This is a genomic window from Pseudomonas sp. P8_241, assembly GCF_034008315.1.
GTDB lineage: Bacteria > Pseudomonadota > Gammaproteobacteria > Pseudomonadales > Pseudomonadaceae > Aquipseudomonas.
The window spans coordinates 1569662-1683058 of the sequence record NZ_CP125377.1 but is presented as its reverse complement, the minus strand read 5'-3'; the positions used below and the strand labels follow the sequence as shown (position 1 = coordinate 1683058).

The 113397-nt window shown below is 59.4% G+C and carries 110 protein-coding genes, 4 tRNA genes and 1 pseudogene (2 of these 115 only partly in view); 31 read left to right on the top strand and 84 right to left on the bottom strand.

Annotation, left to right across the window (positions count from 1 at the left end; all coding sequences use genetic code 11):
* Positions 1–1145, top strand: the 3' portion of a protein-coding gene (locus QMK58_RS07585) for an electron transfer flavoprotein-ubiquinone oxidoreductase (RefSeq protein ID WP_053161848.1). It extends 520 nt beyond the left edge of the window; 1145 of the gene's 1665 nt are visible here — the last part of the coding sequence; its start codon lies off the left edge, out of view; the stop codon is at positions 1143–1145.
* A 173-nt stretch (positions 1146–1318) separates the two neighbouring features.
* Here the strand turns inward: QMK58_RS07585 and QMK58_RS07580 are convergent, their stop codons facing one another.
* Positions 1319–2209, bottom strand: a complete 891-nt coding sequence (locus QMK58_RS07580) for an AraC family transcriptional regulator (RefSeq protein ID WP_053161850.1) — start codon at positions 2207–2209, stop codon at positions 1319–1321.
* Between the two features lie 189 nt (positions 2210–2398).
* On the opposite strand from QMK58_RS07580, the gene QMK58_RS07575 reads away from it, so the two are divergent.
* Positions 2399–3451, top strand: a complete 1053-nt coding sequence (locus QMK58_RS07575) for an NAD(P)-dependent alcohol dehydrogenase (protein ID WP_320396100.1) — start codon at positions 2399–2401, stop codon at positions 3449–3451.
* Here the strand turns inward: QMK58_RS07575 and QMK58_RS07570 are convergent.
* The 6 genes from QMK58_RS07570 to QMK58_RS07545 form a co-directional block, all read right to left on the bottom strand.
* Entirely contained in the window at positions 3448–4251 is an 804-nt protein-coding gene (locus tag QMK58_RS07570) for an IclR family transcriptional regulator (RefSeq protein ID WP_053161854.1), read from the bottom strand. The two genes, QMK58_RS07575 and QMK58_RS07570, sit on opposite strands and share 4 nt — an antisense overlap.
* A 60-nt stretch (positions 4252–4311) precedes the next feature.
* Positions 4312–5622: an MFS transporter gene (locus QMK58_RS07565; protein ID WP_053161857.1), complete on the bottom strand. Its 1311-nt coding sequence runs from the start codon at positions 5620–5622 to the stop codon at positions 4312–4314.
* Between the two features lie 169 nt (positions 5623–5791).
* Entirely contained in the window at positions 5792–6940 is a 1149-nt protein-coding gene (dgoD, locus tag QMK58_RS07560) for a galactonate dehydratase (protein ID WP_053161858.1), read from the bottom strand.
* A gap of 48 nt (positions 6941–6988) precedes the next feature.
* A complete protein-coding gene (locus tag QMK58_RS07555) occupies positions 6989–7609 on the bottom strand; it encodes a 2-dehydro-3-deoxy-6-phosphogalactonate aldolase (RefSeq protein WP_320396099.1) in 621 nt (206 codons plus the stop codon).
* An 18-nt stretch (positions 7610–7627) separates the two neighbouring features.
* Complete coding sequence (locus tag QMK58_RS07550) at positions 7628–8620, bottom strand: 2-dehydro-3-deoxygalactonokinase (protein ID WP_053161862.1); 993 nt, start codon at positions 8618–8620, stop codon at positions 7628–7630.
* 191 nt (positions 8621–8811) lie between these two features.
* On the bottom strand, positions 8812–9294 hold the full coding sequence (locus QMK58_RS07545; protein WP_053161864.1) for a GNAT family N-acetyltransferase: 483 nt from the start codon (positions 9292–9294) through the stop codon (positions 8812–8814).
* A gap of 192 nt (positions 9295–9486) precedes the next feature.
* Between QMK58_RS07545 and QMK58_RS07540 the strand changes: the two genes are divergently transcribed.
* Both QMK58_RS07540 and QMK58_RS07535 read left to right on the top strand, forming a co-directional pair.
* Positions 9487–10692, top strand: coding sequence for an MFS transporter (locus tag QMK58_RS07540; RefSeq protein ID WP_320396098.1), 1206 nt, complete (start codon positions 9487–9489; stop codon positions 10690–10692).
* Between the two features lie 80 nt (positions 10693–10772).
* Positions 10773–11096, top strand: coding sequence for a hypothetical protein (locus tag QMK58_RS07535; RefSeq protein WP_053161868.1), 324 nt, complete (start codon positions 10773–10775; stop codon positions 11094–11096).
* 91 nt (positions 11097–11187) lie between these two features.
* Here the strand turns inward: QMK58_RS07535 and QMK58_RS07530 are convergent, their stop codons facing one another.
* The 26 genes from QMK58_RS07530 to QMK58_RS07405 form a co-directional block, all read right to left on the bottom strand.
* Positions 11188–12117 (bottom strand): PfkB family carbohydrate kinase, encoded by a 930-nt coding sequence (locus QMK58_RS07530; protein ID WP_320396097.1) that lies wholly within the window; start codon positions 12115–12117, stop codon positions 11188–11190.
* Positions 12110–13576 carry a purine-cytosine permease family protein gene (locus tag QMK58_RS07525; protein ID WP_320396096.1) on the bottom strand — a complete coding sequence of 489 codons (1467 nt, stop codon included), beginning with the start codon at positions 13574–13576 and terminating at the stop codon, positions 12110–12112. Before QMK58_RS07525 ends, QMK58_RS07530 begins: the two co-directional genes overlap by 8 nt.
* Before the next feature lie 93 nt (positions 13577–13669).
* Complete coding sequence (locus QMK58_RS07520) at positions 13670–14668, bottom strand: ADP-ribosylglycohydrolase family protein (RefSeq protein ID WP_053161875.1); 999 nt, start codon at positions 14666–14668, stop codon at positions 13670–13672.
* Positions 14665–15378, bottom strand: a complete 714-nt coding sequence (locus QMK58_RS07515; RefSeq protein WP_053161877.1) for a GntR family transcriptional regulator — start codon at positions 15376–15378, stop codon at positions 14665–14667. Before QMK58_RS07515 ends, QMK58_RS07520 begins: the two co-directional genes overlap by 4 nt.
* 268 nt (positions 15379–15646) lie before the next feature.
* Positions 15647–16615 carry an L-arabinose ABC transporter permease AraH gene (gene araH / locus QMK58_RS07510; RefSeq protein WP_320396095.1) on the bottom strand — a complete coding sequence of 323 codons (969 nt, stop codon included), beginning with the start codon at positions 16613–16615 and terminating at the stop codon, positions 15647–15649.
* A gap of 12 nt (positions 16616–16627) precedes the next feature.
* Positions 16628–18172, bottom strand: coding sequence for an L-arabinose ABC transporter ATP-binding protein AraG (gene araG / locus QMK58_RS07505; RefSeq protein WP_320396094.1), 1545 nt, complete (start codon positions 18170–18172; stop codon positions 16628–16630).
* 63 nt (positions 18173–18235) lie between these two features.
* On the bottom strand, positions 18236–19240 hold the full coding sequence (locus QMK58_RS07500) for a substrate-binding domain-containing protein (RefSeq protein ID WP_320396093.1): 1005 nt from the start codon (positions 19238–19240) through the stop codon (positions 18236–18238).
* A gap of 131 nt (positions 19241–19371) precedes the next feature.
* The gene (locus QMK58_RS07495; RefSeq protein WP_053161883.1) at positions 19372–20190 is read right to left on the bottom strand and encodes an SDR family oxidoreductase; all 819 of its coding nucleotides are present in this window, start codon (positions 20188–20190) and stop codon (positions 19372–19374) included.
* Positions 20191–20463: 273 nt separating this feature from the next.
* Positions 20464–21339: an SMP-30/gluconolactonase/LRE family protein gene (locus QMK58_RS07490; RefSeq protein WP_320396092.1), complete on the bottom strand. Its 876-nt coding sequence runs from the start codon at positions 21337–21339 to the stop codon at positions 20464–20466.
* A gap of 107 nt (positions 21340–21446) precedes the next feature.
* Positions 21447–22163, bottom strand: coding sequence for a FadR/GntR family transcriptional regulator (locus QMK58_RS07485; RefSeq protein ID WP_320396091.1), 717 nt, complete (start codon positions 22161–22163; stop codon positions 21447–21449).
* A gap of 66 nt (positions 22164–22229) precedes the next feature.
* Entirely contained in the window at positions 22230–22790 is a 561-nt protein-coding gene (locus QMK58_RS07480) for a DUF1285 domain-containing protein (RefSeq protein WP_053161888.1), read from the bottom strand.
* Positions 22791–22806: 16 nt separating this feature from the next.
* Positions 22807–23415: a DUF4823 domain-containing protein gene (locus tag QMK58_RS07475; RefSeq protein WP_053161891.1), complete on the bottom strand. Its 609-nt coding sequence runs from the start codon at positions 23413–23415 to the stop codon at positions 22807–22809.
* Positions 23416–23575: 160 nt separating this feature from the next.
* Entirely contained in the window at positions 23576–24544 is a 969-nt protein-coding gene (locus tag QMK58_RS07470) for a GTP 3',8-cyclase MoaA (protein WP_053161893.1), read from the bottom strand.
* A gap of 138 nt (positions 24545–24682) precedes the next feature.
* The gene (locus tag QMK58_RS07465) at positions 24683–25321 is read right to left on the bottom strand and encodes a TetR/AcrR family transcriptional regulator (protein ID WP_053161895.1); all 639 of its coding nucleotides are present in this window, start codon (positions 25319–25321) and stop codon (positions 24683–24685) included.
* A 394-nt stretch (positions 25322–25715) separates the two neighbouring features.
* A complete protein-coding gene (locus QMK58_RS07460; protein ID WP_320396090.1) occupies positions 25716–26507 on the bottom strand; it encodes a TatD family hydrolase in 792 nt (263 codons plus the stop codon).
* Between the two features lie 73 nt (positions 26508–26580).
* On the bottom strand, positions 26581–27567 hold the full coding sequence (locus QMK58_RS07455; protein WP_053161899.1) for a DNA polymerase III subunit delta': 987 nt from the start codon (positions 27565–27567) through the stop codon (positions 26581–26583).
* Positions 27560–28192, bottom strand: coding sequence for a dTMP kinase (gene tmk, locus QMK58_RS07450; RefSeq protein WP_053161900.1), 633 nt, complete (start codon positions 28190–28192; stop codon positions 27560–27562). Before tmk ends, QMK58_RS07455 begins: the two co-directional genes overlap by 8 nt.
* A gap of 19 nt (positions 28193–28211) precedes the next feature.
* The gene (gene mltG / locus QMK58_RS07445) at positions 28212–29435 is read right to left on the bottom strand and encodes an endolytic transglycosylase MltG (protein ID WP_320396089.1); all 1224 of its coding nucleotides are present in this window, start codon (positions 29433–29435) and stop codon (positions 28212–28214) included.
* Between the two features lie 3 nt (positions 29436–29438).
* Positions 29439–30254 (bottom strand): aminodeoxychorismate lyase, encoded by an 816-nt coding sequence (pabC, locus tag QMK58_RS07440; RefSeq protein WP_053161904.1) that lies wholly within the window; start codon positions 30252–30254, stop codon positions 29439–29441.
* Positions 30254–31498, bottom strand: coding sequence for a beta-ketoacyl-ACP synthase II (gene fabF / locus QMK58_RS07435; protein ID WP_053161906.1), 1245 nt, complete (start codon positions 31496–31498; stop codon positions 30254–30256). Before fabF ends, pabC begins: the two co-directional genes overlap by 1 nt.
* A gap of 108 nt (positions 31499–31606) precedes the next feature.
* Complete coding sequence (gene acpP / locus QMK58_RS07430; RefSeq protein WP_003175607.1) at positions 31607–31843, bottom strand: acyl carrier protein; 237 nt, start codon at positions 31841–31843, stop codon at positions 31607–31609.
* Positions 31844–32039: 196 nt separating this feature from the next.
* Positions 32040–32780 carry a 3-oxoacyl-ACP reductase FabG gene (gene fabG, locus QMK58_RS07425; RefSeq protein WP_053161908.1) on the bottom strand — a complete coding sequence of 247 codons (741 nt, stop codon included), beginning with the start codon at positions 32778–32780 and terminating at the stop codon, positions 32040–32042.
* Positions 32781–32796: 16 nt separating this feature from the next.
* Positions 32797–33735 carry an ACP S-malonyltransferase gene (gene fabD / locus QMK58_RS07420; RefSeq protein ID WP_053161910.1) on the bottom strand — a complete coding sequence of 313 codons (939 nt, stop codon included), beginning with the start codon at positions 33733–33735 and terminating at the stop codon, positions 32797–32799.
* Between the two features lie 126 nt (positions 33736–33861).
* On the bottom strand, positions 33862–34872 hold the full coding sequence (plsX, locus tag QMK58_RS07415; protein ID WP_082344542.1) for a phosphate acyltransferase PlsX: 1011 nt from the start codon (positions 34870–34872) through the stop codon (positions 33862–33864).
* 4 nt (positions 34873–34876) lie between these two features.
* Entirely contained in the window at positions 34877–35059 is a 183-nt protein-coding gene (gene rpmF, locus QMK58_RS07410; protein ID WP_003179396.1) for a 50S ribosomal protein L32, read from the bottom strand.
* A 13-nt stretch (positions 35060–35072) separates the two neighbouring features.
* Positions 35073–35600 (bottom strand): YceD family protein, encoded by a 528-nt coding sequence (locus tag QMK58_RS07405; protein WP_008050439.1) that lies wholly within the window; start codon positions 35598–35600, stop codon positions 35073–35075.
* A gap of 105 nt (positions 35601–35705) precedes the next feature.
* Between QMK58_RS07405 and QMK58_RS07400 the strand changes: the two genes are divergently transcribed.
* Positions 35706–36284 (top strand): nucleoside triphosphate pyrophosphatase, encoded by a 579-nt coding sequence (locus QMK58_RS07400; RefSeq protein ID WP_320396088.1) that lies wholly within the window; start codon positions 35706–35708, stop codon positions 36282–36284.
* A gap of 82 nt (positions 36285–36366) precedes the next feature.
* Here QMK58_RS07400 and QMK58_RS07395 read toward each other — a convergent pair whose 3' ends face one another.
* From QMK58_RS07395 to rluC, 3 genes are read right to left on the bottom strand one after another with little or no spacing between them, the layout of a single operon-like run.
* Entirely contained in the window at positions 36367–37356 is a 990-nt protein-coding gene (locus QMK58_RS07395) for a S49 family peptidase (RefSeq protein WP_053161916.1), read from the bottom strand.
* A 24-nt stretch (positions 37357–37380) separates the two neighbouring features.
* Entirely contained in the window at positions 37381–38040 is a 660-nt protein-coding gene (locus QMK58_RS07390) for an HAD-IA family hydrolase (protein ID WP_053161918.1), read from the bottom strand.
* On the bottom strand, positions 38027–38989 hold the full coding sequence (gene rluC / locus QMK58_RS07385) for a 23S rRNA pseudouridine(955/2504/2580) synthase RluC (RefSeq protein ID WP_046037476.1): 963 nt from the start codon (positions 38987–38989) through the stop codon (positions 38027–38029). The genes QMK58_RS07390 and rluC overlap by 14 nt, the downstream gene beginning before the upstream one ends.
* Positions 38990–39690: 701 nt before the next feature.
* Here rluC and rne point away from each other — a divergent pair.
* Positions 39691–42855, top strand: coding sequence for a ribonuclease E (gene rne, locus QMK58_RS07380; RefSeq protein ID WP_053161921.1), 3165 nt, complete (start codon positions 39691–39693; stop codon positions 42853–42855).
* A 138-nt stretch (positions 42856–42993) separates the two neighbouring features.
* On the opposite strand, the gene QMK58_RS07375 is transcribed toward rne, so the two are convergent.
* The 12 genes from QMK58_RS07375 to QMK58_RS07320 all read right to left on the bottom strand — a co-directional run bounded on the left by QMK58_RS07375 (position 42994) and on the right by QMK58_RS07320 (position 54453).
* A complete protein-coding gene (locus tag QMK58_RS07375) occupies positions 42994–43584 on the bottom strand; it encodes an NTP transferase domain-containing protein (protein ID WP_053161923.1) in 591 nt (196 codons plus the stop codon).
* Positions 43581–44564 (bottom strand): XdhC family protein, encoded by a 984-nt coding sequence (locus QMK58_RS07370; RefSeq protein ID WP_053161925.1) that lies wholly within the window; start codon positions 44562–44564, stop codon positions 43581–43583. Before QMK58_RS07370 ends, QMK58_RS07375 begins: the two co-directional genes overlap by 4 nt.
* Positions 44564–46885, bottom strand: a complete 2322-nt coding sequence (locus tag QMK58_RS07365; RefSeq protein WP_320396087.1) for a xanthine dehydrogenase family protein molybdopterin-binding subunit — start codon at positions 46883–46885, stop codon at positions 44564–44566. The genes QMK58_RS07370 and QMK58_RS07365 overlap by 1 nt, the downstream gene beginning before the upstream one ends.
* Positions 46882–47352, bottom strand: coding sequence for a (2Fe-2S)-binding protein (locus tag QMK58_RS07360; protein ID WP_320396086.1), 471 nt, complete (start codon positions 47350–47352; stop codon positions 46882–46884). Before QMK58_RS07360 ends, QMK58_RS07365 begins: the two co-directional genes overlap by 4 nt.
* 246 nt (positions 47353–47598) lie before the next feature.
* On the bottom strand, positions 47599–48618 hold the full coding sequence (murB, locus tag QMK58_RS07355; RefSeq protein WP_053161931.1) for a UDP-N-acetylmuramate dehydrogenase: 1020 nt from the start codon (positions 48616–48618) through the stop codon (positions 47599–47601).
* Positions 48615–49079, bottom strand: coding sequence for a low molecular weight protein-tyrosine-phosphatase (locus QMK58_RS07350; RefSeq protein WP_053161933.1), 465 nt, complete (start codon positions 49077–49079; stop codon positions 48615–48617). Before QMK58_RS07350 ends, murB begins: the two co-directional genes overlap by 4 nt.
* Positions 49079–49843 carry a 3-deoxy-manno-octulosonate cytidylyltransferase gene (gene kdsB / locus QMK58_RS07345; RefSeq protein ID WP_053161934.1) on the bottom strand — a complete coding sequence of 255 codons (765 nt, stop codon included), beginning with the start codon at positions 49841–49843 and terminating at the stop codon, positions 49079–49081. The genes QMK58_RS07350 and kdsB overlap by 1 nt, the downstream gene beginning before the upstream one ends.
* Positions 49840–50025 carry a Trm112 family protein gene (locus QMK58_RS07340; protein ID WP_003179363.1) on the bottom strand — a complete coding sequence of 62 codons (186 nt, stop codon included), beginning with the start codon at positions 50023–50025 and terminating at the stop codon, positions 49840–49842. Before QMK58_RS07340 ends, kdsB begins: the two co-directional genes overlap by 4 nt.
* Before the next feature lie 24 nt (positions 50026–50049).
* Positions 50050–51060, bottom strand: coding sequence for a tetraacyldisaccharide 4'-kinase (gene lpxK / locus QMK58_RS07335; RefSeq protein ID WP_053161936.1), 1011 nt, complete (start codon positions 51058–51060; stop codon positions 50050–50052).
* Positions 51060–51488: an ExbD/TolR family protein gene (locus QMK58_RS07330; RefSeq protein WP_053161938.1), complete on the bottom strand. Its 429-nt coding sequence runs from the start codon at positions 51486–51488 to the stop codon at positions 51060–51062. The genes lpxK and QMK58_RS07330 overlap by 1 nt, the downstream gene beginning before the upstream one ends.
* Positions 51485–52120: a MotA/TolQ/ExbB proton channel family protein gene (locus QMK58_RS07325; protein WP_053161940.1), complete on the bottom strand. Its 636-nt coding sequence runs from the start codon at positions 52118–52120 to the stop codon at positions 51485–51487. The genes QMK58_RS07330 and QMK58_RS07325 overlap by 4 nt, the downstream gene beginning before the upstream one ends.
* A 98-nt stretch (positions 52121–52218) precedes the next feature.
* The gene (locus tag QMK58_RS07320) at positions 52219–54453 is read right to left on the bottom strand and encodes a DNA internalization-related competence protein ComEC/Rec2 (RefSeq protein WP_320396085.1); all 2235 of its coding nucleotides are present in this window, start codon (positions 54451–54453) and stop codon (positions 52219–52221) included.
* 136 nt (positions 54454–54589) lie between these two features.
* Here QMK58_RS07320 and QMK58_RS07315 point away from each other — a divergent pair, with 136 nt between their 5' ends.
* On the top strand, positions 54590–55105 hold the full coding sequence (locus QMK58_RS07315; RefSeq protein ID WP_053161944.1) for a DUF2062 domain-containing protein: 516 nt from the start codon (positions 54590–54592) through the stop codon (positions 55103–55105).
* 408 nt (positions 55106–55513) lie between these two features.
* Here QMK58_RS07315 and QMK58_RS07310 read toward each other — a convergent pair whose 3' ends face one another.
* From QMK58_RS07310 to QMK58_RS07295, 4 genes are all read right to left on the bottom strand, one after another.
* Positions 55514–56293, bottom strand: a complete 780-nt coding sequence (locus QMK58_RS07310; protein ID WP_053161946.1) for an ABC transporter permease — start codon at positions 56291–56293, stop codon at positions 55514–55516.
* Entirely contained in the window at positions 56290–57222 is a 933-nt protein-coding gene (locus tag QMK58_RS07305) for an ABC transporter ATP-binding protein (protein WP_053161948.1), read from the bottom strand. Before QMK58_RS07305 ends, QMK58_RS07310 begins: the two co-directional genes overlap by 4 nt.
* A gap of 133 nt (positions 57223–57355) precedes the next feature.
* Positions 57356–57979, bottom strand: coding sequence for a glutathione S-transferase family protein (locus tag QMK58_RS07300; protein WP_053161949.1), 624 nt, complete (start codon positions 57977–57979; stop codon positions 57356–57358).
* A gap of 43 nt (positions 57980–58022) precedes the next feature.
* Positions 58023–58682 carry a transglutaminase-like domain-containing protein gene (locus QMK58_RS07295; protein WP_053161951.1) on the bottom strand — a complete coding sequence of 220 codons (660 nt, stop codon included), beginning with the start codon at positions 58680–58682 and terminating at the stop codon, positions 58023–58025.
* A 241-nt stretch (positions 58683–58923) separates the two neighbouring features.
* On the opposite strand from QMK58_RS07295, the gene QMK58_RS07290 reads away from it, so the two are divergent.
* Positions 58924–61371, top strand: a complete 2448-nt coding sequence (locus QMK58_RS07290; protein WP_320396084.1) for an acyl-CoA dehydrogenase — start codon at positions 58924–58926, stop codon at positions 61369–61371.
* A gap of 74 nt (positions 61372–61445) precedes the next feature.
* A complete protein-coding gene (locus tag QMK58_RS07285) occupies positions 61446–61853 on the top strand; it encodes a PA2817 family protein (RefSeq protein WP_053161955.1) in 408 nt (135 codons plus the stop codon).
* Positions 61854–62004: 151 nt separating this feature from the next.
* On the opposite strand, the gene QMK58_RS07280 is transcribed toward QMK58_RS07285, so the two are convergent.
* The gene (locus tag QMK58_RS07280) at positions 62005–63003 is read right to left on the bottom strand and encodes a LysR family transcriptional regulator (protein WP_053161957.1); all 999 of its coding nucleotides are present in this window, start codon (positions 63001–63003) and stop codon (positions 62005–62007) included.
* An 89-nt stretch (positions 63004–63092) separates the two neighbouring features.
* Here QMK58_RS07280 and QMK58_RS07275 point away from each other — a divergent pair, with 89 nt between their 5' ends.
* Both QMK58_RS07275 and QMK58_RS07270 read left to right on the top strand, forming a co-directional pair.
* Positions 63093–63719: a serine-tRNA(Ala) deacylase AlaX gene (locus QMK58_RS07275; protein ID WP_053161959.1), complete on the top strand. Its 627-nt coding sequence runs from the start codon at positions 63093–63095 to the stop codon at positions 63717–63719.
* A gap of 80 nt (positions 63720–63799) precedes the next feature.
* Entirely contained in the window at positions 63800–64438 is a 639-nt protein-coding gene (locus QMK58_RS07270) for a LysE family translocator (RefSeq protein WP_053161961.1), read from the top strand.
* A 119-nt stretch (positions 64439–64557) separates the two neighbouring features.
* Here the strand turns inward: QMK58_RS07270 and QMK58_RS07265 are convergent.
* The 4 genes from QMK58_RS07265 to QMK58_RS07250 form a co-directional block, all read right to left on the bottom strand.
* Positions 64558–64633: transfer RNA gene (locus QMK58_RS07265), tRNA-Gly, on the bottom strand.
* Between the two features lie 3 nt (positions 64634–64636).
* Positions 64637–64712, bottom strand: a tRNA-Glu gene (locus QMK58_RS07260).
* A gap of 104 nt (positions 64713–64816) precedes the next feature.
* A tRNA-Gly gene (locus QMK58_RS07255) sits at positions 64817–64892 on the bottom strand.
* 2 nt (positions 64893–64894) lie between these two features.
* Positions 64895–64970 (bottom strand) — tRNA-Glu (locus tag QMK58_RS07250).
* 385 nt (positions 64971–65355) lie between these two features.
* Between QMK58_RS07250 and QMK58_RS07245 the strand changes: the two genes are divergently transcribed.
* On the top strand, positions 65356–66114 hold the full coding sequence (locus QMK58_RS07245; RefSeq protein WP_320396083.1) for a hypothetical protein: 759 nt from the start codon (positions 65356–65358) through the stop codon (positions 66112–66114).
* 64 nt (positions 66115–66178) lie between these two features.
* On the opposite strand, the gene QMK58_RS28920 is transcribed toward QMK58_RS07245, so the two are convergent.
* The 4 genes and pseudogenes from QMK58_RS28920 to QMK58_RS07230 form a co-directional block, all read right to left on the bottom strand.
* Positions 66179–67042 carry a methyl-accepting chemotaxis protein gene (locus QMK58_RS28920; RefSeq protein ID WP_413817424.1) on the bottom strand — a complete coding sequence of 288 codons (864 nt, stop codon included), beginning with the start codon at positions 67040–67042 and terminating at the stop codon, positions 66179–66181.
* Positions 67037–67264 (bottom strand): annotated as a pseudogene (locus QMK58_RS28915) (HAMP domain-containing protein); the annotation flags it as partial. The gene QMK58_RS28920 and the pseudogene QMK58_RS28915, both read right to left, overlap by 6 nt.
* Positions 67265–68233: 969 nt before the next feature.
* Entirely contained in the window at positions 68234–69607 is a 1374-nt protein-coding gene (locus QMK58_RS07235) for a PLP-dependent aminotransferase family protein (RefSeq protein WP_320396081.1), read from the bottom strand.
* 179 nt (positions 69608–69786) lie between these two features.
* Positions 69787–70548, bottom strand: coding sequence for an SDR family oxidoreductase (locus tag QMK58_RS07230; protein ID WP_320396080.1), 762 nt, complete (start codon positions 70546–70548; stop codon positions 69787–69789).
* Positions 70549–70783: 235 nt separating this feature from the next.
* Between QMK58_RS07230 and QMK58_RS07225 the strand changes: the two genes are divergently transcribed.
* Positions 70784–71788 carry an NADP-dependent oxidoreductase gene (locus tag QMK58_RS07225; protein ID WP_053161971.1) on the top strand — a complete coding sequence of 335 codons (1005 nt, stop codon included), beginning with the start codon at positions 70784–70786 and terminating at the stop codon, positions 71786–71788.
* A gap of 106 nt (positions 71789–71894) precedes the next feature.
* On the opposite strand, the gene pyrF is transcribed toward QMK58_RS07225, so the two are convergent.
* A complete protein-coding gene (gene pyrF, locus QMK58_RS07220) occupies positions 71895–72593 on the bottom strand; it encodes an orotidine-5'-phosphate decarboxylase (RefSeq protein WP_320396079.1) in 699 nt (232 codons plus the stop codon).
* Between the two features lie 295 nt (positions 72594–72888).
* Between pyrF and QMK58_RS07215 the strand changes: the two genes are divergently transcribed.
* The 3 genes from QMK58_RS07215 (at position 72889) to xopAW (ending at position 75455) form a co-directional block, all read left to right on the top strand.
* Complete coding sequence (locus tag QMK58_RS07215) at positions 72889–73647, top strand: response regulator (protein ID WP_053162109.1); 759 nt, start codon at positions 72889–72891, stop codon at positions 73645–73647.
* A complete protein-coding gene (locus tag QMK58_RS07210) occupies positions 73647–74696 on the top strand; it encodes a sensor histidine kinase (RefSeq protein WP_053161975.1) in 1050 nt (349 codons plus the stop codon). The genes QMK58_RS07215 and QMK58_RS07210 overlap by 1 nt, the downstream gene beginning before the upstream one ends.
* A gap of 111 nt (positions 74697–74807) precedes the next feature.
* Entirely contained in the window at positions 74808–75455 is a 648-nt protein-coding gene (xopAW, locus tag QMK58_RS07205) for a XopAW family type III secretion system calcium-binding effector (RefSeq protein WP_053161977.1), read from the top strand.
* Positions 75456–75598: 143 nt separating this feature from the next.
* Here the strand turns inward: xopAW and QMK58_RS07200 are convergent, their stop codons facing one another.
* The 10 genes from QMK58_RS07200 to QMK58_RS07155 form a co-directional block, all read right to left on the bottom strand.
* A complete protein-coding gene (locus tag QMK58_RS07200) occupies positions 75599–76654 on the bottom strand; it encodes an AI-2E family transporter (RefSeq protein ID WP_053161979.1) in 1056 nt (351 codons plus the stop codon).
* Between the two features lie 69 nt (positions 76655–76723).
* Entirely contained in the window at positions 76724–77530 is an 807-nt protein-coding gene (locus QMK58_RS07195) for a DUF4892 domain-containing protein (protein WP_053161981.1), read from the bottom strand.
* 8 nt (positions 77531–77538) lie between these two features.
* Positions 77539–78198: a glutathione S-transferase family protein gene (locus tag QMK58_RS07190; protein WP_053161983.1), complete on the bottom strand. Its 660-nt coding sequence runs from the start codon at positions 78196–78198 to the stop codon at positions 77539–77541.
* Between the two features lie 50 nt (positions 78199–78248).
* A complete protein-coding gene (locus QMK58_RS07185) occupies positions 78249–79103 on the bottom strand; it encodes an alpha/beta hydrolase (RefSeq protein WP_320396078.1) in 855 nt (284 codons plus the stop codon).
* Positions 79100–79900: an alpha/beta fold hydrolase gene (locus QMK58_RS07180; protein ID WP_053161987.1), complete on the bottom strand. Its 801-nt coding sequence runs from the start codon at positions 79898–79900 to the stop codon at positions 79100–79102. Before QMK58_RS07180 ends, QMK58_RS07185 begins: the two co-directional genes overlap by 4 nt.
* Before the next feature lie 226 nt (positions 79901–80126).
* Positions 80127–80570, bottom strand: a complete 444-nt coding sequence (locus tag QMK58_RS07175; RefSeq protein WP_053161989.1) for a hotdog fold thioesterase — start codon at positions 80568–80570, stop codon at positions 80127–80129.
* 32 nt (positions 80571–80602) lie between these two features.
* Positions 80603–82258, bottom strand: coding sequence for an AMP-binding protein (locus QMK58_RS07170; protein WP_053161991.1), 1656 nt, complete (start codon positions 82256–82258; stop codon positions 80603–80605).
* 108 nt (positions 82259–82366) lie between these two features.
* Positions 82367–82822 (bottom strand): phosphohistidine phosphatase SixA, encoded by a 456-nt coding sequence (gene sixA, locus QMK58_RS07165; protein ID WP_053161992.1) that lies wholly within the window; start codon positions 82820–82822, stop codon positions 82367–82369.
* Positions 82819–83166 carry a DUF4389 domain-containing protein gene (locus QMK58_RS07160; RefSeq protein WP_053161994.1) on the bottom strand — a complete coding sequence of 116 codons (348 nt, stop codon included), beginning with the start codon at positions 83164–83166 and terminating at the stop codon, positions 82819–82821. The genes sixA and QMK58_RS07160 overlap by 4 nt, the downstream gene beginning before the upstream one ends.
* Before the next feature lie 50 nt (positions 83167–83216).
* Complete coding sequence (locus QMK58_RS07155) at positions 83217–84242, bottom strand: NAD(P)H-dependent glycerol-3-phosphate dehydrogenase (protein ID WP_053161996.1); 1026 nt, start codon at positions 84240–84242, stop codon at positions 83217–83219.
* Positions 84243–84437: 195 nt separating this feature from the next.
* On the opposite strand from QMK58_RS07155, the gene QMK58_RS07150 reads away from it, so the two are divergent.
* The 6 genes from QMK58_RS07150 to QMK58_RS07125 all read left to right on the top strand — a co-directional run bounded on the left by QMK58_RS07150 (position 84438) and on the right by QMK58_RS07125 (position 91953).
* Positions 84438–86561: a TonB-dependent receptor gene (locus QMK58_RS07150; protein ID WP_320396077.1), complete on the top strand. Its 2124-nt coding sequence runs from the start codon at positions 84438–84440 to the stop codon at positions 86559–86561.
* A gap of 1 nt (position 86562) precedes the next feature.
* Positions 86563–87495 carry an ABC transporter substrate-binding protein gene (locus QMK58_RS07145; protein WP_320396076.1) on the top strand — a complete coding sequence of 311 codons (933 nt, stop codon included), beginning with the start codon at positions 86563–86565 and terminating at the stop codon, positions 87493–87495.
* Positions 87492–89390: an ATP-binding protein gene (locus tag QMK58_RS07140; RefSeq protein WP_053162002.1), complete on the top strand. Its 1899-nt coding sequence runs from the start codon at positions 87492–87494 to the stop codon at positions 89388–89390. Before QMK58_RS07145 ends, QMK58_RS07140 begins: the two co-directional genes overlap by 4 nt.
* 247 nt (positions 89391–89637) lie before the next feature.
* On the top strand, positions 89638–90153 hold the full coding sequence (fabA, locus tag QMK58_RS07135) for a 3-hydroxyacyl-[acyl-carrier-protein] dehydratase FabA (RefSeq protein ID WP_003227150.1): 516 nt from the start codon (positions 89638–89640) through the stop codon (positions 90151–90153).
* An 11-nt stretch (positions 90154–90164) separates the two neighbouring features.
* Complete coding sequence (fabB, locus tag QMK58_RS07130) at positions 90165–91385, top strand: beta-ketoacyl-ACP synthase I (protein WP_015096439.1); 1221 nt, start codon at positions 90165–90167, stop codon at positions 91383–91385.
* A 379-nt stretch (positions 91386–91764) separates the two neighbouring features.
* Complete coding sequence (locus QMK58_RS07125) at positions 91765–91953, top strand: hypothetical protein (RefSeq protein WP_320396075.1); 189 nt, start codon at positions 91765–91767, stop codon at positions 91951–91953.
* Between the two features lie 66 nt (positions 91954–92019).
* Here the strand turns inward: QMK58_RS07125 and QMK58_RS07120 are convergent, their stop codons facing one another.
* The 7 genes from QMK58_RS07120 to QMK58_RS07090 form a co-directional block, all read right to left on the bottom strand.
* Positions 92020–92562, bottom strand: coding sequence for a DUF2058 domain-containing protein (locus tag QMK58_RS07120; protein WP_053162007.1), 543 nt, complete (start codon positions 92560–92562; stop codon positions 92020–92022).
* Between the two features lie 28 nt (positions 92563–92590).
* Positions 92591–93424, bottom strand: coding sequence for a nucleoside triphosphate pyrophosphohydrolase (gene mazG / locus QMK58_RS07115; protein ID WP_053162008.1), 834 nt, complete (start codon positions 93422–93424; stop codon positions 92591–92593).
* A 136-nt stretch (positions 93425–93560) separates the two neighbouring features.
* Positions 93561–95804: a GTP diphosphokinase gene (gene relA / locus QMK58_RS07110; protein WP_053162010.1), complete on the bottom strand. Its 2244-nt coding sequence runs from the start codon at positions 95802–95804 to the stop codon at positions 93561–93563.
* Between the two features lie 121 nt (positions 95805–95925).
* Complete coding sequence (gene rlmD / locus QMK58_RS07105; RefSeq protein WP_053162012.1) at positions 95926–97278, bottom strand: 23S rRNA (uracil(1939)-C(5))-methyltransferase RlmD; 1353 nt, start codon at positions 97276–97278, stop codon at positions 95926–95928.
* Positions 97278–98180 (bottom strand): cysteine synthase CysM, encoded by a 903-nt coding sequence (cysM, locus tag QMK58_RS07100; RefSeq protein WP_053162014.1) that lies wholly within the window; start codon positions 98178–98180, stop codon positions 97278–97280. Before cysM ends, rlmD begins: the two co-directional genes overlap by 1 nt.
* A gap of 269 nt (positions 98181–98449) precedes the next feature.
* Complete coding sequence (locus QMK58_RS07095) at positions 98450–99853, bottom strand: sensor histidine kinase (RefSeq protein ID WP_053162018.1); 1404 nt, start codon at positions 99851–99853, stop codon at positions 98450–98452.
* Positions 99843–100562 carry a response regulator transcription factor gene (locus tag QMK58_RS07090; RefSeq protein ID WP_053162020.1) on the bottom strand — a complete coding sequence of 240 codons (720 nt, stop codon included), beginning with the start codon at positions 100560–100562 and terminating at the stop codon, positions 99843–99845. The genes QMK58_RS07095 and QMK58_RS07090 overlap by 11 nt, the downstream gene beginning before the upstream one ends.
* 216 nt (positions 100563–100778) lie before the next feature.
* Between QMK58_RS07090 and QMK58_RS07085 the strand changes: the two genes are divergently transcribed.
* The 4 genes from QMK58_RS07085 (at position 100779) to QMK58_RS07070 (ending at position 105597) form a co-directional block, all read left to right on the top strand.
* On the top strand, positions 100779–103532 hold the full coding sequence (locus QMK58_RS07085; RefSeq protein WP_320396074.1) for a response regulator: 2754 nt from the start codon (positions 100779–100781) through the stop codon (positions 103530–103532).
* A 156-nt stretch (positions 103533–103688) separates the two neighbouring features.
* Positions 103689–104681, top strand: a complete 993-nt coding sequence (locus tag QMK58_RS07080) for a 2-hydroxyacid dehydrogenase (RefSeq protein WP_320396073.1) — start codon at positions 103689–103691, stop codon at positions 104679–104681.
* A 77-nt stretch (positions 104682–104758) separates the two neighbouring features.
* Entirely contained in the window at positions 104759–105193 is a 435-nt protein-coding gene (locus QMK58_RS07075) for a hypothetical protein (protein ID WP_053162026.1), read from the top strand.
* Positions 105193–105597 carry an META domain-containing protein gene (locus QMK58_RS07070; protein WP_320396072.1) on the top strand — a complete coding sequence of 135 codons (405 nt, stop codon included), beginning with the start codon at positions 105193–105195 and terminating at the stop codon, positions 105595–105597. Before QMK58_RS07075 ends, QMK58_RS07070 begins: the two co-directional genes overlap by 1 nt.
* A gap of 124 nt (positions 105598–105721) precedes the next feature.
* Here the strand turns inward: QMK58_RS07070 and QMK58_RS07065 are convergent, their stop codons facing one another.
* Complete coding sequence (locus tag QMK58_RS07065; protein WP_053162030.1) at positions 105722–106189, bottom strand: TlpA disulfide reductase family protein; 468 nt, start codon at positions 106187–106189, stop codon at positions 105722–105724.
* Between the two features lie 115 nt (positions 106190–106304).
* Here QMK58_RS07065 and arsC point away from each other — a divergent pair, with 115 nt between their 5' ends.
* The 3 genes from arsC to QMK58_RS07050 are packed head-to-tail and all read left to right on the top strand — an operon-like array spanning position 106305 to position 107679.
* Positions 106305–106658: an arsenate reductase (glutaredoxin) gene (gene arsC, locus QMK58_RS07060; protein WP_320396071.1), complete on the top strand. Its 354-nt coding sequence runs from the start codon at positions 106305–106307 to the stop codon at positions 106656–106658.
* Positions 106655–107251: an NAD(P)H:quinone oxidoreductase gene (wrbA, locus tag QMK58_RS07055; protein ID WP_053162034.1), complete on the top strand. Its 597-nt coding sequence runs from the start codon at positions 106655–106657 to the stop codon at positions 107249–107251. Before arsC ends, wrbA begins: the two co-directional genes overlap by 4 nt.
* A 2-nt stretch (positions 107252–107253) precedes the next feature.
* The gene (locus QMK58_RS07050) at positions 107254–107679 is read left to right on the top strand and encodes a DUF2069 domain-containing protein (protein ID WP_053162036.1); all 426 of its coding nucleotides are present in this window, start codon (positions 107254–107256) and stop codon (positions 107677–107679) included.
* Between the two features lie 88 nt (positions 107680–107767).
* Here QMK58_RS07050 and QMK58_RS07045 read toward each other — a convergent pair whose 3' ends face one another.
* Together QMK58_RS07045 and ttcA are read right to left on the bottom strand one after the other, a co-directional pair.
* Positions 107768–108442: a DNA-3-methyladenine glycosylase I gene (locus QMK58_RS07045; RefSeq protein WP_053162038.1), complete on the bottom strand. Its 675-nt coding sequence runs from the start codon at positions 108440–108442 to the stop codon at positions 107768–107770.
* A 147-nt stretch (positions 108443–108589) separates the two neighbouring features.
* Positions 108590–109414, bottom strand: a complete 825-nt coding sequence (ttcA, locus tag QMK58_RS07040; protein ID WP_320396070.1) for a tRNA 2-thiocytidine(32) synthetase TtcA — start codon at positions 109412–109414, stop codon at positions 108590–108592.
* A gap of 292 nt (positions 109415–109706) precedes the next feature.
* Here ttcA and QMK58_RS07035 point away from each other — a divergent pair, with 292 nt between their 5' ends.
* Positions 109707–110309 (top strand): Yip1 family protein, encoded by a 603-nt coding sequence (locus QMK58_RS07035; RefSeq protein WP_053162042.1) that lies wholly within the window; start codon positions 109707–109709, stop codon positions 110307–110309.
* Between the two features lie 156 nt (positions 110310–110465).
* The gene (locus QMK58_RS07030) at positions 110466–110960 is read left to right on the top strand and encodes a SprT family zinc-dependent metalloprotease (RefSeq protein ID WP_053162044.1); all 495 of its coding nucleotides are present in this window, start codon (positions 110466–110468) and stop codon (positions 110958–110960) included.
* A 42-nt stretch (positions 110961–111002) separates the two neighbouring features.
* Here QMK58_RS07030 and QMK58_RS07025 read toward each other — a convergent pair whose 3' ends face one another.
* Together QMK58_RS07025 and QMK58_RS07020 are read right to left on the bottom strand one after the other, a co-directional pair.
* Entirely contained in the window at positions 111003–112184 is a 1182-nt protein-coding gene (locus QMK58_RS07025; protein ID WP_320396069.1) for a CaiB/BaiF CoA-transferase family protein, read from the bottom strand.
* Positions 112185–112328: 144 nt separating this feature from the next.
* Positions 112329–113397: the 3' portion of a dicarboxylate/amino acid:cation symporter gene (locus QMK58_RS07020; protein WP_053162048.1), read on the bottom strand. It continues 266 nt past the right edge of the window; the window shows 1069 of its 1335 coding nt (coding positions 267–1335); its start codon lies off the right edge, out of view; the stop codon is at positions 112329–112331.

Below are 113397 nucleotides of genomic sequence, written 5' to 3'. Positions count from 1 at the left end.
CCCCGGGCATGGAACTGCGCGGCAAGTACACGCTGTTCGCCGAAGGCTGCCGTGGCCACATCGGCAAGCAGCTGATCAAGCGTTTCAACCTGGACACTGACGCTGACGCCCAGCACTACGGCATCGGCTTGAAAGAAATCTGGGAAGTCGACCCGGCCAAGCACCAGCCAGGCCTGGTGGTCCACACCGCCGGTTGGCCGATGGACATCATGGGCACCGAGAACACTGGTGGCTCGTTCCTCTATCACCTGGAAAACAACCAGGTCGTGGTGGGTCTGATCGTCGACCTGTCCTACAGCAACACTTACCTGTCGCCGTTCGACGAGTTCCAGCGCCTCAAGCATCACCCGGTGCTCAAGCAGTATCTGGAAGGCGGCAAGCGCATCAGCTACGGCGCCCGCGCCATCTGCAAGGGCGGCCTGAACTCGCTGCCGAAAATGGTCTTCAAGGGTGGCGCGCTGATCGGTTGCGACCTCGGCACCCTGAACTTCGCCAAGATCAAAGGCAGCCACACCGCGATGAAGTCCGGCATGCTCGCCGCTGAATCGGTGGCAGACGCGCTGTTCGCCGAGAAAGATGGCAGCGAAGAGCTGACCACTTACGTCGACGCGTTCAAGAACAGCTGGCTCCACGAAGAACTGTTCGCCAGCCGCAATTTCGGTCCGGCGATCCACAAGTTCGGCGCGATCGTCGGCGGTGGTTTCAACTGGCTGGACCAGAACATCTTCGGCGGCAAACTGCCGTTCACCCTGCACGACACCAAGCCGGATTACGCTTGCCTGAAACTGGCGGCCGACTGCAAGAAGATCGACTACCCGAAACCGGACGGCAAGATCAGCTTCGACAAATTGAGCTCGGTGTTCATCTCCGGCACCAACCACGAAGAAGAGCAGCCGTGCCACCTCAAGCTGACCGATCCGAGCATCCCGATCAGCAAGAACCTGCCACTGTACGATGAGCCTGCTCAGCGTTACTGCCCGGCCGGCGTGTACGAAGTGATCACCAAGGAAGACGGCGAGAAGCGCTTCCAGATCAACGCCCAGAACTGTGTTCACTGCAAGACCTGCGACATCAAGGACCCAGCACAAAACATCACCTGGGTGACCCCGGAAGGCGCTGGCGGCCCGACTTACCCGAACATGTAAGCCGAACCGCTGAACATCGAGGCTCCCGCAATGGGGGCCTTTTTGTTGCCTGCGATAATGATCCCCCCTGTAGGAGCCGACTTGCTGGCGATAGCGGTGTGACAGGGACATCTGTCTCGACTGATACACCGCCATCGCCAGCAAGCCGGCTCCTGCAAGGAAATTGCGGAGGGTCAGGCTGCGCGTTCATCACCAGGACTGCGCTCAAAATAGCGCTTGTACTCGCGACTGAACTGCGACGTGCTCTGATACCCCACCCGATGCGCCACCTGCGCCACACCCATTCCCTCCCCCACCAACAACTGCTGCGCCCTCAGCAAACGCAGTCGCTTCAAGTACTGCACCGGTGACAACAAGGTGCTGCGCTTGAAATGCTCATGGAAGGTCGAGGCACTCATGTTCGCGCAACTGGCCAGGGTCTCGACGTTCAATGGCTCGGTGTAATGTGCATGCAGATGACTGAGCGATGCCGCGATCCGGGCGAACTGACCCTGCTGTTCCACCAGTGCACGCAGTACATCGGCTTGTGGACCGCGCAGTGCAACAAACAACAATTCGCGCAGACGCGCTTGCCCCATGATTTGGCATTCCAGAGGATCGTGCAGACACCGCAACAGCCGCTCGACACAACCTCGCATCGCATCATCGAGCACCGCCGAGGTCATGGACTCAGGCGTTTGCGCCGGGATATTCCGCCCCGGCGCCAAGCCCATCGCCATCACCAACTCGCCGAGCATGACCCGGTCAATCGCCACGGAAACGCCCAGCATCGGGCCAGCGGGTGCCGCAAAGGTTTCGCACTCGAACGGCACCGGCAACGCCTGGATCAGATAGTGCCCGGCGCCATATTCAAGGGTGCGCTGCCCCAGATACGCCAGCTTGCTACCCTGGGCAATGATCACCAGGCTCGGCTCGTAAATCTGCGGTCCACGGGCCACATCACAACTGGCCCGTAGGACCTGCACGCCCGGCAAGGCAGTCGGGACGAAACCGTCGCGAGTGGACAGCGGCTCGATCAGTGAAACCAGGGTGGCATTGGCATCAAGGTGACGGGTCAACAGCATCGGAGTTCTTCACAAAAAAGACACGGGAACGGGATGAAAACATCATCGCAGATCCACTGACCAATGCGACGGATCACACCCGCATGCCGGAGGAATAGGCATGACACCCGGAGGAATCGTCATTTGCGCTACAGGTTTCGACGCCCAAAATGCGCCACCTCATCTGTCACTGCTTTTGCGAGGTTCACCATGTACACCGCCATCGGATACGCCGCCCAGTCGGCCACCACGCCCCTCGCCCCCGTGAAGTTCCAACGCCGCAGCCCACGAGCCGACGACGTGGCGATCGATATTCTTTTTTGCGGCGTCTGCCACTCCGACATCCATCAGGCCCGCAACGAGTGGGGCATTGCCGTTTACCCGCTGATGCCCGGCCATGAAATCGTCGGAAAAGTTACCGCCATCGGTACGAACGTTACCCGACATAAAATCGGCGACCTGGTTGGCGTCGGCTGCATGGTTGACTCTTGCCGCAGCTGCGAAGCCTGCCAGGCTAACCTCGAGCAATACTGCTTCGAAGGTCCGACCATGACCTATGCCACCCCGGATCGAGTGGATGGCAGCATTACCATGGGCGGGTATTCCAACAGCATCGTGGTCAGCGAGCATTTCGTGGTACGCATTCCCGAGTCACTGGACCCGGCCAACGCCGCGCCGATCCTGTGTGCCGGTATCACCACCTACTCGCCGCTCAAGCACTACGGCGTAAAGGCCGGTGACAAGGTCGGAATTCTCGGAATGGGCGGCCTCGGCCACATGGGTATCAAATTTGCGAAGGCCATGGGCGCTGAAGTGACGTTGTTCACTCGTTCGGCGAACAAGGCCGAAGAGGCTCGTCGTCAGGGCGCGGACCATGTGATCGTGTCCACCGATGACACGCAGATGCAGGCAGCCGCCGGTCACTTCGACTTCCTGCTCGACACCATTCCGGTGCAACACGACCTCAACCCTTACCTCGATACGCTGCGTTTCGACGGCGTGCATATTCTGGTGGGGTTGATCGAACCGGTCGAGCCACCAGTGCATGCGGCCAAACTGGTGTTGGGGCGTCGGATGCTGGCCGGGTCGCTGATAGGCGGCATCGCCGAAACCCAGGAAGTGCTGGATTTCTGCGCCGAGCACAACATCACCTGCGACATCGAGATGCTCGACATCCGTCAGATCAATGAGGCTTACGCCCGTATGATTGCCGGTGACGTGAAGTACCGTTTTGTCATCGATATGGCGACCCTCAAGGTCTAAACCTTGAGTCCCAGTTCCGACGACAGCCGGGCCGTGACCCCTTTGATCAGGGGAATCAGCTCGGCCATTTTTTCCAGAGGCATGTATGGCACGGTGCTGGCGATGCTGATACCGGCGACGATGCGTTTGCTGGCATCACGGATCGGCGCCGCCACGCAGCGGATCGACGGTTCATTGTCTTCCAGATCGAAAGCGTAGCCGCCCGCCACGTACTCGATCATGCGCTGCTGAAACTGCTCCCAGGATTGTTCGGGGTGTTGCGGCCAGAACTGGCTTTTCCCACCCGCCGGCAGGCTGACTTCGTACAGGCGCTGCCACTCTTGCGGCGAGTCATCGAGCATCAGCGCCTTGCCGATGCCGGTGCGCGCCAACGGCATGCGATGGCCGACCCGCGAACGCATTTCCGGACCATTGCGCCCCGGATTCTTGTGCAGGTACAGCACTTCGTCGCCTTCACGAATCGCCAGGTGAATAGTGTCGCCGGTCAATGCTGACAACTCATCCAGATACGGCCCGGCCAGAGTCACCAACGGCAACTCTTCACGAGCCTGAAAACCCAGCTCGATCAGCTTCGGCCCTAGCAGATAACCGACTTGCGGCACTACCCGCAGATAACGCTCGTCCACCAGGCAACTGGCCAGGCGATGGGTGGTGCTGCGCGTGGTGCCGATCAGCCGGGCAATTTCCTTGAGATCGCGGGCGCCACTGGCTACGGCCTGGACCACGCCCAAACCGCGAAGCAGTGTCTGGGTGCCGGTCGGCGCGGTGTCCTTGGCAACTTTTGGGGCGTCTTCCTGCATATCCAGCCTTTACCGTTGAGCGAGTGAACGGGCGGCATTATGGTCGCCCGCGTGCCACGACTACAACTTGATACGCTCGACCTTGCCCACCAGCAAAATGTAGGAAAGCGCACCAATCAACGCCAGAACCGAGATATAGGTGATCGCCGGGGCGAAAGAATCGCCGCTGGCAAGGAACCCGATCACGATAGGCGTGGCGATGGCCGACAAGTTGCCGATGAAGTTGAACACCCCGCCGGTGAGCCCCAGCAAACGCGCTGGAGCCAGGGTCGACACCAAGGACCAGGTGATCGAAGCCAGACCGTTGCCAAAAAATGCCAGCGCGAGGAAGGCAATCACCAATGGCGTCGAGTCGACAAAATTGGCGCCGATGATCGACGTGGAAATCAGCAGCCCGCTGATGATCGGCAGCTTGCGGGCGAAGCCCACCGAGTAACCGCGACGGATCAAAAAGTCCGAGAAGAAACCGGAACACAACACACCGACAAACGCAGCGAGAAACGGCAGTGACGCCAACAGACCGGACTTGATGAAATCCATGCCACGGTATTTCACCAGGTACGTCGGGAACCACGTCAAGAAAAACCACAGCGTCGAGTTAAGGCAGAACTGACCGAGGTAAATGCCCCAGAGCTTGCGCTTGGTCAGAACAACGCCCAGGTCGCTCCAGCTGAATTTGGCTTTGACCCTGGCTTGTTCGGACTGGATATCCACCAGCCCGCCGCCCTCGCGGATCAGGTCGATTTCAGCCTCATTGGCACCGCTGAAATCCCGTGGTTCGCGATACACCGCGTACCAGATTGCCGCCCAAATGATCCCCACCGCGCCCGTGGCGACGAAGACCATATGCCAGCCGAACTCGTGCTGAAGCCACGCCAGAACCGGCGTCAGGAAAGCCAGACCGACAAATTGTCCGGAAGTGTAGAAACCGATGGCCGTGGCGCGTTCGCGCTCAGGAAACCAGGTGGTGACCACGCGGCTGTTGATTGGATAGGCCGGCGCTTCCAGGGCACCGACCGCCATGCGCAACACGAACAGGGCGATGAAGCTGGCGGCGAAACCGAGCATCACCGTGGCCACCGACCACAGCAGCAAGGCGACGCTGTACAGAATCCGCGGAGGCACCCGGTCCACTAGCCAGCCACCAGGGATTTGCATGGCGGCGTAGGTCCAGCCGAACGCGGAGAAGATCAGGCCGACGTGGATCGGGTCGATACCCAGATCGGTGGTCAGTGCTGGCGCGGCAATCGACAGATTACTGCGGTCCAGGTAGTTGATCACCACGGTGATGAACAGCAGCACCATGATGAAAAAACGCTTGCGGCTGGGCGTCACCAACGACGCCTGCCCGGTGAGGGTTTGCGGTTGCATGAAGGGTGCCTCTTTTTATGGTTATTGAGGTCGTTCCAAGACTGGCGCTAATCCCGTAGGAGCCGGCTTGCTGGCGATAGCGGTATCACATGCGGCATCAATGTGACTGACAGGACGCCATCGCTGGCAAGCCAGCTCCTACAAGGGATCGTGGTGAATCAGAGAGATTTCACCACTCGGCAAAACTGCCATCGGCATGGCGCCAGATCGGGTTGCGCCAGCGGTGGCCGATGGCGGCGCGTTCGATCACGTATTCCTCGTTGATCTCGATACCCAGGCCCGGTCCGTTCGGGATCTTCACGAAGCCTTTGTCGTAGTCGAATACCCGTGGATCCTTGACATAGTCGAGCAGGTCGTTGCTCTCGTTGTAATGGATGCCCAGGCTCTGTTCCTGGATGAATGCGTTGTAGCAGGCCGCATCCAGTTGCAGGCACGCCGCCAGGGCGATCGGGCCTAGCGGGCAATGCAGCGCCAGCGCCACGTCGTAGGCTTCGGCCATGTTGGCGATCTTGCGGGTTTCGGTGATGCCGCCGGCGTGGGAGGCATCCGGCTGGATGATGTCGACGTAGCCTTCGCTGAGCACGCGCTTGAAATCCCAGCGCGAGAACAACCGCTCGCCCAGGGCAATCGGCGTGCTGGTCAGCGGCGCCAGCTCTTTGAGCGCTTCATAGTTTTCGCTGAGCACCGGTTCTTCGATGAACATCAGTTTGTACGGGTCGAGTTCTTTCATCAGCACCTTGGCCATGGGCTTGTGCACCCGGCCATGGAAGTCGACGCCGATGCCGATGTTCGGGCCAACCGCATCGCGCACAGCTGCAACGTTGGCCAAGGCCTGGTCGACCTTGTCGAAAGTGTCGAGGAATTGCAGCTCTTCGGTGCCGTTCATTTTTACCGCGGTGAAACCACGCTCGACCGCTTCTTTTGCCGCCCGCGCGGTATCCGCAGGACGGTCGCCGCCGATCCACGAATACACACGAATCTTGTCCCGCACCTGACCGCCCAGCAGGTCGCTGACCGACACACCCAGCGCCTTGCCCTTGATGTCCCACAAGGCCTGGTCGATACCGGCCAGGGCGCTCATGTGGATCGCGCCGCCACGGTAGAAGCCGCCGCGATAGAGCACGGTCCAGATGTCTTCGATGTTGCGCGGATCTTTGCCGATCAGGTAGTCGGACAATTCTTCCACGGCAGCGGCAACGGTGTGGGCGCGGCCTTCGACCACGGGCTCACCCCAGCCGGTCACGCCCTCGTCGGTCTCGACCTTGAGGAAGCACCAGCGCGGCGGAACGATGAAGGTGGTCAGTTTGGTGATTTTCATCTGATTGTCTCTCTTGTTAGATGCAGCGCTCGCAGCGCCAGAAAAGTCTTAGCGAAGGGCCTTCCAGGCAGCGACATAGGCCTTGGCATTGGCCGCCACTTGCGCCGGCGTCATGTCCGGTTTGAACAGGCCTGAGCCGAGACCGAAGCCCTTGACGCCCGCATCGATGAACGAATGCATGTTGTCTGGAGTAATGCCACCAACCGGCGCCAGAAGGGTTCCGGCCGGCAATACCGCGAGCCAGGCTTTGACGACCGCAGGCCCCATCTGCTCGGCAGGGAAAAGCTTCAATACATCCGCACCTTCGGCCAGTGCGGCAAAGGCTTCGGTCGGTGTAGCGACGCCCGGCGACAGGTACATTCGCGCCGCTTTTGCGGCGCGCAACACCTTCGGATCACTGTGGGGCATGACGATCACTTGGCCGCCCGCCGCTTTCACCTGTTCAACCTGCTCCGGCGTCACCACCGTGCCCGCGCCGATCAGGCAATCGGCGGGCAAGGTATTGCGCAGGATGCGGATACTTTCGTACGGCTCCGGGGAATTGAGCGGTACTTCGATGATGCGAAATCCCGCGGCGTACAGGACTTCGCCGATGGCCGCCGCTTCCTGCGGGCGAAGGCCGCGCAGGATCGCGATCAGACCGTTTTGCGCCAAGGCGTGTTTGAGCATGTCAGACCTCCAGTCAGGTTAACGGGATGCGGTGGACGTGATCAGCCCGGCGGCGAGCGCCAGTTGCCACAATCCGCGTTCGGTGGCCTGTTCGGCCAGGGTCACCCGGGCAAAACCGCAGGCGTCGAGCGCGCGGCTGTAACGGGCACAGAGTCGGGTGTTGCCGATAAGGATGACCGACGGCAAATGCACACTGTTGCGGCGACGCCGCTGAGCGCTGGCCAGGGCCGAGAGCTCGTGACCGATCAGCAGGCCGGACAGGTAATCCGCTTGGGCCGTGGCACTCAATTCGCCGGTCAGGCCCAGGCTGCGGGCACTGAACAAGGTCGACAGCGGGCCGATTTCACCGTCCGCCGACAATGCGATCTGCACGCCCCGATCAAACGCATCGCCATCGAACGAGCCACCGCGTTGCTGAGTGCGGCCCAGAATGCTGTGTTCGCTGAGTACGGCGAAGACTTCGCCAGTCATGAACGTCTCGAAATGCACGATGCAGCCGTCGGCCACTTCCACCCATTTCGAATGGCTGCCGGGCAGACCGATCAGCCGATCAGCACCCGCCTCGCTCGCCAGCGTTTGCAGCACCCCGAGCACCTGGGTTTCTTCGCCGCGCATCACGTTTGGAAGGCGCGAACGCTGAATCACCCCCGGCACGATATGCACATCGACACCGCGAAGACTGCGCACGGTTTGCAGGGACGTTCCGAGATTGGCGACGTTCGCCGGTGTATCGCGGTAGGCCGCTTCTCGCCAACCCTGGGCGCTGCCGACCATGCCACAGGCAATCACCGGCAAGTCGGGTTGTTCGTCGAGCCAGTCGCCACAGGCGTCATCGAATGCGAGTTCAAAACCATCGGCGCAGTCCCGGCCGTTGATGACTCGCGGCGCCTTGGGCAACTGCATGATTCCCGACGACAGCGAACGCTGTTCGAGCACCTGGCCGCCTTCGGCAAGTTTGTAAGCACGGAGTGAGGTCGTTCCCCAATCCAGTGCGATCAATTGCGCCCGCATCGCTTCACCTGTTCTGGTTTATTGGCAGTGAGTGGGCGGACTATAAACCTGCGCCGCGGTAAATCTCAATATATAAATATCAATCCCATATTATGGGATAAGACAAAAAAAAGATCGCAGCCTGCGCCAGCTCCTACGTTGGAATACGTTCTCTGTAGGAGCTGCCGCAGGCTGCGATCTTTTAAGAGGTTTCAGTTACCCGAGGCAAAATCCCGCAACACCGCCCCATCCATCCGATACCGAACCCACTCCTCCTGTGGCTGGGCACCCAGGGATTTATAGAATTCGATGGCCGGCGTATTCCACTCCAAAACACTCCACTCAAACCGCCCGCAATCATTGGCGCAGGCGATTTTTGCCAGATGACGCAGCAAGGTTTTGCCCGCACCACCGCCGCGCTGTTCCGGAGTGATGTACAGGTCTTCGAGATACAGGCAATTGCTCCCCAGCCACGTTGAATAGCTGAAGAAGAACACCGCGAAACCAATTGGCAAACCGCCGCGCAAGCAGATCAGGCCATGGGCGGTGGCGCCTTCACTGAACAAGCTGCGCTCGATGTCGGCGACGCTGGCGATGACTTCATGGCGGGCACGTTCGTAGTCGGCCAGCTCAGTGATGAACGCGAGGATTTGCGGCGCGTCACTGGGGGTCACCGGGCGGATTTCGATCGTCATGGACGTGCCTTGTCAAAAGTTGAAAACGCCATACTAAGGCGATGCGTGGTTCGTGGCGAGGGGGCTTGTCTGCGGGAATAGCGCTTACTCCGGCCAGCACTAACCCTGGAATCGAAAACCTCGGACCTATCCTCCTGACCTTGCGTGGTTAGATAGGCAAGCTGCTCATCTATCCGGTCAAGGAACCGCGTCATGTCTACCGCAACACCCCAGGTTTCAAGCAAGTTGTTCGGCCTGTTTTGTCTCGCCAGCTACCTGCTCTCGCTGTCCTATGGCTCGACGTTTTTACTGTCGCTGTTGATCGGTTCGCGCGGCGGCAATGAGCACGATGCGGGCGGTGTGATTTCGGCGGCGATGCTTAGCACTTTTGCGGCGGTGATTGTCTCCGGGCATTTGTCCGATCTGCTTGGCGCAGCGCGTTCGGTGGCGCTGTTCGGCGTGCTGTTGGTGGCCGCCAGCCTCGGCTTCGCATTGTCGCCGGGGTTTGGACATCTGCTGTTGTTTTTTGGCTTGCTGCTGGGATTGGGCTGGGGTGTGTTCTACACCCTCGGGCCGATCATCGTGGCGAGTCTGGTAACGCCGGCCCAGCGCGCCAGATACTTCGCGTTACTCTCGGGCAGCATGATGACCGGGATCGGCAGTGGGCCATTGCTCGGTCGTGCCGCGAGTGCCCTCGGCTATCCGGTGACGGCGGCGTTTTATCTGGCGGCGCTGGCCAGTCTGATCGGCGTACTGCTGTTCTGGCGGCTGGATCGACAACTCAAACAGGCGCCGATGCAATCGACCAGCGTGTCGCGGATTTCCTGGCGTGCAACGGGTCAGGTGCTGTCCTCCAGGGCCGTGTTCCCGATCATCATGGTTGGCCTCGGCGGTTGCCTCTTCGGTGGACTGTCGAGTTTCCAGACCAGCTATGCAGCGGCGCGCTCGCTCGACTATTCGCTGTTTTTCCTCGGTTTCATGAGCGCAGCGATCAGTGGGCGCCTGTTGATCGCCGGGTTCGTGGTCAAGCGCGATCCCTTTCTGACCTCTTGCCTGCTCTCGGGTTTGATGCTGAGCTCGATCCTGATGTTCGGGTTTGTCGTCGACGACGGCTTCACTTATGTGCTCGCCGCCGTGATGCTCGGGGTCGGTTATGGCTTGACGTACTCGGTGATCAACGGCCTGGCTGCTAATGAAACGCCTGAAGGCACTACGTCACAATCCCTGTTGCTGTTCAGTCTGTCGTACTTCATCGGAGTGTTTGGTTTTCCGCTGCTGGCGGGAAAAATCATCGTCGAACAGGGCATGGCAACCCTGCTGCTCACGGTCCTGGCCGTCGCCTCGCTCAACTGGTTGATTACCGTGGGCCGGCTGATGTGGCGGCGGGCAACCACGGTCAAGGCGCTGCAGCAGGCCTGAGCCGTTCGTCGCGAGTACGGCACCCCTTCGGATCGAGGGCTGACTAATCAAGTAGGACTCTATTCGTTGGAGACGAGACTATGAGCCTGTCCAGATTGACCGCCTTCGCCCTCACTGCCTTGCTGTCTTCCACCGCACTCGCCGGAACGATCGGTTCCAGCACCGGTCCGACCAACCCGGTGGAAAAACCCCAGGCACCGGCCATCCAGAGCGCTCCCGGCATGAATACCAACGGTACGGGCGTCGACAACAGTCTGCCCCCCTCCACCGGCACGGACCCACGGATACAGGGCAACGATGCAGGTCGTCAGGGCGGATTGAATGTGCCGGACACCAAAACTCCGAGTGAGGGCGGACTCGGCTCGACCACCACCGACAATCAAAAAGGCGGTATGAGCCAATAACGGGCCCCATCGCTGGCAAGCCAGTTCCTACAGGTTTTTTTGCTGTCCGCCGATCCAGTGCAGGGGCCGGCTTGCCAGCGACAGCGGCAACTCAGTCACCGCAGATTTGCCCGATCAACGCGTCCACCTCAGCCGCACCCGGCGAAGTCGCCGGCCCCCAACGCGTGACCGCCAGCGCCGCCGCCGCATTCGCTCGCCGCGCCGCGTCAAATGCCGATAACCCTTGCGCCAGCCCCGCCACGAATACCCCGGCATGGGCATCGCCAGCACCGTTGCTATCCACCGCCTCGACCTTGAATCCCGGAACATGTCGACGCTGGGAACCCTGGCTGATCCAGCACCCTTGGGGCCCGTCGCGAACCACTATCAGTGCGCTGGCCGACAGATGCTCGGCCAGGCAATCCAGCGCCTCGGTAATGTCCGCTGCTCCGGTAAACGTCAGCGCTTCGACCGCGTTGCTGGTCCACACATCGATACGCGCAAGCAGTGACTGCATCAATGGCTCGTCCGGCGAATTCACCAACGGACCTGGATCGAATACCACACTGACATCATTGCGCAGCGCCAGCGTCCAATCCACCAGCGCTTGTGCCTTTGCGCTGTGCAACAGGCTGTAGCCGCTTAAATAAGCGTAATCACCCGCCTCGGGCGGCACGCTTGCCAGGTCCTCGGTACTCAATTCGCCCTCGGCACCGATGTAGGAAACAAAACTGCGCTCGGCGGACGCATCGGTGATGGCAACACACAAACCCGTGTCCCGCTCGGCACGATCCGCGATGCCGATACGAATACCTTCAGCATTCATCGCATGCCGCGCCAGATCGCCGAAACGCCCGGAACCGTGACGCCCCAGATAGACCACCGGCAGACCATTACGCTGTGCGGCAGCCATCACATTAAAGCCCCCGCCGGCCTCAAAACTGGCGGACTGCGCCAGCACGTCGCCGCCCGCCTCGGGCAATTTATCCACGGCCATGACCAGGTCGATGATGACCTGGCCAGTGTGCAGCATCCTAGGCATGAGCATTCTCGACTTGCGCGGCGCGACGATCTTTCGCCCCGCCGAGAATAGAATAAATCCCCCCCGCCACCATGAAAGTCACGACCCAGCCGAGACCGTTATGGCCCAGCCACGAGTCGGACAGGAAGCCTTTGAACCAGACGTTTTCAGCCGTGGTGCCGATGGTGGTGAAACTGAAACCCAGCACGATGGCGATCGCCCATGCACCGAAGGCACGCCACTCGACGCCACCGCGATACCAATAGGCGCTGTTCGGACTGACGTCCAGCAGATCCCAGGGGCTGTAGTAATGACGGTGAATCAGGTCGACCACAAAGATCCCGACCCACGCGGTAATCGGCACCGCCAGCAGGGAAATGAAAGTGATGAACGGGCCGTAGAAGCTGTCGGCAATCAACATGAAGTAAATCGAACCGGCGAAGATCGCGACGATGTCGACCACAACCGCGTAGACACGCTTGACCTTCAAACCGAGGGTCAGCGTGGTCAAACCGGCGGAATACACCGACAGGTTGTTCGACAGCAACAAGCCGCCGAACGCAGTGATCAGATACGGCACGGCCATCCAGGTCGGCAGCATGTCGCGGATCGCAATAATCGGGTCAGTGGCCTGGGCCAGGTCGTTATTGCCCACCGACAGCAAGCCGCCGAGGGTGATCAGCAGCACCAGCGGAATCCCCGCACCAAATGCCGCCGACGCCACCAGGCGCACGGCCTTGACGCTACGGTGCTGATAGCGCGACATGTCGGCACCGGCGTTGGCCCAACCAATCCCCGTGCCGGCGGCCATGGTGCCGACGCCGATGATCATCGCGCTGAGCGGCGCAGGCGTGGCACTCAATACTGCGCTCCAGTCGATGGTCGCACAGAGGAAACCGCCGACCAGAATGTTCAGCGCGCCGAACACGTAAGTCGCCCACTTCTGTATCACCAGCAGCGTGGCGTGACCGAGACCGGAAACCGATAACGTCAGCAGCACGAAAATCGCAATGAACACCAGGGTCAACACCGGAGCGCTTTTGGCCTCGACCGGCGAGCCGAACAGGATCGAGCACAACGACAGCAGCACGAACGCGGCAGTGGTGGTGTTAACGGTTTCCCAACCGAGACGAGACATCAGCGACACCATCGTCGGTCCGATATTGCCGCGCACACCGAAGATCGCCCGGGACAGGGTCAGGCTCGGCGCACGGCCGCGACGGCCGGCAATCGAAATGATCCCGACCACGGCGAAGGAGCCGGCGGCGCCGAGGATCGCAACGATGATTGCCTGCCAGATCGCCAATCCGCGAAAGGCTACGAGCGTCGCGCCCAGCGGCAGGCCGAGGATGGAAATGTTGGCGGCGAACCAGACCCAGAACAGTTGCAGCGGATGGCCATTACATTCGGCCTCCGGCACCGGTTCGATACCGCGGGTTTCCAGTTGCCCGGCACTTTGCCCGGCGCTCGATGAACTCATGAAAAATGCTCCTGTTGCCATTTTTGTGGTTGTGGGCAAGACGATCCGGCGACCCACGACCCCCTGCGGCAGCTCCTACACGGGTTATGTATCTCAGCGCAGGGTGAGGAGCCCTTTCACCAAAGGCTCAAGCTCCAGATCATTGACGGATTTGACCGTGTCGATCATCTCGACAGGCCAACTCTCAAGGCCCAGACAGGCACCGAGCATTGCGCCCAGAATCGCCGCGATAGTATCGGTGTCGCCCCCCAGGCTGGCGGCCATGCACAGCGCATCGAAGGCGCTCATTTCACCGATGGCCACTTGCTGGGCCAGGGCGAACGACACCACCACCGATTCCTGGGACGCCACCGACGTGCCGATCACGTCGTACATCAAATCCGCCAGCAACAGATGGTCGCTGTCGACACTGATGCTGCGGGCCCAACTGATACGTGACGCGATGCGCCCACCGGCTACCCAATGGCCATGGTTTTCCGCCTGCTGGGCGATGTGCTGACCAAGGTTCAAGGCCTCGCCAAGGTCCAGGCCATTGATGCCAGCCGATACCACAGCCGCCACCGCCGCTGCACTGGAAATCCCCAGCGTGGTGTTGTGAGTGACCTGGCAAGCCTGCACGACAGCCGCGATAAACCGCTGAGGATCGGCGACATCGGCGGCGATCCCGACCGGTGTGATGCGCATCGCCGCGCCGTTGGTGGTGCCGTAGCGCCCGGCCTCTTCCGGCGAGTGCCCGGCAAGAATCATCTCGATGGCGCGTTTGGTCGAGGGTCCCAGCAAATCCTGCGAGCCCTTGGCCTGCATGGCTGCTTCCCATTCGATCAAGCGTTGCGCGAGCACCGCCGGTTCGAACTTGCCCCCGCCCTCAACCAGCAATTGAGCGACCAGAATGGCTTGTTCGGTGTCGTCGGTGATCGAGCCCTTGGGCATGTTCGCAGCAATCGGTTGATCGGGGCCGGCATCTTCGAGGTCGGTGATATTGCCGAAACGCGACTGGATCTGCGTGCGGCTCAAGGATTGGGTCGGCATGCCAAGGGCGTCGCCCAGGGCCAGTCCATAAAACGCGCCCAAGGCACGATTGAGCGCAGTCATCGCAAACTTCCAAATTGCAGGTGCAAACGAAAATGCACCGGATCGAGCAGACTTTCGACCTGCTCCATGAAGCGGTTCTGCCGATCGTATGTCGTACGCAAGGCTTTGAGGAACACCGTGCCGACCGGGCGCCCGAGCAACTCGGCGTCTTCGGCATTCAGCGGTTCGGCGCCGATCCACTGATCGCCTCGTTCGCCGATATAGCCGTAGGCAGCCAGGGTGATGGTCAGGGAATTGTCGATCAGACCGACACGCGGCAGGCTTTCCAGGCCTCCGGTGGCGGGCATCAAGGAGCGTTCAAGGGAGACCAGCGTGCCTTCGTTTGAACGCCGACGACGGTCGAGGGTGATGAACTGGTCAGTGCCGAAACGCGACAGCAGATCAGTACGCGTGACGGCCTCCAGCCGCAGCACTTCGGTGTTGACCAGCGCTCCGCTATCCGCGAGCGCCTGGGCCCAGCCGCTACGTTGATCGAGCGCCACACCGTCGAATGTCACGATGGAACCGACGCCGCTTTGCGTCGCGATGTAATTGCGCCGTTTCAGTTCCGCCAAGGCTTCGCGCAGCGTGCCTCGGCTGACTTTGAATTCTTGAGCCAACTGATGCTCACCCGGCAAATGAAAGCCATCCTCCATGAGACCGCTTTCGATGCGCCGGATGAGTTCGTCGACCACCCGTTGTTTCTTGTCGAATCGTACCTGTCTAATCATGTACAAATTGATACCCGAAACGGGTTGGGACGGGCAAGGAATATTTAAGGGACGTGACGGAAGGGATAGTAAAAAACCGGGACCGTTACACGGTCAATCGCTGGCAGGCTAGCTGCCTCAGGGGATTTACGGCGAACCCGGAACATCTAAACAACACAAAAAAACAGTGGGAGCTAGCCTGCTAGCGATGAGGCCGGCGCACCCAACATCAATGTTGGCTGACAGTCCGCCATCGCGAGCAAGCTTGCTCCTGAAGATGTAATGAATGTCAGCGTTGTTTCAGTCGGTCAATCACCACCGCCAACAGCAAAATAGAACCCCGAATCACATACTGATAAAACGTGTCGATGTTCTTCAGGTTCATCGCATTCTCGATGATCGCCAGAATCAACACCCCGGCTATCACGTGCCGAATCATGCCGATCCCGCCGCTCAGCGACACCCCGCCCAACACGCATGCCGAGATCACAGTCAGTTCGAAACCCTGGCCGATCATGGGTTGGCCGGAGGTCATGCGCGAGGCCAGAATCACCCCGGCCAGCGCCCCGATCACGCCATGCACGGCGAAGATGATGATTTTGGTCCGATCAACGTTGACCCCGGCCAGCAATGCCGCTTCCTGATTGCCGCCGATGGCCATGGTGTTGCGTCCGTAGGTCGTGTAGTTCAGCAGCCAGCCGAAAAACAGGAAGCAGACGATGGTGATCAGAATCGGCACCGGCACGCCAAACAACTGGCCGTTGCCGAAAACGAAGAACGATTCCAGGGACACGCCCACCGCTTTGCCGTTGGCAAAGATATATGCCAGGCCACGCACGATCTGCATGGTCGCCAGTGTGGTGATCAGCGCATTGACGCGCAATTTGGCGATGACGATGCCGTTGATCAGTCCGACGATCAGGCCCATCACCAGCGCCGCACAAACGCCGAGTAACACACTGTCGGTGTCGCGCATCACCACCGCTGCAACCACGCCGGCGCAGGCAATCACAGAGCCCACAGACAAGTCGAAATGCCCGGAAGCCAGGCAATACAACATGGTGCACGCAGCGATGCCGGTGGTGGAAATCGCGAGGCCCAGACCGCGCATGTTCAGCGGCGAGAGAAAGTTGTCGATCAACAAGGTGCAGGCGACAAAGATGCCGACCGCCGCCAGCAGCATCACCCAGTCATCGAGGAAACGCCGCAGGTCCAGAGGCTTGCGCTGGGTCGGCAAAGTGTTGTTTTGGGCTGTCATCATAGTCACCTCTCAGTTCGCCACGCCGTCGGCGCGTTGGCGCGGCAAAGCCAGTTGCAGCAGGTTGGATTCATTGGCCTGTTCGCGGCTCAGTTCGCCACGCAGCGCGCCTTCACACAGCACCAGAATGCGGTCGGAAATGCCCATGACCTCCATCAGGTCACTCGACACCACAATCACCGCAATGCCGTCGGCCGCCAGGTTATGGATGATCTGGTAGATCTCGGCCTTGGCACCGATGTCGATGCCGCGTGTCGGCTCGTCGAGCAGCAGCACTTTCATCGGCATCGACAACCAGCGGCCCAGAATCGCCTTCTGCTGATTGCCACCGGACAGGTACATGATTTTCTGCGCCGGATTAGGCGTCTTCACTTTCAGCGCCTGGATCTGTTGGTCGGCGTTGTCTTTTTCCCACAGACCGCGCAACAGGCAGCCGAAGGTGGAATGGGCGCCGCGCGCGCTGATGTTGATGTTCTCGGCAACGCTGGCCAGCGGCAGGATGCCCTCTTTCTTGCGGTCTTCCGGACACAGCAGAATCCCGGCAGCGATGGCATCCCGAGGCGAGTGCAACTTCAATTCATGACCGCGCAGTTCAAGGCGCCCGGCTGAGTTGCGCTCCAGTCCGCTGAGTAGGCGCAACAATTCTGTACGACCCGCGCCGACCAGTCCGAACAGCCCGAGAATTTCACCTTTGTGCACGTCGAAACTCACCGGCTCGCGCAGCCCTGGACCGAGCAGACCATCGACCCTCAGCGCGACCGCTCCGCGTTGGCGAGGCCGATAATCGTAGATGTCCTGAATGTCGCGCCCGACCATGCAAGTAACCAGCTGATCGTGAGTCAGCTCGCTCATGTCCTCGAACGTGCGCACGTAGCGGCCGTCCTTGAACACCGTCACCGCATTGCAGATGCGGAACACTTCTTCCATGCGATGGGACACGTAGAGCACCACTTTGCCTTCGTCGCGCAGGCGTCCGATGATCGCCATCAAGCGATCGATTTCCCGCGCCGAGAGGCTGCTGGTGGGTTCGTCGAATGCAATCACGTGGGCACCACGGGACAGCGCCTTGGCAATTTCCACCAGTTGCCGTTGCCCGAGGGACAGGCGCCCGACTTTGTCCTGCGGGTCGATTTCATCGGCCAGCCCCCTCAGGCAAGCCAACGCCTGCTGACGCAGAAGCCCGCGATTGATCAGGCCGAAACTGGCGGGCAAGTGGCCAAGAAAGAGGTTCTCGGCCACGGTCATTTCCGGTACCAGGTGCAGTTCCTGGTGAATCACCGCGACGCCGCTGCCGATGCTGTCGGCAGTGGACTTGAAATCCATCACCTGAGCGCCGATCTGCAGGCTGCCGCTGCTCGGCGTATAGGCGCCACCGAGGATTTTCAGCAGCGTCGACTTGCCGGCGCCGTTCTCGCCCATCAAGGCGTGAACCTGTCCCGGATGCGCGATGAAGCTGATGCCGTCCAGTGCCTTGACGCCGGGAAAGGTTTTGCCAATTGCGTTGAAGCGCAAGCTGCCGTTGGCGCTCTGTTCGTGTTCGATTGTTTGCGCGTGCATAACCACCTCTTCACTCAGATCAGACAACCCCGTCGCCGAGGCCGTCGCTGAAATCAATGACCGTCAATTCCACAGGCCGATCTTTTCCAGTTCCTGCTTGAAGTTGTCGCGGGTGATCAGCGTCACGTCGTCCATCGCGGTGTACTTCGCCGGTTCTTTGCCGGTGGTGACCCATTCGTACATCATGCTCGCCGTGTTGTAGCCCTCGATATGCGGGCTCGGCAGCATCGAGCCGTAGAAGCCGCTGTCAGGTTTCTTCAGTTCACCAATGGCGTCGGTGCCGTTGATGCCGATACCGATCACGTTGGCTGCGGCGAAACCGGCGCTTTCAGTGGCGCGCACACCGCCCAGCACGGTGTTGTCGTTCATGCCGCCGATGATCAGGTTCTTCGCCGCGCCCGGCAGTTTCACCAGCGCCGAATTGGTGGCGTCCATGCTGCCCGGCACATCGAGGGTTTTGAGGGCCGAGAACAGAATGTGATCCTTCGGCATACCGGCATCTTCCAGCGCTTTCACCGACCCGTCGGTGCGTTTTTTGCCGGTATCGAGTTCGTTGTAGGTATTGATCACCGCATAGGTGTCTTTCCAGTCCCAATTGCGCTTCTTCGCTTCGGTCGCCATGGCATTGCCTTGTTTCTGGCCGACTTCGAACGCCGCCATGCCGAGGTACGGCACGTCTTCCATGAACTTGCCGCTGGCATCGACGAAACGGTCATCAACGGCGATCACTCTCAACCCGTTGAGCTTGGCTTTGGCCATGATCGCCGGGCCGAGGGACACGTCCGGCGGACAGATCACGAAACCTTTGGCGCCATTGGCCGCGAGGCTGTCAATGGCCGAGAGGGTTTTCTCGCCGTCGGGCACGGCGATCTTGATCAGGGTGAAACCCTTCTCCTTCCCGGCCTTTTCGGCGAACGCCCATTCGGTCTGGAACCAGGGCTCTTCCGCTTGTTTGACCAGAAAACCGATTTTCACTTCCTCGGCCGCAAGCAACGCACTGGTGAGGCTGACCGCGGTGACCGCCAAAGCGGCACAGCACAGGGAACGGATCCCACGACGACGATTCATAAGCTGACTCCTTGTTGTTTTTGTTGAGCATTCTTGGAAAGCCATAAAACGGTAAAAGGCGGCACGGCCAAAAGTCATATCGTATGATGATTGGATTTCAGGCGTCGTTCTGCGCCTCAAACCTCGCACACTCAGTCGTGATACATGACCGAACGACCACCATCGATAGTGATGCACGAGGCGTTGATGAATGGCGCTTCATCGCTCGCCAGGAATACTGCCGTCATCGCCACTTCGATCGGCTGTCCGATGCGTTTTGGCGGATGCAGGTCAAAGGCGCGTTGCCGCTCGGCATGCGGATCGGCAAAGCCGTTCCAGTAGTCGACGTTCAATTGGGTTTCAATGTAGCCGGGCGCGATGGCGTTGACGCGAATGCCCTTGGGCGCGTATTCGATGCCTAATGCGCGGGTCAGGCCGAGCAAACCATGCTTGGCCACCGGATACGGAAAGCAGCCGGGAATGATGTGGCTGGAATGGGTCGAAGCGATATTGATGATGCTGCCGATGCCTTGCTCGATCATCTGCGGCAACACTGCCTTGCAGCCATACCAGGCACCATCGAGGTCAATGGCAAAGCAGCGGCGCCAGTCTTCCTCGGTCATCTCCAGCGGATCGCGGAACACGTTGACCCCGGCGCAATTGACCAGCACGTCGATGCGCCCGTGGCGCTCTACCGCCAATCTGGCCATCGCCTGCAGATCCTGCTGGCACGACACGTCGGCCTTGATCGCCACGACATCCGCCCCTTGGTCCCGCCAGTGCGCCGCGACTTTCTCGACTTTCTCGGCCTGGATATCGCTGATGATCAGCTTGGCTTGCTGGGACGCGAAGGCCGCGACGATCGCCTCGCCAATACCTTGGGCGGCGCCGGTCAGCAGCACGACTTTATTTTTCAGGCGTTCGCCTTTGGGTGGCTCGGGCACCGGTGGCAGGGTAAGGGGTTCAGCCATGGATCAGGACTCCTGTTCGAAAGCATGACGAAAACCGGGCATCTGTGGATGTCCGGTTGAAAGGCGTAGAAGTAGAAACTGGCAAGAACGCAAACGTTTCAGCGTGGAAGCGCTCTGAGGCACTGACTCCACACGGACGTGCGGTGGAATTTCGCTGCATCACTTCACCTGTTTTGTTTTTTTAAGTGTGAGTGCATGTACTTGGTGGAGCCGACTATAAACCCGGCCCGCAGAAAATCTCAATATATATATTCGCATCCCATATTATGGGACTCAACCTGCAAATCGGGTGCAGGGTTTTCCGCCGATATCCATAGCAATCGATAACACCGCCCCATCCAACGGGTGGTTCCGTGGGCTGGCAGCGCTCGTGATGAACAGGGTTTTCAAGTCTTCACCGCCGAATACGCAACTGGTGGGACGGCTGACCGGCAACTCGATCACTCGATCAACCGCGCCGCTTGGCGTTAGCCTCAGCAAGCAACCGCCGTCCCAGCGCGCATTCCAGATGAAACCTTCTGCATCCATCGCCGAGCCATCCGGACCGCCGCGCTGATGGGGACCGAACCAGACTTGAGACGGATCGAGCACGCCGTCGGTGCGAATGAAATGCCGATACAACGTGCCATCGAAGCTGTCGCCGAAATACACCTGAGTGGCGTCATCGCTCCATAGCAGCGTGTTGGGAATGCCCAGTCCGCGCAGCAGCGGTGTCACACGGGCATCAGGATCAATGCGAAACAAACCGCCGGTACGCCTCACGACGGGCAGGTCTTCACCGTTTACGCCGATGTTGTTTTGCATGGTGCCGAGCCAAAGTCGGCCCTGTGCATCGCAGCGGGCTTCGTTGGCGCGATTGCCGGGTTGTGGATCGGCGATACAGAACAGCGTGAGCCGCGGCTCCAGCCCTGGTGAATCCAGGTCAAGCCGATAGACACCGCTGCTCAAGGTCACAAGGGCATCACCGCTTTCACAGGGAATGAACGCCGACACGTGCTCGGGCATCTCCCAGATTTGCACATTGGAACCGATCAGGCGCAGGGCTTGTTTGCCGGCGATATCCACCCAGTACAGGGCCTGTGCGGGAACGTCCCAGAACGGGCCTTCACCCAGTTTCGCCCGATGCTCGGTAAGCGCCGTCAGCGTCATGAAGCCTCCTGTATTGTTTTTGTTTTTATGCAGCGCTAGGGATGGTGTGTCAGTCGAGGCCACAGCGGTTGATACACCCTCGCCAGTTCCTACCGTTATTGCAGTTGTCAGCTGGCCTTTTTATCGGCCATGACTTGTGGGTAGTAACGCTTGATCGCCAGGTCGGCGTTGTCGATAAGGGTCATGCAGGCCCAGACGCCCCGTGCCGTATCCCGTGCGGCAATGGCTTCGGCCAGGTCTTTGTGAAGGGGTAAGGTGCGGCGTAATTCGTTCGGGTCGGCGGCGGACACTTCGAACGCTACAGCGAGCAGCGCTCCCAATGCGGGAACCATTTGTTCGATGAATTGATTGTGGCTGGCGGCGAGGATGCACTCGTGAAACACCTGGTCGGCGCGGTTGTAATCAATGCCGCTGTCGACCGCTCGTTCCAACGCGTTGTAAGCCAACAGGATGGCGTCGACTTGCTCGCCATTGGCGCGCTCGCACGCCCAACGCACCGCCATCGGTTCGATGGTGCGGCGCAGGTCGAGCAAATCGTCGACGAAGTTTTCCGGCAATCCGCTGCGAGACAGCCAACCGACGACCTGCGGATCGAAGAGATTCCAGCGGCGCACCGGCAAAACCCGCGTGCCGACCTTGGGTCCGACTTCAAGCATACCTTTGGCGACCAGCGTCTTGATGGCTTCGCGGATGACCGTGCGACTGACGCCGAGTTGCTCGCCGAGATCGGCCTCGACTTTGAGGGATTGCCCCGGTTTGACCTGCCCGGTGGCGATCCAGCAACCCAGCCAATCGACCGTTGACGCATGAAAGCTGCTGGACATGGACACCTCAAAGCCGTTCGCAATGAAGGCTAACGCTAATCATCATATGATTGGCTGTCAATCTTTTCAGGGCTCCAGGCCGATACGGAAAAACTCGCCGCCACTCCACACACCGAGCCAGCGCTTCCCGTCGATCTCGCGACTGACCGCCAGTTCCACCAGCTGGTAGAACACGTTGCGGTGAATCAGCGCTTCAAGATTGGTTCGCACATGAACGTAAGGCGCCGGTTCTTGAGTGTCCGGGTCGATCACCACGCGGATCGGGTGTTCGGCTCCAGCCTCTGCGGTCTCGTCAACATTGGTGGTAAAGCGCAGGCGTTGCGCCTCACCCTCGCCCTCCACGTCAACGGCAACCGCCACGAACGGCGCATCGTCGACCTTGATGCCGACCTTCTCTACGGGGGTGATAAGGAAATAATCATCGCCGTCGCGGCGGATGATGGTGGAGAACAATTTGACCATGGGCTTGCGTCCGATCGGCGTCCCCAGGTAGTACCAGGTGCCGTCTCGGGCGATGCGCATGTCGATATCGCCGCAGAAGTCAGGGTTCCACAGGTGGACCGGCGGCAAGCCTTGGGTCTTGGGGATTTGCCCCAGCAGGTCGTTGGCTTTTTGCGGGTCACTCATGGTGTTCTCCTTGGGTTTACTGGTCGCTGAGCCCCAGCAGGCTGCGCGCGTATTGTTGCAACGGCGGGCCCATCAGGTCTTCGGGTTTTTCGTCGTGGAACGTCAGCAAACCGCCACGACTCTTGATATGTGCAGTATCAATCAAATACTGGGTGCTGGTCTCGATCAACATGATCTGAATCACGCCGCTGTCGACGCCCAGGCGATCCAGCGCTTCCTGATCCAGCCACTCGTCCGAGTTGCCGATGCGGTCGTCGGACTTGGCAAAACGGGTGTAGAGCAGGTAGTGAGCACCGACGGCACGGGCTTCACTCATGGCCTGGTCAAGCCCTTCCGGAACTCGGGCGCGACGGACCATCGGGAAGTATTCAACAAAGCCATCGAAGGCGACTTCGGCAATCACATTGGGGCGCGGGTAAACGGTGCTGCCCGGCGGCATGAACGCACCCTGGGCAATGTAGACGAACGAGTCCGGTTGAATGCGCAGGTTGTTCACGCGACGGCTGTCGCTGTGGTCAAGCAAACCTGCATCGCTCATATGGTAACGAGTCCCTTCGGCCATATCGCTGACGTTCATGCAGCCACCAAGCGCCATAACGGTCAGCAGCAAAACCAGGCTACGCATCCTATCCTCCAGGGGCCGGTGACGGAAAACCGGCGAATGGTCGTGGGATGCAGCTTCCGCGCCAGCTCCCGCTCACCAACACTCAGATCGCATTACGAGCAGGCTCGCACAGGGGATCGCATTTCAATGTGGGAGCGTGCCTGCTCGCGATGAGGAAAGATCAGCCGCCGATGATTTTCATTACGGTCGCGCCACCAGAGAACGCTACTTCCTGCTTGTCCCCCAAGGCTTTCACCAAGAGTCTCTGCAGGGCCGGCAGTGCCTGGTGGCGCGGCTTGTCCAGGAGATCACCGATGTAATGCCGATTGCTCGATGACAGGCAGCCATGCAGCCACCCCGTTGAGGACAAGCGCAATCGTGAACAGGTTCGGCAGAACGGGACGCTCTCGTTGGCAATCACGCCGAAATGCCCTAGCCCCGGAATTTCGTAGCGCACGGCGGTTGCATCGACCGGTGCATCGGCTTGCAAATATTCGTAACGCTCGCCGATCAGGCTCAGCAATTGCTGGAGGCTGACAAACTGTTGCAGAAAGGAATTGGAGTCGCTGGCCAAGTGCCCCATGCGCATGAGCTCGATGAATCGCAGTTCATAACCGCGCTCCAGACAGTAATCGAGCAGAGGCATCACCTGGTCGAGGTTCTGACCGCGCAACGGCACCATGTTGACCTTGATCTTGAGGCCGGCCGCGTGGGCCTGGTCCATACCGTCGAGCACAGTCGCCAGGTCGCCGCCACGGGCAATACCGCGGAACGCACTGGCATCGAGGGTATCGAGGGAAACGTTGATACGCCGGATGCCGGCATCCACCAGCAAGGGCAGTTTCTTCGCCAGAAGCTGCCCATTGGTGGTCAGGCTGATGTCTTCCAGCCCCATCTGTCCAACCGCCGTCATGAACGCTTCGAGTTTCGGGCTGACCAGCGGCTCGCCACCGGTGATGCGCAAACGCTCGATGCCGGCGGCTTCGATCAGATATGCCACACCGCGGGCCATGGCTTCGGCCGACAATTCATCCTGCGCAGCCACCAACCGCTTGCCGTTAGGCACGCAATAGGTACAAGCATAATTGCAGGCTGAGGTCAGGCTGATGCGCAGATTGCGAAAACGCCTGCCTTGACGGTCAACGATCATGATTTCTCCGGTGGAAGACTATTTGGGGCCGCTAAAACTTGACCTAGAAATCAAGTTTTAGCAAGTCCTACACCTGAGTATATTCCTGCGCACGTCACCCTGTAGCGAAATCATGGCGCAATAAGGTGGCTGAATGGCTCAGCTGCTCGGGGTATCGCTGTCGCGCTTGCGCTTGTTGCCCATGCGTACGCCGATGTCCATCAGAAACTGGAAGAAACCTTCCTGATCTTCCAGCACGTTGCTCCAGAATGGCGAGTGATACAGCGCCACGGCGCCGTGCACCAGCGCCCAGGATGCGCAGTAATGGAAGTAAGGTGGGACGTCCTCAAGCTTGCCTTCGCTGATCCTCCCCTTGATCAGCAATGTCAGGCGTTCGAAGTTCGAGGCGCGAATCTTGTGCAGCTCCTCGATCATCTCCGGGACCTGATTGCCCTTGACCACCTTTTCTTCCAGGCGATCGAACAGGCGATAGCGCTGAGGATCGCGCATGCGGAACTCAAAATACGCGCGAGACAGGGCTTCCTTGTCCTTGTCGACGTCAGCGGAATGCAAGAGCTCGTTCAAATCACGCTCGTAATCGAGCATCAGGCGCAAATAGATTTCAGCCTTGGATTTGAAGTGCTTGTAGATCGTGCCTTTGCCGATACCGACAGCATCAGCAATCATCTCGACGGTGACACTGTCTTCACCTTGTTCGAGGAACAGCTTGAGCGCGGTATCGAGAATTTCTTGCTCGCGGCGACGAAACTCACGGACCTTACGGGGTTCTTTATGCATAAGAAAAGGTCTGTTCGGGTCAAAAATCGAAGCCGCGTATTATGCCTAACTTGCGTAAAAATGCACGGATCATCCGACCATATCTGCGCTTTCTGGTCATTCTGTGCACGCCGCCGGGTTGATGAGAACTCTTCCGAAGCGGCGGTATTCCAAATTTGTTTAAAAATCCCGGACATCAAACTGGACGAGATGCAATCCTGATCAATACTTGAACTGTCGGCGGGACATCTCCCCCAAGTGTCATGCCGATATTGGTACCAACGGACCGCGTGCCATTGTTTTACTCCTAATGGTCTTAACCCGGATTCACCCCCCAGAACCCGGGTTTTTTTTGCCTGCGATTCAGGCGCAAAAGCCCCGTAGGAGCTGCCGCAGGCTGCGAACTTTTCCGGCGTTACGCCAAACCCCTGACATGCGCCAAGGGAAACAATCGCTTAAAGTTCTCTGTGGTCTGCTCAGCAAATCGCTCATAGGACTCACCCCGCAACATTGCCAGAAATTCCGCTACTTCACGCACGTACTGCGGCAGGTTCGGCTTGCCGCGATAGGGGATCGGCGCCAGGTACGGCGAATCGGTTTCCACCAGCAACCGGTCGGCAGGCACTTTGCTGGCCACATCGCGCAAGGCGTCGGCATTGCGAAAAGTGACAATTCCGGACAGGGAAATGTAGTACCCCATGTCCAGCGCAGCCCTCGCCATCTCCCAGTCTTCGGTGAAGCAATGCAGCACGCCTGCCTGGGGCAGTGCTGCGTCACGTAGCAGATCCAGGGTATCGGCACGGGCGCCACGGGTGTGGATGATCACCGGCTTGCCCGTCTGCTGCGCCGCTTGCAGGTGCAGGCGAAAGGATTCCTGCTGCAACACTGCCGCTTCCGGCTCGTAATGATAGTCCAGGCCAGTTTCGCCAATCGCCACCACACGCGGGTGATTTAGCTCATGCAACAGCCAGTCGAGGGCTGGTGCGGCGCCCGGTTGAACATCCAGAGGATGTACGCCAACCGAACAATCGACGTCGTCATAACGCTCGGCCAGGGCTTTAACGTCGGCAGCATTGTCAGCACTGACACCGATGCACAGAAAGTGCCCGACTCCGCGCTGGCGAGCGGCATCGAGTGCGGCATCCAGTGAACCGTCGTGGGCAGTCAGGTCAAGGCGATCGAGGTGGCAATGGGAATCTACGAGCATAAAAGGGCCGCAACTTACATCGAATGAGTGGGACAACAGGATTTACCAGTGCTTTAAGTCTAGGCCCGGACAGTCATCGCTGGGCGGGCAAGGACGCCCATTGCACCAGCAAGGCTTCCAGCAACAAAACCCGATTAAGGTTCGCTTTGCTCAATACTTTCTGGCGCTGGGAGAGGATCCAGTCCTGAATATTCAAGACTTTGTCCTGAGCGGTTTTCTGCGCCAGATACTGAATGACCTTGCGCATATCGGTCAGCCCCAGCCCGCCCTCATCCTGAGTCAGCTGATAGCGCAGGATCAGGCTGGACCAATCGCAGAACCAGTCAAACAACAAAAGCAACGGAATCGCATTCCAGCCTTCAGCCAGTTGCGTTGGCGATTGTTGCTGCTTGAGCAGCTTTTTTACCCCCTCAACGACTTGGGCCCGCTGATCGCGAACGCCCTGAGCCTGCAAAGTGACCGCAGCCAGCGGCGAGCCCGCCGCCAGGGTCAGCAGTTCAGCACGCTCCTCTTCTGTGCAGTCCGGCAAGGCCTTCGCCAGCCAGGCTTGACTCATGGCCTCACTCGGCAACGGGCAGGCCTGCTGCACGCATCGGCTCTTGACGGTCGGCAACAGGCGGCTTGGCTGGTGACTGACCAGTAACAGAACGGTATTGCCGGAAGGCTCTTCAAGGCTTTTCAGCAAGGCGTTGGCGGCATTGATATTCATCGATTCGACCGGCTCGATCAGCACCACTTTGCGCCCACCCAGTTGCGCAGTCTGCACAACGAAGCTGACCAGGTCCCGAACCTGATCGACCTTGATCGCCTTGTCGGCCTCTTCCGGTTCCAGAATATAGTTGTCCGGATGACTACCCGCCTTCAGCAACAGGCAGGATTTGCATTCGCCACAGGCCTCAAGCCCAGCGGGACGCTGACACAGCAGTCTGGCCATTAAGCGTTCAGCCAGCGCCCGTTTGCCGATACCGGCCGGACCGTGCAACAGATAGGCGTGGGCATGCTGGGCACGACCGGCCAGTTGCTGCCACAGACTGTCCTGCCACGGATAGGCCTCAGCCACGGGTTAGCTCCAGCAAACGCGGCAACAGTGCATCCAGCGACTGCTGAACCTGCGTCAACGGTTGTGCAGCGTCAACCAGAACATAGCGCGCCGGATCCGCTTCGGCTCGCTTGAGGAAGGCACTGCGCACGGCATCGAAAAAGGTCCGGCCTTCGAGTTCGAAGCGATCCAGGCGACCGCGAGCACTGGCGCGGGCAAGGCCTACTTCCACGGGCAAATCGAAAATCAGCGTCAGGTCCGGGCGCAGATCGCCCTGAACAAAGGTCTCCAGGGTGGCAATGCGCTCGAGCGACAAACCGCGACCACCGCCCTGATAGGCATAAGTCGAATCGGTAAAACGATCACACAAAACCACAGCACCACGGGACAAGGCCGGGCGAATCACCTCGGCCAGATGCTGGGCTCGTGCAGCGAACACCAGCAGCAATTCGGTATCCGGGTTCATGACTTCATCGACCGGCGCCAACAGCACTTCGCGGATGCGCTCGGCCAGTGGCGTTCCACCCGGCTCGCGGGTCAACACCACCTCGATACCGGCGGCGCGCAAACGCTCGGCAAGGTATTCGCGGTTGGTGCTCTTGCCGGCGCCTTCAGGGCCTTCCAGCGTAATAAACAAGCCAGTCACAGGCAGTCCTTAGTCAGAGTCATTGCGAGCTTTGCGGTGCGGTTGCATCAAGAACCGGTGCATCCGGTGCAGGTACAGGCGCAGGTTCTTGCGGCGGCACCTGAGGCAAAGTGTCGGGAGCGCCGTTCGGTGACGCGTCGGGGATCGGTGCCTCGATTTCCTCAGTCTCCGGTTCGGCAGCTTCATCCACCGGCGTCTCGGGCGCGGAGATCGGCGCCGGACTGGAGCGGTAGTCGGCGCGACGCTTGATCTGGTACTCACGCACCGCATTGTTGTGCGCATCCAGATCATTGGAGAACACATGGCTGCCATCACCGCGCGCCACGAAATACAGACTGCTGCCCTCCACCGGATTGAGCGCCGCATGGATCGCTTCGCGACCGACCATGGCAATCGGGGTCGGCGGCAGGCCAGCGATCATGTAAGTGTTGTAGGGCGTGGCTTCCCGCAGATGTGCCCGGGTCAACTTGCCGCTGTAACGGTCACCGAGGCCATAGATCACCGTCGGGTCGGTCTGCAGCAACATGCCCATTGCCATCCGCCGCACAAACACGCCGGCTATCTGCCCACGCTCCTGCGGCACACCGGTTTCCTTTTCTACCAGCGAAGCCATGATCAGCGCCTGATAGGGCTCAGTGTACGGCACGTCAGCCGATCGTTGCGCCCACTCCTTGGCAAGCACATCGTTGAGGCGATCATAGGCAATTTTCAGCAGCTCGACATCGGACATGCCGCGCACGAAACGATAGGTGTCAGGGAAGAATCGCCCTTCCGGAAAAATCCCGGTATGGCCAAGCTTGTCCATGACCTGGCTGTCGCTCAAGCCCTCAAGGGTCTGCTCCAGCTTTTCGTCCTTGGCCAGTGCCGCACGGACTTGATGAAAATTCCAGCCTTCGACCAGGGTCAGGCTGTACTGAACCATCTCTGCTCGCTTCCACAGGTCGATCAGCCCTTCGACCGTCATGCCGGGAAGCATGCGGTATTCGCCGCTGTGCAGAGGTTGTTTGGGTAGATTGAAGCGCCAATAGACGCGCAGCCAGAACGCGTCCTTGATGACGCCGTCGGCTTCCATTTTAAGGAACGTACGATTCGGAGTAGTGCCCTTGGGCACCTCCAACAGTTTTTCCTGAGTGATATTCAGCGGCTGCACCAATGCTGAATGAATTTTCCAGGCAGAAGCGCCCAACATCAGCCCCGCCAGAACCAGTCCGGTTTCCAGCAGCAGCAAGAGTTTACGTCTCACGTATCAAGCATCCAGTAGCTCATTGGCAATGGTTTGGAGTTTACGGGTGAGCGGCCCAACCGGCCAGCTCAGTGCTGCATAAGAGCGCACCGGCCAAATGCCATAAACGCTGTTGCAGACAAAGACCTCGTCAACCCATTGCAGCTGTTCGAGGGGGATATCGGTAATTTGTGTGGGGATACCCGATGACTTGGCTTGAAATAAAACTTCATCACGCATCACCCCGGCGACGCCACAGCGCTTGAGATCCGCCGTGATCAGCACGCCATTGCGCACCAGGAACAGATTGCTGAATACGCCTTCGATCACGCGCCCGGCTTGATCAAGCATCAAGCCTTCCGCATGCTCGGTGTCCTGCCACTCAGCGCGAGCAAGGACCTGCTCCAGGCGATTCAAATGCTTGAGGCCAGCGAGCAGAGGCTGTTCGGAAAGTCGTGTGGCACAAGGGAACAGCCGCACCCCTTGCTCGGCATGGGCGGCGGGATAGGCCGCTGGCGGGTTACCCGACAAAATACGTCGCGCCGGCGCGGAGGGATCGAAGGCATAGCCTCGTAAGCTATCACCGCGTGTGACGATCAGCTTGAGCACACCTTCGTCCAGCTTCGCGGCATAATTCAGCAGCTCGGTGACCATGACCCCATGATCAAGGTTGATTGCCAATCGCTGGCAACCACCAGCCAAACGCGCCAGATGACGATCCAGCAGCAGCGGAACGCCATTTCGCACAGCGATGGTCTCAAACAGACCATCGCCGTAAGCCAGGCCACGATCCTTCAGCGACAGAGCGTCAGCCGGTTGACCGTCGACCCAGCTATCCATCAGCCTGCGAACCGGCGGAACACCAGCGAGCCGTTGGTCCCGCCAAACCCGAAGGAGTTGGAGACGACCACATCGATGTCCATGTTGCGCGCAGTGTGCGGCACGAAATCGAGATCGCAGCCTTCATCCGGCTCATCGAGGTTGATGGTCGGCGGCGCTACCTGGCTGTTGATTGCCAGCACGCTGAAGATCGCCTCGACCGCGCCCGCCGCACCCAACAGGTGACCGGTCATGGACTTGGTCGAACTGACCGCCAGCTTGTAGGCGTGATCGCCGAACACCGACTTGATCGCACAGGCTTCGGCGAGGTCGCCGGCCGGGGTCGAGGTGCCGTGGGCATTGATGTACTGGACCTGATCGCTGTTGATCTTCGCATCGCGCAGGGCGTTGGTGATGCAGCGTGCAGCGCCAGCGCCATCGGCCGGTGGCGACGTCATGTGGTAAGCGTCGCCACTGGTGCCGAAACCGATCAGCTCGGCATAAATGGTCGCACCGCGAGCCTTGGCGTGTTCCAGCTCTTCGAGGACCAGCGCACCGGCGCCATCGGACAAAACGAAGCCGTCACGGCCCTTGTCCCATGGACGGCTGGCACGGGTCGGCTCGTCGTTGCGGGTCGACAATGCGCGGGAGGCACCGAAGCCGCCCATGCCCAGGCCGCAAGCGGCCATTTCGGCACCGCCGGCAATCATCACGTCGGCTTCGTCGTACATGATGTTGCGGGCTGCCATGCCGATGCAGTGCGTACCGGTGGTGCACGCGGTGGCGATGGCGTAGTTAGGTCCCTGTGCACCGAGGTGAATGGACAGGAAACCGGAAATCATATTAATGATCGAACCCGGCACGAAAAACGGAGAAATCCGTCGTGGACCGGTTTCGTGCAGCGTGCGGGCGGTTTCTTCGATATTGGTCAAGCCGCCAATACCCGAACCCATGGCCACGCCGATACGCTCACGGTTGGCGTCAGTGACTTCCAGACCGGCGTTGCGCACCGCCTGAAACCCTGCGGCCAGACCGTACTGGATAAACAGGTCGAGCTTGCGCGCTTCCTTGACTGACAGGTATTCCTCGACATTGAAGCCCTTTACCGAGCCGCCAAAACGGGTGGAATAGGCAGAAAGGTCGGTGTGTTCGATCAGACCAATGCCACTGCGGCCAGCCAGAATGCCCTGCCAGCTGCTCGGCACATCCGTGCCCAGTGGCGACAACATACCCATACCGGTGACTACGACGCGTCTACGCGACACAGCACTCTCCTTTTTCAAATGACGACTTTGCATCAGGCCTAAAGAAAAAACCGCACGCCATGATGGCAGTGCGGTTTTTCCATGACAGCGAGCAACGATTACAAACTATTACGCCTGGTGGCTAGTAACGTAGTCGATTGCAGCTTGTACAGTAGTGATCTTCTCAGCTTCTTCGTCAGGGATTTCGGTCTCGAATTCCTCTTCCAGAGCCATCACCAGCTCAACGGTGTCAAGGGAGTCGGCACCCAGGTCTTCAACGAAGGAAGCAGTGTTGACCACTTCTTCTTCTTTAACGCCCAGTTGCTCAGCAACGATTTTCTTGACGCGCTCTTCGATGGTGCTCATACCTTGTTTTCACTCCTAATGGACAAATTCAGGCAGCTGGCCAGTGGGTAAGTGTATAGAAAGGCTTTTCAGCTTTTCAACTGAAAGCTTCACTCCTCAGACCCGGTGACCCACTGCCTATAAATAGATTGCAGCTTTATAACGGATTTTAGACAGCTCGTATGACATTTTTTTGAAGCAATCCGTCACATTTGAATTACATGTACATCCCGCCGTTCACCGGGATTGTAGCCCCAGTCACGTAAGCCGCACCGTCCGACGCAAGAAAAGCGACCACGGACGCGATCTCTTGAGCTTGACCCAGACGACCCAGAGGAATCTGCGTTTGCAAGGCTTCACGCTGCGCCTCAGGCAGTTCACGGGTCATATCGGTGTCGATGAACCCAGGGGCCACCGAGTTTACCGTAATCGAACGCGAACCGACTTCACGCGCCAGTGCACGGCTGAAACCTTCCAGACCAGCCTTGGCGGCAGCGTAGTTTACTTGGCCTGCGTTGCCCATGGCACCCACAACCGAGCCAATACTGATAATTCGACCCCAACGAGCCTTGGTCATGCCGCGCAAAACGCCCTTGGACAGGCGGAACAGACTGTTCAGGTTGGTATCGACAACGTCATGCCACTCGTCGTCTTTCATGCGCATCATCAGATTATCGCGGGTGATACCGGCATTATTGACCAGGATCGCCGGCGCACCATACTGCGCCTGAATGCTTGCCAGGACACTTGCCACGGACTCGTCGCTGGTGACATTGAGTTCCAGCCCGGTGCCTTGAACACCGTTTTCTTTCAGGGTGGCAGCAATTCGCTCAGCGCCCGAGGCGGAGGTCGCGGTACCGATCACGATAGCGCCCTGACGACCCAGTTCCAGGGCGATAGCCTGGCCAATGCCACGGCTTGCACCGGTGACCAGTGCAACTTTACCTTGCAGACTCATGCAAGTTTCTCCTGATTCAGGCCAACGCCGCACGAGCGGCAGCGAAAGCGTCTGGGGTATTGAGGTTGGATGTCGACACGCCTTCAGCGCAGCGCTTGTTCAGACCGGCCAGCACTTTGCCCGGACCGCATTCGACCAGCTGGGTCGCGCCCTTGGCGGCCAGCGCCTGGACCGATTCAACCCAGCGTACTGGCTTGTAGAGCTGCTCAAGCAAATCGCGCTTGAGGATTTCCAGATCAGCCGGAACATCGGCACTGACGTTCTGCACCACAGGAATTTGCGGTACCTGCCAGTCGATCGCGGCGATCGACTCAGCGAAACGCTCAGCGGCCGGACGCATCAGCTCGCAGTGGGACGGCACGCTGACCGGCAACGGCATGGCGCGCTTTGCACCACGAGCCTTGCAGCCCTCGATGGCGCGCTCGACCGCCGCCTTGGCACCAGCAATGACGACCTGGCCCGGAGAGTTGAAGTTGACCGCGCTGACTACTTCGCCTTGCGCCGCTTCGGAACAGGCAGCCAGCACGTCAGCATCGTCCAGACCGAGGATCGCGGCCATACCGCCCTGCCCGGCCGGAACGGCTTCCTGCATCAACTGACCACGACGCTCGACCAGTTTCACGGCATCGCCCAGACTCAGACTGCCTGCCGCAACCAGCGCGCTGTATTCACCCAGGCTGTGGCCGGCAACGTACGCCGGATGCGCACCGCCTTCGGCCAGCCACAGACGCCACAAAGCGATGGAGGCAGTCAGAATGGCCGGCTGGGTTTTATCGGTTTGATTGAGTTGCTCTTCCGGCCCTTGCTGGGTCAGTGCCCACAGGTCGTAACCCAGAGCATCGGAAGCTTCTTTGAATGTTTCGAGGACAACCGGATGTTGTGCGCCCAACTCGGCCAGCATGCCGAGGGACTGCGAACCCTGTCCTGGAAAGACGAATGCGAGGGAAGCAGACATGTAACAAGCCCCTAATGATCTTGTCGTCGGAGAGTTGACGTCCCGCTTTAGGGGACGCAAGAAACTGACAGTTGGATGGTCACTCGAACCGAGCGGTCACATTTAAGCATTGTCCGACGAAAACGCCTAAAGCAACAAATCCTCCAGACGACCGTGTATGCGCTCCGGCAGATTCTCCTGAATTTCGATCAGTGCGCGCTGAATGGCGCTTTGAAAGCCCTGCACCCCGGCAGATCCGTGGCTTTTTACGACGATGCCCTGCAAACCGAGAAAGCTCGCACCATTGTGTCGCGCAGGCGCCAGATCAGCCTGTAGACGCTTCATCAGGGGTAGCGCCAAAGCACCGACCATGCGCGATGCGACACTCTGCCTGAACAACGCCTCGATACGCCCGGCAATCATGGTTGCCAGGCCTTCACTGGATTTGAGCAGGATATTGCCGACAAATCCGTCGCACACCACCACATCCGCTTCACCTCGGTACAAACCGTCACCTTCGACAAAACCGATGTAATTGATACCCCGGGCCGCCTGTAACAACGTCGCGGCCAGCTTGACCTGCTGATTGCCCTTGATGTCCTCGGTGCCGATGTTCAGCAAGGCCACGCGCGGGCGAACAATCCCCAGAGTTTCGGCCGCGACCGAGCCCATCACCGCAAACTGCAACAGATGCTCTGCACTGCAATCGACGTTGGCACCCAGATCGAGCAACTGGCAGTAACCCTTCTGCGTCGGAATCGCCGCCACCATGGCCGGCCGATCAATGCCCGGCAAGGTCTTGAGTACAAAACGCGACAGCGCCATCAACGCTCCCGTATTGCCGGCACTGACACAGGCCTGAACCTTGGCGTCGCGCAGCAACTCAAGCGCCACGCGCATGGAGGAGTCGGGCTTGCCTCGCAGGGCTTGGGCAGGTTTTTCATCCATGGTGATGACTTCGGACGCCGGAGCAATCGACAGGCGTGCGCGATCCACAGCCGAATGGCCAGCGATCAGTTCTTCAAGTAGGGAGGGTTGACCGACGAGGGTCAGGTGAAGCGAGGGGGTAGCAGCCAGGCAAGCGAAGCTGGCTTGAACAATGCTGCGGGGACCGAAGTCCCCGCCCATTGCGTCAATCGCGATGACTTGAGCAGACAAGTGATTACTCGTCAGCGCCCTTGTCGATCACTTTACGACCACGGTATACGCCTTCTGGCGATACGTGGTGACGCAGGTGAACTTCACCGGTGGTTTTTTCTACAGACAGGGTGCTAGCCTCGAGAGCGTCGTGCGAACGGCGCATGTCACGGGCAGAGCGGGATTTTTTGTTCTGCTGAACAGCCATAATTGATTAACTCCTAAACGTTTGGGTCACGCTTTAACTGCGCCAATACACTGAACGGGTTGGACCGCGTTACCTCGTCCTCGCTCGGTTCGGGCTCATCGAGACCCGCCGGCTGCTGGCATTCTTCCGGATGATGAGCAGGCACAATGGGCAAGGCAAGCAGAAGCTCCTCCTCGATCAGTGACTGCAGATCCAAAGGATCTTCGCCCAGTTCCAGCACGTCATAACCTTTCGGCAACGACTGGGTATTCGCACCCTCCTTCACCACAGCGTAACTGCATTCGCTATGGATCGGCAGGGTGACCAGCTCAAGACAACGCTGGCAAACCATTTTGACCTCAGTGTCGATAAAGCTGTGGATGACCACAGATTTACGTTCATCTCGCTCAAAAACGAATTTAGCCTGCACCGTACCGACATTGTCGGAAAGCGGGTCGCAGAGTCTCTCCAAATCGGCCAGCAGCATTTCACCTTGAAGGGTGGTGCCACGATCAGCCAATTTGCGCGGGTCAACGTGAGGTGGAATCGGGTCATTCAACATAGGCGCAGCATTATAGGGATGCACCCGGCCATGTCAAAGGAAATTCAGCCCTGTCCGTCACTTGGAAGCGCCGCTAGAATTCACGACTGCCATTTGGAGTTGCGCATGCTGCCTTTATTACTCGCTTCCAGCTCAGCCTATCGCCGGGAATTGCTCACCCGCTTGCAGCTGCCATTCACCTGCAGCTCGCCGAATATCGACGAGAGCCATCGCCCCGACGAGCCCGCGATAGAGCTGGTCAAACGCCTGGCCGAAGAAAAGGCACGCGCCTTGGCGGCCAGCCATACCGCTCATCTGATTATCGGTTCCGACCAGGTCGCCGTGCTCGGTGACAGGATTATCGGAAAGCCCCACACCTTTGAAAAAGCCCGGGAGCAGCTGCAAGCCTCAAGCGGCGCCAGCGTGACGTTTCTGACCGGGCTGGCGCTGCTGAACAGCCAGACCGGCCACTGCCAGGTCGACTGCGTTCCATTTACCGTCCACATGCGCACCCTCGAGACCGCACGTATCGAGCGCTACCTGCGCATAGAGGAACCCTACGACTGCGCTGGCAGCTTCAAGGCCGAAGGGCTGGGTGTCAGCCTGTTTCAAAGCACCGAAGGACCTGATGCCACCAGCCTGGTCGGCCTGCCACTGATCCGACTGATCGATATGCTGTTGGCTGAAGGCGTGCAAATCCCCTGAACGCAAAAGATCGCAGCCTTCGGCAGTTCCTGCAGGGAGCAGGAGCTGCCGAAGGCTGCGATCTTTTGACCTTGGAAACGTATCAGCGCAGCGACGGACCGTTAAACCCCATCCACATCGCCAAATGCTCAGCCACACTGGCACCGAGTTTTTTCGAGAAGCGATCGAATGGCGACTCCTGAACGGTAAAGTCCACCAACTCTTTCTCGCCGACTACATCTCGTGCGACCGAACTGGCATTGCCCATCCCGTCAATGAGCCCCAATGGCAGAGCCTGCTCGCCAGACCACACCAGGCCGGAGAACAACTCCGGATGATCCTTATCCTTCAAGCGATCGCCACGACCCTGCTTGACGCTGTTGATGAACTGGTGATGAGTCGTATCGAGGACACCTTGCCAGAAGGCGGTTTCTTCCGGCTTCTGCGGCTGGAACGGATCCAGGAACGATTTGTGCTCGCCCGAGGTGTAGGTGCGACGCTCGACACCCAACTTCTCCATGGTACCGACAAAGCCATAACCGGCCGCCGTCACACCGATGGAGCCCACAAGACTCGCCTTGTCCGCATAGATCTGATCGGCTGCACTGGCGATGTAATACGCCCCGGAAGCCCCCAGATCGGAAATGACCGCGTACAGCTTGATCTGCGGATGCAGAGCGCGCAGGCGACGGATCTCGTCATAGACATAGCCTGACTGCACCGGACTGCCGCCCGGGCTGTTGATGCGCAGAATCACACCCTTGACCTTTTCATCCTCGAAGGCCGCACGCAGGCTGCCAACGATATTGTCAGCGCTGGCCGGTTCTTTGTCGGCGATCACGCCCGTCACATCGATCAGCGCGGTGTAGTTACCACTGCGAGTGGCCGCTTTTTCCATGTCCATCAGCGGCGAAAACAGTGCCAATGCACCAAACAGGTACACAAAGGTCAGCAGCTTGAAAAATATCCCCCAGCGACGGGACCGGCGCTGCTCCTGCACGCTGGCCAGCAGGGTCTTTTCCAGCAGCTTCCAGCTTTTATCGTCACCGCCATCAGCGCTCGCCTTGGCGGGCGCTTTCCATTCGTCGGTCATGCGATCTACCTCAGCAAAAACGTATTAAGCCTGACGAAGCCAGGCGTGCAATTCGCAAAAACGGTCAATCGACAGTCGCGGCTCGAACACCTTCAACGCCTCGATGGATTGAGCGCCATAACTCACCGCAACCGAATCCATGCCGGCATTGCGCGCCATTTGAAGGTCAAAGGACGAATCCCCGACCATCAGCGCCTTCTGCGCAGAAACACCACAATGAGCGAGGATTTCTTCCAGCATCAGAGGATGCGGCTTGCTGGCAGTTTCATCCGCCGCACGGGTGATATCGAAATAGTCTTCCCAGCCATGCGCCTTGAGCACCCGGTCCAGCCCGCGACGGGCTTTGCCGGTCGCCACCGCCAAGTGATAACCCTCGTCACGAAACGCGGCCATCGATTCGACAACCCCCTCGAACAGCGGCGAAGGCACCGCCTCCGATGCGATGTAGTGATCGGCATAGTGCTGACGAAACGCGATGAGCTCGTCATCACCGATCTGCGGATACAACGTGCGAATCGCCTCGGGCAACCCCAGACCAATAATGCCCTTGACCGAAAAGTCATCGCACAATGGAAAACCGGATCGCTCGGACGCTACATGCATCGCTTCGACAATCCGGCCGATGGAATCGGCCAGCGTGCCATCCCAATCAAAAATCAGCAGTTTGTAATCAGATGGGCGCACTCAATCGCTCCACGGTCTTGGCCCACATTTCGTCTACGGGTGCCTGTAGTTTCAGCTCACCACCATCGGGCAGCGGCACGGTCAACATGTAGGCGTGCAGAAACAGGCGCTTGCCGCCCAGATCGCGGATTTCCTTACTGAAATCGTCGTCGCCGTATTTTGTGTCGCCGGCAATGCAGTGCCCGGCGTGCAACGTGTGAACGCGGATCTGGTGTGTACGGCCGGTGATCGGTTTGGCTTCAATCAGCGTGGCAAAGTCGCCAAAACGACGCAGGACCTTGAACACGGTCACAGACTCCTTGCCCTCCTCCTCATCGACCTCGACCATGCGCTCGCCAGAGCGCAGATTGCTCTTGCCCAGCGATGCACGGACTTGCTTGATCGAACTCGCCCAGTTACCGCGAACCAGCGCCATATAGCGTTTATCGACGCCATCACCGCGCAAGGCCGTGTGCAAGTGACGCAACATGCTGCGCTTCTTGGCGATCATCAGCAGGCCGGAGGTATCACGGTCGAGACGATGAACCAGTTCGAGCTCCTTGCAATCGGGACGCAACTGACGAAAGGCTTCGATCACTCCGTAATTCAAGCCGCTGCCACCGTGAACGGCGATGCCGCAAGGCTTGTTGATCACGATCAGCGCCTTGTCTTCGAAGACAATCGAGGCCTCGAGCCGCTGCAGCAGGCCTTGTGCCAATGGCACCGGCTCGTCGCGTTCAGGCACACGCACCGGCGGCACGCGCACGATATCGCCCGCCTGCAGCTTGTACTCGGGCTTGATCCGCCCCTTGTTCACCCGCACTTCGCCTTTGCGCAAAATGCGGTAAATCAAGGTCTTGGGCACGCCTTTGAGCCGGGCGAGGAGGAAGTTATCAATACGTTGGCCGGCATATTCCGGCGAGACCTCAAGCAGTTGTACGCTTGGAGTCGGGGGGGTAGTCGTCGTCATGCCGCGGATGATAACAATTTTTTATGGAATTGAAGCACTTAATCATTACTGCTATAGTCGCGAACGCCGCCAAAAGCGGCCTGGGCAGAGGACCATCGGTCAAAAACCGGCCCTGACCAACGCAATTCACCAGGACGCGAGGCCGTCCTACGCAGCGTTCGCTACGTAACGGTGGAGTTTGCAGGTGTAACGAGCGCAGGTGACATGAGGCCTGAATCACGCCGCATAACAGAGTATTTCACTCGTTCTGCGAGCCATATTCACGGCCAGTTCACAAAGTGCAGTCAGCTGCGAATGACCCCGAGCGAACGCTTCGGAAACAACGCCTAAATTAGCCATGATGCGTGACCTCCCCTTTCGGAGCTCACGGTAAATGCCAACCCGCTGCGGATTCTGCGCGCGGCAGCACCCGAATTATCAGGGATACGTGTAGGGTGGAGATGCACAACCGCTGGACTGTGTAGCAACAGGCTTTCATCAAGACGCTTCATCTCGTCCACAGCCGCTGGTTGATTCCTCCTCCTGACTGAGTGCTTAGTAGCCACAGCAAGCAGGACGCGTACGTCGCGATGAAGGCCCTCATTGGCCAGACTTCGCTGGACACGGGAATGGCCAACCACTCCCGACGCACCTGACACCGACCGTGAGAAGTCGTGTGTGCCGAACGCCGTTTCCGGCAGCCCGGAAACCGACGGTACTACATGAAAAGAATGCTGATTAACGCAACTCAACCCGAAGAGTTGCGTGTTGCACTGGTAGATGGCCAGCGCCTCTACGACCTGGACATCGAATCCGGTGCACGCGAGCAGAAGAAGGCCAACATCTATAAAGGCCGGATTACTCGCATCGAACCAAGCCTTGAGGCTGCCTTTGTCGATTTCGGCTCTGAGCGCCACGGCTTCCTGCCACTCAAAGAAATCTCCCGCGAATACTTCAAGAAAGCCCCCGAAGGCCGCGTCAACATCAAGGACGTCCTGAGCGAAGGCCAGGAAGTCATCGTTCAGGTCGAAAAAGAAGAACGTGGCAACAAGGGCGCCGCCCTGACCACCTTCATCAGCCTGGCCGGTCGTTATCTCGTCCTGATGCCGAACAACCCGCGTGCAGGCGGTATTTCCCGTCGCATCGAAGGCGAAGAGCGCAATGAACTGCGTGAAGCCCTGAACGGCCTGGTTGCCCCGGCCGACATGGGTCTGATCGTGCGCACTGCCGGCCTGGGCCGCAGCAGCGAAGAAATGCAGTGGGACCTCGACTACCTGCTGCAACTCTGGACCGCCATCAAAGAAGCTTCGCTGGATCGTTCCGCGCCGTTCCTGATTTACCAGGAAAGCAACGTGATCATCCGCGCCATCCGCGATTACCTGCGCCAGGACATCGGCGAAGTGCTGATCGACAGCGTTGAAGCCCAGGACGAAGCCCTGACCTTCATCCGTCAGGTGATGCCGCAGTACGCCAGCAAGATCAAGCTGTACGAGGACAGCGTTCCGCTGTTCAACCGTTTCCAGATCGAAAGCCAGATCGAAACCGCTTTCCAGCGCGTCGTCGAACTGCCTTCCGGCGGCTCCATCGTCATCGATCCGACCGAAGCCCTGGTGTCCATCGACATCAACTCGGCACGCGCCACCAAAGGCAGCGACATCGAAGAAACCGCCCTGCAGACCAACCTTGAAGCCGCCGAAGAAATCGCCCGTCAGTTGCGCCTGCGCGACATCGGCGGCCTGATCGTCATCGACTTCATCGACATGACCCCTGCCAAGAACCAGCGCGCCGTGGAAGAAAAAGTCCGCGAATGCCTGGAAGCCGACCGCGCCCGCGTGCAAGTCGGTCGCATCTCGCGCTTCGGCCTGCTGGAAATGTCCCGTCAGCGCCTGCGTCCATCCCTGGGCGAAAGCAGCGGCATCGTTTGCCCGCGTTGCAACGGCACCGGCATCATCCGTGACGTTGAATCGCTGTCCCTGGCAATCCTGCGCCTGATCGAAGAAGAAGCGCTGAAAGACCGCACCGCCGAAGTTCGCGCACAAGTGCCGATCCCGGTGGCCGCGTTCCTGCTCAACGAAAAACGCAACTCGATCACCAAGATCGAACTGCGTACCCGTGCCCGTATCGTCATCCTGCCGAACGATCACCTCGAAACACCGCACTTCGAAGTGCAACGTCTGCGCGACGACAGCCCGGAAGCCGCGACTAACCAGTCCAGCTACGAAATCGCTGCTGCCGCTGCCGAAGTGGAAGAAGTCCAGCCAGCCGCCGCGACCCGCACCCTGGTTCGCCAGGAAGCAGCGGTCAAGACAGCGCCAGCCCGCGCCAACGCTCCGGTTCCGACCGAAGTCGCCGCTCCGGCCCCGGCTCCGGTGGCAGTACCTGAGCCAAGCCTGTTCAAAGGCCTGGTAAAGTCGCTGGTCAGCCTGTTCGCCACCAAGGAAGAACCTGTTGCTCCGGCCGTGGTTGAAAAGCCTGCGACCACCGAGCGCCCCGCTCGTAACGAAGAGCGTCGCAACGGTCGTCAGCAGAGCCGCAACCGTAACGGTCGCCGCGATGAAGAGCGCAAGCCTCGTGAAGAACGTGCTCCGCGTGAAGAACGCGCACCACGTGAACCGCGTGAAGAACGTCAGCCACGCGAAGCCCGTGAAGAAACGCCGACTGTAGCTCGCGAAGAACGCGCACCACGCGCCCCTCGTGAAGAACGTGCTCCGCGCGCCCCGCGTGAAGATCGCAAGCCGCGTGGCGAGCGCGAGGAACGCGTTCGTGAACTGCGCGAGCCCCTGGATGCCACTCCAGCCGTCGCCCCAGCTGCCGCCGTCACCGCTGAAGAGCGTCCGGCCCGCCAGCCACGCGAAGAGCGTGCTCCACGCCCACCGCGTGAAGAACGCCAGCCACGTGCCGAGCAAGCTGCTGCTGCCGTCGCTGAAGAAGAAGAACTGACGACCAGCGAAGAGCAACTGCAGGAAGAAGGTCAGGATGGCGCCGAAGGCGATCGTCCACGCCGCCGCTCCCGTGGCCAGCGTCGCCGCAGCAACCGCCGCGAGCGTCAACGCGATGCCAACGGCAATGTGATCGAAGGTTCGGACGAATCCGAAGGCGACAACGCCGAAGCCCCGAGCACTGCCGACCTGGCCGCCGGTCTGGCTGTTACTGCAGCCGTTGCCAGCAGCGTGATCAGTGCTCCAGCCGAAGCACAAGCCAACGAGCAAGCCGAACGCGCTACTGCTGCCACCCTGGAAACTGCTCCGGTCGAAGCGCCAGTCGTTGAAGCGACCACGCCGGTTGAAGTCACTGCATCGCCAGAAGTCGAAGTCGCACCAACCGTCGTTCAGGCCGTAGCCGAACCGGCTGTGGTTGCAGAACCGGTTGCCGAGACCGTGACAGAAACCATCACTGAAGCCGTTCGTGAAGTTCGCGAAGAGCAGACCGCGTTTAACTGGGTTGCCGAGCCAGCCGTAACTGAAACGCCAGCAACTGCGCCAGCTGTGGAAGCAGAAGTCGCTCAAGCAATGGTTTCCGAGCCAGTGGTTGCTGCTGCCGAGCCTGCGCCGGTCGTTGAAGTGCCGGTTGTTGCCGAAGTAGCTGCACCGGTAGTCGAAGCGTCGGTCGTCGCTGAAGTGACCGAGCCTGTCGTCGAAGCTGCCCCGGTCAGCGCCCTGACGCCAAGTGGTCGCGCGCCTAACGACCCGCGTGAAGTGCGTCGTCGCAAGCGTGAAGAAGAGCGCCTGCAAAAGGAAGCCGAACTGGCTGCCGCTGCTGCACCGGCGCCGGTCGCTGCCGAAGCGGTTGAGTCGGTGATCGAAGAAGCACCACGCTCCGTTCAGGAAGCGGTACAGCAACACGAGCAAGCCGAGGAAAAAGAACACGAGCCTAAACCGCTCGTCTGATTCCGCCGGTCAATAAAAAGCCCCGCCTGGTGATCCTGGCGGGGCTTTTTTTGCAGTAAAAATCTAAAGATCGCAGCCTTCGATAGCACCTACAAATGATCGACGCAGGCGCTGCCGAAGGCTGCGATCTTTTTGATTTCACCCAAAGACCAACTTCTCCGGCACATCCACATCCCACAAAACCCCGGGATCATCCACCGCAACCTCAACCACTCGCCCTTGCGCAAACAACGGCTTGGCACCCCGATCACCCGACAGCGCCATCAATCCCGGTCCATATTTACGCCCGAAACCCACCGGATGCCCATAGTCACCGTCATGCACCGGCACACTGATGCAATCTTCATAAACCTGAGCCACAACTTGTTCGATCGTCGATGGCAAAACAAACGGCATATCTCCCAACACCACCAACCATCCACCAAGTTGCGCAGATACAGCGACTCCAGCAGCAATGCTGTCCCCCATTCCTGTGGACTCGATCAGCACGATCTCGCAACCATAAGCCTTCGCCATGCGAATCACCTGCGGGCGATCATCGGTGGTCACCAACACCCGTTTTTCCAGGTTGGCTGGCAGATTCAACAGAACATGTTCAATGACAGAGCGAACTGCTCCATCGCGACCGACGCAATCGGCCAGCAACTTGTCTTTCTCGACACCAGCGACCTGGCGAAACCGACTGCCCTGCCCCGCTGCCAACACGATGACGCCGATGGGCTCACTCATACATCCTCCTGCAGCGGCTTCTTCTGCTTCAACTCGACGCCATTCTTGATCGCCACGATTTCGGCCATGAGCGACAAGGCGATTTCCGCCGGGTTGTGACTACCGATGTGCAAACCGATTGGCCCGTGCAGTCGAGCAATGGCCTGCTGTGACAAGCCTAGTTGAGCCAGATTGTCCCGACGTTTCTGGCTGTTGACCCGTGAACCCAGGGCGCCGACGTAGAACGCCTTGGAATCGAGGGCTGTCAGCAGCGCCATGTCGTCCAGGCGCGGATCATGGGTCAGGGCGACGATGGCAGTGCGTTCGTCGGTCTGAATATTCAGCACCGCCTCGTCGGGCATGCCTTGAACGAAACGTCCGTGTTGCGCTTCCCAGCCGTAGGCAAACTCGGTGCGCGGGTCGCAGATCAGCACTTCAAAATCCAGTAATCGGGCCATTTCGGCGACATACCGGGACAACTGCCCCGCACCAATCAACAGCAAACGCCAACGCGGACCGTAGATTGCGCGCAAGGTCTGTCCGTCGAACGTCAGCACGTCCGACTTGCACGCGGGCGTCAGAATCACTTGGCCGGTTTTGAGGTTGAGTTCGCGGGCAACGATTTCATGGGCCTCACAGTGGACCAGCAATTGCGCGACCCAATCCGCATCATCGACGCGTTCCTCGACCAAACGCAGGGTACCGCCGCACGGCAACCCGAATCGCGCCGCCTCTTCACGGGTGATGCCGTAGGTAATCAGCTGCACCGGTGGTCCGTCGGCCGGGATTCGACCGTCATGCAGGCGCGCTATCAGGTCATCTTCGACGCAACCACCGGACACCGAGCCGATCACCACACCGTCTTCGCGCAAGGCCAACATGGCGCCAGGGGCCCGAGGCGCGGTACCCCAGGTCTGGGCCACGCTGTACAACATCACCCGCTGGCGGGCGCGACGCCACTCCAGCACGCTGCGCAGGACATTCAGGTCGGCGCTGTCCATCAGACACCCGCCTTCTGCCAGCCTGACAACTGATAGCGAACCGGCAGGTTACGAATGCGTTGGCCAGTGGCGGCGAAGATCGCGTTGCACAGCGCCGGAGCAATCGGGGGTACACCCGGTTCGCCGACGCCACCCAACGGAACGTTGCCCGGTGGCGTCACCAGATGCACGGCGATTTCTTTCGGCGCCAGGGACATGCGCGCCACTTCGTACATATGGAAGTTGTCTTGCTGAACCTTGCCGTCCTTGAAGCTGATTTCACCCAGCACCGCGTTGCCCAACCCCATGACACAGGCGCCTTCGAACTGGGAGCGAATCCGTTCGGGGTTGATCTGCGGTCCGCAGTCGACGGCAATATCGGCCTTGTGCACGATCAGTGCGCCATCATCTTTGACTTCAACCTCGATCACCGCTGCCACGTAAGTCACGAAGCTGTAATGCACTGCCAGGCCCAGCCCTCGCCCCTTCGGCAATTCGCGCCCCCAACCGGCAGCCTTGGCGGCGGTTTCCAGCACCGTGCGCAAGCGTGCCGTGTCAATCGGATAGCGTTCTGGCGATTCACCGTAGTTCCACTCTTCACTCAAGGTACGCGGATCGATCTGACGATCCGGGCCGAGCAATTTGATCTGGAATTTGAGCGGGTCTTGTCCGGCCTTGTGCGCCAGCTCATCGATAAAGCTCTGAATCGCAAAACCGTGGGGAATGTTCGACACCGAACGGTACCAGCCGACCCGGGTGTGCACCGTCGCTTCAGGATTTTCCAGGCGGATGTTGGGGATGGCATAGGCCATATTGGTGAAGCCCATGCCCAATTCAAAAGCCGCTTCATGGTTCATGCCCGGGGCAAACAGCGCGGTAATGCTCGGCGCTACCGTGCGATGCAGCCAGCCGGACGGCAAACCATCCTTGTTCAAACTGGCTTTGAGGTATTCCACCGACACGGTATGGAAGTAGGAGTTATGGATATCGTCTTCGCGAGTCCACTGCACCCGTACCGCTTTGCCGGGGAATTCCTTGGCCAGGATGGCGGCTTCGATGATGAAATCAGGTTTGGACTTGCGCCCAAAACCGCCGCCCAGCAATGTCACGTTGAAGGTGACCTTGTCGAACGGCAGACCGAGGCGCTCGCCAATCCGCTCGCGGGTCACTTGTGGCGCCTGACTCGGCCCCCAGGCTTCACAGACGCCCTCCTTGTAACGTGCGATGGCGACCATCGGTTCCATTGGCGACTGGGATAAATGCGGCAAGTAATACGAAGCTTCCAGCCTGCTGTCGGCACTGCTCATGGCCTCGTCTATGTTGCCGGTATTGCGCACTACCTTGCCGGGCTTGAGCGAAGCGGCCTCCAGCTCCTTGCGGTAGGCGATCGAGTCATAACTGGCGTTAGGGCCGTCGTCCCACTCGATCTTCAGCGCCTCACGCCCTTTGATGGCCGCCCAGGTATTGCTGGCCACCACGGCGATACCGCCCAAGGGCTGAAACTCGGAGGGCAGCGGACGACTTTCGATCTGCAGCACTTTCAGTACGCCGGGGACTTTCATCGCCGCACTGCCATCGAAACTTTTGACCTTGCCGCCGTAGACAGCGGGCCGGGCGATCACTGCGAACAACATGCCGTCGAAATGCACGTCGGCACCGTACACGGCGCGACCATTGACGATGTCGTCACCGTCGATGGCCTTGGTGCCCTCCTTGCCGATGTAGCGGAATTCAGAGGGTGGTTTGAGTTTTAGACTGTCACGCGCCGGCACAGCCAAAGCACTGGCTGCTGCCGCCAGCGCGCCATAATCGAGTTCACGGCCCGACGGTGTGTGGATGACTTTGTGCAGTTGTGCGTGGCATTCGCTGACCGGCACTTTCCACTGCTCGGCGGCGGCTTGTTCGAGCATGGTCCGCGCGGCGGCACCGCAGCGGCGCATCGGCTCGTACCAGTGACGCATGCTGCGCGAGCCGTCGGTGTCCTGGTTGCCAAAACGAACTTCGTCGCCCGGCGCCTGCCGCACCTTGACCCGTGCCCAGTCGGCTTCCAGCTCATCGGCCACCACCATGGTCAGGCTGGTGCGCACGCCCTGCCCCATCTCCGACCGATTGCAAACCACCGTGACCGTGCCATCCGCAGCAATGCTCACATAGACCTTGGGATCATCGATCCAGCCGTTGGGCATGCCATCGGCGCCAAATTTTTTCTCTTTCTCTTCGGCAAACGCATCCTGCCAACCCCAACTGGCCGCGACGACCAATGCGCCTGTGGCACCGACCCCCTTGAGGAAGCCTCGGCGACTGAGATTGCTCAAGGCGAAGTCATTCGGTAAATGGCTCATGCCTTGGCCTCTTTCAGGTGAGTGGATGCCTGACGGATGGCGGTCTTGATGCGATTGTAGGTGCCGCAACGGCAGATGTTGCCGACCATCGCTTCTTCGATCTGCTCGTCGCTCGGGTTCGGATGGATCTTGAGCAACGCGGTGGCGGACATGATTTGCCCACCTTGGCAAAACCCGCATTGGGCCACCGCGCTATCGAGCCAGGCTTGCTGCACAACTTTGCCAATCGGGTCGGTGTGCAATTCGTCGATGGTGGTGACGTTCTGCCCGACGACCGAACCGATCGGCGTGATGCAACTGCGCGCCGGAGCCCCCTCGATATGTATGGTGCACGCCCCGCACAGGCCCATGCCGCAGCCGAATTTGGTGCCGTTGTAACCGGCGACGTCGCGGATCGCCCAGAGCAGCGGCATGTCCTCGGTGACGTCGAGTTGATGGTCTTGATCGTTGAGTTTCAGGGTAATCATGGGCACGCCCGCATAGTGTTCGGGTTATGGGGTCGAGCAATCTGCCGCTGGAAGGTCAGCGGTTGGCATCACGCAGATCGACTCAGGCTGATGTGGGCTCTCTTGTGCGGACGAACACGTCTGCACCGGGCCTTTGATGGAGTGAATGGATTGCATCGTTAGCTCGCTAAGTTAACGCAGCATTAACAAAAAAGCCCTGCACTTTTCACGGTACAGGGCTTTGGAGTCATGCTTGAAAGCGTAGCTTCAATAGCGGTTCGGCTCCATTTCCAGCTCGACATGGAAACGTTCTGAAATGTCATTCTGAATGCGTTGCGCAAGATCGAGCAATTGCAATCCGGTGGCACTGCCGTAGTTGACCAACACCAGCGCCTGCAATTTATGCACGCCCGCGTCGGCATCACGAAAACCTTTCCACCCTGCCCGCTCAATCAGCCACCCAGCGGCCAACTTCACCTGCCCATCGGGTTGCGCGTAAGCCACCAGATCCGGGTATTCATCTTTGAGCCGCGTGGCCAGCGCAGCCGGCACCAGCGGGTTCTTGAAGAAGCTGCCGGCATTGCCGAGCACGGCCGGGTCAGGAAGTTTTTCGCTGCGGATGCTGCAAATGGCCTGGCTGACGTCGGTGGCGGTCGGATGCTCGATACCTTGATCGGTCAAGCGCTGACGCACCGGGCCATATTCAAGATGCAAATGTGCTGCGCGGTCGAGGGCGAAACGCACGCGCAGGATCAACCAGCGCCCCGGTTCCTGCTTGAAGAGGCTGTCGCGATAGGCGAAGTTGCATTCTTCCAGGCTGAAGTCCCGCAGTTCGCCACTCTGACGATCGAGAGCGGTCAGACCTGCGAAAACGTCCTTGATCTCGACCCCATAAGCGCCAATGTTCTGCATCGGTGCGGCACCGACGGTGCCTGGAATCAGGCTGAGGTTTTCAAGCCCCGACAACCCTTGCGCCAACGTGTGTTGCACAAACGGATGCCACGGTTCACCGGCCTCGGCTTCGATCACCACTTTGCTGCCGTCATCGCTGATCACACGAATGCCACGGGTGGCCATGCGCAACACCAGCGAATCGATATCCGCCGTCAGCAGCAAATTGCTGCCACCGCCGATCACCAACACCGGCACCTGGTGCTCCCGGCCATAGGCCAAGGCATCACGCACATCGGCGTCGCTATGGGCCTGGGCAAACAACCGCGCCTGAACGTCCACCCCAAAGCTGTTGAAGGGCTTGAGCGAAACCTGCGACTGAACCAGCAAACTCATAACCGTCCCTTCAATTCGATCACCAGCAAATCACTGGCGCGCTCGATCAGATCAAGCACCTGCTCGAATCCCTGATCGCCGTCGTAATACGGGTCTGGCACTTCGTCGACCTGCGACTCATAGCGACGCAGGAACAGATCCAGCTCGGCCTTGCCCTTGGCCGGTTGCAGGGCCTTGAGGTTGCGCAGATTGCTGTTGTCCATCGCCAGGATCAGGTCGTAGGTGGCGAAATCGGCACGGCTGACTTGCTGGGCGCGCTGGGCGGACAGGTCGTAGCCGCGCAGTTTCGCCGCCGCCTGACTGCGCTTGTCCGGCGCCTTGCCGACATGCCAGTCACCGGTTCCGGCGGAGGCGACTTCGACCTGATCAGCCAGCCCCGCTTCACGCAATTTATGCCGTAGAACGCCTTCGGCCGTAGGAGAACGGCAGATGTTGCCCAGGCAGACGAACAGAACGCGCATCAAGCCTCCAGCAGGCGCCGAACGCGCTCGAGGTCTTCAATGGTATCGACACCGGCTGGCGGTGCAATCAGCGCGTCGGCAACGTGAATCCGCACGCCGTGCCACAGAGCACGCAATTGCTCCAGACACTCGGTATTTTCCAGCCAGCATGGACCCCAGCTGACGAAGTCATGCAGGAAACCGGCGCGATAGGCATAGATGCCGATGTGGCGACGGTAAGGCACGCCTTCCGGCAGCTGTTCGCAACTCTGGGCGAAGGCATCTCGCGCCCAGGGCAGCGTGGCACGACTGAAGGTCAGCGCCAGGCCATTGAGGTCGCTGACCACCTTGACCACGTTCGGGTTGAACAGGGTTTGCACATCATCGATCGGCTCAGCCAGCGTGGCCATGCGCGCTTCGGTGTGGGCGGCCAGGTTGGCGGCGACCTGATCGATCACGCTCGGCGGAATCAGCGGTTCGTCACCCTGTACATTGACCACGATGGCGTCCGGCGCCAGCCCCAGTTTCTCGGCCACTTCGGCCAGGCGATCGGTGCCGGAGTTGTGATCTTCCCGGGTCAGCACCACTTCGGCGCCAAAACCTTTACACGCTTCGACAATGCGCGCGTCATCGGTGGCCACCACCACACGCTCGGCGCTACTTTTGCAGGCCTGTTCCCAGACGTGCTGGATCATCGGTTTGCCGGCGATCAGCAACATCGGTTTGCCCGGCAGGCGGGTCGAGCCATAACGCGAAGGAATGACAACGGTAAAGGCAGTTGTCATTTATCCAGGCGCTCGTCGGTGGTCAGTGTGCGCGCTTCGGATTCAAGCATCACCGGGATGCCGTCACGAATCGGGTAAGCCAGGCCTGCGCCTTTGCTGATCAGCTCGGTCTTGTCAGCGCTGAGCTTGAGCGGGCCTTTGCAGACAGGGCAAGCGAGGATATCGAGCAATTTGGTGTCCATGAACATTCCCTGGATAAAAACGGATTAAGGCAACAAACGAGACGGTAACAGGCGCATCAACTGCGTATCGAACCAGGCCACAAAGGCCGGCGATGGCGCAGCATCGACCGCCAGGTACCACCAATCGGCGGCGGCGAAAGCACGGCACTTCACCGCATCCTTTTCCGTCATCACCAACGGCAATGACGGCGTGAAACTCAAGGCCTCGACGCTGTACTCGGCGTGGTCGGCAAATGCATGTGGAACAGGCAGCCAGTGTAGCGTTTCAAGGGTGTTGAAGAAACGCTGCGGGTTGCCGATCCCGGCCACGGCGTGCACGGCCTGGCCTTTGGGAAAATGGTCGAGGGAGCGACGTTCGCCGCTGCGCAGATTGACCAGTTCGGTAGGTTGCAACTGGAAGGCAAAGCCATCGTCGCGGTCAGCCGGGGCGCCGTTGTAGAGCACAGCGTCAACGCTTTGCAGACGCTCGACCGGTTCACGCAACGGCCCTGCCGGCAAGCAGCGGCGATTTCCCAGGCCTCGGGCCGCGTCGATCAATACCAGCTCCAGATCCCGTGCCAGCCGATAATGCTGCATGCCGTCGTCAGAGAGGATCAGATCCAGTGGCTCACTGGCTACCAGGGCTTTGACGGCGTTGCTGCGGTTGGGGTCGATCATCAAAGGCACACCCGTGCGCTGGACAATCAACAGCGGTTCGTCGCCCGCGATATCGGCACTCTGTTCGGCCTCGACCCGCCATGGCAGTTGCGGCGGCTTGGCACCGTAACCACGGCTGACCACGCCGACCCGAAGCCCACAGCGCTGACAATGCTCGATCATCCACAGAATCAACGGTGTCTTGCCCGTGCCACCGACGGTGATATTGCCAACAACGATCAACGGCACAGGGGGTTGATAGATCTCGCCCTCGCCCGCCAGAAAGCGTTTGCGCTTTTTCATGACCACGCGGCGGTACAACCATTCCAGCGGCTGTAACAGCTTCAGGGCCGGATGACCGTTATACCAGGCGGCAAGCAATCGATTGGACATGGCCATCAGGGCGCGGGGGGCGCGGCCTCGACAGTGGTCATGCGCAAGTGGCTGAAACCGAGTTTGCCGGCGGCGTCCATGGCAGTAATGACGGACTGATGCTGAGTCTTGCCATCGGCGCTGATAGATAGCGGTCGGTTGGTGTCGCCATTGGCTTCTTTCTGCAGCGCGTCCATCAGCGAGGCCAGGTCGCTTTTAGCCAGGATCTGGTTGTTCACCGAGAACACACCTTCGGCGCTGATGGTGATGTCCACCGGCTTGGCCTGATCGTCCGCGGGCGAGCCGCTGACCGCTTCGGGCAGATCGACGCGCAACTGGGTTTCACGGGTGAAGGTGGTGGTCACGACGAAAAACAGCAACAGGATGAACACCACGTCGATCAGCGACGCGAGGTTGATGTCCACCGTTTCCCGTGGTTTGCGGCGGAATTTCACGCTTTGCTCCCGGACAGGTCCACATCACGGTCGCCCTGAACCACCTCGACCAGCTTGATGGCCTCTTGCTCCATACCGACCACCAGCTCATCGATCCGGCGTTGAAGGAATCGGTGGAAAAACACCGCCGGGATACCGACCATCAGGCCTGCGGCTGTGGTGATCAAGGCTTTGGAGATACCACCGGCCAATACCGAGGCGTTGGTCGTCATGCCACTACCGGTGAAGGCACTGAAAATGTCGATCATGCCCAGAACCGTACCCAAAAGCCCCAGCAACGGAGCCATGGCAGCGATCGTTCCCAGCGCATTGACGTAGCGTTCCAGCTCATGAATGACCCGTTGTGCAGCCTCTTCAATGCACTCTTTCATGATCTCACGACCATGCTTGGAGTTGGCCAGGCCCGCCGCCAGGATCTCGCCCAACGGCGAGTTGGCGCGCAATTCCTTGAGTTTTTCCTTGTTGAGTTGTTTGTCCTTGATCCAGACCCAGACCTGGCCAAGCAAGTGCTCCGGGGTCACACGGCTGGCTCTCAGGGTCCATAGACGCTCAGCGACAATCGCCATGGCCGCAATGGAACTCAAAATGATCGGCAGCATCATCCAGCCGCCGGATTTGACCAATTCCCACACAGTGACAATCCCCTCGAAAAAGTGCGCCACTCTAACATAGGGGGTCGACGCATCGAAGACCGTGATGTCGCTTCCGGTCGGGCTCTGATAATTGCGGATTATTGGCTTTGCGGTGCTGGTTCACGCCAGAAACGCCGCTCCTGACGCATCGTCCAGGGTGCTTCGAAGCGTCCCAATTGCAGACGGATGGCGCCCTGTTCGGCGCTATCGTAAATCGCCATGTCTCGGTTGCGGTAACGCTGGATGACGGTTGGATGCGGATGTCCGAACGAGTTGCCCTGTCCACGGGAGATCAGCGCGCCTTTGGGCTGCAACACATTCAGCAGCGCCTTGGACGACGAGCTTCGACTACCGTGGTGCGGTGCCTGCAACCAATCGATGGGCACGGCCATGGGGCTGTCCAGCAGGGCTCGCTCGGCAAAGACATCAATGTCGCCGCTCAACAGCAACCGTTCGCCATTGGCCTCGATCAGCAATACACAGGAGTTCTGATTGCTGTCGCTGGCCAATGGCCAATGCCAAAGCTGGAAGTCAACGCTGTCCCAGGTCCATCGCCGGCCGCTCTCACAACGCCCGGCTCGCAACTGTGCAGGCAAGTCAGACGGCTCACCACTGATCACCTGTTTCACCGGCAGGCCCTTGGCAACCGACTGGGCACCGCCGGCATGATCGGCATGGGCATGGCTGATCAACATCAGGTCCAGATCCTCCACCCCCAGTTTGCGCAATGCCGGCAACACCACCCGCTCCCCCTGATCAAGTTCTCCGAAGCGTGGTCCGGCATCAAACAGCAATGTGTGATGCCGAGTACGCACGAGGATTGCCAGACCCTGACCGACATCCAGTTGCCAGACTTCAGCGATACCTTCCTGCACCATCGTCCGGGGCGCAAACACCAGCATCAACAGCATCGGCCACCCTAAGGGTCGCATCGGCACGCCTCGGGGCAGTAATAGCAAAAAGGCGCCAACGGCACCGATTGCCCAGGCCCAGAGCGGAACGGCCGCGGGCACCCATGCGGGAACCTGACCGGACACCAGCCGCAGCCCCCTGAACCACCCATCGATCAAACCGCCCGCCAGCCACAGCAATCCCTCCCCCACAAAAGGCACGGGCAGCAGCAGCGTCCCGAGCAACGCAGGGGGAAGCACCACCAGACTGACCCAGGGCACCGCAAACAAATTGGCCAGTGGGCCGCTCAGGCTGACTGGCAATCCCAATGCGAGTAACAATGGGCACAGCCCGATCGCGATCAACCACTGGGCACGGGTCCAGGTCTGCCACCATCGCCAAGGTCCCAGACGGCCTGCGAATGTAAAGACCAATACCGCCACTGCAGCAAAAGACAACCAGAACCCGGGGAGCAAGCTGGTCAGCGGATCGAACAACAGAACGCCATTGAGCGCCAGCAGCAGCGCCCACCAGGCGCTGTGGTGACGAAAACGCAGACGCCACAACAACACCAGACCGATCATCAGGCAGGCCCGTCTTACCGGCACTCCGAACCCGGCAAGCAGTGCGTAGCCGAGTGCGGCGGCAAACGCCAGCCCGCACGCCCAAGGTAACCACGGCAGTCGACTGGGCCACAGGCCAAGGCGGGCCATGCCGGCGATCAACAAATAGATGAGCCCGGCAAGCAAACCGATGTGCTGCCCGGAGATCACCAACAGGTGCACGGTGCCGCTGTCCTGCAACACTTGCCAGTCCTCACGCGTCAGCCCGGCACCGTCTCCGAGGACCAGCGCAATCAGCGCTCCGGTCCTTCCCTGGGCATCCACGGTCTGCAAACGCTGACGAACAGCATCACGCCAAGCTCCACTCGCCGGCATAAGACGTTGACCATCCTTGACCGTCCCGGTTGCCCCAATGCGTTGTGCCAGTAGCCAGGCCTCGTAGTCGAAGGCGTGGGGGTTGAGCAGCCCCACCGGACGCTTCAACTTGACTGCCAGGCGCCAGCGCTCACCGCTGCTCACCGGCGGTCCGCCGTACCAGGCCAGACGCATTTTTTGCGGCAGGCGGACGCGGCGGGACAGGCTGTTGCTCAACTCGAATCGAACGACACCGTCATCATGCCGGGGCAAACCGGTCACTCGACCTTCGATCCAGCGGGTTTCCCCATCCAGCGCCGGTGTTAACCGTTCATCCATGGCCCATTGCGCACTTGCGCAGGCCCAACTGAACCCGAACAGAAAAAACGCCACCGGGTACATCCTGAACGGCAGCAACATCAAACCCCCCACCGGCATCACCCACCACAACCAGACCGGCGGTAGTGCCGGTAAAAAACGCAAGGCCAACAATCCCAGCGCCAGCGCCATCATCCCTATGCGCATAAGCCCGTCCTTGAGAGTCCCAGCCCTAGGCTTAGCCCGTCCGTCGTATCGACGTCGTTATCAATTGTCACAAAGTCTGAATGGGCAGTTCATGGATTCCAGACATACTTGCCGCCTTGACCGACCGAGAAGCCTTATGCCCCGGCGCTTATTCAAACGTTACATGCCAGATCCGATCAGCATCAGGGAACACAAATCCTTACGCTTTCTAGGCACGCTGCTGCATGACCCGAATCTTTGGCACCTGAACCGGCACTCGGTTGCACGCGCCATGGCGGTCGGCCTGTTCGCGGCGTTCCTGCCGATTCCGATGCAGATGCTGCTGGCGTCGATCCTGGCCATTGTGGTGCGCGGCAACATGCCGATTGCGGTGAGCCTGGTCTGGCTGACCAATCCCATCACCATGCCCGCCGTGTTCTTCTGCACGTACCAGACCGGTGCCTGGCTGATGGATGTTCCCACCCGGCACCTGCCGGATGAACTGACCTGGGAATGGGTCAGCGGAGAACTCTCGACGTTGTGGCAGCCGTTTTTGTTGGGTTCGGTGGTGACGGGGGTGGTCCTTGGCGCATTGGCCTATTGCCTGGTGATGATGTATTGGCGCTGGTGGGTGGCGCGGCAATGGAAGCGGCGCAAGAAAAGCAGGATGTGAGAATGCAGAACGGCCTCCGATATGGGAGGCCGTTTTTTTTGCATTTTAAGGGAGGGGGGTACATATCCGTTGCTGCGGTGACGGCGGCTATTGGTTCCGCCCTTACGGCGGGGCACTTGGAAAAAACGGAACGCCGCCCGGCCCCAAGTAACCAAGGGCTCTTGCCCCTGACATTCGGTGCCTCGCTCCGGTCCTGCGCCGTGGGCCCGCCACCATCGGCCATCCATGGCCGGGGGCGGCTAACCGGCCGGCCTGGTTCTGATGCGTGCGTGATTCCCTGTTGGAGCTGTCGAGTGCAACGAGGCTGCGATCTTTTGATCTCTATTTTTAAAGGCAAGATCAAAAGATCGCAGCCTTCGGCAGCTCCTACGGCGTGATACGTCCGCGAATCAGGTTGGTTAGTCGTCGTTAGGTACGCATTCCGCGCCCGCTGACCAACAACCGCGCACACCCGAGGTACAGGACCACGGTCGCCACCAGCATGAACGTGATCGCAATGCTGATCCTGATGTCCGACACCCCAAGGATGCCGTAACGGAACGCATTGACCATGTGCAGCACCGGGTTGGCCAGGGAAACGGTCTGCCAGAATGGCGGCAGCAACGAGATCGAGTAGAACACACCACCCAGGTACGTCAGCGGTGTCAGCACGAAGGTCGGGATGATCGAGATATCATCGAAGTTGCGCGCAAACACGGCGTTGATAAAGCCCAGCAACGAGAAGATCGTCGCGGTCAGCACCACCACCAAAATGGTCAAGCCCAGGTGATGCACTTGCAAGTGGGTGAAGAACAGCGACAGCAAGGTCACGATGATCCCCACCATCAACCCGCGCAGCACGCCGCCCAGGGTGTAGCCGATGAGGATGGTGTGCGGTGACAGCGGCGATACCATCAACTCTTCGATGGAGCGCTGGAACTTGCTGCCAAAGAAACTCGACACCACGTTGCCGTAGGAGTTGGTGATCACCGACATCATGATCAGCCCCGGCACGATGTACTCCATGTAGGTGAAGCCACCCATGTCGCCAATTTGCCGACCGATGAGATTACCGAAAATCACGAAGTACAAAACCATGGTGATTGCCGGCGGCAGCAAGGTCTGCGGCCAGATCCGGGTAAAGCGCCGGACTTCACGGTAAACAATTGTGTTGAGGGCAATGAGGTTGGGGCGCAACTCGGAACTCATACCGCCACCTTCGACAGATTTTTCTCCACCAGGGACACGAACAACTCCTCGAGGCGATTGGTTTTGTTACGCAGGCTCAGCACTTCGATGTTCTGCTGCGCGAGTTGGGTGAACAGCGCAGTGATGCCCATGGCCTTGTCGACCTGGACTTCCAGGGTGTGGCTGTCGATCAGTCTGGCGGGGTAGCCGATCAACTGAGGCGCCACTTGCAAGGTGTTCTTCATGTCCAGCAGGAACGTTTCTACGTGCAGTTGGCTGAGCAACTGCTTCATGCTGGTGTTCTCGACGATGGTGCCGTGATCGATGATGCCGATGTTGCGGCACAGCTGTTCAGCCTCTTCCAGGTAGTGGGTGGTGAGGATGATCGTGATGCCTTTCTGGTTCAGCTCGGTGAGGAAACTCCACATCGAGCGACGCAATTCGATGTCCACCCCGGCAGTCGGTTCGTCGAGGATCAGCAGGCGCGGCTCGTGAACCAGTGCGCGGGCGATCATCAGTCGACGCTTCATGCCGCCGGACAGCGAGCGCGACGGCACATCACGCTTGTCCCACAGCCCCAATTGGGTCAGGTATTGCTCGGCGCGTTCCTTGGCGATTTTCGGCGGAATGCCGTAATAACCGGCCTGAGTCACGACGATGTCGAAGGTCTTTTCGAACTGGTTGAAATTGAATTCCTGCGGCACCACGCCAATGGAGCGCTTGAGCTGTGCAGGATTCTTGTCCAGGTCGTGACCGAAGATATTCACCGTGCCGCTGGTCTTGTTCACCAGGGTCGAGAGAATGCCGATGGTCGTGGATTTACCGGCACCGTTAGGGCCGAGCAAGGCGAAGAAGTCACCTTCGGCGACATCCAGATCGATACCACTCAATGCCTGGAAACCGTTGCCGTAGGTTTTGGTTAGCTGCCGGATGGACAGAGCGGAACTCATATCGGATTTACGCACCAAGAAGGGAGGAAAGGGATAAATATGGGCGGGCGGCGAGCAATGCAACCGCAGCGCATGAGCGCAATGGTGCTTGTCGCCGCCACACAAGTACAGTCAAGTGTGTCGATAGTGAGTATTAAGTCAACGCGGTCATAACGGCCTTGCGATACGCCGGACGCTGTTTCAACCGGGCGTACCAGGCCTCCAGATGAGGCTGCGGCGCACGCTCGATCGGCATCTCGAACCAGGCATAAATGAAACTGCCCAGGGGAATGTCGCCCATGCCGATCTCGTCACCGGACAGCCAGGGTTTGTCCGCCAGCGCCTGGTCGGCCATCGCCAGCAGGGTCTCGCACTCTTTGATCGCCGCCTTGATCGCGGGCCAGTCCTGTTGGTCGGCGGGGGTGCGCAGCACGCCCCAGAACACGGTGCGGAACGGGCCGGCCAGATTTGACGTAGTCCAGTCCATCCACTTGTCGGCGCTGGCGCGGGCCTGCAGGTCCGCCGGGTACCAGGCTGTGCCGCTGGCGTGGCGGGCCATCAGGTAGCGCACGATGGCATTGGATTCCCACAGGACAAAGCCGTCATCTTCAATGACCGGTACACGGCCGTTGGGGTTCATCACACGGTACTCAGGCGTATCGACGACACCAAAGGCGCCGCCCGCATCGATGGTTTCATAGGCCAGCCCCAATTCTTCGGCGGCCCACAGCGGCTTTCTGACATTCGACGAATTTTTCCGACCCCAGATCTTCAGCATGACCGCCTCTTTTTCCATAAGTGGGCAGGCAGCATACGCCGGATCACGCGCGACTCAAATCGCTCTGCATGTCACCCAGCAGCGGTGTCAGCTGATCGCCGAACAAGTGCGGATAACACTTTTCCAGGTGCTCGAAAAAGAACTGTTCCGGCACATCGGCAAACTGGCCATGATCGACCAGATATTCCATCAGCTTCTCGCCATCACGGTTGTACGGGTGGAAAACACTGTCGTTGATCCCGTCGAACTCCAGCGGCGCCACATTGAACAGCTCGCAGAGTTTCTGATTGAACGCGGGTGTGGCCTTGACCCAGCGATCATTCAAATAGAACTCGGTGTAGCCGTGCATGGCAAACATGTCGCTCTTGAGTAACTCAAGCAGGCGAGGCGTGGACAAATGATTGCGCACGTCCGCCAGACCGATCCGTGCAGGAATGCCGCAATGTCGCGCTGCACCTGCCAGCAAAGTGGCTTTGGGCACGCAGTAACTTTCGCCGGTCGCCAGCGCATAACTGCCGCGCAAGGTTTGCGGGTCGCGGCTGAAGGTGTAGGGGTTGTAGCGCACCGCCTCGCGCACGGCGTAATAGAGATTGATCGCCTGCTCAAGCGGGTCGCGGCGGGCACCACGGTGTTTTTCGGCGAACTCCACCACGCACGGGTGGTCACTATCGATGAAGCGGCCGGGACGCAGATACTCGTGCATGAGAACAATCTCCTGGGGAAGTCTCGAGTCTAACCAGAGGTTGAGCACAGAGATAACGACGTTTCGGCCAAACATGGGCGCTATGCCGCTCGCTCAAATTTCCTGCGCCCGCCACCACTCGGGGCGACGAAATTCATCCAGGGTTTCTCACGACTTCAGTCACATGCCGCGACCAACCGGTTTTTCGGATGCCGTCTAAGCTCTGAGGGTTGTTTTGCCCTGGGTTCACGGAGGATTAAATATGCTGCTGTTGTGGATACTGGTTCTGGTGGTCGGGATTGCCTATTTGGCTCACCGCCGCATTGCGCCTCTGCCTGCCCTGGGCATCGTGGCTGTCTATGTCGTGGCCATGGGGGCCTTCAGCCACGCACCGGGCTGGCTGCTGCTGATTTTCTGGGTATTGATCGCGGCAATTGCCGCCCCCTTGTTGCTGCCCGACCTGCGCCGTAAATTCTTCAGCGCACCGATGTTCGACTGGTTCCAGAAAACCCTGCCACCGATGTCGCAAACCGAACGCGACGCCATCGATGCCGGTACGGTGTGGTGGGATGGCGAGTTGTTCAGCGGCCGTCCGGACTGGAACAAACTGCTTTCCTACCCCAAAGTGCAATTGAACGAAGAAGAACAGGCCTTCATCGACGGCCCGACAGAAGAACTGTGCGCCATGGTCAGTGACTGGGAGCTGGGCCAGACCATGGATCTTCCTGCCGAGGCCTGGGCCTTTATCAAGGACAAAGGTTTCTTCGCCCTGATCATTCCCAAGGAGTTTGGTGGTAAGGGCTTCTCGGCCTATGCCCACTCGCAAGTCGCGATGAAACTGGCCAGCCACAGCGGCGACCTCGCCTCCACCGTGATGGTCCCCAACTCCCTCGGCCCGGCCGAACTGCTACTGCACTACGGCACCGATGAACAACGCAACCACTACCTGCCGCGCCTGGCACGGGGTGACGACATTCCCTGTTTCGCCCTCACTGGGCCCTTGGCCGGTTCCGATGCCGGTGGCATGCCCGACACCGGGGTAATCTGCAAAGGTGAGTGGGAAGGCCAGGAAACCCTGGGCCTGCGCCTGAACTGGGAAAAGCGCTACATCACCCTCGGACCGGTCGCCACCCTCCTCGGCCTGGCATTCAAGGCCTACGACCCGGATCATCTGTTGGGCGACAAGGAAGACCTGGGCATCAGCCTGGCGCTGATTCCAACCGATCTTCCCGGCGTCGATATCGGTCGCCGCCACCTGCCTTTGGGCGCTGCCTTCATGAACGGTCCGAATGCGGGCAAGGATGTGTTCGTACCGCTGGAGTTCCTCATCGGCGGTCAGGAAATGCTCGGCAAGGGCTGGATGATGCTGATGAATTGCCTGTCGGTCGGGCGCTCGATTTCCCTGCCGGCGGTGGGTTCCGGTATGGCCAAGTTCACCAGCCTGGTGACGGGCCAGTACGCGCAGATTCGCGAACAGTTCAACGTCCCGATTGCCGCGTTCGAAGGCATCCAGGAAGCCATGGCCCGTATCGGCGGCAACGCCTGGATGATGGACGCCGCCCGCATGCTGACTGCCAACGCCGTGGATCTGGGTGAGAAGCCGTCGGTCCTGTCGGCCATTCTCAAGTACCACCTCACCGAGCGGGCCCGCGATTGCATCAGCGATGCCATGGACGTGCACGGCGGCAAGGCGATCATTGAGGGGCCGAACAATTACCTCGCGCGCAAATGGTGCGGTGCGCCGATTTTCATCACCGTCGAGGGCGCGAACATTCTTTCGCGCAACCTGATGATCTTCGGTCAGGGCGCGATTCGCTGCCATCCCTTTGTGCTAAAGGAAATGGCCCTCGCCGGCCGCGAAGACAAGGATCAGGCACTCAAGGAGTTTGACGACCTGCTGCTCCAGCACATCGGTTTTGCCGTGAGTAACGCCGCCAGCACGTTGGTGCTGAACCTCGGTTTTGGACACTTGGAGCACACGCCCGGCGACAAACTCAGCCAGGGTTATTTCCGCGCCCTCAATCGTCAGGCCGCCGCTTTTGCCTTGCTCGCCGACCTCAGCATGATGTTGCTGGGCGGCGCACTGAAACGCCGCGAACGCCTCTCCGCACGACTCGGTGACATCCTGAGCAATCTTTACCTGGCATCCGCCGCGCTCAAGCGTTATCACGACCTCGACGCGCCGGAGTACATGACACCGCTGCTGACCTGGGCCATGGAAGAAAGTCTGGGGCAGGCCGAACGGGCCATGGATGAACTGCTGAACAACTTCCCGAATAGAGTTGTGGGCTGCCTGCTGCGAGTGATCGTGTTCCCGCTCGGTCGCCGGCACAAAGGACCGTCCGACAGCCTCGGTGCCGAAGTGGCTGCAATTATCGGCCGCGCCAAAGGCGACCCGGCCCTGGAGGAATTGCTCTTGGGCTGCTATCGCCCACAGTCGCCCGACGATGCGGTCGGGGCCCTGCAACATGCCTGCAACCTGTTGAGCACAGCGCAGCCCTTGCAGAAAAAACTGCATTTAGCGCTCAAAAGTGGTCAGCTCAAACCGGTTGCCGGGGAACATGTCATCGACGCCGCGCTGGAGGCTGGTGTGTTGCAACCGGTGGAAGCACAAACCCTGCGGGAGGCAGAAGCAGCACAGCGCAAAGTGATCGATGTCGACGATTTCGATAAAGAGGAACTGGCACTGGCCGACCGCAAGGTCCGCTGATCTACCCAGGCATGTAAAAACGGGCGCTGGAGCTTTATACTCCGGCGCCCGTTTTGCTCTTGAGGACTTATCTCGTGTCCAACATCGTTGCCGATCATCTCGTTTTACTCGACCACCTGCGCAGCATCCTGGTCGCCGTAGGTGAGGCCGAACAGGTTCCCGAAGAAAGCCATGCCTTGTTCCTGGAGCGCTTCGACGAACTGCTGGCGTCACTGCCGATCGATCCGATCGAAAGCCAATACCTGGGCCAGGACATCCTGACTCAAGTCATTTCCCGTTATCCGCAAATCGCCCACCTGATTCCACGGGATCTGCTGTGGTATTTCGCCGGCGACTGCCTGCACTACTTGGCCGATGAAGAAATCGACCTGTATCAGGCACTGGAAGAACGTCGCTTCGAAGCCGAGCAGAATGACGAGCCTTTCGACTGGAACCAGGAGAAACAACTGCTGGCGCTGTCGAACCAGGACAGCAAGCACTGATCCTGCATCCGTAATGAAAAAGGCCCGCATGGTTGAACATGCGGGCCTCTTCATTTCAGGCAGATCAAAAGATCGCAGCCTTCGGCAGCTCCTACAGGAAAAGCGCATTCCAATGTAGGAGCTTCCGAAGGCTGCGATCTTTGATCTTTATTCAGAACAACCCGTCGCTCTCCGGCAGTTCATACTCCGATACGGCTGTATTCAGACCGCTCGACTTGCCGGGCTTGGTCAGAGTCGGTTCCTGCTCCAGACACTCCACCAAATAATCAATCAACACCCTAAGCTTGGGCGGCAAATATCGGGTCGGTGAATGCAGCAACCAGGCACCGCCATGATAGGACGCCAAAAAGGTCCAGTCCGGCAGCACTTGCACCATCAACCCCTTCTCCAGAGCTCGGCGCGCAGTGAAGTACGGCAGACTGCCAATACCGATGTGTTGCAGAACCGCACCAAATCGCACGCCCGTGTGATTGGCGGCATATCGCCCACGCACACCGACGGTGACGGATTTGCTGCCCTTCTTGAATTTCCAGCGCGCATCGCTCGGGGTTTCACCCAGGTAAATGCAGCTGTGGTTGAGCAAGTCATGGGGGTGCGTCGGTGTACCGTGTTCGGCCAGATATTGCGGTGTCGCGCAGAGCAGGTGGTCGATAGTCAGCAACTGTCGCCCCACTAATCCCACGGGCGGGCGGTCGGTAATACGAATCGCCAGGTCGACGTGATCATCGATCAAATCCACCTGTCGATCCTCAAGCAACAGTTCCACATCCACTTTGGGATAACGGCGCAAAAACTCCGGCACATGCGGGTGGATCACAATTCGACCGACCGCTTTTGGCACACTGAGACGCACAAGGCCCTCGGGTTCGTCGGTAAATTGACCACTGACCTCCATCACGGAACGGGCGGCACTGACCATTTCCTGGCATCGCTTGAACACTTCTTCACCACCGTCGCTCAAACGTAACTTGCGCGTGGTTCTCTGCAGCAGACGAGTTGCCAGCGCTTTTTCCAGCCGCGAAATGCTGCGGCTGACCGCTGAAGGCGAAGAGCCCAATTGACGTGCCGCTTCGGAGAAGCTGCCGGTCTCGACGACCTTGACGAAAATTGCCATTTCACCCAGTAGTGGCAGCGGAAGATTTATGCTCACAGCGCAACAGTCCTTTGATGTTTGGCTGGATTATCACGCATTTGCAGGCTTTCTATAATAAAAACCAGAAATTCTATCGAGCCTGAAATATGACGCTGCGCCTTTTTTTCCATAGCGATGAGCTCAAGGCCAACGTGGAAGTCCTGGAATGCATCCCTCACGAGAACGAGTTTGCCGTGGTCTTGCGTGCCACCCTGTTTCACCCACAAGGCGGTGGACAGCCTTCTGATACAGGCTGGATTGGCGAAAGCCAGGTATTGCGAGTGGTTCAGGACCCCGAGCGGATCATCCATTTCGTCGACCTGCCGGTAAGACTCGGCATGACAGTCATACGGGTCGATGAACACAGTCGCTGGCTCAACACACGCATGCACTCCGCCGGTCATCTGATCGGTCACTTCGTCCAGGCTTTGGGCTGGATGCCCGTCAAGGCACATCACTGGCCAGGTGAAGGTCGCGTTCAGTTCATGCCCGGGAATTCCGCGCAGGATGTCGATGCCCTGGCTGTTCAGCAAGGCATCAAGCATTGGGTCAGCCACGATCTGCCGCGCCTGACCTCGCTGCGCGAAGGTGCTCGGGAAATCGGTTTCGGTGAGCTGCCCGCCTATGGCTGTGGCGGCACCCATGTCCGAAGCCTGAAGGACCTTGGCGTTGTCACGATCGATTCCCTTTCGAACAAGAAAGGCGCGTTGTCCGTCCACTATCACGTGGGCTGAGCAGAGAACCCAGCCGTCATTTCCCGCGAGCGTTTTTCTTTCTCGGTGATAGCGCGCACATCTGAATGTCTGGAGTTGAAATGCTTTCGAACTACCTGGGCGAATTTCTGGCATTGGCGACCGTCCACTTTCTAGCGGTGGTCGCTCCCGGGCCAGATTTCGCCGTGACAATCCGGCAGAGCGTACGCTTCGGTCGAGTGGTCGGGGTCTGTACGGCGCTGGGTATCGGCGCAGGTATTTCCGTGCACGTGCTTTACACATTGCTGGGCGTCGGCGCATTGATGCACACGATTCCCTGGCTACTGACGATGGCCAAAGTCGTGGGAGGTACCTACATCTTGTATCTCGGCGTGAGCTTGCTGCGCAGCAAACCTAAATCGTTACCGGAAGTTCAAAAGGCTGGCGATGAACCGCTAGCCGAGCAAACGCTCTTCAAGGCCTTCTCCACAGGTTTTCTGACCAACGCGACCAATCCAAAAGCCACACTGTTTTTCCTGGCGATTTTCACCACGATTATCAGCGCCACCACACCCCTGAAGATACAGGCGTTGTACGGCGTTTGGATGTGTTTGGTGAATGCCCTGTGGTTCGTCATCGTTGCGCTGTTCTTTTCCAGCAGCCAGGTGAGGTTGCTGTTCATGCGGCTGGGGCACTGGTTTGAACGGACCATGGGAGTGATTCTGATTTTATTCGCCGGAAGGCTGATTCTGTCGATGTAACAAGCGCCTGACATGAATAAGGCCCGCTCAGTCAGACTGGCGGGCCTTTTTTATCAACTATCGATACAAATCGCGCACAAACAAAAACGCCGCTCAATGAGCGGCGTTTTTGTTAAATATGGAGCGGGAAACGAGACTCGAACTCGCGACCCCGACCTTGGCAAGGTCGTGCTCTACCAACTGAGCTATTCCCGCAAATGGCGTCCCCTAGGGGACTCGAACCCCTGTTACCGCCGTGAAAGGGCGGTGTCCTAGGCCACTAGACGAAGGGGACACGCTGCCCGGAACACATGGTGTGTGTTTCGGTGCCCAGACCCGCATCCGAAGACTTGGTTCTGGTTTCACTCAGCCCTGCCCGAAAGCAACGCTGTTTAAAATTGGAGCGGGAAACGAGACTCGAACTCGCGACCCCGACCTTGGCAAGGTCGTGCTCTACCAACTGAGCTATTCCCGCATTGGCGTCCCCTAGGGGACTCGAACCCCTGTTACCGCCGTGAAAGGGCGGTGTCCTAGGCCACTAGACGAAGGGGACACACGTACAACATTCACTACCTGCTTCGTTTCGCTGTGTGCTTTACGCTGCAAGTGGCGCGCATTCTATGGATGGATTGAGAAGTCGTCAACCCCCAGATATAAATTTATTTAAATCAATGACTTCGCCCCGCTTTTGGGCGCCTCGGCGGAATTTGGGATGCCCAACGTTTGACGCCTATATTCTGGCATTCATCAAGACGCTATAGTCCCTCCAATGATGGCAACCTGCCTGTCAGGTGCCATTATTTATAGAACCGGGACTGCGGCCGATATAGGCACAAGCCTGTCCGATTCGCCCGTCGTGCGAGCCTATGCGCTTGAATACCCAGCCACTACACTCGCACGCAAACCCTATATAAGAGGTCTTAACGGTGACACCACTCATGATCACCCTGCTGGTTGTAGCCGGGATCGCACTGTTGATTGCCATTGGCTACATGAACCATGTAGTGGAAAACAATAAGCTGGAAAAGGCCCGTACCAAGCTTGAACTCAATGATCGCGTGCGTCGCTGCGGCGAAATCACCGAGACCTTTCCCGGTCAATTGATGACCCCGGCACTCAAGCTGCTGGTGACTCGCCTGGAACTGAACGTCTGCCAACGCTTGCTCAACCTGGAAAAGTCCAGCGCCAATCTCAAGGCACGGATTACCGAGCTGGAGGCCCTCGTTGGCCAGGGTGAATCCATTCCGGTCAATAATCCACCCGGACCCATCCATACCGAAGCCAAGGCCAAGGACGTGCGCTTTCTGCTCGAAGCATTGCACGGCCAGATTACTCGCGCGGCCCAGGACGGATTCTTGCCGCCCAGCGAAGCCAAACGCTGGATCCGCGAAGTCCGCCACATTCTGGTACTGCTGCACATAGAGTTCTTCAACAACCTCGGCCAGCACTCCCTGCAACAAAATCAGCCCGGCCAGGCACGGCTGGCGTTCGAGCGCGGCGTGCAGTATCTGCGCAAACAGCAGGATCCACGGGTCTACGCTGAACAACTGGAGTATCTGGAAAAGCTCCTGGCCCGAGCCAACGACCAGGTCATGGATCGCATCGCGCCGGTAGAGGGCGAGGTCAACCAGTTGACCGAAGGCCTCAAAGACGTTGAAGCCGATGCGGACTGGAAGAAGAAAGTGATTTACGACTGATCATCGAAATCGAGAAGCCACCGCAAAGGTGGCAACAAATTTGTAGGAGCGAGCTCGCTCCTGCTTAAAGCCTGAAATGCCCCACCATCCCCTTCAGTTCAACTCCCAGCTGCGCCAACTGAATGCTCGACGTTGCGTTCCCCTGCATCGCCATCGATGATTGATCCGCGCTTGCCCGAATGCTGGTGACACTGCGATTGATCTCCTCAGCCACTGAGCTCTGCTCCTCGGCAGCGGCGGCAATCTGCTGGTTCATCCGCTGAATCAACGACACCGCCGCCGCAATGCTCCCCAGCGCGCTCTCGGTCTGCAGCGCATCACTGACCGCCAGCTTCACCAGTTCACCACTGCCTTGAATCTGCCGCACTGATTCCTGCGCTGCCGAATGCAAGGCGCTGATCAGGTGTTCAATTTCCTCGGTTGATTGCCGGGTCCGCCTGGCCAGTGCGCGCACTTCGTCGGCCACCACCGCAAACCCTCGACCTTGCTCGCCAGCCCGGGCGGCCTCGATTGCCGCGTTCAACGCCAACAGGTTGGTTTGTTCGGCTACACTTTTGATCACACTCAACACTGCGCCGATATTCTGGATTTCTGCACTCAGGCTTTCGATGCTCGAACTGGCCGCAGTGGCAGAGTCCGCCAGCTGTTCGATCCGCACCATGCTCTGGCGCACCACTTGCTGACCGCTTTCAACCTTGTCATCCGCCGTTTGCGCGGCCTGGGCCGCCTCTTGCGCATTGCGCGCGACGTCGTGCACGGTGGCGGTCATTTGATTCATCGCCGTGGCAACCTGTTCGGTTTCTTCCTTTTGGCTGCTGACCTCCAGATTGGTCTGCTCTGTTACCGCCGACAGCGATTGCGCAGAGCTCGCCAATTGCCCGATACCCGACTGCAAACCACTGACAATATGGTTCAGTCCCGCGCCCATCTGCTGCATCGCCCGCATCAATTGACCGATCTCGTCACGACGGTTCACGTCGATCCTCGCACTCAAATCCCCTGCAGCAATCTGCTGGGCGACCTGGATCACACTGCGCAGCGGCGCCACGATCAACCGGGTAATCAGCCACGCTGCAATCAATCCGGCCAACAGTGCCAAAGCAGAAGAACCGAGGATCAGAAGCGTGTTCTTTTTCAGCTCGGCCTGCATCGAACGGTCTTGGGCCATATAGGACTGGTCCACCCGATCAACCACTTCAGCCGCGCGCTGATGAAGATTCTGGTAAACGATTTTTTCCTGCTCCAACAGACCGGTGTACTCCGCGAGCTTGTCGCTGAAGCTGGCAATGTGACCCGTCACTTCGTTGAGGACGGTCTGGTAGCCCTCATCCTTGACCGTGGTTTTGAGCTGTTCAGCCTGAATGAGCGCCTGACTGGCCTGCTCGATTTTGCCCTGCCCGACGCTGACATCGCCCTTGCGGCTCTGATCCAGTCGCGTGCGCGCTTCATTCATGGCTTGCAGCATCAGCCGCGAAACCTGGCTGACCTGACCGGCTTGCTCGATGAATTGCCCACCGTCCTTACCGTCTGAATCTTTCAGCGTGTAGGCAGCATCATCGGCAAGCCCAGCCTGCAGGACATCAAGATTGTTGGCCACGCTGGACACTGACCAACTGGCCATTTCCAGCGCCAGGTCTTTGGCCTGACTGAGGGAAACAAACTCGTCGAAAGCCTTACGGTAGGCGACCAAGGACTGCTCGACGCTTGCCGAAGACCCCGCCTTGAGCTGAGTGGCCAGTGCGATCAACCCGTCAACGCCCTCGTGCAACGCGTCGATGGTTTCAGGGTTTGCGTGCAGGGCATATTCCTGCTCCAGCAGCCGCACCTTGAGCAAACCGCTGTTGAGCGAAGACATCTGTTTCAGTCCGTCGAAGCGCTGGCTGATAGCTTGTAGGGACCAGATGCCAATACTCGCCACCAGGGCCGTCAACAACAGTACAAGCAAAAAACCCATACCCAGTTTTTTCGCCATACCGAGGTTGGTAAAACGTCCCTGCACGGCCGAATTCATTGCACTCAATCTCCTGCCATCGTCTGTAGACGCAGACTCGCAACGCGCTTGCAGCAACACAAGGCTCTGGCGCCTGAACAATGGCAAAAAGCTACACCAACGTCGTTTTCAGAATGTTTGAGGTCGATCCGCAGCGGTGGCCTGGAAGAATGCTCGCGCACGGGGATCGCAGGCATAGGCCACATTGATGCGCTGCCAGTCACTGGACTGGCCGGTAGGGCTGAAGGCTGAACTCGGTGACAGCAAGACGCCAAAGCGTCGCGCCTGCTCGCGCACCTGATCGGCGTCTGACATTCGTGAACGTGCCCAAATGAACAACCCCCCTGCCGGCTTTCCGAAAACCTCCCACTCGGCGTCTTCCAGCAACTGCAAGGCAGACAGTCTGTTACTGCACAAGCGTTGTTCCTGGCGCTGTACCAGCTTGCGATATGCACCATTGGCCAAAAGACATGCCAGTACCGCTTCGCAAAATCGAGACCCCCCCATGCTGCTGATCATCTTGATCTCGGCCAGGCGCGAAACAATCCCGGCGTTGGCCACCACGAAACCGACCCGCAAGGAACTGCTCAATGTCTTGGAGTAACTGCCGACGTAAATCACGTTTTCATCCAGTGCTGCTAATCGCGTACCGGGGCCGGTGTAGAAATCCGCGTAGACATCGTCTTCGATCAACAGAACATCATGGTTATTGACCAGTTGCAGAATCTTTCGCGCCATGAGCGGGGTAACACTGCTGCCGGTCGGGTTGTGGTGGAAGCTATTGATGAACAGCCCCCGGGGCCGGTGCTTGAGTATCAACTGCTCAAGGACCTCCAGGTCCGGCCCACGCGGGGTTCGTGGCACCTCGACCAGGCCGATGCCATGTAGTTTGAGCAGATCGAACAACAAGGGATGGCCCGGGCTTTCAACGACTACCTGATCGCCCGGCTTGAACAACGTTCGTACAATCAGGTCGAGCCCTTGACTGGCCCCTGCCGTAGTCACGATTCGATTATCCGACGCCTCGATACCCAACTGTTTGAGGCGCTTGAGGATCTGCTGGCGCAAAGCTGGCAACCCCAATGGCGTGCTGTAGTTGAAAAGTCCAGCCATGTCGGTGCGGCTGACCTGGCGAATCGCATACCCCAGATCGTCTGTCTCGCGCCAGCTCTCGGGTAATCCGCCGCAACCCAATCGCAACTCGCTCAACGTTGAGACAGGCTTGATTGCTCCCCTTTCCTCCGAGCTCTCCTGCACGAGCGCCGCCAGATCGGCAACCCAATAGCCGCCCCGATGACATGACAGGAGCAAGCCTTGTGTGACCAGACGGTCGCAGGCCTCTGAAACACTCGACTGGCTGAGCAAATTGATTCGTGCGATTTGCCGCACCGAAGGCAAGCGCACGCCGGGCGTTACTGCACTGGAGCGAAGCCAGCAGGTCAATGCATCAACGATTTGCTGTACGACCGGCACCAATGCCTGTCGATCAATTCTCAACTCCATGAGCAAGCAAACTCCTGTTCGTTTTTGCCGGGCGCAGTTAATCACAGGAACGCTGAACGGAATGTGCGCGAAAGACACCAAACACTGAATTTCTTACCGTTTGAAACACATTATCGAAGCTTTCTCGATCCCAAGAAAAAACCCGCACGACGGCGGGTTCATTCTTGCATCGAGCGATTTCAGAATGCGGTGACGCCACCGTCTACCGCCAACGAATGCCCCGTGGTGAAGGCCGCCCCGTCGCTGCACAGATACAGCACCGCGCTGGCAATCTCCTCGACCTTGCCAATGCGACCTACCGGGTGCATGGCATTGGCGAACTCGCCCTTTTTCGGGTCTGCTTCATAGGCTCGACGGAACATGTCGGTATCGATGACTGCCGGACATACTGCGTTCACCCGGATCTTTTTCTTGGCGTATTCGATGGCGGCCGATTTGGTCAGACCAATCACTGCATGTTTGGATGCCGCGTAGATGCTCATTTTTGGCGCCGCCCCGAGGCCGGCGACTGAAGCGGTATTGACGATCGCACCGCCACTCTGGTCCAACAACAATGGCAACTGGTACTTCATGCACAGCCAGACGCCTTTGACATTGACGCCCATGATCGCGTCGAATTCGTCGACGGTACCTTCGGCAAGCTTGCCTTTTTCGATCTCAATGCCGGCATTGTTGAAGGCATAGTCGAGGCGGCCGTAGGTATTGATCACCTCATCCATCAGATTTTTCACTTCGTTTTCGAGCGTAACGTTGCAGCGTACGAAGGTCGCTTCGCCACCGGCCGTACGAATCAGCGCCACCGTGCCTTCGCCCCCCGCCGCATCCATATCGGCCACTACTACCTTCAGGCCTTCGGCTGCGAATGCCTGAGCAGTTGCGCGACCAATGCCCGCCGCTGCACCTGTCACCACTGCCACCTGGCCGGAAAAGGTCATGCTCATTGTTATGTCCTCGTAAAGAAGAAGCCGGAGTTTGCGTGCCCCCAGTCTAGACACAGGGGCCTTGAGCGCGGCAGCACTATCAGAAGGCCGGTTAAGCGGCCATGAGTTGCAGTGATGAAACTACAGGCTTCTCCATCACCGCACTGGATCGGCATGTATTCGCCACATCAGCCGGCCTTGCGACCGCTCGCTTAAGCAGCTATCAACAAGGCTTCATTCATCTTGAGTGCCTGTCATGACTACCCAGACCAACCGCCAATTCCTGCTCGCCAAACGCCCGGTCGGCGCAGCGACTCGCGAGACGTTCACCTATCAGGAAGTTCCAGTCGGCGAACCGGCGGCGGGTCAGATCCTGGTAAAAAACCAATACCTGTCCCTGGACCCGGCGATGCGTGGCTGGATGAACGAAGGCAAGTCCTACATCCCGCCAGTCGGTCTCGGCGAAGTCATGCGGGCATTGGGTGTAGGCAAGGTCGTCGCCTCGAATAACCCGGGTTTTGCCGTCGGCGACTACGTCAACGGTGCCCTCGGAGTGCAGGATTATTTCCTCGGTGAGCCGCGAGGTTTTTACAAGGTCGATCCGAATCTGGCGCCGCTACCGCGCTACTTGTCTGCGCTGGGCATGACCGGGATGACTGCATATTTCGCCCTGCTCGACGTCGGCGCTCCGAAAGCCGGTGACACGGTAGTGCTCTCAGGCGCGGCGGGGGCAGTGGGCAGCATTGCCGGTCAGATCGCCAAGATCAAAGGATGCCGGGTCGTCGGCATCGCCGGTGGCGCGGACAAGTGCAAGTTCCTGGTCGATGAACTGGGGTTTGACGGAGTAATCGATTACAAGAACGAAGATGTGATCGCCGGCCTCAAACGCGAGTGCCCGAAAGGTGTGGACGTGTATTTCGATAACGTCGGTGGCGACATTCTCGACGCCGTGTTGAGCCGTCTGAACATGAAAGCGCGGGTGGTGATTTGCGGTGCGATCAGCCAGTACAACAACAAGGAAGCGGTCAAAGGCCCGGCCAACTACCTGTCGCTCCTGGTCAACCGTGCGCGGATGGAAGGGTTTGTGGTGATGGACTATGCCGCACAGTTCGCCGCTGCCGGGCAGGAAATGGCCGGCTGGATGGCCAAAGGGCAACTCAAGAGCAAGGAAGACATTGTCGAAGGTCTGGAGACTTTTCCAGAGACGCTGATGAAGTTGTTCAGCGGGGAGAATTTCGGAAAGTTGGTGCTGAAGGTTTAACGTTGCCCTTGTAGGAGCTGGCTTGCCAGCGATCGCATCACCGCGATTACACAGGTAAACCGTGGTGACGCGATCGCCAGCAAGCCGGCTCCTACAGGTTTGATGTTTACGCCAGGTCGGCCACTACCGAAGCCAGCGCCTTGGCCGGATCCGCCGCTTGGCTGATCGGGCGACCAATCACCAGATAGTCGGAACCGGCATCCAGTGCCTGACGCGGCGTCAGAATGCGGCGCTGATCGTCCTGGGCGCTGCCCGCCGGACGAATCCCCGGAGTCACCAGTTGCAGCGACGGGTGTGCCGATTTCAGCGCCTGGGCTTCCAGGGCCGAACACACCAGACCGTCCATTCCGGCTTTTTGCGCCAGTGCAGCCAGACGCAGCACCTGCTCCTGCGGCTCGATATCGAGTCCGATACCCGCCAGATCCTCACGTTCCATGCTGGTCAGTACGGTCACGCCGATCAGCAGTGGCTGTGGGCCGCTGCGCTTGTCCAGTACTTCACGGCAGGCCGCCATCATGCGCATACCACCGGAGCAATGCACATTGACCATCCATACGCCCATTTCCGCGGCGGCCTTGACGGCCATGGCGGTGGTGTTCGGAATGTCGTGGAACTTGAGGTCCAGGAACACTTCGAAACCCTTGTCCCGCAGGGTTCCGACAATTTCCGAGGCGCAGCTGGTAAACAGTTCTTTACCCACTTTGACCCGGCACAGCTTCGGGTCCAACTGATCGGCCAGCTTCAGTGCGGCGTCACGGGTGGGGAAATCCAGGGCGACGATGATAGGAGTCTGGCAGGCGGACATGAGTGGGCTCTCAGGCAAGTCGAAATCGGCGCGCATTGTAGCGGAACCAGCGCCCCTGCGGGACCCGATGATCGGTAAATCGTCGAGATGGCTCAGGCAAGACTAGCCGTTGCGGCAATTGTGTCGAGTCCGATACACACACGACACGCCCACAACACCCATGCCCGCTACCCTCGCCAACCGCAATACGTCCTTACTACAGCACTTCCCGCGTCCGGGCCGGACGCCTATGCTGGAACCACAACCTCGCGGCCCATCTTTGTGGTTGGCAGCCTACTGGCAGATGAATGCACGCATGCACAACACCCAAGCTCCTGTGAACGACGACCAAAAAGCGCCCGGCGACGACAAGCGCTGGAGCATTCGCGCCCTGATCGTCGACGATGATGTCCCGATCCGCGAACTGATGATCGACTATCTGGCCCGGTTCAACATCCACGCCAGCGGCGTCACCGACGGCACTGCCATGAGGCAGGCGATGCAGGCGGAGCATTTCGATGTGGTGGTGCTCGACCTGATGCTTCCCGGCGAAGACGGACTGTCGCTATGTCGCTGGCTACGCGCCGAGTCGGATATCCCGATCCTGATGCTCACGGCTCGTTGCGAGCCGACCGACCGTATCATCGGCCTCGAACTGGGCGCCGATGACTACATGGCCAAGCCGTTCGAGCCCCGGGAGCTGGTGGCACGCATCCAGACCATTTTGCGTCGAGTGCGTGACGACCGCAGCGAACAGCGGGCGAACATTCGCTTCGATAACTGGCGCCTGAACAGCGTGTTGCGCCAGTTGATCGCTGACAATGGGCTGGTGGTGCCGCTGTCCAACGCCGAGTTCCGCCTGCTCTGGGTATTTATCGAACGCCCGCGCCGGGTGCTCAGCCGTGAACAATTGCTCGATGCCGCACGCGGTCGTTCGATTGAAGCCTTTGATCGCAGCATTGATTTGTTGGTCTCACGCCTGCGCCAGAAGCTCGGCGATGACCCTAAAGCGCCGCATCTGATCAAGACCGTTCGCGGTGAGGGTTACCTGTTTGATGCACGAGACATCGGCTGATGCGCAGGCGCTTCGATACGCTTTTCGGCCGCCTGTTTGGCGTGCTACTGCTGGCGATTATCCTCGCGCACCTGCTGGCCTTTGCCTGGTTTCATCATTACGGTCCACCGCCGCCGCCACCACCGCCGGAGTTTCCCGAAAGCACGGATGGGGCCCGCCCGCCAGCGGATCCACGCTTTGAAGAGCGGCCTGCGCGCCCCTGGTTCGGCGGCCCCGTCGTGCCTCTGACGTTTCAGCTGATCACGCTGATCATCGCCGCCTGGTACGGTGCCAAGTTGCTCAGCCGCCCAATCCAGCGCCTGAGCGATGCGGCCGAGCGTCTGAGCGAAAACCTCGACAGCCCGCCTCTGGATGAGTCCGGCCCGCGGGAAGCGCGGCAAGCGGCACACACCTTCAACAAGATGCAGCGTCGCATCATCGAGCAAGTGAATCAGCGCTCGCGCATGCTTGGCGCCGTGTCCCATGACCTGCGTACGCCGCTGTCGCGGCTCAAGCTGCGACTGGAAAAAATCGACGACGAGCAACTGCAAGGTCAGATGCGCCAGGACCTGGACGACATGATCAGCATGCTCGATTCAACCCTGACTTATCTCCACGAGCAACGTACCAGCGAGGCCTTGCAGAGGATGGATGTGCAGGCACTGGTTGAATCCCTCAGCGAAAATGCCCAGGACCAGGGTGCCGACGTGCAGTCCAGCGGACACTGTGCGCCGTTGCGCGTGCAGCCGATGGCGCTGCGCTCCTGCATCAATAACCTCATGGACAATGCCCTGCGCTATGCCGGGCAGGCGTTGATCAGCCTGGAAGACCATCGCGACCACCTGCTGATCCGCGTCATCGACCATGGCCCGGGTATCGCCGCGGATCAGCGCGAAGCGGTGTTTGAACCCTTCTTTCGCCTTGAGGGATCGCGTAATCGCAACTCCGGCGGTGTTGGACTGGGCATGACCATTGCGCGCGAAGCTGCCCAGCGAATGGGCGCAAACTTGAGCCTGGAAGAAACACCGGGCGGTGGCTTGACCGCCGTTATTCAACTGCCCCGAGGTTGATTACGCAGTGTGTACCAGTCGGTACAAACCCCACACACCCGCGACAACTCCCCCCGTGAGCCTACATAAGCCGGTACACCCACCGGTTTTCGATTCCAGGGAGTGAGCCCAATGATCGGCAGCATCAGCAACTACACCAGCTATACCAGCACCAACACTAGCAACGCGGCAACCAACAGCGCCCGCAGCCAGCAGTTCCAGGAAGAGTTGCTGGCCAGGCTCGACAGCAACAGCGATGGTTCGGTGGATCAGGATGAACTCGGTAGCGCCCTGTCGCAGAAGTCAGACGATGGCTTGCTGGTCAGCCTGAGCGAGAACTTTGCCGACCTTGACAGCGACGAAAGCGGCAGCCTGAGCAGTGAAGAAATGGCCGCCATGGCTCCCCCGCCGCCACCGCCCGGCAATGCACCGGCCGACGCCGAACTTGCCGATGCGCTGATCAGTGCTCTCGACGCCAACGGGGATGGTGTCATCAGTAGCGATGAACTGAATGCCTTGCAGGCGAGCGACCGCGACTCATCGACCATCACCGACAACAGCACGACCCTGTTCACGGCGCTGGACAGCGATGGTAGCGGTGGAGTCAGCAGCGACGAACTCATAACAGCCTTGAAGACGGGTCGTGAACAGAACACTGACAGTACCTCAGCTCAATCGAGCGGCAACGAGGCATTACAGAAAATGATCGCCAATTTGAGCAAGCTGTACTCGCTCGACAATGTGACGAGCGTTGGGATACACCTGAACGTGGCGGCTTGATGCAAACACATCGCGAGCGAGTTCGCTCCTACAGTGGATCTGCGTCGACGCAGGAAAGCTTGCTCGCGAAGTGGCCATGAACCCTCAACAAAAAGCCCACTGACCTCGTGACAGCTTCAGTGGGCTTTGTTTGTTCCAGGAACTCAGGGGCGGCGATCTTCAACCCGCGCCTGGCTCTTGCTCCAGTCAGTCAACAGGCTGTAAGCCACTGCCAGCAGAGTAGGCCCGATGAACAGGCCGATAAAGCCAAACGCAATCAAGCCGCCAAACACTCCGAGCAGCACGATGACCAGCGGCAGATTACCGCCGCGACTGATCAGGTAAGGCTTGAGTACGTTGTCGACGCCACTGATGATGAACATGCCCCAGGCCCCCAGGAACATGGCCATTCCGTATTCGCCTTTCCAGGCCAGCCATGCCGTGGCAGGAATCCACACCAGCGGTGGGCCCATGGGGATCAGACTGAGCAGGAAAGTCACGATACCGAGCACCAGAGCCCCCGGTACTCCGGCAATCAGGAAACCGATCAACGCCAGGATTGCCTGGGCCGCCGCCGTGCCGATCACGCCGTTGACCACTCGTTGCACCGTACCGGCCACCAGTTCGATGTAATAACCGGCACGCTGGCCGATCAACCGCTCCAGCAAGCTGTGAACAAACGCCGCCAGCCGCGGCCCGTCGCGATAGAAAAAGAACACGAAGACGATACTCAGCGTCAGCTCGAGAATACCGCCACCGATCTGCGCACTGCGCGCCAGGAACCAATTGCCGACCTGCCCCAGATACGGCTTGATCGACACCATCATCGCCGCGCCCTGCTGATCGATACTGTTCCAGATTACGACCAGACGTTCGCCCACCAGGGGAATAGCGCCCAGCCACACCGGTGCATGCGGCAAACCATCGACCTGAACGTCCTTGATGAATACCGTGGCATCACGCACATGATCCGCCAGGTTGAAACCCAGCCAAACCAGGGGCGCCGCGACCAGCACCATCCAGCCGAAGGTCAACAATGCGGCCGCGAGGGACTCGCGGCCATTGAGCCAGCGGGTAAGCAATCGCATCAGTGGCCAACTGGCAAACGCCAGCACTGCTCCCCAGAACAACGCCGACCAGAACGGCGCCATCACCCATAAACTCGCGCCGAACAGCGCCACGAGCAGGATCTGCACCAACAGGCGATCGTTATTGAGCATTTGAAATCCCGAAAAAATCTGTCAGCAAAAGAGTAGGCGAACGTGGCGTGCACGTTCACCCGGTAAAGCCTACCGCAATAGTTCGATGTGCAGGCCAGAGCCGTCGGCACTGCCGGTTTCCATTCTGGCCGTCCTCACACCTTGTGTGATCAAGGCCTGACGCCAGGCCTCGGCATTGGCCCCGGAAATACTGACCCGCAGCGTGGTGTCCAGGTTCAGCCCCCGGGAAATCAGGCGCAGCCAGGTCTCGTCAGGCGCCTCGGTCAGTTTCGGAAAATCGAGTTCACCGGTGCTTTTGAGTTCACGCAGCAAGGTCGCAGACGTTGGCAGCAGATCGCCCAGCGGCGCCGAAGCGTTGAACTGTTCGACATGCAGGTAGGCTTTGCGATTGCCACGGGTGATGCTGTAAAGCGCCACCAGCGTGTTGTCCTGTGGTGCTGCCAGGCGCAACAGCAAATAGGCTTGCTGATCATCGGCGCCATACAACTTGGCGTTGCCGAAGACTTCATTGGCCCACAGGCTGCTTTCACCGCAATCACGGGCCTGGCACCAGAACAGCAATTGCGCGTCCTGCTTCTGCAAGGCTTCGCGGGCGGCAGTGAAGGCGTCGTTGGATGTGTGTTCCGGCGGCAGCTCGTAGGTCACCGAAGTGGCCTGCCCTCGGGCGCTGACCTGGCCATCGAAACGCAATTGGCCGCTGATTTTACGAATCGAGCCCAGCGGGTAGATCCGCTCCAGTTCCGCCGGTGGGCGGTAATCGACAATCTGGGCGTCGACCATACGCGGCACGATCGGCAGGTCCTGACTGCCCGGTAGATCGGCGGCAAGCAACAATGGACTGAAACAGCACAGCGCCAGCAGGGTGATTGAACGCATGGATAAACTCATCGGATCAGCATGGCCTGGGCACCCTTGACGATACTGGCTTCATCGGCGCGCTGAGGCACCTGCAAACCACGCTGCACCGCCGCACGCGCCTCCATGGTTGCCATCCAGCGTTGCAACGCCGTCAAGCCGTCCACCGAGACGCCTGACCACTCGTAGCCCCGCACCCATGGAAACGTCGCGATGTCGGCAATGCTGTATTCGCCGGCAAGAAACTCCACGGTTTGCAGACGAGTATCAAGCACCTCGTAAAGGCGCCGGGTTTCGTGTTGATAACGGTCAATGGCGCCCTGCAGTCTTTCCGGAAAATACCGGAAAAACACGTTGGCCTGCCCCTGCATCGGCCCGATCCCACCCATCTGGAACATCAGCCACTGCAACACCACCGAGCGCCCCTTGGGGTCGGCAGGCAACAGTTTTCCGGTCATTTCAGCAAGGTAAATCAGGATAGCGCCGGACTCGAATACGGCAAAATCGCCGTTGGCGCGGTCGACAATCGCCGGAATCCGGCCATTGGGGTTGATCTTGAGGAAGTCCGGGGATTTCTGTTCCTTTTTGTCGAAACTCAAGGCATGCACCGTATAGGGCAGGCCGAGTTCCTCGAGCACGATAGAGACCTTGTGGCCATTCGGGGTCGCAGCGGTGTAGAGATCTATCATGGTTGTCTCCCATTTCAACCCGCCCAGCCTCGACAGTTGCCCGGTGCAAGTCAAGGAATGGCGAAGAACCGATTGAAACAGTCTGCGACAAGATCGGCACCGGTCTCATCATTCAGGTGTAGATGATGGCCGCCTGGCAGCTGTTCACGGCTAAAGGGTAGACGCTTGAGCAACTCCGTTTGTCGGGCGAGCATACCGTCGGCAGCCACCACCAGTTTTGCAGGACACCTGATTCGCTGGACGAACGCCATCGCCTGTTCGGTTGTAAGACGCAGCGGCGATGGCAGCGTCAGGCGATTGTCAGTGCGCCAGGTGTAACCGCCCGGCACCGGCATGAGCCCACGCTGGGCCAACAGTTCGGCTGCTTCACGGCTGACAGCCACCACACCTTTCATGCGCGCTTCGATGGCGCGCTCGAGCGTGTTGTACACCGGTTTGCGTTTTTCCCGCAGGTCCAGTTGCGCTTGCAGGGCCATACCCATGCGCTCGGCGGCATTTTCAACGTTGTCTGTAGGAGGAATGAGGCCGTCGATCAAGGCCAGATGGGTCACTCGCTCCGGCAAGGAACCGGCGATAATCAACGAAGCGATGGCGCCCATGGAGTGCCCCAGCAGCGCAAACCGCTTGAGTCCGAGTTGTTCGGCCACTTGCAGCACATCGTGGGCGTAGTCCCACATTGCATAGCCAGCCCCTGCCGGACGATGCCCGGAATGACCGTGACCGGCCATGTCCAGGGCAATGATGCGCAAACCTTTGAGCTTGGGCGCCAGGCGGGAGAAACTGTTGGCGTTGTCCAGCCAGCCGTGCAAGGCAATCACCGGCAATCCGTTTTCAGGGCCGAACAAGTGCGCCGCCAGCTCGATGTGCGGCAGGCTCAGACGGACTTCCTCGACGACCTTGCTCATGCGCAATCCTGACGGCCAACCCAGCGATCGAACAGGCCCTTGAGCATTGCGGCGGTGTCCTGCGGGCGTTCGAGGGGAAACATATGGCCACCAGGCATGCTCAGGGACTCACCCAACGGCATGCGCCCGACGGAACTGGCGTGATGACGCATCACTACCTTGCTTTTATTTCCGCGAACCACTGCCAGCGGCACCTTCAACTGGCGCGTTCTGCCAGGACTGGTGTGCGGCACGCCGCGGTAGATACTGATTTCCGTCGCAGGATCGAAACGCAGGCGCAGCTTGTCGCCAACCTTGTGCAATCCGTAGTGCAGGTACGCATCGAAGCATTCCGGGTCGAAGCTGCGAAACAGGGTTTTGCCGGCGAAATAGCGACGGGCGCTTTCGAGGTCGGAAAACTCCTCTCGTCGACCCAACGTGCGCCCGGCCGGTGTCAATCGATCAATGAAACCAAAGCGCTTGGCCGCACGAATGACCCATTGATCAGTGCGGGTCAGTACTGGCGAATCAAGCATGACCACGCCTCGATACAGCTCGGGGCAACGCAGCGCCGCATGCAGATGCAGAACCCCACCGAAGGAATGGCCCACGCCCCACACCGGTTCCGACTGTTGCTGCAGGTGATGAATCAGCTCATCCACCAGGTTGTACCAGTTATCGTCCGCCGGGAAACGCGGATCATGGGCGTGCTGCTCCAGATGCGTCACCTGATACTCGGGCGCCAGCGCCGCAAACAGTTTGCCGTAGGTTCCGGAAGGAAAACCGTTGGCGTGGGCGAAAAATATCTGTTGCGACATACCTGCAAATCCATGAGCGAGAACAGGCGTTGATTGTCCGCAAGAGAGCGTCCGGCAGCAATGACCGTAACTGACAGGAATGATGACAGTCCGGCCATACGAATACCGATCCCTGTAGGAGCGAGCTGGCTCGCGATGAACTCAAGCGCACCGCGTTTTCCCGGTAACCCGCGTTATCGTTAGCGACCATCGCGAGCGAGCTCGCTCCTACAGACGAACGCAGGTTTCAACGGGCAGGCGGATTTTCACCCAACGGCACCACAGCCATCGTCAGTCGCGACACACAACTGGACTTGCCCTCGTCGCTGGTCAAACGGATGTCCCAGACATGTGTCGTACGGCCAATGTGGATTGGCTTGGCCACCGCCGTCACGCGCCCGCTGCGCAAGCCGCGCAAGTGGTTGGCGTTGACTTCCAGACCCACGCAATAAAACTTGCTGGTGTCGATGCACAGGTAGCTGGCCATGGAACCGACCGACTCGGCCAGCACCACCGAGGCGCCGCCATGCAGCAGACCATAAGGCTGATGAGTGCGATGGTCGATGACCATGCTGGCCGTCAGCGACTCTTCGTCGAAGGCTTCGAAACGTATGTCCAGCACTTCGCCGATGGTGTTTTTCTGGATTAAGTTCAACTGCTCGATATTGGGAGTGGTACGCCACAGGCTCATTGCAGATTTTCCTTGTTGGTTTTGTTCGTGGATCAATCCTGCCACAGCACCGCCTCACTGCGCTCGCTCCACTCTTCAAAACGCTCTCCATACGCGGCTTCGATCACATTGCGCTTGATCTTCAGGGTCGGCGTGAGAAAACCGTTCTCTACTGCCCAGCTATCCTTGACCACCACAAGGCTGCGCAGACGTTCGTGCTTATCGAGCAGCGCGTTGACCTCTTCCAGCAGTTTTTCCAGGCTGGAATGCAACCCCGCCCGTGCCTCCTGCTGCCCGACGGCAGAGAGCACACACAAGCCCAGCGGCGCACTCAAGCCATCCCCGACCACGCAAACCTGTTCGATGCGCGAGTGCACCGCCAAGCGGTTTTCAATCGGCGCAGGGGCCACGTATTTGCCCTTGCTGGTCTTGAAGATTTCCTTCAGCCGTCCAGTCAGACGCAGGTTGCCTTCGGCGTCTTCCTCGCCTTTGTCACCGGTGCGCAGAAATCCGTCTTCGGTGATGGTGTCAGCAGTTTTTTCCGGCTCCTTGTAATACCCGAGCATGGTCGCGCCACTGCGCACCAAGACCTCCCCTGTCTCGGCTATCCGCACCTCGACTTCCGGGCATGGCTTGCCGATCCAGCCCGGTTTGTTCTGGCCAGGCAGGCAGATATGCGAGTAACCGCAGCTTTCGGTCATGCCGTAAACCTCCAGCACATCCAGGCCCAGTTTGCGGTACCACAGCAGCAAGGTCTGCGGCACAGGAGCGGCCCCGGAAAGTGCGATGCGCAAGGCGTCGAGTCCTAGGCCGGCCAGGACTTTATGCCCTACCCGCTTGCCTATGAATGGAAGTCCGAGAAGAAAATCCAGGCGCTTTGCCGGGATCTTGCTGTACACACCCATCTGGAATTTGGTCCAGATCCGCGGGACACCAAACAGCGCAGTGGGCCGCGCTCGCTGTAAATCCGTGAGGAAGGTCTCGAGGCTTTCAGCAAAAAACACTGTTTGGCCGGTATAAATCGAGGCCAATTCAACAAACATCCGCTCCGCCACATGGCACAGCGGCAGATAGGAAAGCAGCCGGTCCGACTCATTGAGGCCGAACAGTGAAGTGCCGCGCGTGGTAGCAAAGCCCAGATTGCCAAAACTGTGCATCACGCCTTTGGGCATGCCGGTGGTGCCGGAGGTGTAAATGATGGTGGCAAGTTGATCGGCGGCCGGCCTGGGATCGTCCTGGATGGGCGAGCAGCGTTGCAGATCGGCCCAGCTGAAATCGAAGGTGCCGGGCGGATGCAGCGGCAGACTGATGGTCGGCAAGTCAGGGTGAACCCCACGAGACATCCCTGGCCAATCGTCGAGTTTGCCAATGAAGACCAGCGCCGCTTCTGAGTGTTCGAGGACCTGGGCAACGGTCTCGGCGGTGAGGTTGGGGTACAGCGGTACCGAGACATGCCCGGCCATCCAGATCGCCAGGTCGGCAATGATCCAGTGCGCACAGTTTTTCGAAATCAGGGCAACGTGGCTGCCTAGCGGTAACTCGCGCGCTCGCAGCCAATGCGCAGCGCAGCGGGCCTGATGACCGACATCCCCCCAGGTCAGGGTTTCAACCTGACCACCGCCGACAGGCTGGACCAAAAAGCGTTGGCGCGGATGCCGGGCCTCACGTTCGTAGAAAACGTCCAGAGGCAAACGAAAAGCAGCAGACATGACTCGCTCCTGTTTTTTTGGTCTGGAGCAAGCGTAGTCAACCAAGCAAGTGCTTGGTTGACTTTTTTAAGTCGCCTGTAGGAGGGCCGCAGGCTGCGATCTTTGCGTCTACGGGTGCTTGATGCCGTTGAGCTTCATCGAGCCGACAATCAGTTCCGCGCCCGAGAGCTCGGCCAGCCCGGCGGTGCTGACTCGCTCCGGCGGATGCCCCGCGCCGTGTTCCAGGTAACTCAACAAATTTCCCACCAGCGGATTGTGGCTGACCAGCAGCACATCGCTCACAGCCACCATTTGCTCGGCCACCTTGTCCGGCTCGGTGTCAGGCGTCAGCCATTCGACGGTGCGAATTTCCGGCTCGAACCCCAATGCCTCACGCACCAGTTGCGCAGTCTGTTGCGCGCGCAGATAAGGGCTGGCGTAGATTGCCGTCAATGGTTGCCCCATCAACAGCGCGGCACTTTTCAGCACTTCCTTGCGGCCGTGATCCGTCAATTCCCGCTCCGAATCGTGGGGGCGGGAACCGTGCGGTACAGCTTCACCATGACGCAATACCCAGAGTTTCATAGCTTGGGTTCCTCATCTCGGGCCGGATGCGGTGCCGGCGCCACGACGTGCGGCGCTTCACCTTCCGGTGTACGCGGCGTCGGCCAGTCGGCGAACGGCCAGGGTTTCTGGTCGCTGTGGAAGCTGCCGAAACGACCGATCTGCGCCAGAAACTGGCTCAGGCTGTCGCCGAAGTTCATCAGGCTGGCGCTCGGGGCGCCATAGAACAAACGATAGATCAACTGCACCAGCACGACGGCGCCGAGAATGAACTGCGCCACTTGCCAGACCAGCACAAAGACGATCATCCAAAGTACCCGCAGCAGGATGGATTCGTACTTGGCTTCTACTTTCTGATCGTTCATGTCTCGCTCCGTTCCTATTAAAGAGGGCTCGGTTGAATTAAATTGAGGGCTCAGTTGAAGCCGCTGGTGGAAATAAAGTCGACGTCGGTTTTCGGTTCGCCGCGCATCAACAGGCCGATGACCTGCTCAAGCGTGCGTCCTTCGAACAATATTGCGTGCAACCCGGCGACCAGGGGCATGTACACGCCAACTTCCTGGGCTTTGGCCTTGAGCACCTTGAGGGTGTTGACCCCTTCGGCGACTTCGCCCAGGCGGTTGACGGCTTCTTCCAGGCTCAAACCCTGACCGAGCGCGAATCCGACCTGATAGTTACGGCTCTTGGGCGACGAGCAGGTCACGATCAGATCGCCCACCCCCGCCAGGCCCAGGAACGTCATCGGGTTGGCGCCCTGGTTCACCGCGAAACGGGTCATCTCGGCCAGCGCCCGGGTGATCAGCATGCTTTTGGTATTTTCGCCCATGCCCAGAGCCACCGCCATGCCGGCGATGATCGCGTAGACATTCTTCAGCGCTCCGCCCAACTCCACGCCAAAACGGTCGGCACTGGCGTAAACGCGGAAGGTGCGACCGTGCAACGCGGCTTGAACCTGCTGGCACAGCTCTTCGTCTTCACTGGCAACCACCGTGGCGGTCAGCGCATGCTCGGCTATTTCACGGGCCAGGTTAGGCCCCGACAGCACGCCGATTCGTGCGTGTGGCGCGATCTCTTCAAGGATCTGACTCATCAGTTTGAAGGTTTGAGCCTCAATGCCTTTCGTCAGACTGACCAGCATCTTGCCGCTCAAGCGCTCGGCATTCGGTACCAGCACCGAACGCAACGCGCTGGACGGCAACGCAACGAAACACAAGTCGCAGGCTTGCAGGGTCGCCTGCAAATCGGTAACCGGCGTTACGGCGGGTAGAATCTTGATGCCTTTGAGGTAACGCGGATTCTCGCGATTGACTCGAATAGCTTCGGCTTGCTCGGGATCACGCATCCACTGAAGGACCTGATGCCCGTTCTCGGCCAGTAAATTAGCCACGGCGGTTCCAAAACTTCCGCCTCCCAGGACCGCAATCGGGCGCTGTTCAGTCATATGTAATCCGTTAATCCATACCAGTGGCGATGCAGGCATTATACGGAGCGGCCCCTGCGCGGACAGCCCCCGTGTCAAATAGCGACATCTGTTGCAAGAAGACCATTTAATACGCAGAAAATGCCGGCATCGTGAATGGAAAAGTTGATCGCCTCGGTTAAAATGCGCGACTTTGAACGCTAACAGGGATGTGCGGTGTCTCCGGGTTCTCCTTCGCCACGCTCGCCTCTGGTACTGGCGCTGATCTTCAGCCCGCCGGCACTGGGCGACGACATGTTCCTCGACAGCGAGCCACTGCCTAAAGTGCTGACAGCCACACGTCTGAAGCAATCACCGGCCGCCGTGCCGGGGAGCTTGACCGTGATAGACAGCGCCCTGATCAACGCCAGCGGTGCCCGGGACATCAGCGAACTGTTGCGCCTGATTCCGGGCATGATGGTCGGCAATATCAGCGGCAATCAGGCAGCGGTGAACTACCACGGCACCAATGCCACCGCAGCACGGCGCATGCAGATACTGATCGACGGGCGCTCGGTATACCGCGCCGGTTTGGCCACGGTGGACTGGAGCGATATCCCAGTGGCCATGGAGGACATCGAGCGCATCGAAGTCTTTCGCGGCCCGAACACCGTCAGTTATGGGGCCAACGCCTTGATGGCGGTGGTCAATGTCGTCACCCGACGGCCAGCCGACAGCCACGGTACGCGGATGAAAGTCACCCAGGGGCAGCGCGGCATCAACGATTTTTACGCCAGTCAGGGATTGGGCTGGAAGGACGGTGATCTGCGCCTGTCGCTGTCCGGACAGCAGGACGATGGCTTCGACTCGGACCGAAAAGGCGTCGATTACCATGACAATCGCCGTCTCAACCGCTTCAACCTCGCCGTCAACCAGACGCTCAATGAACAGCAGAGCATCGATTGGCAAATCAATGCCAAGGACGGCACCAACCAGCGACCTTATACCTACCGCCCCGTGTTTGCGGGGACTACTCGCGCAGGCGACGATTCCGACGTCACGGCCAAGGACTATGCTGGCTCTTTGCGCTGGAACCGGGACATCAACCCCGATCACAGTCTTTACATTCAGGGCTCCGCGCAACACTGGGATCGCCAGCAAACCTGGCGCGCCTGTGACGCGCAGGTTTCATTCAGCCCACAGTTGAGCGAACTGTGGCAACTCAACCCCAATTACACTGAACACCTGGCCCGCAATATCTCGGATTTCATCGGCCCCGGTGCCCCGCCCGGTTCGCTGGCCGAACAGGCACTGGCCAATCAGGTGCTTGACCAATGGCGCAATGGCGCCAGCCAGACTGTCTGCGGCAACCTCGACCAAAGCACTCGTGAATCGCGCTACGACCTCGAAGTGCAGGACACCCTGAGCCTGTCCGATAACCTTCGACTGGTCAGTGGCCTGAACTATCGTTACGACCAGGCAGATTCCGAAACCTATTTCAATGGCACTCTTGACGACACGACCTGGCGGGTATTCGGCCAATTCGAGTGGCGCGCCACCGAACACTGGCTGGTGCAAGGCGGGGGCATGTTCGAAGATTCTCGGCTGATCGGCAGTTCACTGACGCCACGAGTGGCACTCAACTACCTGATCAACCAACGGCACGGCTTTCGTGCGGTGTACTCCGAAGCCGTCCGTTCACCGGACATGTTCGAGAACAACATCAACTGGAGTTATCGGGTGACGCACCTCAAGCCGGGAGCCTTTGGCCAGTCCAGCGCCCGCTACTTCGTCAAGACCCGAGGCCCCGGCGATCTCGATCAGGAGCACATGCGCTCTCGGGAGCTAGGTTACAACGGCTACTTTGCCGAGCAGGGAATTGCGCTGGACGTAAAACTGTTCTACGACGAAATCTCGGGCATGATCAGCGAGCCGCTGCGCAACAATCAGTTCATCGCCAGCAACTCGAACACATCACGTTTCTCGGGAGCCGAGACCCAACTCGACTGGCGGGTCGGCAGCCTCGATCGCCTGAGACTGACCTATGCCTATATCGACATCGACGCGAGCAACCCGCTGGACGCCAGGCAGACGGCACGCAACAGCGGTTCCACCAGTTGGCTGCGGGATTGGGGGCGAGGCTGGAACACTGGCCTTTTCTACTATGGAGACGACGCCCTGAATGGATACCGCTTCGAACGGGTGGATGCCCGTGTCGCCAAACGCCTCAGCCTTGGCAAAAGTAGCCTGGAGCTGGCCGGAGTGCTCCAGCAACGCCTCGACAATCAGCCAACCACGTTCGCTGACAACCGTTACGATGAACAACGTGTGATGTATTTCAGCGCGGAGCTGGAACTCTAGGATGCGCCATCGACCGGTTTGGAAAGCGCCTGCGCTTGGCCGTATGCTGGCCATGCTATGCCTGCTGTCGAGCGGCCTGCTGTGCAGTCTGACCGGCCATGCTGCGGACATACTGTTGGCCGGCGTCGAAGACAGTCCTGGCGTGCAGGCCTTCACCCAGGCTTTGAGAGAACTGCGTCCAAACGACACCGTGCGCTTCGAGGCGCTGGCGCAGTTACCGACGCCAGGTAACCTGCCTGCTGACACCCGTTTGATTCTGCTCGATCTGGCCTGCCTCGATTGGCGTCTGCAGGACATCGCAGGTCCGGCGACGCTGGTACTGCGGATCAGCCGCCTGCAAGCCCGACAACGTCTGAATGACATTCACCCGCCACACCTCAGCCTGTTGTGGAGCGATCCGCCACCGGGACGGCAGTTGCGCCTGACCAAAGTCCTGTTGCCTCAAGTCAAGCGGGTCGGCGTGCTCTACGACAATCACAGCGAGTTCCTGCTCGATGAATTGCGTCGGGCGGCCCGTCCATTGGGTCTGGAGGTGGTCACGCAGCGCTGGGAGAACACTCACGACAGCCGTGCATTACAGGCGTTGCTGAAAAAAAGCGACGTCCTGCTGGGGCTGGACGACCCCGACCTGTACAACCCGCAGACGGCAAAGAACGTTCTGCTCAGCAGCTATGCACGGCAAATGGCGTTGATCGGTCCCAATACAGCATTCGTCAAGGCCGGTAGCCTGGCCAGCACTTACAGTGATCAACACGATTGGTTGGTCATCCTCGACGAACTGCTCGATCGGCCGACGTCGACATGGCCGCGCACGTATTACCCGAGTCGTTTCAAGGTCTCGAGCAATCCGCAGGTCGCTCGCTCATTGGGAATCGAACAGATCGACGATGTACTCGTCGCAACTTTGCTGGCAGAAGGAGAACGCCGCCCGTGACCTTCCGTCGCCGTTGGGACATCAACACCCGCACGCAACTCATCAGCCTTGGCCCTGCCTTGTTGTTGACGTTGTTGTTGATCAGCTTCTTTACCTTCGTGCGCATCCAGGACCTGCGCCAGGAAATCACCCACACCGGCCAGTTGATCGCCAACCAACTGGCGCCCGCGACTGAGTACGGTGTGATTTCCGGCAACAGCGAAGTGCTCGAAAATCTGCTCAAGGCCACACTGGCTACGCCCAACGTGCGCTTTCTGGAAGTTCAGGACAGCGCCAACCGTGTTCTGGTCTATGTCGAACAACCCTCCGAACATCACAATCGCCCAAAACAGGTTGAAGTGTTCCAGGCACCGGTGCGCCTGCAGCGAATCGCTATGCACAATGATTTTTTCCAGGGCAGCAAGCCCCCCCCCGTCCCGACCGAAGACTATCTGGGCCGGGTGATCGTCGGCCTGTCCAGTGATGCATTCAGCCAACGCCAGCAGGAAATCCTGCTGAAGGCTGCGATTCTGGCTTTTTTCGCCCTGCTGTTTACCTTTGTGCTGGCCCGGCGGCTCGCAGGTAGCCTGTCGCAACCGATCCGCGATATCGGCAATGCGGTCAAGGCAATACAGAAAGGTGACTACAGGACCCCGCTGCCCATCGTCGACGACACGGAACTGGGGGCACTGTCACAACACATCAACAACCTCGCCAGCGGCCTCGAAGAGGCCAGCCGTGAGCAGCATCAAGCGATGGCGCAGTTGATCCAGACCCGCGAAGAAGCGGAAAAGGCCAACAACGCCAAGTCCGACTTTCTCGCCATGATGAGCCATGAATTGCGCACTCCGATGAACGGCGTGCTGGGCATGCTGCAATTGCTGGAAACCACCGACATGACCGATGAGCAGGTCGAATATGCGGCACTGGCATCGGAATCGACCGAACACCTGTTGAAGGTCATCAACGACATTCTCGATTTCTCACGGATCGAACGCTCGGAACTGGAGCTGGAGCACATTCCGTTCAGCCTTTGCGACCTGATCGGCAGTTGCGCCCAGTCGTTTCAGCACAGCGCGGCGCAACGCAGCCTCGATCTGCAACTGGTGATTCCCGAAGACATGCGGACATTGCAGGTCAAGGGTGACCCGACGCGCATCCGTCAGATCCTGGTCAATCTGCTCGGCAATGCCCTGAAGTTCACAGAGCAGGGCCGCGTCACCATCGAAACCCAGTGGCAGTCGCTGGATCACGAATTGCTATGGTTTACCTGCACCGTGCGCGACAGCGGCATCGGCATTCCGTCCGAAAGCCTGGAGATGATGTTCGACGCGTTTCAGCAGGCTGACAGCTCCATTTCACGACGTTACGGTGGAACGGGCCTGGGCCTGCCGATTGCTCGCACACTTGCCGAGCGTATGGGCGGAACGTTGCGCGCTCAGAGCGAAGAAGGTCTCGGCTCGGTATTCACGCTGGAAATTCCGCTCGCCCTGTATCAACAGACACCGCCTACGCTGGTCCAGCTTGCGCCGGCCGGCAACAGTAATGGCGACGGCCGCAATGTGCTGTTGGTCGAAGACAACCCGGTCAATCAGACTGTCATCGAAGCCATGCTGCGCAGCCTTGGGTTCAAGGTCAGCGTTGCCGCCGATGGCGCGCAGGCAGTTCGCAGTGCCGAAAGTCTGATTTTCGAAGCGATCCTGATGGATTGCCGGCTGCCAATCATCGACGGATACGAGGCCACACGACAAATCCGCAAGCTACCCGGCTGCACAGACCTGCCGATCATTGCCCTGACCGCCAATGCCCTGCAGGGTGACAGGGAAGCCTGTTTGTCCGCCGGCATGAACGATTATCTGGCCAAGCCCTTCAAACGGAACGATCTTCATCAAATTTTGCAGCGCTGGGTGCAGTAGTACAGGCCTTTCGACCATCTGCGACTGGCGTGAAAGACGAAAGTGCGGCAGTCTTAGGCACCTCGACAAGCCCGAAAAGGGGCTTGAATAATAATTTCAGTGCACAAGTGTACATTCATGTCCTTGGTGCTGTGACTTTCACCACAACGCAATAGTCTATGAGTAGGCTGCCGGTTCGAGGCATGAACGCTTCGATCGGCCGGGAAGATTTGCCCCACCTGCCGCACGGGACTATTGAGGAGCTCGCATGACCAAACAAAACGCCTTTACCCGGGAAGACCTGCTGCGCTGCAGTCGCGGTGAGTTGTTCGGCCCTGGTAACGCGCAACTGCCCGCCCCGAACATGCTGATGGTCGATCGCATTACCCTGATCAGCGAAGAGGGTGGCAAGTACGGCAAAGGTGAATTGGTCGCCGAGCTGGATATCAATCCGGACCTGTGGTTCTTCGCCTGCCACTTCGAAGGCGATCCGGTGATGCCAGGCTGCCTTGGCCTCGACGCCATGTGGCAATTGGTCGGTTTCTTCCTGGGCTGGCAAGGTTTGCCGGGCCGCGGCCGTGCGCTGGGTTCGGGCGAAGTGAAGTTTTTCGGCCAGGTTCTGCCGACCGCCAAGAAAGTCACCTATAACATTCATATCAAGCGCGTCCTCAAGGGCAAGCTGAACCTGGCCATTGCCGACGGTTCGGTGACCGTAGACGGTCGCGAAATCTACACCGCCGAAGGCCTCCGGGTCGGCGTGTTTACCTCAACTGACAACTTCTAAGGGTTATTCGCATGCGCCGCGTCGTTATCACTGGTCTGGGCATTGTTTCGTGCCTGGGCAATGACAAAGAGACCGTCTCCGCTAACCTGCGTGCAAGCCGCCCTGGCATCCGGTTCAACCCGGAATATGCTGAAATGGGTCTGCGTAGCCAGGTTTCCGGCTCCATTGACCTCAACCTTGAAGAACTGATCGATCGCAAGATCTATCGCTTCGTCGGCCACGCGGCGGCATACGCCTACCTGGCCATGAAAGACGCCATCACTGACTCCGGCCTGACCGAAGAGCAAGTGTCCAACCCGCGTACCGGCCTGATCGCCGGATCCGGTGGCGCATCGACCCTGAACCAGATGGAAGCGCTGGACATCCTGCGCGAGAAAGGCGTCAAGCGCGTCGGCCCATACCGCGTAACGCGGACCATGAGCAGCACCGTTTCCGCTTGCCTGGCGACTCCGTTCAAGATCAAGGGTCTGAACTACTCCATCGCTTCTGCCTGCGCCACCAGTGCTCACTGCATCGGTACCGCCATGGAACAGATCCAGATGGGCAAGCAGGACATCGTGTTCGCCGGTGGCGGTGAAGAAGAGCATTGGAGCCAGTCGTTCCTGTTCGACGCAATGGGCGCCCTGTCCAGCAAGCGCAACGACACCCCGGAACAAGCTTCCCGTGCCTACGACGCCGACCGTGACGGTTTCGTCATCGCCGGCGGTGGCGGCATGGTCGTGGTTGAAGAGCTGGAACACGCTCTGGCCCGTGGCGCCAAGATCTACGCGGAAATCGTTGGATACGGCGCGACATCCGACGGCTACGACATGGTCGCCCCTAGCGGCGAAGGCGCGATCCGCTGCATGCAGCAGGCGCTGTCTACCGTAGATACCCCGATCGACTACCTCAACACCCACGGCACTTCGACCCCGGTCGGCGACGTCGCGGAAATGAAAGGTGTGCGTGAAGTGTTCGGCGACAAGGCTCCGGCCATCAGCTCCACCAAGAGCCTGTCGGGTCACTCCCTGGGCGCCGCCGGCGTTCACGAAGCGATCTACTGCATGCTGATGATGGAAGGCAACTTCATTGCCGGTTCCGCCAACATCGACGAGCTGGACCCTGAAGTGGCCGACCTGCCGGTGCTGACCAAGACCCGCGAAAACGCCACGATCAACACTGTGATGAGCAACAGCTTCGGTTTCGGTGGCACCAACGCCACGCTGGTACTGAAACGCTGGGAAGGCAAGTAATTCCCTGCCGCTGAGCCGCACACAAAAACGCCCCGACTGGTTCGGGGCGTTTTTTTTTACTGAATAATGTGGCATCGCAAATCGCTTTTCGTAGGAGCCGGCTTGCTGGCGATGGCGTCCTCGAGAACGCCATCGCCGGCAAGCCGGGCTCCTACAGGTATGCATTTCAAGTCGGGAATTCATCAAGCCGAACATGAAGCATTTGTCATGAAACCAAACGCCCTGCGACCGAATGTCGCGGATTCCGTGGGCTGCAGCACTGTTGCCGTTTTTGCAAAAAACCCTTACCAAACTCAGTCATTTACTTAGCAAGCTATCAAACTCTATAACAGAGTCCTGCACATGCCTTGCTGCAGATAACAGAGATTGGAGCTAGCAGATGACTGTAAAAGTAACTGAACGCGACGATTCACATAAATCCCACGAAGGTGTAGCCGCCGGTATCCGTATCTGGGATGTCCATCAACAAGACCTGTTGGTGGGGATGTTCCACTCCGAAACCGATGCGCAGAACTACAAGGCCGAACTGGAAACTCTTGAGCAACTGCGCGAGCTGCGCTCCGCGTAATCACAGCATTGAAAACGACAAACCCCGCCATGAGCGGGGTTTGTCGTTTTTGCAGCCGTTAACGGCTTACCACATCAGATCATCAGGGATCTGATACGCCGCGTACGGATCGTCCTCGGCAGCGACCTCTTCGGTCTGCACATTCAATTGCACAATGCGCTGTGGGTCGCGCTCCTGGATCTTCAGCGCCGCTTCACGCGGAATCACTTCATAACCCCCGGCATGATGCACGATAGCCAGCGAGCCGCTGCTGAGCTTGTTACGCATCAGGGTGTTGACGCAGAGGCGCTTGACCTTCTTGTCGTCAACGAAGTTGTAGTAATCCTCGGTCGTCAGCTTCGGCAGTCGCGAGACTTCGATCAATTGCTTGACCTGCGCGGCACGGGCCTTGGCCTCAGCCTTCTCTTGCTGCTGGCGATTGAGCTCCTGGTCGCGCTTGACCTTCTCGGCCATGGCTTCCTGGGCTGCGCGCTGCTGCGAGTCATCCAGCTCGACCTGGCCTTTATGGGCCAGACGCTGCTGCTTCTGTTTGTCTTTGCTGACCTGCTTGGCCTGCTTCTGGTTGACCAGCCCTGCTTTGAGCAACTGGTCGCGAAGGGAAATGCTCATGGTGCTTATTACTCACTTAGGCAACTGCTCAACCGCAGCTGGGCATATTCTTTTCCTGACGTTTGGCTTCGCCCCACAGGGCGTCCAACTCTTCGAGGGTGCAATCTTCCATGGGACGGTGGGTGTCGCGCAATGCCTGTTCGATAAAACGGAAGCGTCGCTCGAACTTGCTGTTGGCGCCACGCAATGCGGTTTCCGGATCGACCTTGAGGTGACGCGCCAGATTGACCACCGAAAACAACAGGTCGCCGATCTCGTCGGCTACGGCCTCGGAATCATTTTCCGACATGGCTTCGAGGACTTCATCGAGTTCCTCGCGCACCTTGTCCAGCACCGGCAAGGCGTCCGGCCAGTCGAAACCGACCTGCCCTGCGCGTTTCTGCAATTTCGCCGAGCGTGACAGCGCTGGCAACGCGCCGGGCACGTCATCGAGCAACGACAGCTGTTCGGGTGCTGAAGACTTCTCGGCACGCTCCTCGGCCTTGATCTCTTCCCAGCGCTGTTTGACCTGTTCTTCACTCAGGTGCGGGACATCCAGCGGTGCGTAGAGATCGCCGGTGGGAAACACGTGGGGATGGCGACGGATCAGCTTGCGGGTGATGCTGTCGACCACACCGTCAAATTCGAAGCGACCTTCTTCCCGCGCCAACTGGCTGTAATAAACCACCTGGAACAGCAGATCACCCAATTCACCCTGCAGGTGATCGAAGTCACCGCGCTCAATGGCATCGGCCACTTCGTAGGCTTCTTCCAGGGTGTGCGGGACGATCGTTGCATAGGTTTGCTTGATGTCCCATGGGCAACCGTACTGCGGGTCGCGCAGGCGGTTCATGAGGTGAAGCAGGTCTGCAAGTGAATACATCGTTCAGTCTCTTTCCGCTCCCTGTAGGAGCGAGCTTGCTCGCGATGGACGTTAACGATGACGCGTTCAATCTGGATAAACGCGCCGTCCTCTGGCTCTTCGCGAGCAAGCTCGCTCCTACAGTAAAGCGCGCCTCTCAAGGTGTGCGGTTACGCCGGGTTTCGATGATGTTCGGCAACTGGGAAATCCGCCCCAGCAACCGCCCCAACGCGTCCAGCCCCGGAATCTCGATCGTCAGGGACATCAGCGCAGTGTTGTCCTCCTTGTTCGAGCGGGTGTTGACCGCCAGCACGTTGATCCGCTCGTTGAGCAGCACCTGCGAGACGTCACGCAGCAAACCGGAACGGTCGTAGGCGCGAATGACGATGTCCACCGGGTAGGTGAGCACCGGCACCGGGCCCCAGCTGACCTGGATGATTCGCTCTGGCTCACGCCCGCCCAGTTGCAACACCGAGGCACAGTCCTGGCGGTGAATACTCACGCCTCGGCCCTGGGTAATGTAACCGACGATGGCATCGCCCGGCAGTGGCTGGCAGCAACCGGCCATTTGCGTCATCAGGTTGCCCACACCCTGGATCTGGATGTCGCCGCGCTTGCCCGGTTTGTACCCGGTGGCTTTGCGCGGAATCAGCTCCAGCTGTTCATTGCCGCGTTCCGGCTCAACCAGTTGTTGTGCCAGGTTGACCAGTTGCGCCAGGCGCAAATCACCGGCACCGAGGGCCGCGAAAAGGTCGTCGGCGGTTTTCATGTTGGCCTTGTCGGCCAGCTTGTCGAAATCCACCGCCGGCAGACCGAGGCGATTGAGTTCGCGCTCAAGCAGGGTCTTACCGGCCGCGACGTTCTGGTCGCGCGCCTGCAGCTTGAACCAGTGGACGATTTTCGCCCGCGCCCGCGACGTGGTGACGTAGCCCAGGTTCGGGTTCAGCCAGTCGCGGCTTGGCGTGCCGTGCTTGCTGGTGATGATCTCGACCTGCTCACCGGTTTGCAGGCTGTAGTTGAGCGGCACGATGCGCCCGTTGATCTTGGCGCCACGGCAGTTGTGGCCGATTTCGGTGTGCACGCGGTAAGCAAAGTCCAGCGGCGTCGCGCCCTTGGGCAAGTCGATGGCGTGACCGTCCGGGGTGAAGATGTAGACCCGGTCGGGTTCGATATCAACCCGCAGCTGTTCCGCCAGGCCACCGATGTCGCCCAGCTCTTCATGCCACTCGAGCACCTGACGCAACCAGGAGATTTTCTCCTCGTAGTGATTGGACCCGGATTTGACGTCGGTGCCTTTGTACTTCCAGTGAGCACAAACCCCCAGCTCGGCTTCTTCGTGCATCGCGTGGGTGCGGATCTGCACTTCCAGCACCTTGCCCTCAGGCCCGATGACTGCGGTGTGCAGCGAGCGGTAGCCGTTTTCCTTGGGGTTGGCGATGTAGTCGTCAAACTCTTTCGGGATGTGCCGCCACAAGGTGTGGACGATACCGAGCGCGGTGTAGCAATCGCGCATTTCCGGCACCAGCACGCGAACGGCGCGCACGTCGTAGATCTGGCTGAACTCCAGACCCTTGCGCTGCATTTTGCGCCAGATCGAATAGATGTGTTTGGCCCGGCCACTGATGTCGGCATCGACACCGGTGGCCTGCAATTCGTTCTTCAGCTGGCTCATCACCTCGCTGATGAAGCGCTCGCGGTCCAGTCGCCGCTCATGGAGCAGCTTGGCGATCTGTTTGTACTGGTCAGGCTCAAGGTAACGGAAGGACAAGTCCTCCAGTTCCCACTTGATATGACCGATCCCCAAACGATGGGCCAGTGGCGCGTAGATGTCGAAGACTTCACGGGCCACGCGATTGCGCTTTTCGTCGTCGGCGGTTTTCACCGCACGGATCGCGCACGTGCGTTCGGCCAGTTTGATCAAAGCGACGCGCACGTCGTCGACCATCGCCACCAGCATCTTGCGCAGGTTTTCCACCTGGCCCTGCGTGCCCATCACCATGGACTTGCGTGGGCTCAGGCTGTCACTGATCGCCGCCATGCGTTGCACGCCGTCGATGAGTTTGGCGACCACGGGACCAAAGCGCTGGCTGACGGCCGGCAGCGGGATCTGATTTTCGCGCACGCCGCGATACAGGATCGCGGCGACCAGCGAATCCTGATCAAGCTTGAGGTCGGCGAGAATCTCGGCGATCTCAAGCCCGGTGCGGAAAGTCGAGTTGCCTTCCGACCACAGATTTTGTGCCGCATTGGCTTGCTGCTCAGCCTCGCGAGCGTACTCGCAGGCTTCTTTCAAGGCTTCGCGATCCAGTGCCAGATCGACACTTACCGCGTGATCGAGCCAAGCCTCGAGATTGATACTGCCGTCGGTGTTGATCGGCTGGTGTGCTCTCACCTGTACCATCTTGCTTACCTTCCCTACGACGCAGATTCAATGCGTCAAATCGCTGACCTTCGTTGCCCGTGCGCCCACGTCGGGCTGGTGCGCGGCTGCACGGGCGGGCCAGTCGGACCAGACGAGCATCCTAGCTCGCTTCAAATAACGCCATGGCCTCGACATGTGCCGTCTGAGGAAACATATCGAGAATCCCGGCACGTTTTAACCGGTAGCCCTGCTTGATCAATTCAACCGTGTCACGCGCCAGAGTTGCCGGGTTGCACGACACATACACCAACCGTTCGGCACCCAACGTCCTGAGCTTGCGCACGACCTCCAAAGCACCGTCACGCGGTGGGTCCAAGAGTACCGCACAAAAGCCTTCACGCGCCCATTCGGTGGCGGTCAAAGGCTGGGATAAATCGGCCTGAAAAAAGGTCGCGTTATGCAGATTATTGCTAGCCGCGTTCGCCGCTGCGCGATCAACCATCACTTGCACGCCTTCCACCGCCACCACTTCTCGCGCAGCCTTGGCCAGCGGCAAGGCAAAGTTGCCCAAACCACAAAACAGATCGAGAACGCGTTCATCCACCGTTGGCTTCAACCAGTCCAGCGCCTGGGCGACCATCGCTTCGTTGACCCCGGCGTTGACCTGGATGAAATCCCCCGGGCGGTAAGCCAGTTCGAGATCCCATTGCTCCAGACGATAGCCCAGCGACTGACCGGCCTCGACCGGTTGCGGCTCGCCGTCGCCATGCAGCCACAATTGGGCTTTATGGAACGCGCAGAATTCCTTGAGGATCGTCAGATCCGCCTCGGACAACGGCGCCATGTGCCGCAGCAGTACCGCCAACGATGAACCGCTGAACAATTCCACGTGCCCGAGCGCCTGAGGTTTACTCAAGCGCCGAAGCATCTCCGGCAAACGGGCCATGATCGGCTGCAAGGGCTGTACCAGCACCGGGCATTCATTGATGCCCACAATGTCCTGGCTACCGGCTGCGCGGAAACCGACCTCGAGTTTCTTCGCTTTAATGTCCCAGCGCACGGCGACTCGGGCGCGACGACGGTACGCGAATTCAGGGCCGCTCAATGGCGGCGCCCACTCGTCAGGCTCGACACCCGCGACCTTGGACAATTGCTCGGCAAGCATGCGCTGTTTCAGGGCGAGTTGTTCGTTATGAGGTAGATGCTGAACACTGCAACCGCCGCAGCGACCGGCGTGGGCGCATGGCGCCGGGCGGCGCAATTGGCTGGCCGTGAAAACCCGCTCGGTGCGCGCCTCGACCACTTTACCGTGGGCGCCAAGCACACGCGCCTCGATCTCTTCACCGGCCAATGCGCCGATGACGAACCAGGTACGGCCTTCGAAAAACGCGATCCCGCGACCGTCGTTGGCCAAACGCTCAATGGTCAGGCGCTGCTTTTTTCCGGTCGGGACTTGCGGGGTCTTGCTGCCGCCGGTGGGCTGGAAGCGCAGGCCTCTCTCATGCTTGGCCATCAGTTGGGCGCGTCGAAAATGCCGGTCGACAAGTAACGGTCGCCACGGTCGCAGATGATCGCCACGATCACCGCGTTTTCGACTTCTTTGGACAGACGCAACATCGCTGCCACGGCACCGCCCGAGGACACACCACAGAAAATACCTTCTTCGCGAGCGAGTCGACGGGTCACGTCTTCGGCTTCGCTTTGCGCCATGTCGACGATCCGGTCCACGCGATCAGCCTGGTAGATCTTCGGCAGGTATTCGTGGGGCCAGCGACGGATGCCCGGAATCGCCGAGCCTTCCATGGGTTGCAGGCCGATGATCTGCACGTTGTCGTTCTGCTCTTTCAAGTAGCGCGAAACGCCCATGATGGTGCCGGTGGTGCCCATGGAACTGACGAAATGAGTGATGGAACCTTCGGTCTGGCGCCAGATTTCCGGGCCGGTGGTGGTGTAGTGCGCCTCCGGGTTGTCGCCGTTGGCGAACTGATCCAGCACCTTGCCGCGGCCTTCCGCTTCCATTCGTTGAGCGAGGTCGCGGGCGCCTTCCATGCCTTCTTCCTGGCTGACCAGAATCAGTTCGGCGCCATAAGCAGTCATGGCAGCCTTGCGTTCAGCGCTGGAGTTGTCGGGCATGATCAGGATCATCTTGTAACCCTTGATCGCGGCGGCCATGGCCAACGCAATCCCGGTATTACCCGAGGTCGCTTCGATCAGCGTATCGCCGGCATGGATCTGCCCGCGCAATTCGGCGCGGGTGATCATCGACAGCGCCGGACGGTCCTTGACCGAACCCGCCGGGTTGTTCCCTTCGAGCTTGAGCAAAAGGGTATTGCTGGTGGCGCCGGGCAGGCGCTGTAAACGGACCAGCGGAGTGTTGCCGACGCAATCGGCGATGGTTGGGTACTGCAAGGTCATGGCGTATTCGCAATCCAGACTGCGGGGGCGCCTATCATACCGGCAAACCTCGCAAGGCCATATCACGCAAAGTGCGGTGCTTATGGCTTATGGGAATAAGGGCGGGTTCACGGTGAATCGAGTGGCCTCATAGAGCGCACCATCTGAAAATGCATAACCCACGAACAACTAGTTAAAGATTATTCCGAACTTTCCTACATAAAATGGCGAGCAACACCAACTTGCCAACAGCGACGGCATGCAACTACCCAAAGCGTTGAGACACCGCCCTAAACCGGGATCCTTTGGGACTGAAACTCTGGCGCAACTGAATCAGACGCTGAAAGCTGATAAGCCAAAACACGAATATTCAGACGCAACCCGGTCCCGGTGTTCTGCGCCCACAAGCTCCCACCCTGACGTCGCACTGCATTTGCAGCGATGCTCAAGCCCAGGCCAAACCCACCATCCCCTGGCCGCGAGCCATCAAGTCGGGTAAACGGTAAAAAGATCCGCTCCAGATCGGCTTCAGCCACGCCGCCGCCCTGATCTTCCAGCCACAGGTGCCAGAATTTTCCATCACGCTGCCCGCCCAGCTGGACAACGCCACCATCGGGGGAATGACGAATAGCGTTGCGCAGGATGTTTTCCAACGCCTGGGCCAAGGTGTTGAGGTGACCGCGAACCCAGCAGGAGGAATCCACTGAACACTGGAAACGGGAGGCCGGCCAGCCACTTTCATAGCAGGCGTTTTCGGTGAGCATTTCCCACAGGGCCTGGATCTGGATCGCTTCGTCGGGCAATCGGGTGCGCTCCGTGTCGAGCCAGGCCAGTTGCAGTGTGTCTTCCACCAGCCGTTGCATGCCATCGACTTCGCGGCCGATACGTTCGCGCAATTGCTCCAGGCCTTGCTCGCTTTCACTGGCCACCCGCAGACGACTCAAAGGCGTGCGCAACTCATGGGACAAGTCGCGCAAAAGCTGCTGCTGCAATGCCACGGTGGTTTGCAGGCGCTCGGACATGTGATCGAACGCCCTGCCCAGCTCACCGAGCTCATCCGATCGATTGGTGGTCCGGGTCGACAACCGCACATTGAGCTGATCGGCACGCCAGGCGTTGGCCTGTGCACGCAGGCTGTTGAGCGGCACCACCAGCAGACGATACAGACCGACGCATAACAACAAGGTAAACAGGCCCGGAATCACGCCGTTGGTGATCACTCGCCAGAAAACCCGATAGTGACCGGGCACAAAGCGCTGGGGCAGCTCGATGACCAGACTGCCGGCAGAGGCGTCGCCGGGAAACGGCACTCGCATCCATGGCCGGCCTTTCTTATGGATCGGCCAATCGAGGCCACGCAGAAAGGTCAGGTGTTCAATATCCTTATCCGTCAGCGGCTGGTTACTCAAAGACTGCAAATCACCGCCAATGACGCCGACCCAGCCTTTTTCCCGCTCAGACATGCCGTGCAGCCAGTCATCGACCCCGTCACTCTGGCGCTGCTGCCACGCCTGTTCGGCTTCGGCGGCATAAGCGGTCAACGTGCCTCGGGCCACATCGGAGAGGAACTGATTTCGCTGCTCCATGTAACGGCCCCATGACCAACTCAGCCAGATCATCAACAGACAGAACGCCACCAGCAAACAGGCCAGCTTCCAGAACAGCGAATGCCGGCCCGGCAAGTTACATTTCATCGCTGGCACTCAGGATGTAGCCCTTGCCCCAGACCGTACGCACCTCGCGCTCGGTGTAACCGATGGCCTTGAGTTTGCGACGGATTTGACTGATGTGCATGTCCAGGCTGCGGTCATGGGCCGCATAACCGCGCTGCAATACGTGCTGATAAAGGAAGGCTTTGCTCAGGACTTCGTCGACGCTGCGATACAGCGTATCCAGCAGCCGATACTCGCTGCGAGTCAGGCCGGCAGGCCGCTCGCCATAAATGACATCGAAACACGCATCATCGAAACGCAGACTGTCCAACGCTGGCACAACGTTTACCGGAGCCGGTCGACGATCAAGGGCCACTCGCCGCAGAATGGCTTCGATGCGCACCCGCAATTCCGCCATGCTGAATGGCTTGGGCAGGTAATCGTCGGCACCGAGTCGAAAGCCGCTGATGCGATCCGCCTCCGCCCCCAGGGCCGACATCAGCAATACCGGGGTGGAATGGCTCTGGCGCAGTTGAGTCAGTACCGCCAGGCCGTCCATGCCGGGCAACAGGATGTCCATCAACACCACATCGAACGGTTGCTCGCGGGCCATCGTCAGGCCTTCCTGACCGTTCTGACACCAGGTGACCTGGAAGCCGCTGCGGTCAAGATGCTCATGAACATAAGCACCGAGCACCAGGTCGTCTTCGATAGAAAGGATTCGGGGAAGGCTGGCAGCGATGGGAGTCATGACTATCTGCAAATAATTCTCAGTTGAGCGATTATTCAAGATTGCTTCGCCAGGGGCAACCCAAGGTTGGCCCCTTTCGGATATCCAGTACACAGACCGACGAACGACGGTGGACAATTTTACGAGGATTGCCTGCATGCAAATCGCTACACTGCGCACGTGGTGTTTGCCGCACGCAAGTGCAGGTCAATGAATAGCTGGATGCAGGAGAGAGGCGTGCTCAAGAAACTGGGGATTAAAGGCCGTGTGTTGTTGCTGACCCTGTTGCCGACCAGCCTGATGGCGTTGGTGCTGGGCGGTTACTTCACCTGGATGCAACAGTCCGACCTGCAGACCCAACTCATGCAACGCGGCGAGATGATCACCGAGCAACTCGCCCCATTGGTGGCCCCGGCCCTGGGCCACCAGGACAACGAGTTGCTGGAGCGCATCGCCACGCAAGCTCTGGAACAGGTCGACGTACGCGCCGTCACCCTCCTCGCTCCCGACCGAACCCCGCTCGCCCACGCCGGCCCGAGCATGCTCAATCAATCGCCATTGGGTAACGGAACCCAAATGCTCCATCGCAGCGGCAGTGATGCAACCCGCTACCTGCTGCCTGTGTTCGGCAAACATCGCAACCTGGCCGCAGAAGTGGTTCCCGAGGAGTCCGGGCGTTTACTGGGCTGGGTCGAACTGGAGCTGTCCCACAATGGCATGCTGTTGCGCGGCTATCGCAGCCTGTTCGCCAGCCTGATGATGATCGCAGTGGGGTTGCTGGGCGCGGCGCTGTTGGCCTTACGCATGGGCCGCAGCATCAATCGACCGCTGAGCCAGATCACGCAAGCCGTGACCCAGCTCAAGGACGGACACCTGGAAACCCGCTTGCCACCGCTTGGCAGCCAGGAACTCGATGAACTGGCGTCCGGTATCAACCGCATGGCCAGCACCCTGCAAAATGCCCAGGAAGAATTGCAGCACAGCATCGACCAGGCCACCGAAGACGTGCGCCAGAACCTTGAAACCATTGAAATCCAGAACATCGAACTGGACCTGGCGCGCAAGGAAGCTCTGGAAGCGAGCCGAATCAAGTCCGAATTCCTGGCCAACATGAGCCATGAAATCCGCACCCCACTCAATGGCATTCTTGGTTTCACTCATCTTTTGCAAAAAAGCGAGCTGACCCCGCGCCAACTCGATTACCTGGGCACCATCGAAAAATCCGCCGACAGCCTGCTGGGGATCATCAACGAAATTCTCGACTTCTCGAAAATCGAGGCCGGTAAACTGGTGCTCGACCATATTCCGTTCAACCTGCGTGACCTGCTGCAAGACACCTTGACGATTCTGGCCCCCGCCGCCCACGCCAAACAGCTGGAACTGGTGAGCCTGGTCTATCGCGACACGCCGCTGTCTTTGGTGGGCGATCCGCTGCGTCTCAAGCAAATTCTCACTAATCTGGTGAGCAATGCGATCAAGTTCACCCGCGAAGGCACCATCGTCGCCCGCGCCATGCTCGAAGAGGATCGCGAAGACAGCGTACAACTGCGCATCAGTATTCAGGACACCGGCATCGGGCTGTCGAACCAGGATGTGCGCGCCTTGTTCCAGGCGTTCAGTCAGGCGGACAACTCGCTGTCGCGACAACCCGGCGGTACCGGGCTGGGGCTGGTGATCTCAAAGCGCCTGATCGAGCAAATGGGCGGCGAGATCGGCGTCGAGAGCACACCGGGCGAAGGCTCTGAATTCTGGATCAGCCTGAGTTTGCCAAAAACCCGGGACGACGCTGAAGACTTACCCTCGGCGCCGTTGTTCGGGCGCCGGGTGGCGGTGCTGGAGAACCACGAACTGGCGCGCCAGGCGTTGCAACATCAACTGGAAGATTGCGGCCTCTCGGTCACCCTGTTCAATACCCTGGAAAGCCTGACCAACGGCGTCACCAGCGCTCATCAAACCGATCAGGCCATCGATCTGGCCGTGCTGGGGATCACCAGCAACAACATGCCTCCGGAACGACTCAATCAGCACATCTGGGATCTCGAGCACCTGGGCTGCAAGGTGCTGGTACTGTGTCCTACCACGGAACAAACGCTGTTTCATCTCTCGGTGCCCAACCCCCATAGCCAACTCCAGGCCAAACCGGCCTGCACGCGCAAACTGCGGCGTTCGTTGTCCGACCTGGTCAACCCGCGCCCCGTGCGCAGCGGTCCGGGCGAACCGTTGTCCAGCCGCGCACCGAAAGTTTTGTGTGTCGACGACAACCCGGCCAACCTGCTGCTGGTGCAGACCCTGCTCGAAGACATGGGCGCCAAGGTGCTGGCCGTCGATAGCGGTTACGCCGCCATCAAAGCAGTGCAGAACGAGACGTTCGATCTGGTGCTGATGGACGTGCAAATGCCCGGCATGGATGGTCGCCAGAGCACCGAGGCGATCCGACAATGGGAAAGTGAACGGCATTGCACGCCGCTGCCCATCGTCGCGCTCACCGCACACGCCATGGCCAACGAAAAACGCGCATTGCTGCAAAGCGGCATGGACGACTACCTGACCAAACCCATCAGCGAACGACAACTGGCACAGGTCGTCCTGAAGTGGAGCGGCCTGGCGCTGCGCAACCATGGTCCTGAGCGTTCCAGCGATGGCCCCGCGGGCGGCCATGACCTGTTGGTGCTCGACCATGAAGAAGGATTGCGCCTGGCGGCCGGCAAGGCTGACCTGGCAGCGGATATGCTGGCAATGCTGCTCGCCTCCCTTGAGGCCGACCGCGAAGCCATTCGTCTGGCCCAGCAAAGTAATGACCACAATGCCCTGATCGAGCGGGTTCATCGCCTGCATGGCGCGACTCGTTATTGCGGCGTTCCGCAACTGCGCGCCGCCTGCCAGCGCAGCGAAACCCTGCTCAAGCAGCAAGATCCAAAAGCCCGCGCGGCGCTCGATGAACTCGACCGGGCGATCAATCGTCTGGCAGCCCAGGCGCGCATGAATGCTTGATGCAAGGCAACGGCGTTGCTCCAACATCAGCATAAGCTCACCGCAAACTCTGCAGGAGCTGGCTTGCCAGCGAAATCGGCCTCAGGAATAACGTAACGCTTGAGGTTCTCATCGCCGACATGCCGGCTCCTGCTGGAACAGGACACAGGGGAAATCATGCGTACGATTCTATTCAGCAGCCAGACCTACGACCGCGACAGCTTTCTCGGTGCCGAACCTGCGGGCAGCATCGAACTGCATTTCCAGACGGCACGGCTGAGCCTCGATACCGCAGCGCTGGCCCGAGGTTACGAGGTAGTCTGCGCCTTCATCAATGACGATCTCAGCGCACCGGTGCTCGAATGCCTGGCCGCAGGTGGCACTCGCCTGATCGCCTTGCGCTCGGCCGGCTTCAACCACGTCGACCTGCCTGCCGCAAAACGCTTGGGATTGGCCATCGTACGCGTCCCAGCCTATTCGCCCCATGCCGTCGCCGAACATGCGGTGGCGCTGATCCTGGCCCTCAACCGACGCCTGCACCGTGCCTACAACCGCACCCGCGAGGGGGATTTCAGGCTTCAGGGATTGACCGGTTTCGATCTGGTGGGCAAGACCGTCGGCGTGGTCGGCACCGGGCAGATCGGTGCGACCTTCGCAAAAATCATGAACGGGTTCGGCTGCCAACTGTTAGCCTACGACCCCTACCCCAATCCTCAGGTCGAAGCCCTTGGTGCACGTTACCTGAGCTTGCCGCAGCTGCTGGCGCAGGCGCAGATCATCAGCCTGCACTGCCCGCTCAACGAACAGAGCAAACACCTGATCAATCGCGAGTCGCTGGCGCACATGCAGCCCGGCGCCATGTTGATCAATACCGGACGTGGCGGCCTGGTGGACACGCCGGCGCTGATCGACGCCTTGAAGGACGGTCGCCTGGGTTATCTGGGGCTGGATGTGTATGAGGAGGAAGCGCAAATCTTCTTCGAGGACCGTTCCGACCTCCCCTTGCAGGACGACGTGCTCGCGCGTCTGCTGACCTTTCCTAACGTGATCATCACCGCGCACCAGGCCTTCCTGACCCGCGAAGCCCTGGACGCGATTGCCACCACCACCCTGCAGAACATCGCCGCCTGGGCAGCGGGCAAGGCACAAAATCAGGTCGAGGGCGACTGAAACGGATCGAAGGTCAGCCGCCTGCAATATGTCGCGTGCAAGCCCGTGCTAGCATATCGCGCATATTTGGAGGACCCATGGTCGAACACGATTTCCGCTACAGCCTGATGAACCCGCAACACACCCTCACCGAATGCCGCGCCCTGGTGCCGGGGCGCTATCAAGTCACCGGCAACGGTGGTTCGATTCGCAACAATGACGTGCTGGTCGTGACGCTCAAAGGCGCCAGGGACTTGTCCATGCGCCTGACGGTCGAAACGGTTCGCCATCTGATCAATCCGCCGGGCCAATGGGTCGCGGTCGCCAGTGGGCCGGTATTCGGCGAACTGGCAATCCACACCTGGCAGGTGAACTGTGACAGCTGCGCCAAAGAACTGAGCTTCGAGTTCGCGGTGGACGCCAAACTAGGCAACAAGGCCGAAAAACCGGCCGCCACCACGCGCATTGCCGAGTTGGGCTGGACCACTGTTGGCGAGAAGCACCTGTGCCCGAAATGCCAGGAGCCTGCGTGATGAAACGCCTTGCTCTGACCGGAATGGTCGGTGCCAGCCTGATGGGCTGCGCCGCCGATCCGGTGCCATTGCAACAAAACCGCAGCTACATTCTGGAATGGATCGGCGAGCGGCCACTGATGGATTACAGCCACCTGACCATCACCCTCGGTGAAGACGGTCGCGCCTACGGCAACGGCGGCTGCAACCACTGGTTCGCACCCTACACCCTAGAAGGCCACAAGCTGAGCTTCGGCAAAATCGGCAGCACCCGCAAGCTCTGTGCGCCAGCGTTGATGGAGCAGGAAAAACGCTTCCTTCAGGCGCTGGAAAACGTGCAGCGCTGGGATGTTTCGCCGATCGACCAGATGCGCTTCTGGCCCGCCGAAGGCCAGCCGTTGCGTTGGTGGCTCGAAGAGGGTTGATCCCTTCGCAACCATCGAAACCTGTAGGAGCCGGCTTGCCGGCGATAGCATTGTTTCAGGCGACATCAATGTTGACCGATCTGGCGCTATCGCCAGCAAGCGGGCTCCTACAAGGTCTCTCTGATCAATTCTTCGCCTGCAACGCCTCAAGCTTCGCCGCCACCCCCGCCGCTGTCTGCTCACCCATCAACTGCTCACGCACCTTGCCCTTGCTGTCGATGATGTAAGTCACCGGCAACGCTTCACTGCGCGGCAGCTCGAACAATTCCGAAGGGTCCTGCGCCAGCACGGTGAACTTGATCCCCAGCTTCTCGCTGGCACTTCTCAGCTCTTCACCCTGTACGTTGTCAAAGTTGACCCCGAACACGCCAATCTTCTTGTCCTTGAGCTGCTCAGCCAAGGCATTCAGTTCTGGAATCTCGGTACGGCAAGGCCCGCACCATTCCGCCCAATAGTTGAGCACCAGCCATTTTCCATCCAGGCGATCGGCGACGATTTTCTGACCATTCTGGTCGATGCCATAGTCATTACCGCAGCCCCCCAGCATCAACGCCCCGATGATCGCCAATGCCGCTGCCAGTCGCCTTGTCATGTCGTGTTCCTTGTCAAAAATTGAAATGCGCCTGCGACCCATCGCCTCTCACGGTTCTGGATTGCGCGCTGCACAGTTAGAATAGCCGTCACCTTACGCAAGATGCGACCCGCTCATGACCGATCTGACGCTTTATCACAATCCGCGCTGCTCGAAATCCCGCGGTGCGCTCGAACTGCTTGAAGCCCGTGGCCTGACGCCGACCGTGGTCCGATATCTGGAAACCCCGCTGGACGCCGCGCAAATCCAGAACCTGCTGGGCAAACTCGGGATCGGTGCCCGGCAATTGCTGCGTACCGGCGAAGACGAGTACAAAACCCTAAACCTGGCCGACAGCAGCCTGAGCGAAGCGCAATTGATCGCCGCCATCGCCGCCCACCCAAAACTGATGGAGCGACCGATTCTCGAAGTCGGTGATAAAGCTGTCGTCGGCCGCCCTCCGGAGCAGATCCTGGAACTGTTGCCATGAGTGCGCCCTACATTCTGGTTCTGTATTACAGCCGTAGCGGTTCGACCAATGAAATGGCCCGGCAGATTGCTCGCGGCGTCGAGCAGGCAGGCCTTGAAGCGCGCTTGCGCACCGTACCGGCGATCTCCACCGAATGCGAAGCCGTGTCCCCGCAGATTCCGGAGGAAGGCGCGCTGTACGCCAGCCTCGACGACCTGAAGAATTGCGCCGGCCTGGCGCTTGGCAGCCCGACCCGCTTCGGCAACATGGCGGCGCCGCTCAAGTATTTCCTCGACGGCACCAGCAACCTGTGGCTGACCGGCGCGCTGGTGGGTAAACCGGCCGGAGTGTTCACCTCCACGGCGAGCCTGCACGGTGGTCAGGAAACGACTCTGCTGTCGATGATGCTGCCGCTGCTGCACCACGGCATGCTGATCACCGGTTTGCCCTACAGCGAATCGGCCCTGCTGGAAACCCAGGGCGGCGGCACGCCTTACGGCGCCAGCCACCACGCCGGAGCCGACGGCAAAAGCGCTCTGGATACCCATGAAGTGGCGCTGTGCCGTGCGCTGGGCATGCGCTTGGCGAAGACTGCACAGAAACTGGAGGGCTGACGGTGGCCAGGAAGCCGAAGATTTTGCCCGCCATCGAATGGCTCGAACCCCGTGTGCGAGCCATGCGCGTCATCAGTCTGCTGTGCTTTTTCGGTCTGGTGGGACTGTTGTGCGTGTATTACCTGGCGGTCGCCGATCTGCATGGTGCGCGTCCCTGGGTGATTCTGCTGATCGAACTCGTGCCGTTGCTACTGTTGGCGCCGGGAATGATCGTCGGCAGTCCTCGCGGGCACTCGTGGATGTGCTTTGTGGTGAACCTGTACTTCATCAAGGGCGCATTGGCCGCCTATGACCCGAACCGGCAGATCTTCGGTTTGCTGGAGATGGGCGCGAGCCTGGCAGTGTTCTGCTCGGCGCTGCTGTACGTGCGCTGGCGGTATCAGTTGAACCGCAAGCTGGCTGGCGAGGGCACCCCCTCCGTCGCCTGACCTGACGCCTTCGCCGGCAAGCCGGCTCGTACAGGGTTTGCGGTGAACCTGTAGGAGCTGGCTTGCCAGCGAAGGGGGCGACTCGGTCTCAATGATTGACGGTATACGCCAGCATCATCGATATCTGGCTCATCGCCCGCCCGCCGCTTTCTTCATGCCACTGATTGAACACATCCTGCACCAACGCCAGGTCGCGCAAGCTGGTCGGCACCTTGTCGATGACGTCCTGCGCATTCAGCGCCGCCACCACGTCGTAGCTCGGTACAAAGGTGTCCTTGCCGACCATGCGCAAGAAGCGGGGCGCCGACAAACCGCCCAACTGATGGCCGCGTTTTTTCAGGAAGGTCCAGAGTCCGACGATATCGGTCACCGGCCAATCGGCGATCATCGCGCCGAAGCTGCCCTTCTCATGGGCCACGTCCAGCACGAACTGCGCATTGCGCGGCACGCTCTTGAGTTTGCCCAAGTGGCGGATGATGCGTGCGTCCTGCATCAGTCGCTCAAGATGCTCGGCACTCATCAGCACGACTTTTTCCGGGTCGAACTTGAAGAACACTTCTTCAAAGGCCGGCCATTTCGCGTCCACCAGGCTGTGCTTGAGCCCAGCGCGGAACACGCGCAACGCCATGGTCGAGAGGTAGCGGTCATCGCTGATCTTGCGCAATTGTGCCGGGGTCTTGGGAACGGGCAGATGGGCTTCCAGTTCCGCCGCCGAACCGAAGCGGTTCAGGCAGTACTCATTCAGCCACTTGTAATCGCGCATGCCCTCTCCTGAGGTTTGAAAAATGAACTGGCAACTTGTGACAAAACCTGTGGGAGCCAGCTTGCTGGCGATGGCGGTGTATCAATCAACCTTCATGGGTCTGACACACTGCAATCGCCAGCAGGCTGGCTCCCACAATGATTGCGGTTAGAGATTGACCACGTTGACGAAGCGCGATGCCGCGGACTCGTCGATCTTGAGGCTGGTGAAATCAAACAGGTTGCGGTCCGCCAGTTGCGACGGGATCACATTCTGCAGGCTGCGAAAAATGCTCTCGGTGCGGCCCGGGGTCTTGCGCTCCCAGTCCAGCAGCATGTCCTTGACCACCTGACGTTGCAGGTTTTCCTGGGAGCCGCAGAGGTTGCACGGGATGATCGGGAATTGCTTGAGGTCCGAGTAGGCCTGGATGTCTTTCTCGTTGCAGTAGGCCAGCGGGCGGATCACCACGTTGCGTCCGTCATCGGCACGCAGTTTCGGCGGCATGGCCTTGAGCGAACCGTTGAAGAACATGTTCAGGAAGAACGTTTCGACGATATCGTCGCGATGATGACCGAGGGCCATTTTGGTCGCGCCGATTTCGTCGGCAAACGTGTAGAGCGTGCCGCGACGCAAGCGCGAACACAGCGAGCAGGTGGTCTTGCCTTCCGGAATCAGCTCCTTGACCACCGAGTAAGTGTCTTTCTCGACGATGTGGTATTCGATACCCAACTCTTTCAGGTAAGCCGGCAAGACGTGCTCGGGGAAGCCCGGCTGTTTCTGATCCATGTTCACGGCCACGATCTCGAACTTGATCGGCGCGACCTTCTGCAAGTGCATCAGCACATCGAGCATGGTGTAGCTGTCCTTGCCACCGGACAGGCAGACCATGACCTTGTCGCCGTCTTCAATCATGTTGAAATCGGCAACGGCCTCACCGGCCTGACGGCGAAGGCGCTTTTGCAGTTTGTTCTGGTTGACCGTGAGAGTGCCCATGACGCGAAATCCGTAAGGTGTGACGAAAGGCCGGCATTTTACGCAAAAACACCGCAGGGGCGAAGCGTTCCCGGCTCCCTCTGCAACGACACCCTATCAAACAGACCCTACAGCGATTAACAGCGATGTTTACAGCGCAATTTGCTCTAAAGCCCCTACTCCCTACAGGGAAACTCCTTTCTATACTGCGACATAAGGTCGCACACATATCAAGACCTACACCTTACTTGGCCTATTTGGCCCGTAGGCGCTCCACTGGGGGGCGACGGTAAAAACAAGAGGAGTGACTGGCATGATCCATCACGTTGTGGGGCTCTTCACCCACCCTGACCAAGAATGGAAAGAAATCCGTGGCGATCAGGAGGAAAGCATCAGCCACATGTACCTGACCCATACCCTGATCCTGGCGGCGATTCCCGCCGTGTCGGCCTTTATCGGCACTACACAGGTCGGCTGGGTTATCGGTAATCGACCTCCGGTCATGCTGACGGTTGAAAGCGCGATCTGGATGACTGTCATGTCTTATCTGGCGATGCTCGGCGGCGTGGCCGTAATGGGCGCCTTCATCCACTGGATGGCCCGCACCTATGACGCCAACCCGAGTCTCGCACGCTGTGTTGCATTTGCGACCTATACCGCAACACCGTTGTTCATCGGTGGCCTCGCCGCTCTGTATCCGCACTTGTGGCTGGGGATGATCGTCGGGACTGCGGCTATTTGCTACACGGTTTACCTGTTGTATGTAGGGCTACCGACTTTTATGAACATTCCATCCGACGAGGGCTTTCTGTTTTCAAGTTCGGTACTTGCCGTAGGCCTGGTGGTGTTGGTCGCCATCATGGCATTCACCGTTATTGTCTGGGGACTCGGCGTGGGGCCGGTCTACACTAACTAGTGCTTCACCTAAAATCAGATCTGCCGACACACAGGCCGCCGCAAGGCGGCCTTTTAATTCGCCCGCCAAAACAGCGTTGACGACCATTCGGTGCCCTGGCGATTCGCAAGGCTAAAAGGTTGCGGCATACTCGACTGCTCTGGAGATCCATCAAGCATGCCCGAGCAACTCAATACCCGCGTAGAAGACTGTTTCCAACAAGCCGAATCCTTTTTCAAACGCCCTTTCAAGCGCCCCGTGGTGAGTCTCAAGCTGCGCGGGCAAAAAGCCGGTGTCGCGCATTTGCACGAGAACTTGCTGCGCTTCAATCCGCAGTTGTACCGGGAAAACACCGACGACTTCCTCAAGCAGACCGTGGCCCATGAAGTCGCGCACCTGATCGCCCATCAACTGTTCGGTGACCGCATCCAGCCTCATGGCGAGGAGTGGCAATTGATCATGCGCGGTGTTTACGAACTGCCGCCCAACCGCTGCCATACCTACGATGTGAAGCGCCGCAGTGTGACCCGCTATATCTATAAATGCCCGTGTCCTGACAGTGATTTTCCGTTTTCAGCGCAGCGTCATGGCCTGGTGCGGCAGGGGCGGCGGTATTTGTGCCGACGGTGTCGTAGCACGTTGGTGTTCAGTGGAGAGATGCGGGTCGAATAAGTCGGTTTTTGGTGACGGCACTGGCTTCATCGCCAGCAGGCACTAAAGAACCACCTTGGTACGCCGCAGTTCATCTATCCGCTCAACACTGAACCCCAACTTCCCTAACACTTGATCTGTATGCGCCCCCAATGCTGCACCAACATGCTTGGGCTCAGGCAACCCCTCTGAAAATTTCAACGGACACGCCATCTGCGCCTGGCTCGAACCATCCCCCCGGGGCACTTGTGTCACCAATTCCCGCGTCTGCAACTGTGGATGCTGCAGCGCTTCGCCCAAGCTCAACACCGGTTCGACACACGCATCCAGTTCCGCGAACAGCGCGCACAGCTCGGCAAAGTCATGCTTTTCGAATTCGGTCTTCAGCGCGTCTTTGAGCTGCTTCTGATGCGCCGGTTGCGGTGATAACCCAAGGTTCGCCAGCTCCTCCAGACCCAACGCCGCGCACAACTGCTCCATGAACGGCGGTTCCAGACTGCCCACCGACAGCCAGCGCCCATCCCGCGAGCGGTAATAGTCGTAGAAACTGCCGCCATTGAGCATCTGGTCTTGCGGTCCAGGCTCTACGCCACACGCCAGATACCCGGCACCGGCCAAGGCATTCAGGCTGAACGCACAATCGGTCATGCTCACGTCCAGGTGCTGCCCCTGCCCGGTTTGCTGCCGGGCAATTACCGCCGCCAGCAGGCCGATCACCCCGTGCAGCGAGCCACCGGCGACATCTGCCACCTGCATGCCCAACGGCAGCGGGCCACTGTCCGCCCGGCCGGTATAGCTCGCCAGGCCAGCCAACGCCAGGTAGTTGATGTCATGCCCGGCGCGATCCTTGTAGGGACCTGTCTGGCCATAACCGGTGATCGACACATAAATCAGTTTTGGATTGATCGCCTTCAGCGCTTCATATCCCAGTCCCAGGCGATCCATGACGCCGGGACGAAATTGCTCCAGCACAATGTCGTGGTCCTGCAACAGTTGCGTGATCAGCTCCAGCGCTTCAGGCTGCTTGAGGTCCAGCGCGAGGCTGCGCTTGTTGCGATTGAGATAGGCATGGCTGGCCGATACCCCCTGATCGTGCGGCGGCAGCACGCGCAGCAAATCCATGCGGGTCGGGGACTCGATGCGCAGCACTTCAGCGCCCATGTCTGCCAGCAACAGTGAAGCGAACGGACCCGGCAGCAATGTCGAGAAATCCAGAATCTTGAGTGATGCCAACGGACCGAGCATGTGCGTTCTCCCTTAACGATGCGCTCAGACTAGGCAGCCGATGGCATTGCAGCAATCACCGTATGCGTCAGTTGTGCTGATCGTTGCGCTCAAACGCCGGGCATGAAAAAACCCGCCGAAGCGGGTTTTTCATCAGGACAAGGCTTACTTGACGCTCGTCGGGGCTGCCGTTTCGACATGGCCCAGAACATCGTCTTTAGGCTCGTCGGCAATGCCGCGACCGCCAGAAGCCAGCTCGGCTTGCAGCACGTCGGTGTCCAGCTCCTTGACCCACTTGGCCACAACGATCGTTGCAACAGCGTTGCCGATCAGGTTGGTCAGGGCACGGGCTTCAGACATGAAGCGGTCGATGCCGAGGATCAGCGCCAGGCCGGCAACCGGCAGGTGGCCCACGGCGGACAGGGTAGCAGCCAGAACGATGAAACCGCTACCGGTCACGCCCGCAGCACCTTTGGAGGACAGCAGCAGCACCACCAGCAGGGTGATCTGGTGCGTGATGTCCATGTGCGTATCGGTGGCCTGTGCAATGAAGACCGCGGCCATGGTCAGGTAGATTGCGGTGCCATCGAGGTTGAACGAGTAACCGGTCGGGATCACCAGACCCACGACGGATTTCTGCGCGCCCAAACGCTCCATCTTGATCAGCATGCGTGGCAGCACCGACTCCGAAGAGGAAGTACCCAGCACGATCAGCAGCTCTTCACGGATGTAGCGAATCATCTTCAGCACGCTGAAGCCGTGCAGGCGGGCGATGGAGCCCAGCACGATCAGAATGAACAGCACGCAAGTGATGTAGAAGCAGGCCATCAACTGACCGAGCTGCACCAGCGAACCCACGCCATAGGCACCGATGGTGAAGGCCATGGCACCAAAGGCACCGATTGGCGCGAGCTTCATGATCATGTTGATGATGTTGAACATCACGTGGGCGAACCGATCGATGAAGTCCAGCAGCGGTTTGCCATAGGCACCGAGGCGATGCAGGGCGAAACCGAAGATCACCGAGAACATCAGCACTTGCAGGATGTCACCGGTGGCGAAGGCGCCGACGATGGTGGTCGGAATCACGTTCAGGAGGAAGCCGACGACGCTCTGGTCAGCACCCGCCGCGACATAGCTGGCGACTTTCGAGGCATCCAGGGTCGACACGTCGATGTGCATGCCACTGCCTGGCTGCACGATGTTGACGACGATCAGGCCGACCAGCAGGGCG

What these genes read in the sequence shown, in the direction of transcription:
- QMK58_RS07370 (WP_053161925.1), bottom strand. Translation starts at nt 44,564, where the DNA reads ATGGACAGCGCCGACCTGAATGTCCTGCGCAGCGTGCTGGAGTGGCGT.
- mazG (WP_053162008.1), bottom strand. Translation starts at nt 93,424, where the DNA reads ATGTATTCACTTGCAGACCTGCTTCACCTCATGAACCGCCTGCGCGAC.
- QMK58_RS07460 (WP_320396090.1), bottom strand. Translation starts at nt 26,507, where the DNA reads ATGCTCGTAGATTCCCATTGCCACCTCGATCGCCTTGACCTGACTGCC.
- QMK58_RS07525 (WP_320396096.1), bottom strand. Translation starts at nt 13,576, where the DNA reads ATGAGTTCATCGAGCGCCGGGCAAAGTGCCGGGCAACTGGAAACCCGC.
- fabD (WP_053161910.1), bottom strand. Translation starts at nt 33,735, where the DNA reads ATGTCTGCTTCCCTCGCATTCGTCTTTCCAGGACAGGGTTCGCAGTCC.
- QMK58_RS07145 (WP_320396076.1), top strand. Translation starts at nt 86,563, where the DNA reads ATGCGCCATCGACCGGTTTGGAAAGCGCCTGCGCTTGGCCGTATGCTG.
- QMK58_RS07400 (WP_320396088.1), top strand. Translation starts at nt 35,706, where the DNA reads ATGCTGCCTTTATTACTCGCTTCCAGCTCAGCCTATCGCCGGGAATTG.
- QMK58_RS07290 (WP_320396084.1), top strand. Translation starts at nt 58,924, where the DNA reads ATGCTGCTGTTGTGGATACTGGTTCTGGTGGTCGGGATTGCCTATTTG.
- QMK58_RS07190 (WP_053161983.1), bottom strand. Translation starts at nt 78,198, where the DNA reads ATGATAGATCTCTACACCGCTGCGACCCCGAATGGCCACAAGGTCTCT.
- dgoD (WP_053161858.1), bottom strand. Translation starts at nt 6,940, where the DNA reads ATGAAAATCACCAAACTGACCACCTTCATCGTTCCGCCGCGCTGGTGC.
- kdsB (WP_053161934.1), bottom strand. Translation starts at nt 49,843, where the DNA reads ATGACAACTGCCTTTACCGTTGTCATTCCTTCGCGTTATGGCTCGACC.
- QMK58_RS07095 (WP_053162018.1), bottom strand. Translation starts at nt 99,853, where the DNA reads ATGAAATGTAACTTGCCGGGCCGGCATTCGCTGTTCTGGAAGCTGGCC.
- QMK58_RS07160 (WP_053161994.1), bottom strand. Translation starts at nt 83,166, where the DNA reads ATGAACGATCAGAAAGTAGAAGCCAAGTACGAATCCATCCTGCTGCGG.
- QMK58_RS07310 (WP_053161946.1), bottom strand. Translation starts at nt 56,293, where the DNA reads ATGAGTTCCGAGTTGCGCCCCAACCTCATTGCCCTCAACACAATTGTT.
- QMK58_RS07550 (WP_053161862.1), bottom strand. Translation starts at nt 8,620, where the DNA reads ATGCGGGCGCAATTGATCGCACTGGATTGGGGAACGACCTCACTCCGT.
- QMK58_RS07340 (WP_003179363.1), bottom strand. Translation starts at nt 50,025, where the DNA reads ATGGACACCAAATTGCTCGATATCCTCGCTTGCCCTGTCTGCAAAGGC.
- QMK58_RS07070 (WP_320396072.1), top strand. Translation starts at nt 105,193, where the DNA reads ATGAAACGCCTTGCTCTGACCGGAATGGTCGGTGCCAGCCTGATGGGC.
- QMK58_RS07235 (WP_320396081.1), bottom strand. Translation starts at nt 69,607, where the DNA reads ATGGAGTTGAGAATTGATCGACAGGCATTGGTGCCGGTCGTACAGCAA.
- wrbA (WP_053162034.1), top strand. Translation starts at nt 106,655, where the DNA reads ATGAGTGCGCCCTACATTCTGGTTCTGTATTACAGCCGTAGCGGTTCG.
- QMK58_RS07470 (WP_053161893.1), bottom strand. Translation starts at nt 24,544, where the DNA reads ATGATCGTTGACCGTCAAGGCAGGCGTTTTCGCAATCTGCGCATCAGC.
- QMK58_RS07480 (WP_053161888.1), bottom strand. Translation starts at nt 22,790, where the DNA reads ATGAGTGACCCGCAAAAAGCCAACGACCTGCTGGGGCAAATCCCCAAG.
- QMK58_RS07540 (WP_320396098.1), top strand. Translation starts at nt 9,487, where the DNA reads ATGTCTACCGCAACACCCCAGGTTTCAAGCAAGTTGTTCGGCCTGTTT.
- QMK58_RS07175 (WP_053161989.1), bottom strand. Translation starts at nt 80,570, where the DNA reads ATGAGCCTGTGGCGTACCACTCCCAATATCGAGCAGTTGAACTTAATC.
- QMK58_RS07315 (WP_053161944.1), top strand. Translation starts at nt 54,590, where the DNA reads ATGCCCCGGCGCTTATTCAAACGTTACATGCCAGATCCGATCAGCATC.
- rpmF (WP_003179396.1), bottom strand. Translation starts at nt 35,059, where the DNA reads ATGGCTGTTCAGCAGAACAAAAAATCCCGCTCTGCCCGTGACATGCGC.
- QMK58_RS07155 (WP_053161996.1), bottom strand. Translation starts at nt 84,242, where the DNA reads ATGACTGAACAGCGCCCGATTGCGGTCCTGGGAGGCGGAAGTTTTGGA.
- QMK58_RS07045 (WP_053162038.1), bottom strand. Translation starts at nt 108,442, where the DNA reads ATGCGCGATTACAAGTGGCTGAATGAGTACTGCCTGAACCGCTTCGGT.
- arsC (WP_320396071.1), top strand. Translation starts at nt 106,305, where the DNA reads ATGACCGATCTGACGCTTTATCACAATCCGCGCTGCTCGAAATCCCGC.
- QMK58_RS07350 (WP_053161933.1), bottom strand. Translation starts at nt 49,079, where the DNA reads ATGCGCGTTCTGTTCGTCTGCCTGGGCAACATCTGCCGTTCTCCTACG.
- QMK58_RS07270 (WP_053161961.1), top strand. Translation starts at nt 63,800, where the DNA reads ATGCTTTCGAACTACCTGGGCGAATTTCTGGCATTGGCGACCGTCCAC.
- QMK58_RS07225 (WP_053161971.1), top strand. Translation starts at nt 70,784, where the DNA reads ATGACTACCCAGACCAACCGCCAATTCCTGCTCGCCAAACGCCCGGTC.
- ttcA (WP_320396070.1), bottom strand. Translation starts at nt 109,414, where the DNA reads ATGGGCACTCTCACGGTCAACCAGAACAAACTGCAAAAGCGCCTTCGC.
- QMK58_RS07295 (WP_053161951.1), bottom strand. Translation starts at nt 58,682, where the DNA reads ATGCACGAGTATCTGCGTCCCGGCCGCTTCATCGATAGTGACCACCCG.
- QMK58_RS07360 (WP_320396086.1), bottom strand. Translation starts at nt 47,352, where the DNA reads ATGATTACCCTGAAACTCAACGATCAAGACCATCAACTCGACGTCACC.
- QMK58_RS07125 (WP_320396075.1), top strand. Translation starts at nt 91,765, where the DNA reads ATGACTGTAAAAGTAACTGAACGCGACGATTCACATAAATCCCACGAA.
- QMK58_RS07535 (WP_053161868.1), top strand. Translation starts at nt 10,773, where the DNA reads ATGAGCCTGTCCAGATTGACCGCCTTCGCCCTCACTGCCTTGCTGTCT.
- QMK58_RS07495 (WP_053161883.1), bottom strand. Translation starts at nt 20,190, where the DNA reads ATGGCTGAACCCCTTACCCTGCCACCGGTGCCCGAGCCACCCAAAGGC.
- QMK58_RS07300 (WP_053161949.1), bottom strand. Translation starts at nt 57,979, where the DNA reads ATGCTGAAGATCTGGGGTCGGAAAAATTCGTCGAATGTCAGAAAGCCG.
- QMK58_RS07180 (WP_053161987.1), bottom strand. Translation starts at nt 79,900, where the DNA reads ATGTCGCAACAGATATTTTTCGCCCACGCCAACGGTTTTCCTTCCGGA.
- QMK58_RS07575 (WP_320396100.1), top strand. Translation starts at nt 2,399, where the DNA reads ATGTACACCGCCATCGGATACGCCGCCCAGTCGGCCACCACGCCCCTC.
- QMK58_RS07170 (WP_053161991.1), bottom strand. Translation starts at nt 82,258, where the DNA reads ATGTCTGCTGCTTTTCGTTTGCCTCTGGACGTTTTCTACGAACGTGAG.
- QMK58_RS07545 (WP_053161864.1), bottom strand. Translation starts at nt 9,294, where the DNA reads ATGACGATCGAAATCCGCCCGGTGACCCCCAGTGACGCGCCGCAAATC.
- QMK58_RS07030 (WP_053162044.1), top strand. Translation starts at nt 110,466, where the DNA reads ATGCCCGAGCAACTCAATACCCGCGTAGAAGACTGTTTCCAACAAGCC.
- QMK58_RS07215 (WP_053162109.1), top strand. Translation starts at nt 72,889, where the DNA reads ATGCACAACACCCAAGCTCCTGTGAACGACGACCAAAAAGCGCCCGGC.
- QMK58_RS07185 (WP_320396078.1), bottom strand. Translation starts at nt 79,103, where the DNA reads ATGAGCAAGGTCGTCGAGGAAGTCCGTCTGAGCCTGCCGCACATCGAG.
- murB (WP_053161931.1), bottom strand. Translation starts at nt 48,618, where the DNA reads ATGAGTTTGCTGGTTCAGTCGCAGGTTTCGCTCAAGCCCTTCAACAGC.
- QMK58_RS07090 (WP_053162020.1), bottom strand. Translation starts at nt 100,562, where the DNA reads ATGACTCCCATCGCTGCCAGCCTTCCCCGAATCCTTTCTATCGAAGAC.
- QMK58_RS07475 (WP_053161891.1), bottom strand. Translation starts at nt 23,415, where the DNA reads ATGCGTAGCCTGGTTTTGCTGCTGACCGTTATGGCGCTTGGTGGCTGC.
- QMK58_RS07195 (WP_053161981.1), bottom strand. Translation starts at nt 77,530, where the DNA reads ATGCGTTCAATCACCCTGCTGGCGCTGTGCTGTTTCAGTCCATTGTTG.
- QMK58_RS07025 (WP_320396069.1), bottom strand. Translation starts at nt 112,184, where the DNA reads ATGCTCGGTCCGTTGGCATCACTCAAGATTCTGGATTTCTCGACATTG.
- araH (WP_320396095.1), bottom strand. Translation starts at nt 16,615, where the DNA reads ATGACAGCCCAAAACAACACTTTGCCGACCCAGCGCAAGCCTCTGGAC.
- QMK58_RS07395 (WP_053161916.1), bottom strand. Translation starts at nt 37,356, where the DNA reads ATGACCGACGAATGGAAAGCGCCCGCCAAGGCGAGCGCTGATGGCGGT.
- QMK58_RS07530 (WP_320396097.1), bottom strand. Translation starts at nt 12,117, where the DNA reads ATGCCTAGGATGCTGCACACTGGCCAGGTCATCATCGACCTGGTCATG.
- QMK58_RS07210 (WP_053161975.1), top strand. Translation starts at nt 73,647, where the DNA reads ATGCGCAGGCGCTTCGATACGCTTTTCGGCCGCCTGTTTGGCGTGCTA.
- QMK58_RS07305 (WP_053161948.1), bottom strand. Translation starts at nt 57,222, where the DNA reads ATGAGTTCCGCTCTGTCCATCCGGCAGCTAACCAAAACCTACGGCAAC.
- QMK58_RS07230 (WP_320396080.1), bottom strand. Translation starts at nt 70,548, where the DNA reads ATGAGCATGACCTTTTCCGGCCAGGTGGCAGTGGTGACAGGTGCAGCG.
- relA (WP_053162010.1), bottom strand. Translation starts at nt 95,804, where the DNA reads ATGGTACAGGTGAGAGCACACCAGCCGATCAACACCGACGGCAGTATC.
- QMK58_RS28920 (WP_413817424.1), bottom strand. Translation starts at nt 67,042, where the DNA reads ATGGGCGCGGGACTGAACCATATTGTCAGTGGTTTGCAGTCGGGTATC.
- rlmD (WP_053162012.1), bottom strand. Translation starts at nt 97,278, where the DNA reads ATGGCCAAGCATGAGAGAGGCCTGCGCTTCCAGCCCACCGGCGGCAGC.
- sixA (WP_053161992.1), bottom strand. Translation starts at nt 82,822, where the DNA reads ATGAAACTCTGGGTATTGCGTCATGGTGAAGCTGTACCGCACGGTTCC.
- QMK58_RS07320 (WP_320396085.1), bottom strand. Translation starts at nt 54,453, where the DNA reads ATGCGCATAGGGATGATGGCGCTGGCGCTGGGATTGTTGGCCTTGCGT.
- araG (WP_320396094.1), bottom strand. Translation starts at nt 18,172, where the DNA reads ATGCACGCGCAAACAATCGAACACGAACAGAGCGCCAACGGCAGCTTG.
- QMK58_RS07075 (WP_053162026.1), top strand. Translation starts at nt 104,759, where the DNA reads ATGGTCGAACACGATTTCCGCTACAGCCTGATGAACCCGCAACACACC.
- xopAW (WP_053161977.1), top strand. Translation starts at nt 74,808, where the DNA reads ATGATCGGCAGCATCAGCAACTACACCAGCTATACCAGCACCAACACT.
- QMK58_RS07365 (WP_320396087.1), bottom strand. Translation starts at nt 46,885, where the DNA reads ATGAGCCATTTACCGAATGACTTCGCCTTGAGCAATCTCAGTCGCCGA.
- cysM (WP_053162014.1), bottom strand. Translation starts at nt 98,180, where the DNA reads ATGACCTTGCAGTACCCAACCATCGCCGATTGCGTCGGCAACACTCCG.
- QMK58_RS07200 (WP_053161979.1), bottom strand. Translation starts at nt 76,654, where the DNA reads ATGCTCAATAACGATCGCCTGTTGGTGCAGATCCTGCTCGTGGCGCTG.
- QMK58_RS07375 (WP_053161923.1), bottom strand. Translation starts at nt 43,584, where the DNA reads ATGAGTGAGCCCATCGGCGTCATCGTGTTGGCAGCGGGGCAGGGCAGT.
- pyrF (WP_320396079.1), bottom strand. Translation starts at nt 72,593, where the DNA reads ATGTCCGCCTGCCAGACTCCTATCATCGTCGCCCTGGATTTCCCCACC.
- QMK58_RS07485 (WP_320396091.1), bottom strand. Translation starts at nt 22,163, where the DNA reads ATGTCCAGCAGCTTTCATGCGTCAACGGTCGATTGGCTGGGTTGCTGG.
- QMK58_RS07500 (WP_320396093.1), bottom strand. Translation starts at nt 19,240, where the DNA reads ATGAATCGTCGTCGTGGGATCCGTTCCCTGTGCTGTGCCGCTTTGGCG.
- QMK58_RS07570 (WP_053161854.1), bottom strand. Translation starts at nt 4,251, where the DNA reads ATGCAGGAAGACGCCCCAAAAGTTGCCAAGGACACCGCGCCGACCGGC.
- QMK58_RS07245 (WP_320396083.1), top strand. Translation starts at nt 65,356, where the DNA reads ATGATCACCCTGCTGGTTGTAGCCGGGATCGCACTGTTGATTGCCATT.
- QMK58_RS07490 (WP_320396092.1), bottom strand. Translation starts at nt 21,339, where the DNA reads ATGACGCTGACGGCGCTTACCGAGCATCGGGCGAAACTGGGTGAAGGC.
- QMK58_RS07080 (WP_320396073.1), top strand. Translation starts at nt 103,689, where the DNA reads ATGCGTACGATTCTATTCAGCAGCCAGACCTACGACCGCGACAGCTTT.
- lpxK (WP_053161936.1), bottom strand. Translation starts at nt 51,060, where the DNA reads ATGGCCATGTCCAATCGATTGCTTGCCGCCTGGTATAACGGTCATCCG.
- QMK58_RS07405 (WP_008050439.1), bottom strand. Translation starts at nt 35,600, where the DNA reads ATGTTGAATGACCCGATTCCACCTCACGTTGACCCGCGCAAATTGGCT.
- QMK58_RS07275 (WP_053161959.1), top strand. Translation starts at nt 63,093, where the DNA reads ATGACGCTGCGCCTTTTTTTCCATAGCGATGAGCTCAAGGCCAACGTG.
- rluC (WP_046037476.1), bottom strand. Translation starts at nt 38,989, where the DNA reads ATGACGACGACTACCCCCCCGACTCCAAGCGTACAACTGCTTGAGGTC.
- QMK58_RS07565 (WP_053161857.1), bottom strand. Translation starts at nt 5,622, where the DNA reads ATGCAACCGCAAACCCTCACCGGGCAGGCGTCGTTGGTGACGCCCAGC.
- acpP (WP_003175607.1), bottom strand. Translation starts at nt 31,843, where the DNA reads ATGAGCACCATCGAAGAGCGCGTCAAGAAAATCGTTGCTGAGCAACTG.
- QMK58_RS07520 (WP_053161875.1), bottom strand. Translation starts at nt 14,668, where the DNA reads ATGACTGCGCTCAATCGTGCCTTGGGCGCGTTTTATGGACTGGCCCTG.
- fabG (WP_053161908.1), bottom strand. Translation starts at nt 32,780, where the DNA reads ATGAGTCTGCAAGGTAAAGTTGCACTGGTCACCGGTGCAAGCCGTGGC.
- QMK58_RS07555 (WP_320396099.1), bottom strand. Translation starts at nt 7,609, where the DNA reads ATGCTCAAACACGCCTTGGCGCAAAACGGTCTGATCGCGATCCTGCGC.
- QMK58_RS07580 (WP_053161850.1), bottom strand. Translation starts at nt 2,209, where the DNA reads ATGCTGTTGACCCGTCACCTTGATGCCAATGCCACCCTGGTTTCACTG.
- QMK58_RS07120 (WP_053162007.1), bottom strand. Translation starts at nt 92,562, where the DNA reads ATGAGCATTTCCCTTCGCGACCAGTTGCTCAAAGCAGGGCTGGTCAAC.
- QMK58_RS07515 (WP_053161877.1), bottom strand. Translation starts at nt 15,378, where the DNA reads ATGATTAGACAGGTACGATTCGACAAGAAACAACGGGTGGTCGACGAA.
- fabB (WP_015096439.1), top strand. Translation starts at nt 90,165, where the DNA reads ATGCGCCGCGTCGTTATCACTGGTCTGGGCATTGTTTCGTGCCTGGGC.
- QMK58_RS07035 (WP_053162042.1), top strand. Translation starts at nt 109,707, where the DNA reads ATGATCCATCACGTTGTGGGGCTCTTCACCCACCCTGACCAAGAATGG.
- rne (WP_053161921.1), top strand. Translation starts at nt 39,691, where the DNA reads ATGAAAAGAATGCTGATTAACGCAACTCAACCCGAAGAGTTGCGTGTT.
- fabA (WP_003227150.1), top strand. Translation starts at nt 89,638, where the DNA reads ATGACCAAACAAAACGCCTTTACCCGGGAAGACCTGCTGCGCTGCAGT.
- pabC (WP_053161904.1), bottom strand. Translation starts at nt 30,254, where the DNA reads ATGGATAGCTGGGTCGACGGTCAACCGGCTGACGCTCTGTCGCTGAAG.
- QMK58_RS07465 (WP_053161895.1), bottom strand. Translation starts at nt 25,321, where the DNA reads ATGCATAAAGAACCCCGTAAGGTCCGTGAGTTTCGTCGCCGCGAGCAA.
- QMK58_RS07065 (WP_053162030.1), bottom strand. Translation starts at nt 106,189, where the DNA reads ATGACAAGGCGACTGGCAGCGGCATTGGCGATCATCGGGGCGTTGATG.